The 111782-nt window shown below is 58.6% G+C and carries 87 protein-coding genes, 3 tRNA genes, 1 rRNA gene, 1 other RNA gene and 5 pseudogenes; 64 read left to right on the plus strand and 33 right to left on the minus strand.

The genetic code is table 11. The features are described from left to right. Nucleotides 1–6: 6 nt before the first annotated feature. The 7 genes from rrf to HXW87_RS07500 all read left to right on the plus strand — a co-directional run bounded on the left by rrf (nt 7) and on the right by HXW87_RS07500 (nt 11971). Nucleotides 7–122, plus strand: a 5S ribosomal RNA gene (rrf, locus tag HXW87_RS07470). Between the two features lie 153 nt (nt 123–275). After that, nucleotides 276–3728 (plus strand): exodeoxyribonuclease V subunit gamma, encoded by a 3453-nt coding sequence (gene recC / locus HXW87_RS07475; protein ID WP_239778678.1) that lies wholly within the window; start codon nt 276–278, stop codon nt 3726–3728. Further along, entirely contained in the window at nt 3725–7414 is a 3690-nt protein-coding gene (gene recB, locus HXW87_RS07480) for an exodeoxyribonuclease V subunit beta (RefSeq protein ID WP_239778679.1), read from the plus strand. Before recC ends, recB begins: the two co-directional genes overlap by 4 nt. Beyond that, nucleotides 7411–9510, plus strand: coding sequence for an exodeoxyribonuclease V subunit alpha (recD, locus tag HXW87_RS07485; RefSeq protein ID WP_239778680.1), 2100 nt, complete (start codon nt 7411–7413; stop codon nt 9508–9510). Before recB ends, recD begins: the two co-directional genes overlap by 4 nt. A gap of 120 nt (nt 9511–9630) precedes the next feature. Continuing rightward, nucleotides 9631–10206 carry a YfiR family protein gene (locus HXW87_RS07490; RefSeq protein ID WP_047291107.1) on the plus strand — a complete coding sequence of 192 codons (576 nt, stop codon included), beginning with the start codon at nt 9631–9633 and terminating at the stop codon, nt 10204–10206. Beyond that, nucleotides 10203–11471: a diguanylate cyclase gene (locus tag HXW87_RS07495; RefSeq protein ID WP_239778681.1), complete on the plus strand. Its 1269-nt coding sequence runs from the start codon at nt 10203–10205 to the stop codon at nt 11469–11471. Before HXW87_RS07490 ends, HXW87_RS07495 begins: the two co-directional genes overlap by 4 nt. 44 nt (nt 11472–11515) lie before the next feature. Continuing rightward, nucleotides 11516–11971, plus strand: coding sequence for an OmpA family protein (locus HXW87_RS07500; protein WP_182403736.1), 456 nt, complete (start codon nt 11516–11518; stop codon nt 11969–11971). Here HXW87_RS07500 and HXW87_RS07505 read toward each other — a convergent pair. Continuing rightward, a complete protein-coding gene (locus HXW87_RS07505; protein WP_041066648.1) occupies nt 11968–12915 on the minus strand; it encodes a LysR family transcriptional regulator in 948 nt (315 codons plus the stop codon). The genes HXW87_RS07500 and HXW87_RS07505 overlap by 4 nt on opposite strands. 150 nt (nt 12916–13065) lie before the next feature. On the opposite strand from HXW87_RS07505, the gene HXW87_RS07510 reads away from it, so the two are divergent. Further along, nucleotides 13066–14592 (plus strand): CoA-acylating methylmalonate-semialdehyde dehydrogenase, encoded by a 1527-nt coding sequence (locus HXW87_RS07510; protein WP_239778682.1) that lies wholly within the window; start codon nt 13066–13068, stop codon nt 14590–14592. A gap of 9 nt (nt 14593–14601) precedes the next feature. Further along, a complete protein-coding gene (mmsB, locus tag HXW87_RS07515; RefSeq protein WP_041066652.1) occupies nt 14602–15489 on the plus strand; it encodes a 3-hydroxyisobutyrate dehydrogenase in 888 nt (295 codons plus the stop codon). A 245-nt stretch (nt 15490–15734) separates the two neighbouring features. On the opposite strand, the gene HXW87_RS07520 is transcribed toward mmsB, so the two are convergent. Then, nucleotides 15735–16085 carry a cupin domain-containing protein gene (locus HXW87_RS07520; protein ID WP_003221437.1) on the minus strand — a complete coding sequence of 117 codons (351 nt, stop codon included), beginning with the start codon at nt 16083–16085 and terminating at the stop codon, nt 15735–15737. A gap of 34 nt (nt 16086–16119) precedes the next feature. Continuing rightward, nucleotides 16120–17058 carry a LysR family transcriptional regulator gene (locus HXW87_RS07525; protein ID WP_239778683.1) on the minus strand — a complete coding sequence of 313 codons (939 nt, stop codon included), beginning with the start codon at nt 17056–17058 and terminating at the stop codon, nt 16120–16122. 233 nt (nt 17059–17291) lie between these two features. On the opposite strand from HXW87_RS07525, the gene HXW87_RS07530 reads away from it, so the two are divergent. Beyond that, the gene (locus HXW87_RS07530) at nt 17292–18056 is read left to right on the plus strand and encodes a sulfite exporter TauE/SafE family protein (protein ID WP_239778684.1); all 765 of its coding nucleotides are present in this window, start codon (nt 17292–17294) and stop codon (nt 18054–18056) included. Here HXW87_RS07530 and HXW87_RS07535 read toward each other — a convergent pair. After that, nucleotides 18046–18360: a putative quinol monooxygenase gene (locus tag HXW87_RS07535; protein WP_047291115.1), complete on the minus strand. Its 315-nt coding sequence runs from the start codon at nt 18358–18360 to the stop codon at nt 18046–18048. The two genes, HXW87_RS07530 and HXW87_RS07535, sit on opposite strands and share 11 nt — an antisense overlap. A 182-nt stretch (nt 18361–18542) precedes the next feature. On the opposite strand from HXW87_RS07535, the gene HXW87_RS07540 reads away from it, so the two are divergent. The 7 genes from HXW87_RS07540 (at nt 18543) to HXW87_RS07570 (ending at nt 25801) form a co-directional block, all read left to right on the plus strand. Further along, on the plus strand, nt 18543–19133 hold the full coding sequence (locus HXW87_RS07540; protein WP_086793665.1) for an NAD(P)H-dependent oxidoreductase: 591 nt from the start codon (nt 18543–18545) through the stop codon (nt 19131–19133). 188 nt (nt 19134–19321) lie between these two features. Continuing rightward, entirely contained in the window at nt 19322–20233 is a 912-nt protein-coding gene (locus HXW87_RS07545; protein ID WP_239778685.1) for a LysR family transcriptional regulator, read from the plus strand. Between the two features lie 103 nt (nt 20234–20336). Next, entirely contained in the window at nt 20337–21230 is an 894-nt protein-coding gene (locus tag HXW87_RS07550) for an NAD-dependent epimerase/dehydratase family protein (RefSeq protein WP_239778686.1), read from the plus strand. Between the two features lie 366 nt (nt 21231–21596). Further along, nucleotides 21597–22946, plus strand: a complete 1350-nt coding sequence (locus HXW87_RS07555) for a GntP family permease (protein ID WP_222016676.1) — start codon at nt 21597–21599, stop codon at nt 22944–22946. A gap of 15 nt (nt 22947–22961) precedes the next feature. Then, the gene (locus tag HXW87_RS07560; protein WP_239778687.1) at nt 22962–23822 is read left to right on the plus strand and encodes a MurR/RpiR family transcriptional regulator; all 861 of its coding nucleotides are present in this window, start codon (nt 22962–22964) and stop codon (nt 23820–23822) included. Nucleotide 23823: 1 nt separating this feature from the next. Next, nucleotides 23824–25281, plus strand: coding sequence for a D-aminoacylase (locus HXW87_RS07565; protein ID WP_239778688.1), 1458 nt, complete (start codon nt 23824–23826; stop codon nt 25279–25281). 151 nt (nt 25282–25432) lie between these two features. Next, nucleotides 25433–25801, plus strand: a complete 369-nt coding sequence (locus HXW87_RS07570; protein ID WP_047291121.1) for a glyoxalase superfamily protein — start codon at nt 25433–25435, stop codon at nt 25799–25801. Nucleotides 25802–25957: 156 nt separating this feature from the next. Here HXW87_RS07570 and HXW87_RS07575 read toward each other — a convergent pair whose 3' ends face one another. Then, nucleotides 25958–26974 carry an AraC family transcriptional regulator gene (locus HXW87_RS07575; RefSeq protein WP_239778689.1) on the minus strand — a complete coding sequence of 339 codons (1017 nt, stop codon included), beginning with the start codon at nt 26972–26974 and terminating at the stop codon, nt 25958–25960. A gap of 211 nt (nt 26975–27185) precedes the next feature. On the opposite strand from HXW87_RS07575, the gene HXW87_RS07580 reads away from it, so the two are divergent. From HXW87_RS07580 to HXW87_RS07615, 8 genes are all read left to right on the plus strand, one after another. Next, nucleotides 27186–28781 carry an FAD-binding oxidoreductase gene (locus HXW87_RS07580; protein ID WP_239778690.1) on the plus strand — a complete coding sequence of 532 codons (1596 nt, stop codon included), beginning with the start codon at nt 27186–27188 and terminating at the stop codon, nt 28779–28781. 5 nt (nt 28782–28786) lie between these two features. Further along, a complete protein-coding gene (locus HXW87_RS07585; protein WP_239778691.1) occupies nt 28787–30382 on the plus strand; it encodes a glycerol-3-phosphate dehydrogenase/oxidase in 1596 nt (531 codons plus the stop codon). 20 nt (nt 30383–30402) lie between these two features. Further along, nucleotides 30403–31971, plus strand: coding sequence for an FGGY-family carbohydrate kinase (locus HXW87_RS07590; RefSeq protein ID WP_239778692.1), 1569 nt, complete (start codon nt 30403–30405; stop codon nt 31969–31971). 240 nt (nt 31972–32211) lie between these two features. Then, nucleotides 32212–33501, plus strand: a complete 1290-nt coding sequence (locus HXW87_RS07595; RefSeq protein WP_239778693.1) for a phospholipase — start codon at nt 32212–32214, stop codon at nt 33499–33501. Between the two features lie 43 nt (nt 33502–33544). Then, the gene (locus HXW87_RS07600) at nt 33545–35503 is read left to right on the plus strand and encodes a DUF1302 domain-containing protein (RefSeq protein ID WP_239778694.1); all 1959 of its coding nucleotides are present in this window, start codon (nt 33545–33547) and stop codon (nt 35501–35503) included. Nucleotides 35504–35652: 149 nt separating this feature from the next. Then, the gene (locus tag HXW87_RS07605; protein ID WP_239778695.1) at nt 35653–37026 is read left to right on the plus strand and encodes a DUF1329 domain-containing protein; all 1374 of its coding nucleotides are present in this window, start codon (nt 35653–35655) and stop codon (nt 37024–37026) included. Nucleotides 37027–37429: 403 nt separating this feature from the next. Next, a complete protein-coding gene (locus HXW87_RS07610) occupies nt 37430–37675 on the plus strand; it encodes a plasmid stabilization protein (RefSeq protein ID WP_121183615.1) in 246 nt (81 codons plus the stop codon). Then, on the plus strand, nt 37672–38091 hold the full coding sequence (locus tag HXW87_RS07615; protein ID WP_239778696.1) for a type II toxin-antitoxin system VapC family toxin: 420 nt from the start codon (nt 37672–37674) through the stop codon (nt 38089–38091). The genes HXW87_RS07610 and HXW87_RS07615 overlap by 4 nt, the downstream gene beginning before the upstream one ends. Before the next feature lie 158 nt (nt 38092–38249). Here the strand turns inward: HXW87_RS07615 and HXW87_RS07620 are convergent, their stop codons facing one another. After that, the gene (locus HXW87_RS07620) at nt 38250–40169 is read right to left on the minus strand and encodes a methyl-accepting chemotaxis protein (protein WP_182403756.1); all 1920 of its coding nucleotides are present in this window, start codon (nt 40167–40169) and stop codon (nt 38250–38252) included. A 255-nt stretch (nt 40170–40424) separates the two neighbouring features. Here HXW87_RS07620 and HXW87_RS07625 point away from each other — a divergent pair, with 255 nt between their 5' ends. Continuing rightward, on the plus strand, nt 40425–41096 hold the full coding sequence (locus tag HXW87_RS07625; protein WP_095667591.1) for a histidine phosphatase family protein: 672 nt from the start codon (nt 40425–40427) through the stop codon (nt 41094–41096). Between the two features lie 77 nt (nt 41097–41173). Here HXW87_RS07625 and HXW87_RS07630 read toward each other — a convergent pair whose 3' ends face one another. The 4 genes from HXW87_RS07630 to HXW87_RS07645 all read right to left on the minus strand — a co-directional run bounded on the left by HXW87_RS07630 (nt 41174) and on the right by HXW87_RS07645 (nt 45905). Then, the gene (locus HXW87_RS07630; RefSeq protein WP_182403758.1) at nt 41174–42652 is read right to left on the minus strand and encodes a glycosyltransferase family 39 protein; all 1479 of its coding nucleotides are present in this window, start codon (nt 42650–42652) and stop codon (nt 41174–41176) included. Between the two features lie 30 nt (nt 42653–42682). Beyond that, on the minus strand, nt 42683–43270 hold the full coding sequence (gene rimJ, locus HXW87_RS07635) for a ribosomal protein S5-alanine N-acetyltransferase (RefSeq protein WP_182403760.1): 588 nt from the start codon (nt 43268–43270) through the stop codon (nt 42683–42685). Between the two features lie 220 nt (nt 43271–43490). Beyond that, a complete protein-coding gene (locus HXW87_RS07640) occupies nt 43491–44897 on the minus strand; it encodes a DUF2252 domain-containing protein (protein ID WP_239778697.1) in 1407 nt (468 codons plus the stop codon). 84 nt (nt 44898–44981) lie between these two features. After that, nucleotides 44982–45905: a PliI family lysozyme inhibitor of I-type lysozyme gene (locus HXW87_RS07645; RefSeq protein ID WP_239778698.1), complete on the minus strand. Its 924-nt coding sequence runs from the start codon at nt 45903–45905 to the stop codon at nt 44982–44984. A 205-nt stretch (nt 45906–46110) separates the two neighbouring features. Here HXW87_RS07645 and HXW87_RS07650 point away from each other — a divergent pair, with 205 nt between their 5' ends. Next, nucleotides 46111–47151 (plus strand): EamA family transporter, encoded by a 1041-nt coding sequence (locus tag HXW87_RS07650; protein WP_275588941.1) that lies wholly within the window; start codon nt 46111–46113, stop codon nt 47149–47151. Between the two features lie 573 nt (nt 47152–47724). On the opposite strand, the gene HXW87_RS07655 is transcribed toward HXW87_RS07650, so the two are convergent. From HXW87_RS07655 to HXW87_RS07695, 9 genes and pseudogenes are all read right to left on the minus strand, one after another. Then, nucleotides 47725–48720, minus strand: a complete 996-nt coding sequence (locus tag HXW87_RS07655; RefSeq protein ID WP_239778699.1) for a restriction endonuclease — start codon at nt 48718–48720, stop codon at nt 47725–47727. Between the two features lie 68 nt (nt 48721–48788). Further along, nucleotides 48789–50690 carry an AAA family ATPase gene (locus HXW87_RS07660; RefSeq protein ID WP_239778700.1) on the minus strand — a complete coding sequence of 634 codons (1902 nt, stop codon included), beginning with the start codon at nt 50688–50690 and terminating at the stop codon, nt 48789–48791. Nucleotides 50691–50718: 28 nt separating this feature from the next. Beyond that, nucleotides 50719–52425, minus strand: a complete 1707-nt coding sequence (locus HXW87_RS07665; protein WP_239778701.1) for a restriction endonuclease subunit S — start codon at nt 52423–52425, stop codon at nt 50719–50721. Beyond that, the gene (locus HXW87_RS07670; RefSeq protein WP_239778702.1) at nt 52425–53918 is read right to left on the minus strand and encodes a class I SAM-dependent DNA methyltransferase; all 1494 of its coding nucleotides are present in this window, start codon (nt 53916–53918) and stop codon (nt 52425–52427) included. Before HXW87_RS07670 ends, HXW87_RS07665 begins: the two co-directional genes overlap by 1 nt. An 84-nt stretch (nt 53919–54002) precedes the next feature. After that, a complete protein-coding gene (locus HXW87_RS07675) occupies nt 54003–56453 on the minus strand; it encodes a DEAD/DEAH box helicase family protein (protein ID WP_239778703.1) in 2451 nt (816 codons plus the stop codon). Nucleotides 56454–56787: 334 nt separating this feature from the next. Beyond that, nucleotides 56788–56976: pseudogene (locus HXW87_RS07680) on the minus strand (hypothetical protein); the annotation flags it as partial. Further along, a pseudogene (locus HXW87_RS07685) lies at nt 56969–57322 on the minus strand (integrase); the annotation flags it as partial. The pseudogenes HXW87_RS07685 and HXW87_RS07680, both read right to left, overlap by 8 nt. Beyond that, a complete protein-coding gene (locus HXW87_RS07690) occupies nt 57300–57668 on the minus strand; it encodes a hypothetical protein (RefSeq protein WP_239778704.1) in 369 nt (122 codons plus the stop codon). The gene HXW87_RS07690 and the pseudogene HXW87_RS07685, both read right to left, overlap by 23 nt. After that, nucleotides 57652–58848, minus strand: a pseudogene (locus HXW87_RS07695) (YfjI family protein); the annotation flags it as partial. The pseudogene HXW87_RS07695 and the gene HXW87_RS07690, both read right to left, overlap by 17 nt. A gap of 179 nt (nt 58849–59027) precedes the next feature. Between HXW87_RS07695 and HXW87_RS07700 the strand changes: the two are divergent. The 3 genes from HXW87_RS07700 (at nt 59028) to HXW87_RS07710 (ending at nt 61227) form a co-directional block, all read left to right on the plus strand. Further along, nucleotides 59028–59894 (plus strand): hypothetical protein, encoded by an 867-nt coding sequence (locus HXW87_RS07700; protein ID WP_239778705.1) that lies wholly within the window; start codon nt 59028–59030, stop codon nt 59892–59894. Between the two features lie 471 nt (nt 59895–60365). Next, nucleotides 60366–60863 carry a hypothetical protein gene (locus HXW87_RS07705; protein ID WP_239778706.1) on the plus strand — a complete coding sequence of 166 codons (498 nt, stop codon included), beginning with the start codon at nt 60366–60368 and terminating at the stop codon, nt 60861–60863. 1 nt (nt 60864) lies between these two features. Further along, the gene (locus HXW87_RS07710; RefSeq protein WP_239778707.1) at nt 60865–61227 is read left to right on the plus strand and encodes a hypothetical protein; all 363 of its coding nucleotides are present in this window, start codon (nt 60865–60867) and stop codon (nt 61225–61227) included. 580 nt (nt 61228–61807) lie between these two features. Here HXW87_RS07710 and HXW87_RS07715 read toward each other — a convergent pair. The 8 genes and pseudogenes from HXW87_RS07715 to HXW87_RS07750 all read right to left on the minus strand — a co-directional run bounded on the left by HXW87_RS07715 (nt 61808) and on the right by HXW87_RS07750 (nt 71746). Continuing rightward, nucleotides 61808–63064 (minus strand): annotated as a pseudogene (locus HXW87_RS07715) (integrase domain-containing protein). Nucleotides 63065–63252: 188 nt separating this feature from the next. Further along, nucleotides 63253–63642, minus strand: a transfer-messenger RNA (tmRNA) gene (gene ssrA / locus HXW87_RS07720). Between the two features lie 97 nt (nt 63643–63739). Beyond that, the gene (locus tag HXW87_RS07725) at nt 63740–64018 is read right to left on the minus strand and encodes a hypothetical protein (protein ID WP_007961392.1); all 279 of its coding nucleotides are present in this window, start codon (nt 64016–64018) and stop codon (nt 63740–63742) included. Nucleotides 64019–64147: 129 nt separating this feature from the next. Then, on the minus strand, nt 64148–66958 hold the full coding sequence (locus HXW87_RS07730; protein ID WP_239778708.1) for an FAD-binding and (Fe-S)-binding domain-containing protein: 2811 nt from the start codon (nt 66956–66958) through the stop codon (nt 64148–64150). Next, nucleotides 66955–67626, minus strand: coding sequence for a lactate utilization protein (locus HXW87_RS07735; RefSeq protein ID WP_239778709.1), 672 nt, complete (start codon nt 67624–67626; stop codon nt 66955–66957). The genes HXW87_RS07730 and HXW87_RS07735 overlap by 4 nt, the downstream gene beginning before the upstream one ends. Further along, complete coding sequence (locus HXW87_RS07740; protein WP_239778710.1) at nt 67626–69080, minus strand: LutB/LldF family L-lactate oxidation iron-sulfur protein; 1455 nt, start codon at nt 69078–69080, stop codon at nt 67626–67628. The genes HXW87_RS07735 and HXW87_RS07740 overlap by 1 nt, the downstream gene beginning before the upstream one ends. After that, entirely contained in the window at nt 69077–69901 is an 825-nt protein-coding gene (locus HXW87_RS07745) for a (Fe-S)-binding protein (RefSeq protein ID WP_239778711.1), read from the minus strand. Before HXW87_RS07745 ends, HXW87_RS07740 begins: the two co-directional genes overlap by 4 nt. Nucleotides 69902–70051: 150 nt before the next feature. Continuing rightward, on the minus strand, nt 70052–71746 hold the full coding sequence (locus HXW87_RS07750; protein ID WP_121183642.1) for a lactate permease LctP family transporter: 1695 nt from the start codon (nt 71744–71746) through the stop codon (nt 70052–70054). Nucleotides 71747–72007: 261 nt separating this feature from the next. On the opposite strand from HXW87_RS07750, the gene HXW87_RS07755 reads away from it, so the two are divergent. Continuing rightward, the gene (locus tag HXW87_RS07755) at nt 72008–72775 is read left to right on the plus strand and encodes a GntR family transcriptional regulator (RefSeq protein WP_025110467.1); all 768 of its coding nucleotides are present in this window, start codon (nt 72008–72010) and stop codon (nt 72773–72775) included. 102 nt (nt 72776–72877) lie between these two features. Here HXW87_RS07755 and smpB read toward each other — a convergent pair whose 3' ends face one another. Next, complete coding sequence (smpB, locus tag HXW87_RS07760) at nt 72878–73360, minus strand: SsrA-binding protein SmpB (RefSeq protein ID WP_003221505.1); 483 nt, start codon at nt 73358–73360, stop codon at nt 72878–72880. A gap of 119 nt (nt 73361–73479) precedes the next feature. Here smpB and HXW87_RS07765 point away from each other — a divergent pair, with 119 nt between their 5' ends. From HXW87_RS07765 to HXW87_RS07775, 3 genes are read left to right on the plus strand one after another with little or no spacing between them, the layout of a single operon-like run. After that, on the plus strand, nt 73480–74883 hold the full coding sequence (locus tag HXW87_RS07765; protein ID WP_239778712.1) for a sodium-dependent transporter: 1404 nt from the start codon (nt 73480–73482) through the stop codon (nt 74881–74883). Nucleotides 74884–74890: 7 nt separating this feature from the next. Then, nucleotides 74891–75325, plus strand: coding sequence for a type II toxin-antitoxin system RatA family toxin (locus tag HXW87_RS07770; RefSeq protein WP_003221509.1), 435 nt, complete (start codon nt 74891–74893; stop codon nt 75323–75325). Further along, nucleotides 75318–75632 (plus strand): RnfH family protein, encoded by a 315-nt coding sequence (locus HXW87_RS07775; RefSeq protein ID WP_239778713.1) that lies wholly within the window; start codon nt 75318–75320, stop codon nt 75630–75632. Before HXW87_RS07770 ends, HXW87_RS07775 begins: the two co-directional genes overlap by 8 nt. Nucleotides 75633–75693: 61 nt before the next feature. Here HXW87_RS07775 and HXW87_RS07780 read toward each other — a convergent pair whose 3' ends face one another. Continuing rightward, nucleotides 75694–76221 carry an outer membrane protein assembly factor BamE gene (locus tag HXW87_RS07780; protein ID WP_027610774.1) on the minus strand — a complete coding sequence of 176 codons (528 nt, stop codon included), beginning with the start codon at nt 76219–76221 and terminating at the stop codon, nt 75694–75696. Between the two features lie 97 nt (nt 76222–76318). On the opposite strand from HXW87_RS07780, the gene fur reads away from it, so the two are divergent. Next, a complete protein-coding gene (gene fur, locus HXW87_RS07785) occupies nt 76319–76723 on the plus strand; it encodes a ferric iron uptake transcriptional regulator (RefSeq protein ID WP_003221515.1) in 405 nt (134 codons plus the stop codon). Nucleotides 76724–76798: 75 nt separating this feature from the next. On the opposite strand, the gene recN is transcribed toward fur, so the two are convergent. Continuing rightward, the gene (gene recN, locus HXW87_RS07790; protein ID WP_121183648.1) at nt 76799–78472 is read right to left on the minus strand and encodes a DNA repair protein RecN; all 1674 of its coding nucleotides are present in this window, start codon (nt 78470–78472) and stop codon (nt 76799–76801) included. 240 nt (nt 78473–78712) lie between these two features. On the opposite strand from recN, the gene grpE reads away from it, so the two are divergent. From grpE to HXW87_RS07830, 8 genes are all read left to right on the plus strand, one after another. Further along, nucleotides 78713–79279, plus strand: a complete 567-nt coding sequence (grpE, locus tag HXW87_RS07795) for a nucleotide exchange factor GrpE (RefSeq protein WP_007961425.1) — start codon at nt 78713–78715, stop codon at nt 79277–79279. Nucleotides 79280–79381: 102 nt separating this feature from the next. After that, nucleotides 79382–81298, plus strand: a complete 1917-nt coding sequence (dnaK, locus tag HXW87_RS07800; RefSeq protein WP_003221521.1) for a molecular chaperone DnaK — start codon at nt 79382–79384, stop codon at nt 81296–81298. A gap of 296 nt (nt 81299–81594) precedes the next feature. Beyond that, nucleotides 81595–82719, plus strand: coding sequence for a molecular chaperone DnaJ (gene dnaJ / locus HXW87_RS07805; RefSeq protein ID WP_003221522.1), 1125 nt, complete (start codon nt 81595–81597; stop codon nt 82717–82719). A gap of 9 nt (nt 82720–82728) precedes the next feature. Continuing rightward, on the plus strand, nt 82729–83535 hold the full coding sequence (gene dapB, locus HXW87_RS07810; protein ID WP_003221523.1) for a 4-hydroxy-tetrahydrodipicolinate reductase: 807 nt from the start codon (nt 82729–82731) through the stop codon (nt 83533–83535). Between the two features lie 257 nt (nt 83536–83792). Then, nucleotides 83793–84929: a glutamine-hydrolyzing carbamoyl-phosphate synthase small subunit gene (gene carA / locus HXW87_RS07815; protein WP_095667565.1), complete on the plus strand. Its 1137-nt coding sequence runs from the start codon at nt 83793–83795 to the stop codon at nt 84927–84929. Between the two features lie 126 nt (nt 84930–85055). Next, on the plus strand, nt 85056–88277 hold the full coding sequence (carB, locus tag HXW87_RS07820; protein WP_239778714.1) for a carbamoyl-phosphate synthase large subunit: 3222 nt from the start codon (nt 85056–85058) through the stop codon (nt 88275–88277). Continuing rightward, nucleotides 88274–88750, plus strand: coding sequence for a transcription elongation factor GreA (greA, locus tag HXW87_RS07825; RefSeq protein WP_041066788.1), 477 nt, complete (start codon nt 88274–88276; stop codon nt 88748–88750). The genes carB and greA overlap by 4 nt, the downstream gene beginning before the upstream one ends. A gap of 28 nt (nt 88751–88778) precedes the next feature. Further along, on the plus strand, nt 88779–89183 hold the full coding sequence (locus HXW87_RS07830) for an MFS transporter (RefSeq protein WP_095667564.1): 405 nt from the start codon (nt 88779–88781) through the stop codon (nt 89181–89183). Nucleotides 89184–89192: 9 nt separating this feature from the next. Here HXW87_RS07830 and HXW87_RS07835 read toward each other — a convergent pair whose 3' ends face one another. After that, complete coding sequence (locus HXW87_RS07835) at nt 89193–89501, minus strand: YhbY family RNA-binding protein (RefSeq protein WP_003221534.1); 309 nt, start codon at nt 89499–89501, stop codon at nt 89193–89195. A 101-nt stretch (nt 89502–89602) separates the two neighbouring features. On the opposite strand from HXW87_RS07835, the gene rlmE reads away from it, so the two are divergent. From rlmE to HXW87_RS07915, 16 genes are all read left to right on the plus strand, one after another. Beyond that, the gene (gene rlmE / locus HXW87_RS07840; protein ID WP_003221536.1) at nt 89603–90232 is read left to right on the plus strand and encodes a 23S rRNA (uridine(2552)-2'-O)-methyltransferase RlmE; all 630 of its coding nucleotides are present in this window, start codon (nt 89603–89605) and stop codon (nt 90230–90232) included. A 202-nt stretch (nt 90233–90434) separates the two neighbouring features. Beyond that, nucleotides 90435–92342, plus strand: coding sequence for an ATP-dependent zinc metalloprotease FtsH (ftsH, locus tag HXW87_RS07845; protein WP_027610779.1), 1908 nt, complete (start codon nt 90435–90437; stop codon nt 92340–92342). A gap of 8 nt (nt 92343–92350) precedes the next feature. Beyond that, entirely contained in the window at nt 92351–93202 is an 852-nt protein-coding gene (folP, locus tag HXW87_RS07850) for a dihydropteroate synthase (protein ID WP_047291170.1), read from the plus strand. A gap of 16 nt (nt 93203–93218) precedes the next feature. Continuing rightward, a complete protein-coding gene (gene glmM / locus HXW87_RS07855) occupies nt 93219–94556 on the plus strand; it encodes a phosphoglucosamine mutase (RefSeq protein WP_239778715.1) in 1338 nt (445 codons plus the stop codon). A 65-nt stretch (nt 94557–94621) separates the two neighbouring features. Then, nucleotides 94622–95377, plus strand: coding sequence for a triose-phosphate isomerase (tpiA, locus tag HXW87_RS07860; RefSeq protein ID WP_008088336.1), 756 nt, complete (start codon nt 94622–94624; stop codon nt 95375–95377). A 4-nt stretch (nt 95378–95381) separates the two neighbouring features. Continuing rightward, nucleotides 95382–95768 carry a preprotein translocase subunit SecG gene (gene secG, locus HXW87_RS07865; protein ID WP_027610782.1) on the plus strand — a complete coding sequence of 129 codons (387 nt, stop codon included), beginning with the start codon at nt 95382–95384 and terminating at the stop codon, nt 95766–95768. Nucleotides 95769–95790: 22 nt separating this feature from the next. Beyond that, nucleotides 95791–95876 (plus strand) — tRNA-Leu (locus HXW87_RS07870). A 97-nt stretch (nt 95877–95973) separates the two neighbouring features. Beyond that, nucleotides 95974–96050, plus strand: a tRNA-Met gene (locus HXW87_RS07875). A 138-nt stretch (nt 96051–96188) separates the two neighbouring features. Continuing rightward, complete coding sequence (gene rimP, locus HXW87_RS07880; protein ID WP_007973115.1) at nt 96189–96647, plus strand: ribosome maturation factor RimP; 459 nt, start codon at nt 96189–96191, stop codon at nt 96645–96647. 47 nt (nt 96648–96694) lie between these two features. Next, a complete protein-coding gene (gene nusA / locus HXW87_RS07885; protein WP_003221546.1) occupies nt 96695–98176 on the plus strand; it encodes a transcription termination factor NusA in 1482 nt (493 codons plus the stop codon). A 27-nt stretch (nt 98177–98203) separates the two neighbouring features. Next, on the plus strand, nt 98204–100723 hold the full coding sequence (gene infB, locus HXW87_RS07890) for a translation initiation factor IF-2 (protein WP_047291178.1): 2520 nt from the start codon (nt 98204–98206) through the stop codon (nt 100721–100723). Between the two features lie 160 nt (nt 100724–100883). After that, nucleotides 100884–101282, plus strand: a complete 399-nt coding sequence (gene rbfA / locus HXW87_RS07895) for a 30S ribosome-binding factor RbfA (protein ID WP_007961438.1) — start codon at nt 100884–100886, stop codon at nt 101280–101282. A gap of 4 nt (nt 101283–101286) precedes the next feature. Beyond that, nucleotides 101287–102204, plus strand: coding sequence for a tRNA pseudouridine(55) synthase TruB (gene truB / locus HXW87_RS07900; RefSeq protein WP_024011571.1), 918 nt, complete (start codon nt 101287–101289; stop codon nt 102202–102204). A gap of 141 nt (nt 102205–102345) precedes the next feature. Then, nucleotides 102346–102615 carry a 30S ribosomal protein S15 gene (gene rpsO / locus HXW87_RS07905; RefSeq protein ID WP_003221553.1) on the plus strand — a complete coding sequence of 90 codons (270 nt, stop codon included), beginning with the start codon at nt 102346–102348 and terminating at the stop codon, nt 102613–102615. A gap of 193 nt (nt 102616–102808) precedes the next feature. Continuing rightward, complete coding sequence (gene pnp / locus HXW87_RS07910) at nt 102809–104914, plus strand: polyribonucleotide nucleotidyltransferase (RefSeq protein WP_007961443.1); 2106 nt, start codon at nt 102809–102811, stop codon at nt 104912–104914. A 255-nt stretch (nt 104915–105169) separates the two neighbouring features. Then, a tRNA-Thr gene (locus tag HXW87_RS07915) sits at nt 105170–105245 on the plus strand. A gap of 6 nt (nt 105246–105251) precedes the next feature. Here the strand turns inward: HXW87_RS07915 and HXW87_RS07920 are convergent. Then, nucleotides 105252–105746: a hypothetical protein gene (locus HXW87_RS07920; RefSeq protein ID WP_121183658.1), complete on the minus strand. Its 495-nt coding sequence runs from the start codon at nt 105744–105746 to the stop codon at nt 105252–105254. A gap of 276 nt (nt 105747–106022) precedes the next feature. Here HXW87_RS07920 and HXW87_RS07925 point away from each other — a divergent pair, with 276 nt between their 5' ends. Further along, complete coding sequence (locus HXW87_RS07925) at nt 106023–106322, plus strand: DUF6388 family protein (protein WP_041066817.1); 300 nt, start codon at nt 106023–106025, stop codon at nt 106320–106322. Between the two features lie 51 nt (nt 106323–106373). Here HXW87_RS07925 and nadC read toward each other — a convergent pair whose 3' ends face one another. Beyond that, nucleotides 106374–107222 (minus strand): carboxylating nicotinate-nucleotide diphosphorylase, encoded by an 849-nt coding sequence (gene nadC / locus HXW87_RS07930; protein WP_003221558.1) that lies wholly within the window; start codon nt 107220–107222, stop codon nt 106374–106376. A gap of 305 nt (nt 107223–107527) precedes the next feature. Between nadC and HXW87_RS07935 the strand changes: the two genes are divergently transcribed. From HXW87_RS07935 to HXW87_RS07950, 4 genes and pseudogenes are all read left to right on the plus strand, one after another. Then, entirely contained in the window at nt 107528–109711 is a 2184-nt protein-coding gene (locus tag HXW87_RS07935; protein WP_239778716.1) for a DUF1631 domain-containing protein, read from the plus strand. Nucleotides 109712–109775: 64 nt separating this feature from the next. After that, a complete protein-coding gene (ampD, locus tag HXW87_RS07940; protein WP_047291187.1) occupies nt 109776–110336 on the plus strand; it encodes a 1,6-anhydro-N-acetylmuramyl-L-alanine amidase AmpD in 561 nt (186 codons plus the stop codon). Next, a complete protein-coding gene (gene ampE / locus HXW87_RS07945; RefSeq protein ID WP_182404152.1) occupies nt 110333–111172 on the plus strand; it encodes a regulatory signaling modulator protein AmpE in 840 nt (279 codons plus the stop codon). The genes ampD and ampE overlap by 4 nt, the downstream gene beginning before the upstream one ends. Nucleotides 111173–111590: 418 nt before the next feature. After that, nucleotides 111591–111782 (plus strand): annotated as a pseudogene (locus HXW87_RS07950) (methyl-accepting chemotaxis protein); the annotation flags it as partial.

Genomic DNA, 111782 nt, shown 5'->3' on the forward strand with positions numbered 1-111782 from the left:
GAATTTCTTGACGACCATAGAGCGTTGGAACCACCTGATCCCATCCCGAACTCAGAAGTGAAACGATGCATCGCCGATGGTAGTGTGGGGTTTCCCCATGTGAGAGTAGGTCATCGTCAAGATTAAATTCCGAAACCCCAATTGCGAAAGCAATTGGGGTTTTGTTTTGCCCGCAGGAAAGTTCCTACAGCGCGCGGTATGCCCTTCCGGCTGTCACAGCCTGCCGACAATGCTAAGGTTCTGCCCTGGCTTTGTACTTTTCCAAGGAAGCTTTTATGCCGGACGCCCAGTCCCTCAATGCTGCATTCATGGTGGTCCAGAGCAATAGCCTGGACGAACTGCGCAGCCTGGTGGTTAGTGTCATGCGGCGCTATCCATTGGCACCCTTGGAGAACGAAATCGCTCTGGTGCAGAGCAACGGTATCGCCCAATGGCTCAAACTGGCTTTGGCGGAAGACCCTGAGGACGACGACCTCGGGGGATGCGGAATAGCTGCGGCCATAGATGTGCAATTGCCTGGCAGTTTCATGTGGCAGCTTTACCGTATGGTGTTAGGCCGAGACGAAATTCCCGCCAAGTCCCTGCTCGACAAAGCCCCATTGACCTGGCGACTGATGCGCTTGCTGCCGCAGGTTATTGATCGCCCCCATTTTGAGCCGCTGCAACGGTTCCTCACGCACGACACGGATTTACGCAAGCGCTACCAGCTGTCAGAGCGCCTGGCAGATCTGTTTGACCAGTACCAAGTGTATCGGGCTGATTGGCTCGAGGACTGGGCCGAAGGCCGGCACCAGTTGCGCAATGTTCGAGGTGAAGTGAAGCCACTGCCCCCGGTCAGTTGCTGGCAGGCTGAGTTGTGGCGTGCTCTGCTGGAAGATGTCGGTGAGCAGGGCATGGCGCAGAGCCGGGCAGGTGTTCATCAGCGCTTTATCGAGCGCATAAATGCCCTTGAAAACGCACCTGCAGGACTACCCTCGCGGGTGATCGTGTTTGGCATATCTTCGTTGCCGGCCCAGGTGCTCGAAGCGTTGGCCGGACTTGCGCGTTTCAGTCAGGTGCTGCTGTGTGTGCACAACCCTTGCCGACACCACTGGGCCGATATCGTTGCCGACAAGGATCTGCTGCGCCATCAATACAAGCGGCAAAGCCGCAAGACCGGCATGCCGGTCGTGCTCGATCCGGAAGCGCTGCACCAACACGCGCATCCGTTGCTCGCAGCCTGGGGCAAACAGGGGCGCGACTACATCAACTTGCTGGACAGCTACGATGACCCCAATAGCTATCGTGCGGCATTCCGTGACGGGCGCATCGACCTGTTCAGCGAGACGCAGCCACAGACTCTGCTCAATCAACTTCAGGACGACATCCTCGAATTGCGGCCGCTCAATGAAACGCGTGAGCACTGGCCTGCCGTCGACCTGACGCAGGATGAGTCGATCCGCTTTCATATAGCCCACAGTGCTCAGCGTGAGGTGGAAATCCTTCACGACCAGTTACTCGCCCGCTTCAGTGCCAATCCCCATCTACGCCCGCGCGATGTAATCGTGATGGTGCCGGATATCGATAGCTATGCGCCCCATATTCGGGCGGTGTTCGGGCAACTGGATCGGCATGATCCTCGCTTTATTCCATTTACCTTGGCCGACCAGGGCCAGCGCGGTCGCGATCCGTTGCTGATTGCCGTCGAGCACCTGCTCAAACTGCCGGACAGTCGTTTCCCGGTAAGCGAGATCCTCGACCTGCTCGACGTTCCTGCATTGCGCGCCCGCTTTGGCGTTCAGGAACGCGACTTACCTACGCTGCATCGCTGGATCGAAGGCGCAGGGGTGCGCTGGGGAATGAACGCTGAACAACGTGCCGGACTGGGCTTGCCAGATGAGCTTGAGCAAAACAGCTGGCATTTCGGCCTGCGACGGATGTTGCTTGGATACGCCGTAGGCAGCTCCAACGCCTGCGCAGGTATCGAGCCTTACGATGAAATCGGCGGTCTGGATGCTGCGTTGATCGGGCCGCTGGTTGCCCTGCTTGATGCATTGGAGCTGGCCCATCACGAGCTCAATGAGGCTGCTCAGCCCAAGGCGTGGGGCCTGCGGCTGCAGATTCTGATGCAACTATTCTTCAAGGCCAGTAACGAGCACGACGATTATCTGCTCACGCAACTTGAGGAGCTGCGCGAGACTTGGCTGCAGACCTGCGAATCGGTGGGGTTGGTAGATGAGTTGCCGCTGACAGTAGTTCGGGAGGCCTGGCTCGCGGGTCTGGATCAGGGGCGCCTGTCCCAGCGCTTTCTGGCCGGCGCTGTAAATTTTTGCACACTGATGCCCATGCGGGCGATCCCGTTCAAGCTCGTCTGTTTGCTGGGGATGAACGATGGCGATTATCCCCGGGCGCAACCTCCACTTGATTTTGACCTCATGGGCAGCGATTACCGGCCTGGGGACCGTTCCCGACGTGAGGATGATCGCTATCTGTTGCTCGAGGCGCTGCTGTCTGCGCGAAATCAGCTGTACATCAGTTGGGTCGGACGCAGTATTCGAGACAATAGTGAACGGCCTGCTTCCGTGCTGATCGGCCAGTTGCGCGATCACCTTGCCAGTGGCTGGCGGTCGCTCGATGAGTACCAGGAATTGTTGCACGCCATGACCGAGGAGCATCCCCTGCAACCGTTCAGCTCGCGCTATTTCCATGAAGGCGACCAACTATTCAGTTATGCCCGTGAATGGCAGGTTTTGCACCAGGTGCATGAGCCACAACACGAAGCGGAGCTACTCGCGCCTTATGTTCAGGAGGAGCCGCTGAGTCTGGCCCTTCTGCAGGATTTCCTGCGCAATCCGGTCCGGCACTTTTTCACGCAGCGACTCAAAGTGTACTTTGAGGCCGCCGAGGCGCCCCTGGCTGACGAAGAACCGTTCGTGCTGGACGCATTGCAACGTTACACACTCAGCGAGAGCCTGCTCGAAGCCGCGCTCCGGCAGCCCGATAATGTCGATCATGCGCTCGAAGATCAGGCGCGCCGTTTGCAAAACAGCGGGTTGCTGCCCATGGCCGGTTTCGGCGAATGCCTGCAACGAGAGTTGATCGAGCCGTTACCGGACCTGCTGCAGCGTTACCAACAACTTCTGACGTTATGGCCGACACCGTTGATCAGCGCACTCCCGGTCAATCTCGAGTTGCAGGGTGTGCGTATTGAAGGCTGGCTCGCGGGTTTGCATCAGCGTGCTGACGGTGGCGCGCTGTCCGTCACTGCCATTCCCAACAGCATCGGTTCGATCAAAAGTCGGAAATGGCATCGCTTGATCAAGCCCTGGGTCAACCACCTGGTGGCCTGCGCCAGCGGACTCATGCTGAGCACGGCGTTGGTGGCGAGTGACGATACGCTGTTGCTCGAGCCGATGGAGAAGGATCGTGCCACTCGTTTCCTTGGCGATCTTCTGCTCGCCTGGCAGGCCGGCATGCGCCAGCCGCTGCCGATCGCGGTCAAGACAGCCTTCGCCTGGCTTGCGCAGACTGATCCGCTCAAAGCCGAGGCAGCTGCCCGCAAGGCCTACGAAGGTGACGGCCAGACCAGTGAAGGCGAGCGCCGAGAGAACCCCGCGTTGTTCCGCCAATTTGCAGACTTTGATGCATTGCTGGCGGACGAAACATTCTCCGGTTGGTGCGACGCGTTGTATCGCCCTCTGTATGAAGCGCCTTGGCGTTCACTGAGCAGCGAAGGGGCGCGCTCATGAGTACGAAGACACCTTTGGCACTGGCCTTCCCGCTGCACGGCAGTCAACTTATCGAGGCCAGTGCCGGCACCGGCAAGACCTTTACTATCTCGGCGCTTTATCTGCGGCTGATCCTTGGACACGGCGGCGAAGCGAGCGGCTTCGGCCGTGAGCTGCTGCCCCCGCAGATTCTTGTGGTGACGTTCACTGATGCAGCTACCAAGGAACTGCGTGAACGAATCCGTACGCGGCTGGCCGAGGCCGCGCGGTTTTTCCGTGAAGAAACCCCTGCGCCGGATGCCCTGATTGCCGAATTGCGTGAGCAATTTGACCCGGCGCAGTGGCCCGGATGCGCCAATCGTCTGGACATCGCCGCGCAATGGATGGACGAAGCGGCCGTCTCCACCATCCACAGTTGGTGCCAGCGCATGTTGCGCGAACATGCATTCGACAGCGGCAGCCTGTTTACGCAATCCCTGGAGACCGATCACAGCGACCTGCTCGGCGAAGTGCTGCGCGATTACTGGCGACTGTTTTGTTATCCGATGCAGGGCGATGCGCTGAACTGGGTTCGTACCCACTGGGGCGGGCCGGCCGCATTGTTGCCAAGGGTGCGCGGTCTGTTTGGCAGTGAGCATGAAAGTGGCGACGGAAAGGCTCCCGCAGAGCTGATCGACGAGTGTCTGCGGGAGCGACGTGCCGCGTTGCTCGAGCTGAAAATGCCATGGCGTCAGTGGGCGGATGAGCTGCTGGTGATCTGTCACGAGGGCGTCGCGAGCAAAGCCGTTGACGGACGCAAGATGCAGGCGCGTTACTTCGAGCCCTGGTTCGAGAAACTCAAGGCCTGGGCGCAAGACGAGTCCATGGAGCAACTGGACATCGGCACTGGTTTTACCCGACTGACCCCTGACGGGATGGCTGAAGCCTGGAAGGGGCAGGCGCCGAGTCATCCGGGGCTCGACGCGATGCCGGGGCTCAAGTCGAGCCTCGACGCGCTGCCCACCCCGGATGCCGCTGTCTTGCAGCACGCGGCGAGATGGGTGGGCGCGCGTTTTGAAGAAGAGAAGCGTCGTCGCGCGGAAATGGGTTTTGATGACATGCTGTTGCGGCTCGATGCGGCGTTGCAATCCGACAGCGGCGAGCGCCTGGCGGCGGTGATCCGCGAGCAGTTTCCGGTGGCATTGATCGATGAGTTTCAGGACACCGATCCGGTGCAATACCGGATCTTCGAAAGCATCTATCGCATCGAAGATAACAGTCCGGACACCGGCCTGTTCCTGATCGGCGACCCCAAGCAGGCGATCTACGCGTTCCGTGGCGCCGATATCTATACCTACCTGCGTGCGCGTCAGGCCACCACTGGCCGCCTGCATACACTGGGCACCAACTTCCGTTCCAGCCATGGCATGGTCAATGCGGTCAATCATGTATTCGAACGCGCCGAGTCCCGTGAGCAGGGACGCGGCGCGTTTTTATTCCGGGAAAAAACCGGGGAAAACCCGGTGCCGTTCCAGCCCGTTGATTCGCAAGGACGCAAAGAGCGGCTGCAGGTCGCCGGCGAGGATGTCGCGGCACTGAATGTCTGGCACCTGTCGACGGACCAGCCGCTGTCAGGGGCGGTCTATCGCCAGCAGTTGGCGGCGGCCTGTGCCAGCGAAATCACCGCATTGCTCAACGGCGGGCAAGCCGGTGCGGCGGGATTTGTCCGGGACGCAGAAGCCTTCCGCGGTTTGCGGCCCTCCGATATCGCGATTCTGGTACGTGACGGCAAAGAGGCCCAAGCCGTACGCACAGAACTCGCGGCCCGTGGCGTGCGCAGCGTTTATCTGTCGGACAAGGACTCGGTGTTCGCCGCCCAGGAAGCGCACGACCTGCTGTCCTGGCTCAAGGCCTGCGCCGAGCCGGATGTCGAGCGCTCACTGAAGGCCGCGCTGGCCTGCATCACCCTCAATCTGCCGCTGGCTGAACTTGAGCGCTTGAATCAAGATGAGTTGATCTGGGAAGCCCGAGTCATGCAGTTTCGGGGTTATCGCGAACTGTGGCGCAAGCAAGGTGTGCTGCCGATGTTGCGACGCTTGCTGCACGACTTCCATTTACCGCAGACCCTGATCGCTCGCAGTGACGGCGAGCGAGTGCTGACCAACCTTCTGCATCTGTCGGAACTGATGCAGCAGGCCGCGGCGGAACTCGATGGCGAGCAAGCGCTGATTCGTCATCTGGCCGAGTTGCTGGCACTGTCCGGTCAGGCCGGTGAAGAACAGATATTACGTCTGGAGAGCGACGAGCAACTGGTCAAGGTGGTGACCATCCACAAGTCGAAGGGACTTGAGTATCCGTTGGTGTTCCTGCCTTTCATCTGTTCGGCAAAACCGGTGGATGGCAGTCGCCTGCCGCTGCATTACCACGATGCCTCCGGCAAAGCCCAGGTGACACTGAAGCCTACCGCCGAATTGGTCGCCCTGGCGGATGACGAGCGTCTGGCCGAGGACCTGCGTCTGCTCTACGTCGCGCTGACTCGCGCGCAACATGCATGCTGGCTGGGTGTCACGGACCTCAAGCGCGGTAATAACAGCAGTTCAGTGCTTCATCTTTCGGCGCTTGGCTATCTGCTGGGTGGCGGCGCAAGGCTGGATGAGTCAACCGGTCTGAGTCGTTGGCTGCAGGATCTGCAACAGAACTGCGCGGCTATCAGTCTGAGTGAGTTGCCTCAAGCGACGCAGGAGATCTACCAGCCCGAGCGCAATGAAGCGATCCTCAGCGCCACATTGATGCCAAAGCGCAAGGCCAGCGAAAACTGGTGGATTGCCTCCTATAGTGCGTTGCGCATCAGTGACGTGTTGAGTGTCGGCAGCGATGAGGCGCCGGACAGTCCGCAAGCGCAAAAGCTGTTTGACGATGAGCGCCTTGACCCTGATGCGCCGCGAGAGCTCGTGGTTGGTGGCGCCGATATTCATCGTTTTCCTCGCGGCCCGAACCCGGGAACCTTCCTCCATGGTTTGCTGGAGTGGGCTGGCGATGAAGGTTTTGCCGTTTCCGGTGAGTCAATCAAGGACGCAATTGGCCGGCGCTGCAATCTGCGCGGCTGGCAGGGTTGGATTGTCACCTTGAGTGACTGGCTGCAGCACTTGCTCAAGTCCCCGCTGCCAGCAGGTGGCGGACAGCCTCCGGTCGTGCTCGAGCAACTGAAGCAGTACCGGGTTGAAATGGAGTTCTGGTTTGCCAGTCACAAGGTTGATGTCCTCAAACTCGATGATTGGGTACGCCAGTACACCCACAACGGTGTGGCGCGAGTAGCCGCCGAGCCAGTACAGCTCAACGGCATGTTCAAGGGCTTTATCGACCTGACCTTCGAGCACGCGGGCCGTTACTACGTCGCCGACTACAAATCCAACTGGTTGGGTGTCGACGATACGGCCTATACCGAGCAAGCCATGGAGCGTTCGATCCTGGACAACCGTTACGACCTGCAGTACGTGCTGTATCTGCTGGCCTTGCATCGGCAATTGAAGGCGCGTCTGCCCGACTACGATTACGACCGGCATGTCGGTGGTGCGTTGTATGTATTCCTGCGGGGAACCCGGGCAGACAGTAGTGGCGTGTACTTTGCGCGGCCGCCACGGGACTTGATCGAACGCCTGGATCGCCTGTTCCAGGGGAAGCCGGAAGCCAAGGCCGAACCCGCATGGGAACAGGGAGTCCTGTTATGAAGCGTACCTTCGCCGATCTGTCATCGGCTATCGACAACCCGTCGAGCCTGACGCCACTGACCAGAGCTTCGGATCTGCTGATCTTGCTTGAGCGCTGGGTCGAACGAGGCTGGCTTCGCTCGCTGGACAAGGCCTTTGTCGGTTTCCTGCACGAACTTGCGCCTGAGTCCGATCCTCTGGTGTTGCTCGCAGCCGCACTGACCAGCCATCAACTGGGTCACGGGCATGTTTGCCTTGATGTGTTCGAAACCCTCAAGGCCCCGGATTTCGCCCTCTCCCTGCCTCCCGAAGGCGATGTACAGAGTGATGTATGGCTGCTGCCGTCGCAGTTGCTTGAAACGCTGGATGGCGCCCATTGGTGCAGGGCGCTGGCGAGCAGTGCGCTGGTTGCACTGACAGCGGACACCCGCGACCCGGCGCAGCAGCGGCCGTTGGTGCTGTCCGGTAAGCGCCTGTATCTGCGGCGCTACTGGGCTTACGAGCGGCGTATCGATGCAGCGTTACGGACACGTCTGGCTCAGCCTGAAACGCCGCCGGATGACTTGCCTCAGCGCCTCGATGAGTTGTTCGGCGCTGCAACACCGGGGGCCGTGATCGACTGGCAGAAACTCGCCTGTGCCCTTGCCACTCGCGGTGCGTTCAGCATCATCACCGGCGGCCCGGGGACCGGTAAAACCACGACCGTGGTGCGTTTGCTCGCGCTGCTCCAGGCGCCGGCGGTCGAGGCCGGTCAACCGTTGCGTATTCGTCTGGCGGCGCCCACCGGCAAGGCCGCTGCGCGGTTGACCGAATCCATCAGCCAGCAAGTGCAATCGCTGACGGTCACCGAAGACGTGCGCGAGAAGATCCCTTGCGACGTCACGACAGTCCATCGTTTGCTGGGCAGCCGTCCCGGCACCCGACACTTCCGTCACCATGCTGGCAACCGCTTGCCGCTGGATGTGCTGGTGGTCGATGAAGCTTCCATGATCGACCTGGAAATGATGGCGAACCTGCTCGATGCATTGCCGACGCATGCGCGTCTGGTGTTGCTCGGCGACAAGGATCAACTCGCTTCGGTGGAGGCCGGAGCGGTACTTGGCGATCTTTGCCGTGATGCCGAGGCAGGCTGGTATAACCCGCACACCCGACAGTGGCTGGAGTCGGTCAGCGGAGAGTCATTGCACGGCAGTGACCTGCACGTAGACCTCGATGGCTCTCATCCGCTGGCCCAACAACTGGTGATGCTGCGTCATTCCCGGCGTTTCGGTGAAGGTAGCGGCATTGGTCAACTGGCGCGGCGGGTCAATCAGCAGTTGCCGGATGAGGCGCGCCAGTTGCTGGCGGCCGGTCACTACGACGATGTGTTTTCACTGCCGCTCAAGGGAGAACACGATCACAAGCTGGAGCGCCTGTTGCTCGACGGTCATGGCGACGGTCCACAGGGTTATCGCCACTATCTGAACACCCTGCGCGAACAACGCCCGCCAGCAGGCAGACCGCTGGAACATCCAGACTGGACCAACTGGGCGCGGGCGGTGCTGCAGGCGTTTGACACCTTCCAGTTGTTATGTGCCGTGCGCAAGGGACCTTGGGGCGTTGAAGGGTTGAATCTGCGGATCACCGAAACCCTGCTCAAGGCACGCCTGATCGAGCATGACCAACAATGGTACGAAGGTCGGCCGGTGCTGATGACCCGCAATGATTACGGTCTGGGACTGATGAACGGCGATATCGGCATCGCCCTCAAGTTGCCCGAGCGCGAGGGCCCCGAAGCTGGCAGACCGGTACTGCGCGTGGCCTTCCCGCGAAACGACGGGCAGGGCGGGGTACGGTTCGTGCTGCCGAGTCGGCTCAACGACGTTGAAACGGTGTACGCCATGACCGTGCACAAATCTCAAGGCTCGGAGTTCGCCCACACCGCGTTGATCCTGCCTGACGCCTTGAATCCGGTGCTGACCAAAGAATTGATCTACACCGGGATTACACGGGCCAAGCATTGGTTCACCTTGATCGAACCCCGGCCTGGAGTGTTCGAAGAGGCCGTGGAGCGCAAGGTCAAGCGCCTGAGCGGATTGATGCTGGAACTGGAGGAAGGCGCAGTGGCTCGGGAATGAAATAACCTGAAGTCTGGTACCGATTACTGACCGACTGGTCAGACGACGCTGTCTCGCTGGTGTTACTTCGCTGTGCTATCGTTGCGGCATCATTTCGGTACGATCCAAGAGAATCCCTGCATGAAGGTGGCTGTCTGGGCGACAGAGCGCGTGGTTCGCTGCAAGCACGCATTGCTTGTCGGTCTGCTCTGTTTGCTGGCGGGCGCTGCCATCGCGCAGCCACAAACGCCAGCGGGCATGGCCGAGCAACGCGCCCAAGCGGTGACGCAGGTCGTGCTCGGCATTCTCAGCTATGCACGCTGGCCGGTTGAACCTGCGCAATTGCGCCTGTGCATCGTCGGCCCTACCGAATACACCGACGATCTGGTCAAAGGCACCACGCAGGCTACGGGTCGGCCGGTCGTCGTACGCCGACTGCTGGCCGACAACCCGGCGATCGTCAGCGAATGCGATGCGGTGTACATCGGCAAACTCACGGCGGATGAGCGCAGTCGGCTCTTTGCTTCATTGATCGGTCACCCGGTGTTGAGCATCAGCGAAGGAGGCGATCAGTGCACGGTCGGCAGCCTGTTCTGCCTGCGCGTCGGCGATGAACAGGTGTCCTTCGAGGTCAACCTCGACTCTGTTGCGCGCAGCGGTGTACGCATCCACCCGAGCGTACTGCAATTGTCGCGTCGCAAACCGGCGGCGCCATGAAACTGTTCCGTTCTGGAAGCCGCCCGACGCTGGGATCGGTCATTGGCCGTGGCCATTTGATTGTGGCGCTGGTAGCCGTGACGATGGCCAGCGTATCGCTGACCCTGTTGGGCGTTCTCGCGCTGCGGGTGTACGCCGATCACAACTTGCAGCTCATTGCGCGCTCGATCAGCTACACCGTGGAAGCGGCGGTAGTGTTCAACGACAAGGCGGCCGCGACTGAAGCGCTGGCCTTGATTGCGTCCACCGAAGAGGTGGCGGACGCGCAGGTGTTCGATGCGCAAGGTCAGGTGCTGGCGCGTTGGCAGCGGCCCGAGAACGGCCTGTTTACCGAACTGGAAATGCAGATCACGCGTACCGTTCTGGAAAAGCCGGTCAGGCTGCCGATTGTGCATCAGGAGCGCGAAATCGGTCACATTCTGCTGGTCGGTCATGGCGGCAGTCTCATGCGCTTTTTGCTGAGCGGTCTGGCAGGGATCATCCTGTGTACCGCCATCAGTGCCTGGGTCGCGCTTTATCTCGCGCGTCGACAATTACGCGGTATTACCGGACCACTGCGTAGCCTCGCCGCGGTGGCCCACGCCGCACGCAGCGAGCGCGCGCTGGATCGGCGAGTACCGCCGGCGCAGATTGCCGAACTGGATAATCTGGGCAACGACTTCAATGCGTTGCTCGACGAACTCGAATCCTGGCAAACCCACCTGCAGAGCGAGAACGAGACCCTCGCCCACCAGGCCAGCCACGACAGCCTCACCGGCTTGCCGAACCGGGCGTTTTTCGAGGGCCGATTGATTCGTGCCCTGCGTAATGCCGGCAAACTCAACGAGCGGGTAGCGGTGTTGTTCCTCGACAGTGACCGTTTCAAAGGCATCAACGACAACTTCGGCCACGCCGCCGGCGATGCCGTGCTGGTGGCAGTCGCCAATCGGATCCGCGCGCAGCTACGTGAAGAGGATCTGGTGGCGCGGCTCGGCGGCGATGAGTTTGCCGTGCTGCTCGCGCCGCTGCACAAGGTCGAAGATGCCGAGCGTATTGCCGACAAGATTCTCGACAGCATGGACCTGCCCATCGCGCTGCCGGGCGATACCAGTGTGGTGACGTCGCTCAGTATCGGCATTGCGGTTTTCCCTGATCATGGTGCCACGCCAGGTGCCTTGCTCAACGCCGCCGACGCGGCGATGTACCAGGCCAAACGCCTGTCGCGTGGTGCTCAATTCACTGCCGGGTCGGAGAGCCCGGTTGTCAATCTGCAAACCAGGAGCTGATTCCCGTGTTCATACTTCCCGCTCGATTGTTTTCCGCCTTGCTGATGATCGCCGTACTCGCGCTGACCGGCTGCCAGACCGCACCACAAAAAGGCCTGACCCCGGCGCAGATCGCCGTCCTCAAACAACAAGGCTTCGAGGCAACCGACGAAGGCTGGGAGTTTGGCCTGTCAGGCAAAGTGCTGTTTGGCAGCGATATCGAAAGCCTGAACGCCCAAAGCACCGAAATCGTCGAACGCATCGGCAAGGCGCTGCTGGGGGTCGGTATTGAACGCGTACGGGTCGACGGTCATACCGACGCCTCGGGCAAAGAGACCTATAACCAGCAACTGTCGCTGCGCCGGGCCAAGAGTGTGGCTAAAGTGCTGACCACCGTCGGCATGAAGGAAGAGAACATCCAGTTGCGCGGACTGGGCAGCAGCGAGCCGGTGGCGTCCAACAGTACTGCCGCCGGACGTACCGAGAATCGTCGGGTGTCGATTGTGGTCAGCGCCGATTAATCGGCGAACTGCATCTCGCGGGTCTGCCCCATCAGCAGACCCTGATTGCGCTCCGTCACCTCACGGATGTAATCCCACAACAGTGTGATCCGCTTGAGCTTCCTCAGATCCTCCCGGCAGTACATCCAGAACTGCCGGGTGATGTCGATTTCTTCGGGCAGCACCGGCAGCAGGCGCGGATCCTGCGCCGCGAGGAAGCACGGCAGAATGGCCAGTGAGCGCCCTTGTTGCGCTGCGACGAACTGCGCGATCACGCTGGTGCTGCGCAGGTTCGCGCTGGCGCCAGGCAGCACGTTCGCCAGGTACAGCAACTCCGAGCTGAACGCCAGGTCATCCACATAACTGATGAATTGATGCTTGCCCAAATCGGCCGGGCGGCGAATCGGTGGGTGCTGGTCGAGATAGTCCTGGGTCGCGTACAGCTGCAAGCGGTAGTCGCAGAGTTTGCAGCACACGTACGGGCCGTGCTCCGGGCGCTCCAGCGCGATGACGATATCGGCTTCGCGTTTGGACAGGCTGATGAAGTGCGGCAGCGGCAGGATGTCTACCGAAATTGCCGGGTAGGCGTCGACGAAATGGCTCAGTTGCGGGGTGATGAAAAAGCTGCCGAAACCTTCGGTGCAGCCCATGCGCACATGGCCCGACAGTGCCACACCGGAGCCGGAGACCTGCTCGCAGGCCATGTGCAAGGTGCTTTCAATCGACTCGGCATAACCCAGCAGACGCTGGCCTTCGGTGGTCAGCACAAACCCGCTGGTGCGGGATTTTTCGAACAGCAGCGTACCCAATGCCGCTTCCAGCGAACTGATGCGCCGCGACACCGTGGTGTAGTCGACGGCCAGGCGTTTGGCTGCGGTGCTGGCCTTGCGGGTGCGGGCGACTTCGAGGAAAAACTTCAGGTCGTCCCAGTTCAGCGACCCCAGGGAGGTGATGTTTTTTTGCATGATGGACGGGCTTATATGTGCGTTCTTATTAGAAGTTTGCACATCTATACTCCAAAAACAGTCCGACAACCAATTCGTGACACACGCCTCATCTCAAGGCGAACCCTTTCGCCTTGGCTCCTACGATAAAAACAAGTTTCGGAGACCAGCATGAACGCATCGCTTACGCCCAACGAAACCACGGTCCAGAAGGTCAAGCTGCTGATCGACGGCGAGTGGGTTGAATCGCAGACCACTGAGTGGCACGACATCGTCAACCCGGCGACCCAGCAAGTGCTGGCCAAAGTACCGTTCGCCACCGCTGCTGAAGTCGATGCCGCCATCCGTGCCGCACACCGCGCCTTCCAGACCTGGAAACTGACCCCGATCGGCGCGCGGATGCGCATCATGCTCAAACTGCAGGCGCTGATCCGCGAGCACTCCAAGCGCATTGCCGTGGTGTTGAGCGCCGAGCAGGGCAAGACCATTGCCGACGCCGAGGGCGACATATTCCGTGGCCTGGAAGTGGTCGAGCACGCCTGTTCCATCGGCACCCTGCAAATGGGCGAGTTCGCCGAAAACGTGGCGGGCGGCGTCGATACCTACACCCTGCGCCAGCCGATCGGCGTGTGCGCCGGCATCACCCCGTTCAACTTCCCGGCGATGATTCCGCTGTGGATGTTCCCGATGGCCATCGCCTGCGGCAACACCTTCGTCTTGAAACCTTCCGAGCAGGACCCGCTGTCGACCATGCTCCTGGTGGAACTGGCGATCGAGGCCGGCGTTCCGGCGGGCGTGCTCAACGTGGTGCACGGTGGCAAGGATGTGGTTGATGGCCTGTGCACCCACAAGGACATCAAAGCCGTATCGTTCGTTGGTTCGACCGCAGTCGGTACTCACGTCTACGACTTGGCCGGCAAGCACGGCAAACGCGTGCAATCGATGATGGGCGCGAAGAACCACGCCGTGGTGCTGCCGGACGCCAATCGCGAGCAGGCGCTGAATGCGCTGGTCGGCGCCGGTTTCGGTGCGGCAGGGCAACGTTGCATGGCCACCTCTGTGGTGGTGCTGGTTGGTGCAGCGAAGCAATGGCTGCCGGACCTGAAAGCACTGGCGCAGAAACTCAAGGTCAACGCCGGCAGCGAGCCGGGCACCGATGTCGGCCCGGTGATCTCGAAGAAAGCCAAGGCGCGGATTCTCGATCTGATCGAAAGCGGCATCAAGGAAGGCGCCAAGCTGGAACTTGATGGTCGCGACATCAAGGTGCCGGGCTACGAGCAAGGCAACTTCGTCGGTCCGACCCTGTTCTCGGGCGTGACCACCGACATGCAGATCTACACCCAGGAAATCTTCGGCCCGGTGCTGGTGGTGCTGGAAGTCGACACCCTTGATCAGGCCATTGCGCTGGTCAACGCCAACCCATTCGGCAACGGCACGGGCCTGTTCACCCAGAGCGGTGCGGCGGCGCGTAAATTCCAGACGGAAATCGATGTAGGCCAGGTCGGCATCAACATCCCGATTCCGGTGCCGGTGCCGTTCTTCAGCTTCACCGGTTCCCGTGGTTCGAAACTGGGCGACCTCGGCCCGTATGGCAAACAAGTGGTGCAGTTCTACACCCAGACCAAAACGGTCACGGCGCGCTGGTTCGATGACGACAGCGTCAACGACGGCGTGAACACCACCATCAACCTGCGCTGAGGACTGGCCATGAAAATCGCATTTATCGGTCTGGGCAACATGGGCGCGCCGATGGCGCGCAACCTGATCAAGGCCGGCCATTCGCTGAACCTGGTGGACCTGAACAAGACTGTGCTGGCGGAACTGGAGCAACTGGGCGGCACCATCCGCGCCTCGGCCCGTGAAGCGGCGCAAGACGCCGAGCTGGTGATCACCATGCTGCCGGCGGCGGTGCATGTGCGTAGCGTCTGGCTCGGTGAGGACGGAGTGCTGGCCGGTATCGGCAAAGGGGTGCCAGCGGTGGATTGCAGCACCATCGATCCACAGACCGCCCGCGATGTGGCCGCCGCTGCCGCCAAACAGGGCGTGGCCATGGCCGATGCACCGGTCTCCGGCGGCACTGGCGGCGCGACCGCAGGCACGCTGACCTTCATGGTCGGCGCCACTCCGGAACTGTTTGCCACCCTGCAGCCGGTGCTGGCGCAGATGGGCCGCAACATCGTGCATTGCGGTGAAGTCGGCACCGGGCAAATCGCCAAGATCTGCAACAACTTGCTGCTGGCGATTTCGATGGTCGGTGTCAGCGAAGCGATGGCACTGGGCGATGCACTGGGGATCGACACCTCGGTGCTGGCCGGGATCATCAACAGCTCCACCGGGCGTTGCTGGAGTTCGGAAATGTACAACCCGTGGCCGGGCATCGTCGAAACGGCGCCGGCCTCGCGTGGTTACACCGGCGGCTTCGGTGCCGAGCTGATGCTCAAGGATCTGGGGCTGGCCACCGAAGCGGCGCGCCAAGCGCATCAACCGGTGGTGCTCGGCGCGGTGGCGCAGCAGTTGTATCAGGCGATGAGCCAGCGCGGGGAAGGCGGCAAGGACTTCTCGGCGATCATCAACAGCTATCGCAAGCCGCAGTAACCTGGACATCAACACTTTTGTGGCAACGCAGACTTTGTGGTGAGGGGATTTATCCCCGATCGACTGTGTAGCAGTCGCAACCACTGAGCCTGCGTTTCAACTGACACAATGCGGGGGGCGCTTTGCGCCTATCGGGGATAAATCCCCTCGCCACAAATCTCACAGACGCCACAACCATGGCGTCAGCCAGAATGCAGTAGGTGTTGCCGGGAAATCACGTCGGGTGGTTTCCCGGCTTTTTTGCATCAGGCAAAGACAAAATATTTGCGTACGGTCTCGACCACTTCCCAGGTGCCTTTCATCCCCGGTTCAACCACGAAGATGTCGCCGGCACGCAGGTGAATCGGCGCCATGCCGTCCGGGGTGATGATGCAATAGCCTTCCTGGAAGTGGCAGTACTCCCACTTCACGTAGTCGACCCGCCACTTGCCCGGGGTGCAGATCCAGGTGCCCATGATCTTGCTGCCGTCTTCGCTGGTGTAGGCGTTGAGGTTGACGGTGTGCGGGTCACCCTCGAGTTTTTCCCATTTGCAGGCATCGAGTACCGGCAGCGGGTGGGTGTCGCGCAGAACGGTGATGGGGGCGGTCGCGGTCATGGGAACTCCGGGCAGAAGGATTTGAAGGCGAACCCTATAGCGCCTGCTCGCCGTTCAGTTGTCTGTGCTCGACATCGAACTGCTCAGAAACGCGCGGATCAGTGAGCGCGTGTAACAACGCGCGAGCGTAATTCGGCAACGTAGCGAAATCTCGGGCGCACAGCATGAGCGTGCGGCGTGCCCACGCCTCATTGAGCGCCACCCATTTGAATGAACGCAATGCGCTTCGCTCGACAGCGGCCAGCGGCACAATTGCCAGCCCGACACCTCGGGCGACCATGCGTATTACCCCGTCGAATCCGTCGGCGCGGATACGGATCTGCATCCGCGAGCCGCTGTGCAGCGCTTGTTCTTCCAGATAAACCGCCAGCGCGCTGTCGGCGCGCAGTCCGACAAAGTCATGCTGCAGGGCGTCGCTGAAACGGACTTCGGCAGCGTCAGACAATGGGTGGTCGAGGGGGAGAATCAGCACCAGCGGATCGGCACGAAATGGCAGGGTCTGCAGGTCGGTGGTATCGACGGCGTCGGACACAATCCCCAGGTCCGCCGCGCCTTGGCGCAAGGCATGAGTGATGCGCGCGCTGGGCAATTCCTGCAGATCGATGTCGAGGTTGGGATGCTCGCACAAAAAGTCCGCCAGCATTTCTGGCAGGTATTCAGTGATCGCGGTGGTGTTACACAGCAGCCGTACCTGGCCTTTGGCGCCTTGGGCGTAATCGGCCAGATCCTGCTGCATGCGTTCGGACTGTTGCAGGAGGACGCGCGCATGTTGCGCCAGCGCCTTGCCGGCCGGCGTCGGGCTCACGCCACGGCGCCCGCGCTGCAGGAACTCGGTGCCGAGCGAAGCCTCCATGGCCCGGATGCGCGCACTGGCGGCGGCCAGCGACAGATGGCTGCGGGCGGCGCCGGCGGTGATGTTGCCGCTGTCGAGGATGTGCAGGTAGAGGCGCAGGTCGGTGAGGTCGAAGTGCATGGGGGCAGCCTCTGGTCTTCGTGGTTTCTGGGCGGGCCCTATCGCTGGCAAGCCAGCTCCCACAGGATGTGTGTTGTGCACAAAATCTGTAATCCACACTGAAACCTGTGGGAGCTGGCTTGCCAGCGATGAGGCCAGAAGTCTCAATCAGGTCTTCAGCCTCTTGTATTGGCAGAGGCAGCCTCAGTATATGGCAGATTTTCAGCGCACCCGCCAAGGCGCACAGTAGCGCCATGAACGCACTCGCAGACTTCTATCAAAACCTCGGCCTGGGCCTATCCTTGCTGGTCATCGCCACCTTCATCATGGCCGGCCTGGTCAAAGGGGTAATCGGTCTCGGCTTGCCCACTGTCGCGATGGGGCTGCTGGGCCTGGCTATGGCCCCATCACAGGCAGCCGCGTTGCTGATCATTCCGGCGACGCTGACCAACGTTTGGCAACTGGCCTTTGGCGGGCATCTGAAAGGGCTGATCAAACGCCTGTGGCCACTGCTGCTGATGATCTTCCTCGGGACCGCCGTCGGCACGTTGTCGATCGGCATGGCGGGCGGGCATTGGGTGGTGCGCGGCTTGGGCGCGGCGTTGTTGCTGTATGCGTTGAGCGGGTTGCTGCTGCCGACCCTGCAGGTCAATCCCCGGCATGAGCCGTGGCTCGGCCCGCTGTGCGGGCTGATCACCGGAGTCATCACTTCGGCCACCGGCGTGTTCGTGATACCGGCGGTGCCGTACCTGCAGGCGCTGGGTTTGCAGCGTGATGAACTGGTGCAGGCGCTGGGCCTGTCGTTCACCGTTTCGACCCTGGCGCTGGCTGGCGGCCTGTTCTGGCGCGATGCACTGGGCAGTGGCGAATTAAGTGCGTCGCTGCTGGTGCTGATTCCAGCGATGCTGGGCATGGGGTTCGGCCAATGGCTGCGGCAGCGCATCAGTGCCGTGCTGTTCAAGCGGGTGTTCTTCATCGGACTGGGCGCACTCGGCGCCCATTTGCTGATCAGCGGCTAGCCGACGAGGCGCTGAGCATGTCGATCCGCCGGATATCGAAATCGCGCTCCAGGTACGTCATGCGGTTGTCGAAAAACTCGCGCATGTGCGGCAGGTTCGAGTGCACGTCCAGGTGCGCCTGGCTTTCCCAGATCTCATAGAAGATGAACAGCGTCGGGTCTTCCTGGTCGCGCAGCATGTGGTACTCGATGCAGCCGGGCTCGGCGCGGCTCGGTTCGACATAGGCGCGAAACAGCGCTTCGAAAGCCTCGGCTTTCTCCGGGCGGGTCTTGGCGTGCAGGATGAAACCGTGGCGTTCACTCATCAGATCAACTCCTCAAATGCAGATGGCTGCCAATGCTATTGCAACAATCTGCGTTCCATTCGTGCATTTTGATCAAATGTATTTTGCGCCGACGCGGCTTATTCCGCGCGAGATGGGTGGTTAACCTGCCGCCATTCGTTTTCCCATCTTTCCCCAGCCCAATGGCTGCGCGAGGCGTTCTGATGAAAAAAGTGTTGTTGCTCAATGGCGGCAAGAAATTCGCCCATTCCGACGGTCGTTACAACGCGACCCTGCACGAAACTGCACTGAGCGTGCTGGATCGTGGTGGCCTGGATGTCAAAACCACGTTCATCGATGAGGGTTACGACGTCGCTGAAGAAGTGGCCAAATTCCTCTGGGCCGACGTGATCATTTATCAGATGCCGGGCTGGTGGATGGGCGCGCCGTGGACGGTGAAAAAGTACCTCGACGAAGTCTTCACCGAAGGTCATGGCAGCCTTTATGCCAGCGATGGCCGGACCCGTTCCGATGCGTCGCAGAAGTACGGCAGCGGCGGCCTGATTCAAGGCAAGCAATACATGCTGTCGCTGACCTGGAATGCACCGCAGCAAGCTTTCGACGACCCGAGCGATTTCTTCGAAGCCAAAGGTGTCGACGCGGTGTATTTCCCGTTCCACAAGGCCAACGAGTTTTTGGGCATGACCGGATTGCCGACGTTTCTCTGTGTCGATGTAATGAAGCGGCCGAACATCGAGAATGATGTAGCGCGGTATGAGCAGCATCTGAAACAGGTGTTTGCTCTCAAGGCGTGAGGTGATTCATTCGGTGAGGGTTTTAACTGTGGTGAGGGGATTTATCCCCGATGGGTCGCGCAGCGGCCCCCGATCTTGATCTCAAAAAGCGGGGGCCTGCTGCGCAGTCCATCGGGGATAAATCCCCTCGCCACAGGGGTGTTCTCTCTCCACAATGGATTTGTGCAGTCGATCAATAAGGGAAACCCGTGAAAGCCAGATCCGATGAGTTGCAGATTTTCGTCTGCGTGATCGAGTGCGGTTCGATTTCCGCCGCCGCCGAACAGGTCGGGCAGACGCCGTCGGCGGTCAGCCGCACGTTGTCGCGGCTCGAAGCCAAGCTCGACACCACGCTGATCAACCGCACCACGCGGCGCATGGACCTGACCGAGGAGGGCAAGTATTTCTTCGAGCAGGCCAAGCTGATTCTCGATCAGATGGATGCGCTCGAAGAGCGTCTGTCCTCACGCCAGCAAACCCCGTCCGGGCGTCTGCGGATCAACGCTGCGTCGCCGTTCATGCTGCACGCCATCGTGCCCTACATCGACGAGTTCCGCAGGTTGTACCCGGACATCCAGCTTGAACTCAACAGCAATGACCTGATCATTGACCTGTTGGAACAAAGCACCGATGTCGCCATCCGCATCGGCACCCTGGCCGACTCCACGTTGCATGCGCGCTCGCTCGGTTGCAGTCCGCTGCTGATCGTCGCCAGTCCAGCGTATCTGGAGCAGCACGGCGCGCCGCAGCAGGTGGCGGACTTGAGTGATCACGCCCTGCTCGGTTTCACCCACAACGAAGGCCTCAATCAGTGGCCGCTGCGTTACGTGCACGGTGACCGTTGGCCGATCACTCCGGCGATCAGTGCTTCCAGCGGCGAAACGGTGCGCCAGCTGGCGCTGGAAGGCCAGGGCATTGCCTGCCTGTCGCACTTCATGACCATCGACGACATTCGCGCCGGGCGCCTCAAGGTGTTGCTGGCGGAGTTCAACAGCGGTTATCGCCAGCCGATCAACGCGGTGTACTACCGGAACTCGCAACTGGCGCTGCGCATCCAGTGCTTCCTCGACTTCATCCAGAGCAAACTCGCGGCGTACGCCAGTGCTGATTTCAAAGGCTGATTCGTGACCCCTGCGCAACAGTGAATTGGGCGAGGGCGGGTTTTTCCATCGGGGTGACCGGTCGATACTCGTCGCATCACTTATTCACGCAGGGAGTTTCTCCATGAACGTATTCATCACCGGCGCCGCCGGTTTTATCGGCGGTTCCATCGCCACCGGTCTGGTCCAGGCTGGCCATAATGTCACCGGCCTGGTGCGCAGCGCCGAGCAGGCTAAAGAACTGAAAGCACTGGGCATCACCCCGGTGATCGGCACTCTTGAAGACAGTGCATTATTGGCCGATCAGGCCCGCGCCGCCGATGCGGTGATCAATGCCGCCAGCAGTGACCATCGCGGCGCGGTCGAAGCGTTGCTCGATGCCCTGCGCGGTTCGAACAAAGTGTTCCTGCACACCAGCGGTTCGAGCATCGTCGGCGATGCCTCGGGCGGCAAATCCAGCGACGTCATCTACTACGAAGACAATCTGCCGGAGCCCACCGTCGACAAGGCGGCGCGCGTGGCGATCGACAAGCTGATCCTCGCCGCCGCACAGGACGGCGTGAATTCGGCAGTGATCTGCAACACCCTGATCTACGGCCACAGCCTGGGCGTCAATCGCGACAGCGTGCAGTTGCCGCGTTTGCTCAAACAAGCACGTAAAAGCGGTGTGGTGCGGCATGTTGGTACTGGCCAGAACATCTGGTCCAACGTGCACATCGAAGACGTCGTCGCCCTGTACGTGCTGGCGCTGACCAAAAACGTCCCGGGCACCTTCTACTTCGTCGAAAGCGGCGAAGCCTCGTTCATCGACATGACCACTGCCATGGCGCAGGTGTTGAATCTGGGCCAGCCACAAGACTGGCCACTGCAAGACGCCGAAGCCGAATGGGGCTACGAAATGGCCAACTACGGGCTCGGCTCCAACAGCCGCGTACGCGGCAAACACGCTCGTGAACGGCTGGGCTGGGCGCCAAAGCGTACGTCGGTGGTGGAGTGGATTCGTAACGAGATGGTGTGAATCCCGTTGCACCGCATCAAGCCTTTCGCGAGCAGGCTCGCTCCCACAAATAGAACGGATTCTGACTGAAGGAATGCAATCAACTGTGGGAGCGAGCCTGCTCGCGAAAGCGGTGGATCAGTCGGCAGAGATGTTGAATGTGACGCCGCCTTCGCGAGCAAGCTCGCTCCCACATTGGTTTCTCGTTCACCGAAAAGCCATGTAAATCCCACCCCGCGATTTTCATTAATCGCGACAAGACATATCCAGCAGCGACACGCCTTAGCTCTCCACGAAAATTACTTTCATGGCGTTTGAAAACTCGATCTCGAAATGATTTATGAGTTTCACAACCCATTCGAACGTGACCCTTTCGAGGAGTACCGCATGACACCTTCCTTCGGCTATTGGCTGCTGATGTATGCCGCCGTCGCCATCATTGCCTTGATCGTGCTGATCGCCCGTTACCGGCTCAATCCGTTCATCGTCATCACGCTGATTTCCATCGGTCTGGCGCTGGTGGCGGGCATGCCGCCGTCGGGCGTGGTGGGGGCGTATGAGGCCGGGGTGGGCAAGACGCTGGGGCATATTGCGCTGGTGGTGGCGCTGGGGACGATGCTCGGCAAGATGATGGCCGAGTCCGGCGGCGCGGAGCAGATGGCCCGCACCCTGATTGAGAAGTTCGGCGAGAAGAACGCGCACTGGGCGATGGTTTGCATCGCGTTTCTGGTCGGCCTGCCGCTGTTCTTCGAGGTCGGTTTTGTGTTGCTGGTACCCATCGCCTTCACCGTGGCGCGGCGGGTGGGCGTATCGATTCTGATGGTCGGCCTGCCGATGGTTGCCGGCCTGTCGGTGGTGCATGCACTGGTGCCGCCGCACCCGGCGGCGATGCTCGCGGTGCAGGCGTATCAGGCCTCGGTCGGGCAGACCTTGCTGTATGCGATTGCCATCGGTATTCCCACCGCAATCATCGCTGGGCCGCTGTACGCCAAATTCATCGTGCCGCGCATTCAACTGCCGGCGGATAACCCGCTGGAAAAACAATTTCTCGACCGCGAACCGCGCGACAGGCTGCCGGGTTTCGGCATCACCATGGCGACCATTCTATTGCCGGTGGTGCTGATGCTGATCGGTGGCTGGGCGAACCTGATCTCCACGCCGGGCAGCGGTTTCAACCAGTTCCTGTTGTTCATCGGCAATTCGGTGATCGCACTGTTGCTGGCGACCTTGCTGAGTTTCTGGACGTTGGGCATCGCTCAGGGTTTCAACCGTGAATCAATCCTCAAATTCACCAACGAGTGCCTGGCGCCGACCGCCAGTATCACCTTGCTGGTCGGCGCCGGCGGTGGTCTGAACCGGATTCTGGTGGACGCCGGGGTCACCGATCAGATTGTCGGGCTGGCCCACGAATTTCACCTGTCGCCGCTGATCATGGGCTGGCTGTTCGCGGCGTTGATGCGGGTGGCCACCGGCTCGGCCACCGTGGCGATGACCACCGCATCCGGCGTGGTTGCGCCGGTGGCCATTGGTCTGGGTTATCCACACCCGGAATTGCTGGTGCTGGCGACCGGCGCCGGCTCGGTGATTTTTTCCCACGTCAACGACGGCGGCTTCTGGTTGATCAAGGAATACTTCAACATGACGGTCGCGCAGACGTTCAAGACCTGGACCGTGCTTGAGACCCTGATCTCGCTGGTCGCTTTCGCTTTGACCGTCGGCCTTTCTTACCTGCTGTAACCGGAGCCCGCCGCCATGGACATCCTTTATCAGATCCGCGCCCGTCAGGATTCCTTCAGCGCCGGCGAAGGCCGCATCGCCCGGCTGATGCTCGACGACGTCGGTTTTGCCGCGAGCGCCAGCCTCGAAGATCTCGCACTACGGGCCGAAGTCAGTACCGCCACGTTGTCACGTTTTGCCCGCACGGTGGGCTGCCGCGACCTGCGCGATCTGCGCCTGCAACTGGCCCAGGCCAGCGGCGTTGGCAGCCGTTTTCTCGACCCGGCGGGTACGCCTGAACAGTCGGCATTCTACGGGCAGATTGTCGGCGATATCGAAACCACGCTGCGCCAGCATCTGGCTGGGTTCGACGAATCGCGCTTCGCCGATGCGGTGAAAATGCTCGGCCAGGCGCGGATGATTCATGCGTTCGGCATGGGCGGTTGCTCGACCCTGTGCAGCGATGAATTGCAGGTACGCCTGGTGCGCCTCGGCTACCCGATTGCGGTGTGCCACGACGCGGTGATGATGCGCGTCACCGCCGCCAGCCTCAATGCCGAGCACGTGCTGATCGTCTGCTCGCTGACCGGCATCACCCCGGAGCTGTTGGAAACCGTCGAACTGGCGCGCAACTACGGCGCACGCATTCTGGCCATCACCCGCGCCGATTCGCCGCTGGCGGAACTGGCCGACATCGTTCTGCCGCTGCAAGGCGCGGAAACTTCGTTCATCTACAAACCGACGGCAGCGCGCTACGGCATGTTGCTGGCCATCGATGTGCTTGCGACCGAGCTGGCGCTGGCCAATCCTGAAGACAATCAAGAGCGTCTGCGGCGGATCAAACTCGCCCTCGACGAATACCGTGGCGGCGACGATCACCTGCCGCTGGGAGACTGACATGCAGTACGACACGCTGATCAGCAACGCCACCGTCATCGATGGCAGCAACACGCCCGGCTACCGCGCTGATGTGGCGATTCTCAACGGCCGTATCGAACGTATCGGCGATTTGCACGATGCCCGCGCCACAGAAGAAATCGACGCTGCCGGCCGCGTGCTCGCCCCGGGTTTCATCGACGTGCACACCCACGACGACACCGTGGTCATCCGCCAGCCCGAGATGCTGCCCAAGCTCAGCCAGGGCGTGACCACGGTGATTGTCGGCAACTGTGGGATCAGCGCCTCGCCGGTCAGTTTGCAAGGCAATCCGCCGGACCCGATGAACCTGCTCGGCACAGCCTCCGCATTCGTCTATCCACGTTTCAGCGATTACCGCGCCGCCGTCGAAGCGGCGAACACCACGCTGAACGTCGCCGCACTGGTCGGTCATACCGCGCTGCGCAGCAATCACCTCGACGATTTGTTGCGCACCGCCACGCCTGAAGAAATCGCGGCCATGCGCGAGCAACTGCGTGAAAGCCTTGAGTCTGGCGCGCTCGGTTTATCCACAGGCCTTGCCTATGCCAGCGCCTTCAACGCTTCCACCGATGAAGTGAAGCAACTGACCGAAGAACTGACCGCGTTCGGCGCGGTGTACACCACCCATCTGCGCAGTGAATTCGAGCCGGTGCTGGAGGCGATGGACGAAGCGTTCAGCATCGGCCGTCACTCGCAGTCCCCGGTGATCATTTCCCACCTCAAATGCGCCGGTGTCGGCAACTGGGGGCGCAGTCCGCAGTTGCTCGCATCGCTGGAGGCAGCGGCGAAAACCCAGCATGTGGGCTGCGATTGCTATCCCTACGCGGCGAGCTCTTCGACGCTGGATCTGAAGCAAGTCACCGATGCCCATCGCATCACCATCACCTGGTCGACGCCGCACCCCGAAGTCAGCGGACGCGACCTGATCGACATCGCTGCCGAATGGAACGTGCCACTGCTCGACGCCGCCAAACGCCTGCAACCGGCGGGCGCGGTGTACTACGGCATGGACGAGGCGGATGTACGAAAAATCCTCGCGCATCCGCTGTCGATGGTCGGCTCTGACGGACTGCCGGAAGACCCTTTCCCGCACCCACGCCTGTGGGGCGCTTTCCCACGAGTACTCGGCCATTTCAGTCGTGATGTCGGGCTGTTTCCGCTGCATACCGCCGTGCACAAGATGACCGGTCTGTCGGCGGCGCGGTTTGGCTTGAAAGGGCGCGGCGAGATTCGTGAGGGCTATTGGGCGGATCTGGTGTTGTTCGATCCTGAGACGGTGCGTGATGTGGCGGATTTCACTGATCCGCAACGGGCGGCGCAGGGGATTGAGGGGGTGTGGGTCAATGGCGTTTTGAGCTATCGCGACGGGCAGGCGAATGGTCGCCGGGAAGGGCGGTTTCTGGCGCGGCAGGGGGATTTGCGCGAAGGGTTTCATTGATTGCCAAGCCCCTGTAGGCGCTGCCGAAGGCTGCGATCTTTTGAACTGTGTCTCATAGTGGCACTCTGAGATTAAAGAATGTCGAAGCCAAGCCGAATTGCTGACATCCAGCCCCGCTAAACGCTTGGGCCAACCAGTCAGGGAGCACCCCATGAGCTTCGGCAAAACCACCCCGATCCTGCGGATCTTCGATGAAGCCAAGGCGTTGGAGTTTTACGTCGACTTCCTCGGCTTCACGATCGACTGGCAGCACCGTTTCGAAGCGAACTTCCCTTTGTATCTGCAGGTGTCCCGTGGCGAATGCGTGCTGCACCTGTCCGAGCATCATGGCGACGCGACGCCGGGCTCGGCGTTGCGCATCGAGACCGACGAGCTGGAGGCGTTTCAGCAGCAGTTGCAGGCCAAGGATTACAAGTTCTCGCACCCACAGATTCAGGCGATGCCGTGGGGCAGTCAGGACATGACCATTGCCGATCCGTTTGGTAATCGGTTGGTGTTCACCAACGCGATCAGTGTCTGAGTCGAGCCATACAAAAAAAGCGCTGCCAAACCATTCAGCTGGCCACTGACGCCATCGCTGGCAAGCCAGCTCCCACAGTGATCGCGTCGTACACAAAATTTGTGCTTCACCAAGAAACCTGTGGGAGCTGGCTTGCCAGCGATGAGGCCAGAACAATCACCCCCGATGCATCTGCCGAAACTCCCCCGGCGGCATCCCGCGCCGGCTCTTGAACGTGCGATGGAACGATCGTGGCTCGGTAAACCCCAGATACTGCGCAATGTCCTGAATCGGCAGCGTGCTGTTGAGCAAATAATGCTCGGCCAGCTCCTGACGCAAGTCATCCAGAATCTGCTGATACGACGTCCCCGCCTGATGCAACTGGCGCTGCAACGTGCGCACCGACACCGTGAGTTGCTCGGCCACCTGTTCCTTGCGCGGCAAGCCTTCCTTGAGCAACTGGCGCAGGATGCTTTTGACCCGCTGTTCCAGCGACGCATCCTCCAGCGTCGCCATTAATCCCATCGCGTGCTCTTCCAGGGTACGCAGCAATTGCGCATCGGCCTGGCGCAGCGGCAACTGCAGATACGGCAGTGGCACGATCAGCGCCGAATACGCCTGCTCGAACAGCACCGGGCAATCGAAAAACGCTTCGTACTGCGCCAGGCTGGCGTCTGGCGGGCACGGATGTTCCAGCCACACGGCGGCGGGCGACATCTGTGTGTCGGCGATCCAGCGCGCGTATTGCAGCCACGAGCCGAGGACGTTTTCCACCAGATGCCGGCGGATACGCGGGCGCTCGTAGCGGCACGTCCAGGTCAGGTGCACGTGACCGTCCTGCACTTCGGCGCGGCTGACGCCCATGTCGCCCACCAGTTTTTCGAACGGCATGATCCGGCTCATCGCATCGCCCAGGGTCGCGCAGTTCATGGTGATGTAACCGAGGACGCTCCAGGAGTTGGGCAGGACGAAATTGGCCGCGTTGAGACCGAACAGCGGATCGCCCGAGTGCTCGCAGAAATAATCGAGCAGGCGCTCATGGGTTTCGCCCGGCAGGCGCAGGCTGTTGTCGCTCAGTTGCTGTGCCTGCAAACCGGCAGCGGCCAACGCCGGCTCGATGGCCATGCCCAGTTGCTCGGCATGGCGCACGTATTTGAGCAGCGGCGGAACCGAGGTGAAGCCGAGCGATTGCATGATCCGAATCCCTTGATCAAGGCCTGCGTGAGCGAATGAATGCCTGAAAGGTAATTTGAAACCCCGACTAAAGTAAATGGCTGGCACTTGCGCGACGTTTGACTCAATTGGCTACTCGAACTGGCCGGATGCGACCGTGACACTTTTTGGCCGCTGACTAGTATGGAGGCCTGCAATATCACTGATCAGACTGCATAAGAAGGACACACGCATGCGACGCTGGAACGGCTGGGGAGATGCAACCACGGTGGTCGAACTGCCGGCCCAGGGTGCGAGTTTTCTCCATGAACGGTTGGGGGCCGGGCGCGCGCTGCCCGATGCCACGCTGGAGGCTGCATTGGCGCGGGTGCCGGTCTCGCGGCTGGCGGCGCACGCCTTGTACAGCGTCGACGCTCACGACCGCCTGCTGCACGCCCGGGGCCAGAGCCTGCCGGACTGGCTGGCGCTGCGCGAAGGTGCGCTGGGCAATTATCCGGACGCGGTGGCGTTTCCGGAGACCGCCGGGCAGATCCGCCAATTGCTGGCGCTCGCGCATCAACAGGACCTGTGCCTGATTCCCTACGGTGGCGGCACCTCGGTGGCCGGGCACATCAACCCGCCGGATTCGACGCGGCCGGTGGTGACCGTGTCGCTGGCGCGGATGAATCGCCTGATCGACCTCGACGAGGCCAGCCAATTGGCGACGTTCGGCCCCGGCGCCAGTGGCCCGCAGGTGGAAAGTCAGTTGCGCGCTCGCGGTTACACGCTGGGGCATTTTCCGCAGTCGTGGGAGTTGTCGACGCTGGGCGGTTGGGTGGCCAGTCGCTCCAGTGGTCAGCAGTCGTTGCGCTACGGGCGTATCGAGCAGTTGTTCGCTGGCGGCACCCTGGAAACTTTCGCCGGGCCCTTGGAAATTCCGACGTTCCCAGCCTCGGCGGCGGGGCCTGATCTGCGCGAAGTGGTGCTCGGTTGCGAGGGCCGTTTCGGGATCATTTCCGAGGTCAAAGTGCGGGTCAGTCCGCTGCCGGCCGATGAGCGTTTTTACGGGGTGTTCCTGCCCAGTTGGAGCAAGGCACTGCAAGCGATCCGCCAGTTGGCCCAGGCGCGAGTGCCGTTGTCGATGCTGCGTCTGTCGAACGCGGTGGAGACCGAAACCCAACTGGCGCTGGCCGGGCATCCGCAGCAGATCGCCTGGCTGGAAAAGTATCTGAACCTGCGCGGCGCCGGTGAAGGCAAGTGCCTGCTGACCTTCGGCGTGACCGGCAATCGTCGGCAAAACGCGCTGTCGCTGAGCCAGGCGCGCCAGCATCTGAAAGCCTTCGGCGGCGTCTTCACCGGTACGTTGCTTGGCAAAAAGTGGGCGCAGAACCGCTTCCGTTTCCCTTACCTGCGCGAGAACCTGTGGAACGCCGGCTACGTGGTCGACACCCTGGAAACCGCCACCGACTGGAGCAACGTCGACAATCTGCTCAACCTGATCGAAAACAGCCTGCGCGATGCCTTGGCAGCGCAGGGCGAGCGGGTGCATGTGTTCACCCATCTGTCCCACGTTTACGGCGAAGGCTCGAGCATCTACACCACTTACGTGTTTCGCCCGGCGGCGGATTATCCGGCAACGCTGGCGCGCTGGCAGGCACTCAAGCACGCGGCCAGCCAGACCATCGTCGACAACCACGGCACCATCAGCCACCAGCATGGGGTTGGCAAGGATCACGCGCCGTACCTGCCGCGCGAAAAAGGCGCGCTGGCGATGGACACCTTGCAGGCGCTGAGCAAGCACTTCGATCCGGCCGGGCGCCTCAACCCCGGCACGCTGATGCAGGAGTGACGATCATGCACCCGGACTGGAACGCCGCGTGGCGCCAGCAAACCTTGCCGACATTAGCCGACGCAAGCTGGGACCTGATCGTCATCGGCGGCGGCATCAGCGGTGCTGGAATTCTGCGCGAAGCGGCACGGCGTGGCTGGCGTTGTCTGCTGCTGGAACAGCGGGATTTCGCCTGGGGCACCTCCAGCCGGTCGTCGAAAATGGTTCACGGCGGATTGCGTTATATCGCCAAGGGCCAGTGGCGCCTGACCCGCGATTCGGTGCGCGAGCGTCAGCGTCTGCTCGATGAAGCGCCGGGGCTGGTGGAGCCGATGAGTTTCATGATGCCGCACTATCGGGGCGGCTTTCCCGGGCCGCGTATGCTCGGTGGATTGTTGTCGGTTTACGACGCGTTGGCGGGACGGCGCAGCCATCGTTTTCATGACGCGCAGCAACTGCGTTTTCTCGCGCCGGGGGTGAAGGAAACCCGGCTGCTCGGTGGCACCTGTTTTGTCGATGCGCTGACCGATGACGCACGGCTGGTGATGCGCGTGTTGAGTGAAGCGCGAGCCGATGGCGCAGTGGTACTCAACGGGGTGCGCGTCGAACATTTGCTGCGCGAAGACGGCCGGGTGTGCGGGGTGCAGATCGAAGATTGCGAGTCGGGCGGGTCGTTGCAATTGCGTTGCGGCGTGCTGGCGGTGGCGACCGGCGCGTGGGCTGAGCGCCTGCGTTTGCCCGAGGCTCCGCGACAACTGCGGCCATTGCGCGGCAGTCATCTGCTGCTGCCGGGCTGGCGTTTGCCGGTGGCGCAGGCCTTCACTTTTTTGCATGCGCGTGACCGTCGGCCGGTGTTCGTTTTTCCCTGGGAAGGGGCGACGGTGGTTGGCACTACGGATCTCGATCATCGTGAGGATCTGGATCAGAGCGCGAGCATCAGCACCGAAGAACTCGACTATCTGCTGGCGGCCTGCGCGCAACAATTTCCAAGCGCCGAAGTGACGGCGAGCGATGTGCTGTCGACCTGGTCCGGCGTGCGTCCGGTGGTGGGCAGCGCGGCGGGTGCACAGCAAGGCGAGCCGTCGAATGAAACCCGTGAACATGTGCTGTGGCAGGAGCCGGGTTGTGTCACGTTGGCCGGTGGCAAACTGACGACGTTTCGCCCGCAAGCCATCGAAGTGCTCAAGGCCTGTGCCGACATGCTTGGCCGCGCTTTCGAAGATGACGGCGCGCCGGTTTTCGCAACCGTACCGCCACTGATCATTCCGGGACTCAGCCCGCAACAGTGGCGACGGCTGGCCGGCAGGCACGGCCGCGATCTGCCACGACTGGCGCAATTGATTGCCGGGTTGGGCCACGAAACGGTCGGCAACACTGACACCTTGTGGGCCGAATTGGCCTTTGCCTGCGAAGCGGAAATGGTGCTGCACCTCGATGATCTGTTGCTGCGTCGTACCCGGCCGGGCTTGTTGCTGGCGCGTGGTGGCGAAGCGCATTTCGCTGCCATCCGCCAACTCTGCCAGCCAAGACTGGGCTGGGACGATGCACGCTGGCAGCAAGAACTACAGCGTTACTTGGCGTTGTGGCAACGTCACCACGGTCTGCCGGATGGCACGCCTTGAGGTCCCTTGAAGAGAGCGCCATGGATAACCACTCGAACAAGCGCTACCTGCTGGCGATCGACAACGGCACCCAGAGCGTGCGCGCGTTGCTCTTTGATTTGCAGGGCAATCTGCTCGGTAAAGGCAAGGTCGAGTTGCAGGCGTACTACTCGACGCAACCGGGCTGGGCCGAACAAGACCCGGAATATTATTGGGCGAAACTCGGCGAAGCCTGTCAGCAGGTATGGGCGCAAACCGGGATTGATCGCTCGCAGATTGCCGGGGTGTCGCTGACCACTCAGCGCGGCACGGTGATCAACGTCGATGCTCAGGGCAAGCCGCTGCGCCCGGCCATTCTGTGGCTCGATCAGCGCCAGAGCGACGTCGAGGGCGGGATCAAGGGTCCGTGGGGCTGGCTGTTCAAACTGGTCGGCGCACAGGCCACCGTGGATTACTTTCGCGCGCAGGCCGAGGCCAACTGGATCGCCAGACACCAGCCTGAAATCTGGGCGGCGACCGACAAGTTTTTGCTGCTCTCGGGGTTTCTCACCCATCGCCTGTGTGGGCGCTTTGTCGACTCGGTGGGTTGCTGCGTCGGTTACCTGCCGTTCGACTTCAAACGTCTGAAATGGGCTGCGCCCAATGACTGGAAATGGCAGGCGCTGGCGGTGCGTCCGGAGCAATTGCCGACCTTGCACAAACCCGGCGAAACCCTTGGCTACATCACCGGCGAGGCCAGCCGGCACACCGGAATTCCCGAGGGCTTGCCGCTGATTGCCGCGGGCGCTGACAAGGCCTGCGAAGTGGTCGGTGCCGGCGTGGTCGATGCGAGTACCGTGTGCCTGTCCTACGGCACCACCGCGACCATCACCAGCACCCGCTCACGCTATCTGGAAATCGTCCCGCTGATTCCGCCGTACCCCTCGGCGGTGCCCGATCAGTACAACTGCGAGGTGATGATTTATCGCGGTTACTGGATGGTCAGCTGGTTCAAGAACGAGTTCGGTCTGCGCGAAATGCAGCAGGCGCAAGAACAGGGCATCGAACCCGAGCAACTGTTTGATGCGCTGGTCAACGCGGTGCCGCCGGGATCGATGGGGCTGATGCTGCAACCGTACTGGTCGCCGGGGATTCGTGAGCCGGGCGTCGAAGCCAAAGGCGCGATGATCGGCTTCGGCGACGTGCACACCCGCGCGCACATTTACCGGGCGATTCTGGAAGGGCTGGCGTATGCGTTGCGCCAGGGACTGGAGAACATCGAGAAGCGCTCGAAGGTGTCGGTCAAGCGTCTGCGGGTGGCCGGTGGCGGTTCACAGAGTGATGCGGCGATGCAGCTGACGGCGAATATTTTTGGTCTGCCGGCGGAGCGCCCGCATGTGTATGAAGCGTCGGGGCTGGGCGCGGCGATCTGTTGTGCGGTGGGGTTGGGCTTGTATGCGGATTTCCCCACGGCGATCGCCGCGATGACCCGCGTCGGGACGGTATTCACCCCGCAACCCGAGGCGCAGCAGGTTTACGAACGGTTGTACAAAGAGGTGTACCTGCGCATGTATCGCCAGCTCAAGCCGCTGTACCAGAGCATCCGTAAAATCACCGGTTACCCCGCTTAGCTAACCACCACCGTCCCCTGTGGGAGCGAGCTTGCTCGCGAATGCGGAGTGTCAGTCACTATTGTCTTGTCTGACCCACCGCTTTCGCGAGCAAGCTCGCTCCCACAAGGTTATGCGGTGGAACCGGATCCTCTTGTGTGGCGCTATCGGAGACTTTTTCTGGTGAGATCGGACAGTGTCAGCGCCGGGGGCGGTTGTTAGGCTCAACCCCCACAGCACCTCCAATAAGAATTAAAAGCAATGAAGCTGACCTTTCTCCTGTTGCTGCTTTGTGCCACGGCCCCGACGGCGTGGGGCTGGTCGAACCACACGGTGGGCAGCTATCTGGCGTTGCAGCAACTGCCGGCGCTGCGTGATGCGCCACCGGTTGCCGTCGAGCCGCTGGAGCGTTTTCTCGCCGAGCAGTATCCAGCCGTGGTCGCGCTGCTGGAGCAACAGGAAAGCTTCGCCCGTGAACACTTCACCCAGTACCCGCCGCGCCCCGACAATCTAAAGCTGCCCGCCGTACCGAGTGACCATCTGCGCCACGATTTTCTCACCGCGCTGCGGCTCAATCCGCGCATTCATCTGACGATGGTCATTCAGCCGTTGCCGGGTCAAGACCTGCCCGAGCGCGAACATCTCAGCGCCGATCAGGTGATGGTCGAGCAGACGCTGTCACCGTGGAGTCGCCAGCGCTTCATTCGCGTGGCGGATGGCGAGAACGTCGCGCCGCTGGCCGTGCTGGCAAGCGCCGCCGACGAGCCGGATTACGGTCACGACATCAATCTGTTCAGCGACAACCCCGGCGAGGTCGGCGCGCTGTATGGCTTCGGCCCGCAGCCGTTCGGCGATGCGCGCTTTCAGTACAGCTCGCAGGCGCCGTTCCACATGGGCTTCTTCCATGAGAGCCCGGTGGTGTATGCCGCTGCCGGATTTCTTCAGCGCAGTTGGCCGGACTGGCGCGCCTATCAGTACCTGGGGCTGGCGCGTCTGGCGTTCGCCACTGGTCATTCTTACTGGGGTTACCGGTTCCTCGGTTGGGGCGTGCACCACGTGCAGGACCTGACCCAGCCGTATCACGCCAAGCCGTTGCCCGGGGTCGAACTGCCGAGTCTGTTGTTGCTGGAAGGCAAGGCGCTGGCCGGTTTTGCCGATGATAAAAAATCCTCGATCGAACGGGTCGCTACCCGCCATATGGAAGTCGAGAAGTATCAATCGACCTGGCTGCGCAGCGTGCTACGTGCCGGTCAGGCGCATCCGATGCTCGCGGCTTACGCCGATGTCGCTCAGGACCATCAGTATCCGCCGTACTCGGTGGACTACTTGCGCGAAGTGGTCAGCGCCGAGTCGGTCGAGGACTCGGCGGCGTTCGATGAAGCCATCGGCCAGTGGCTGGAGACGGCACTGGTGACCAGTGATTTCAGCAGTGGCAATCAACTGCAGCGCGAGACGTTCGAGCATCCGGCACTCAATCAGCAGCTGTTCAAACTGCTCGGCCATTTCGGCGCGCACAGCCGGATTTATGTCCGTGCGGGGCTGGCACCGTAGCCATCGCGGCCATGCAAAAAACAATAAGAACAAGGAGGAACCCATGATCAACACTCGATTGCGCTTCACCGGCGTGGCACTTCCCGGTGTCGGCCTGGCGGGGCTGCTGCAACTCTGTGCGGTGGATGCGCTGCAGGCTGCCGAGTTCAGCGTGCTGGACAATCAAGTCACCGGATCGATCGACACGACCCTGTCCTATGGCCGTTTGTGGCGGGTGCAGGGCCGCGACAAGAACAACGACGACGTCAACACCAACGACGGCAATCGCAACTTCGATACCGGGCTGGTTTCCGAGGTGTACAAGATCACTTCAGAGCTGGAGGCCAACTACCAGAACTACGGGATGTTCCTGCGCGGCACGGCGTTCTACGACACCCAGTTGATGGACAAACGCAACGATTACTACCGCAACAACAATCCGGCGCAACCGAGTCAGAGCTATCCGCAGGACGACCGTTTCACCAGCCAGACCCGCGACATCGCCGGCAGCCGGATCGAGATGCTTGACGCCTATGTCTACGGCAACTGGGACGTGGCGCAGATGCCGGTGACCGCGCGGGTCGGGCGTCAGGTGTTCAACTGGGGCGAGGGGATTTTCTATCGCGGCGGCGTCAACACCACCAACCCGGTGGACGCCGCCAAGTACCGCTTGCCCGGCGCCGAGGTCAAGGAGGTGCTGATGCCGGTGGAGGCCGTTAGCTTCAACATCGGCCTGACCGATTCGTTGACCCTGGAGAGCTTCTACCAGACCAACTGGAAGGAAACCCGCATCGACCCGGTGGGCACGTTCTACTCACAGACCGACCTGTTCGCCGATGGCGGCAACACCGGTTACAACAACTTCAGCGGCACCGCGCTTGATACCCCGGTGCCGGGGTTCGGCAACGTCATCGGGCTGTACAGCGCACTGGGCAACAACCCGTTGCTCGGCCCGGCGCTGAAAAGCACCGGCCTGTACGCCAACGGCGTGACACCGGCCTACGGCAATACGCTGAAAGTGGCGTCGATCGGCAAGGACTACAACGCACGCAACGACGGCCAGTTCGGCGTCGCCTTCCGCTACATCGCCGAGGCGCTCAACAGCACCGAGTTCGGCCTGTACCTGGTCAACTACCACGCCAAGGAACCGACCATCGCCGCTGATCTGGGTGGCTACAAGGGCATCGACATGAACGCCCTGACCAACATGCTCTCCACCGTCGCCGGCAGTCAGGCCGGGGCGCTCGCCAACGGTCTGGCGACGGCCGATGTGATGGGCAACATTCAGGCGCATCGGCGTTATGCCGAAGACATCCGCATGTACGGTTTCAGCTTCAACACCACTTTGGGCCAAGCTTCGGTGTTCGGCGAGATCGCCTATCGACCGAACCTGCCGATCGGCATTGCTGCGACTAACGACTTGATCGGCGACCTGGCCAACGGTGCCGCTGTGGCGGTGACCGGCAAGCCGGTCAACGTCGGCGGGCAGATGGTCACCCTCGACAGCGAGATCAACAACGCTGAGCGCGTGGAAGCGTTCAACACCTCGCTGGGCAGCATCTACAACTTCGGCCCGACGCTGTCGTTCGACTCGATGTTCGGCATCTTCGAACTGGCCTCCGAACACCTGCGCGGCAGCAGCCTGCAATACACCGCCTACGACGGCAGCAGGCGCTATTACGCCGGTACCGGCAACACCTCTTATGTGTCCGGCGGTGATCGAGATGATCAGGTCAATCGCAACTCCTACAGCTACACGGTGATGTTTAACGGCACCTGGAACGATGTGTACGCCGGGGTCAACGTCTCGCCTTACGTCGTCTACAAGGACGACTTCAAGGGCAACAGTTATCAGGCCGGCAACACCATCGACGGGCGCAAGGCTTACACATTGGGGATCAAGGCCAACTACCAGAACAAGCTCGAAGCCGAGGTGCAATACACCAACTTCTGGGGCGGCGGACAGAACAACGGGATTCGCGACCGCGACAACGTCGGGTTCAACCTCAAGTATTTCTTGTGAGTTCTACACGAGATTTCAGCAACACCTCATCCCCCCTGTAGGAGCGAGCCTGCTCGCGAAGAGGCAGGCACATTCACATTGATGTCGACTGATACACCGCTTTCGCGAGCAGGCTCGCTCCCACAGGTTTTTGTACTTTGGAGAAGATCATGTTTCACACTTCAAGCATGACCCGGATTTCGCTGGCGCTGTTTCTGGGGCTGACCGCCGGCAGCGCGCTCGCCGCCATCACCCCACAACAAGCCGAACAACTGAAAACCACCCTCACGCCCATGGGCGCCGAGCGTGCCGGCAACGCTGCCGGCACCATTCCAGCCTGGACCGGCGGCATCACCCAGGCGCCGGCCGGGTACAAACCGGGCCAGCATCACCCGGATCCCTACGCTGCAGACAAGCCACTGTTCACCATCACCAAGGCCAATCTGGAGCAGTACAAGGCCCACCTCAGTCCCGGTCAGATTGCGTTGTTCAACAGCTATCCCGACACGTTCCAGATGCCGGTCTATCCATCGCGCCGTTCCGGTTCGGCGCCGCAATGGCTGTATGACAACACGTTGAAGAATGCGACCTCAGCCAAGCTGCTGGAGGGCGGCAGCGGATTCGCCGATGCCTACGGCGGTGTGCCGTTCCCGGTGCCTAAGGATGGCGTCGAAGTGCTGTGGAACCACATCACCCGTTATCGCGGGATCTACGTGGTGCGTCGTGCGTCCGAAGCCCCGGTGCAGCGCAACGGCAGCTTTGCCTTGGTCACCTCTCAGCAGGAAGCGTTGTTCAACTTCTACCGTCCGGGCGGGCAGTATGCCGACCTGAAAAACATCCTGTTCTACTACCTCGCTTTTGTGAAAAGCCCGGCGCGCCTGGCCGGCGGTGCGGCGTTGGTCCACGAGATGCTCGATCAGCTCAAGGATCCGCGTCAGGCCTGGGTCTACGACGCCGGCCAACGTCGCGTGCGCCGTGCGCCGAACCTGGCGTATGACACGCCGATCGCCTCATCCGATGGCCTGCGCACCGCCGACGACACTGACCTGTTCAACGGCGCGCCGGACCGTTACGACTGGAAACTCAAGGGCAAGCAGGAGATCTACATCCCCTATAACAACTACAAGGTCGGCAGTCCCGAGGTGAAGTACGCGCAACTGCTGACCCCGGGCCACCTCAACCCGCAATTCACCCGCTATGAGCTGCACCGTGTGTGGGTGGTCGAAGGTAACCTCAAACCGGGCGCGCGACATGTCTATTCCAAACGCGTGCTGTTCCTCGACGAGGACAGCTGGGGCGCGGCGCTGGTCGATCAATACGATGGGCGAGGGGAGTTGTGGCGGGTGTCGATGGCCTACCTGAAAAACTTCTACGACCTGCCAACCACCTGGAGCGCACTGGACGTGTTCCATGACCTGCAGGCCCGCCGTTACTACGTGCAGAACCTCGACAACGAAGAAGCCTCCACCGTCGACTTCTCGCAACCAGTGCCGGAAGACGCGTATTTCATGCCGTCGGCGTTGCGCCAACGCGGCACGCGCTAAGGGGTACCGGACTGCAGATCGAACGCAATTCCTGTAGGAGCTGCCGCAGGCTGCGATCTTTTGACTTTGATTGTAAAAAACCAAGATCAACAGATCGCAGCCTGCGGCAGCTCCTACACAAGGCGGGTTGTCTTTGACATTGGGTTGACTGGTCGGACGCCATCGCGGGCAAGCCCGCTCCCACAGGTTTTTCGGTCGTTCACATATTTTGTGTTCGACTCGTTTCCTGTGGGAGCGGGCTTGCCCGCGATTGGATTTACGCTTTGGCGCTGACTGAAGGTCAGACGCGGATATGGCTGACCATCTGCTGCAATGAGAATGGCCGTTCGGAAGATTGCCCGGTGTGAGCCAGAACGGATGTGCTAGCCTGCAATCAATGATTTCATTGATTGCAGGAGGCGTCATGGCCAGCATCACCATTCGAAACCTTGACGAGAAGCTCAAGGAACAGTTGCGTATCACCGCTGCACACAACGGACACTCCATGGAAGAAGAGGCCCGCCTGATTCTCGGTCGAGCCTTGGCAACAGTTGATCGCGCCGGCGGACTTGGAAGCCGGATACGCAGCAGATTCAGTGCAAACGGCGGAGTTGACCTTGAATTGCCGGAGCGCTCAGAGAAAGCCACCGGGGTGGATTTTTCTGAATGATAGTGCTCGATACCAACGTGCTTCCAGAGTTCATGCGTATCGAACCTGAAGCCAGAGTGCTGGCCTGGGTTGATGCGCAGCCCGCCATGGATCTGGCCATCAGTGCGATAACGGTGGCTGAGATACTCCACGGCATCGCCCGACTTCCCTCAGGCAAACGCAAACAGAATCTTCAAGCTCATGCGATGGCTATGTTCGAGGAAGACTTCGCTGGACGCATTTTGCCGTTCGATGCGCATGCCGCTGTCGAGTACGCGGCACTCGTCGCAGATTGCGAAGCAAAGGGGTGGGCGGTGTCGATGGCAGATGCGCAGATAGCCGCAATCTGCCGGGCTCATGGTGCGGCAATCGCCACCCGTAACGTGAAGGACTTTCAGTTCTCGGGAGTAGAAGTGATGAATCCGTGGGAGGTGTGAGCGTTGGGGCAGTGAGTATGGGCTGACTGGACTGGCGCCATCGCGGGCAAGCCCGCTCCCACAGGTTTTTCGGTCGTTCACACATGCTGTGTTCGACTCGTTTCCTGTGGGAGCGGGCTTGCCCGCGATTCGATTTACCCTTTGGCGCTGACTGAAGATCAGACGCGGAAGTGGCTGACCATCTGCTGCAGCTGGCCACCCAGGCGTGCCAGTTCAACGCTGGACGCTGCGGTTTCATCGCTGGCCGCGGCGGTCTGTTCCGACACGTCGCGCACGTTGATGATGCTGCGGCTGATTTCTTCGGCCACGGCGCTTTGCTGCTCGGCCGCGGCGGCGATCTGCTGGTTCATCGACTGGATGTTCGACACCGTGCGGGTGATGTTTTCCAGGGAGTCGCCAGCCTTGCGGGTCAGGGCCACGCTGCTGTCGGTCAGGGCGCGGCTGTTGTTCATCACGGCAGCCACTTGCTGGGTGCCGTTCTGCAGACCGGCGACCAGACCTTCGATTTCTTCGGTGGATTTCTGCGTGCGTTGTGCGAGGCCACGGACTTCGTCGGCGACCACGGCAAACCCACGGCCGGCTTCACCGGCTCGCGCGGCTTCAATGGCTGCGTTGAGCGCGAGCAGGTTGGTCTGCTCGGCCACGGCCTTGATCACGTCCATGACGCTGCCGATCTTGTCGCTTTCCTGTTGCAGCACGCTCATGGCTTCGGTGGAACGCACCACTTCGCTGGCCAGACGCTCGATCTGGGCGATGGCTTCATTCACCACCTTGTCGCCTTCACGGGCTTCGCCGTCAGCGGCGGCAGCGGCTTGCGAGGCTTCTTCGGCGTTGCGCGCGACTTCCTGCACGGTGGCGGTCATTTCGTGCATGGCGGTGGCCACCTGATCGGTCTCGACCTTCTGGCTGTTCACGCCGGCGCTGGTCTGCTCGGTCACGGCCGAAAGTTCTTCGGCGGCGCTGGCGATCTGGGTGACGCCGTCGCGGATCCCGCTGATCAGGTCGCGCAGGGTCACGCCCATACGCGCGATGCCTTGTTGCAGCACGCCGAGTTCGTCGCGGCGGGTGACGGTGACGTTCTGGGTCAGGTCGCCGCTGGCAATGCGCTCGACCACGGCCAGGGTGTCTTGCAGCGGACGGGTGATCTGACGGGTGATGATCACCGCAGCAATCACGCCGACCAGCAGCGCCAGCAGGGTGCTGATCAGCTGGAGCGTACGGGCCTGGGCGCTTTCGATGTCGCGACGGTCGAGCTGGATCTGGTACAGCTGCTCGCTGGTGGTGACGATGGCCGCACCTTGATCGGTCATCTCCTTACGCGCCTGCACCGCTTCGCTGTTGGCGTTCTTGTAGGCCTGCAACGCGCTGCGGTAGTTGGTCAGGGCGGTTTCCAGCTGACGCAGAGCGTCTTGCTGGGTCGCGGCGAAATGCACGTTCAGTTGCTTGAGGCTGGCAATCGCCGCGTCCAGTTGACCGACGGCTTTCTGCTCGGTTTCGGCGTTGGTGGTGGCGGTGTAGCCGCGCACTTCATAGCGCGCGAGGATGAACGCTTCCTTGGCCTGGGTGATGGCCTGGAACTGCTCGAAGCGCTGCTCGCTCATGTCCATTTGCTGCACGCGCTTGCTGATCGCTTCGATCAGGTTGTAAGCGGTGTCGGCGTTGCTGCCCATCACGTCGCGGGCGCTGTTGCCGGTGCGGTAGGCGTTGCGCATCTTGTTCAGCGAAGTCTGGTATTCGGCGATGGTCGCGGCCTGCTCTTTCAGCAGTTTGACGTTTTCCGGGCTCTTGAACTTGTTGATCAGCGCCTGTTGTTGCGCGGCAAAGCTTTCGAGGGTGGTTTGCACATTCTGCGCGGCGGTTTCGTCGCCGTTGGTCAGCATGTATTGCAGGCGCACCACGCGCAGCTTGGTCAGGCCGGCATTGAGCTGGGTGATGTCGCTCATCCAGTTGCTGCGGTCGATCAGACCGCCGAGGCTGGTCCAGCCAGTCAGGGCCAGTACGCAGGTCAGGGCCAGGACCAGGCCGAAGCCCAGACCCAATTTCATGTTCACGCTGATGTTGCCGAACCAGCTATTCATCACAATTCCTCCAGGAACGTAGAGCTACTTGATCGTCGGTCAGGCTGGAAGATTGTTGTTTTTTTGAGCCAGCAAGGGGGTTAGCAGGTCTGTATCGGCCGCAAACACAAGAGCTGAAAGGATTTTGTCCGACGGAATTTGTAACAAGGGCGTTTCAAGACTTTTTTCACATGCGTTTCACCCGCCTCTTACGCCCGCTTCTCTACCCTCGCCGCATCGTATTGACTGTGATGGATGCCGACGAGGCGGCCCGATGTGGAATTGAGACTGAGTCTGTTCGGCGTCAAACGCTCGATTTCCCTGAGCGGATTGGCCCGCTATCGCAATACCTGGGTCGTGCTCGGCGCCTTGTTATTGGTGATTCCGCTGACCCTGTGGCTGCTCGCCCCGGCGGCGGTGCCTGACCTGGCCCACGGCAATGTGTCCGGCGCCCGCGCGCTGGCGGCCGGGTGGGCCAAGGGCGAGATGATTGTGCTGGTGCGTCACGTCGAGCGCTGCGATCACTCGCCGGCGCCGTGCCTGAGTGGTGACGACGGCATCACCGACCGCTCGCGCAGTGTCGCGGTCGGTGTCGGCGCACAGTTCGAGCATTTGGGCCTGAATAATGCCGATATCTACAACAGCCCGATGCTGCGCACTGTGCAGACCGCCGGTTACATGTTCAATCGCGCGGCCACCGGCGAAGACTGGCTGATCAGTTGCAAGGGCCACATCCTGCAGGAAGCGCTGGCGCACAAGCTCCCAGGACGCAATCTGATTCTGGTGACCCACAGTGAGTGCATGGCGGAGCTGGAAAAGGATCTGAATTCGCCGGTTTCGGACCCGGGCTATGGCTCCTCGCTGTTTGTTTCCGCTGCGAACAAAGCGGCCCCGCGCGTGCTTGGCTTCATCGAAGCCTCCGACTGGCATTCAGTGAGCACTCGATGAACTGAGGAGGGCAAAGCGTCGGCCCAAACAAAACCCGCCAGTGACGGCGGGTTTTTTATTGGCTGGCGCAAAGGGCGTCAGTAGCCGACGAAGTAGTACGCCTGGCGCCCGACCATCATGGTCTTCAGCACTTTGAGTGGTGCGACGGGTTCGCTGTCCGCCGAGATCACCGCGACGTTCGAGGGCGAGGCACTGAGGAAGTCATGCAGTTGCGCGTCGGTGTCCAGGCCCTTGAGCACACGTTGGGTGTAGAACACGCTGGCGCCGCCGACCCGCTCATTGGCCTGGAACAGCGCGACCTGCTGACCGTTGGCTTGCAGGCTCTGAATATGGTCAGTCAGCGGCAGGAACGACAGTTCTTTATCAGCGTTGGGCAAGGCCCACTGGGCCGCGCCGAGGTAGCTGGCGATCACCACCGTGAGCAAACCGGCAGCAATTGCCTGACGATGACGGGCGACTTTTCCGATAAAGCGGTCTGCGTTTTCACGCGCCTGCAAGCGCTCGAAGAGCACGCGCGCATACTCGGCGGCAATCACCGCTGCGGCCGGGGTCATCGACATCAGGTACACCGTGCGCTTGCTTGAGGCCAGGGTCAGCATGATGAACTGCGCCACGATCCACAGGCTGAAAAACAGCAAGTAACGGTTGGCCTTCAGCTCCTTGCGGAAATGCCACAGGCCCAGATACACCAGAATGTTCCACGGCAGGAACGCTTCCGGCAGTTTGGCCAGATAGTAATAGAACGGCTCGTAATGCCCGGCCTCGACGAACGAGCCGCTGAAGCGACCGACGCTATTGGTCAGCAGCACTTCAGCGACGGCGTGTGAGCCACCGCGCTGGTAAAGCACGACGAGCCAGATCAGCAGCGGAATCAGGCCCACCGCCGTGAGCAGGCCGGGTCGCAGCCACGCGCCGATCTTCAGGCGTCTGTCGATCAGGTTATCCGCCAGCAGGTAGGCGAAAATCACCACGCCGGGCATCGCCAGTCCCAGCACGCCCTTGCTCAGCGTGGCGATGGCGATCCCGACGATAAACAGCAGCGAGTTAGCCGCGTTCGGTGCGCGTTGCGCCTGAAAGAACGCCAGCAACGCCGTGGTCACGCCGAGCGCCAGCAGCGCATCCTCGCCGACCCCACGCACGTTGCTCCAGTAGCTGGCCATGGTCGCCAGCAGAATCCCCGCCGTCCAGGCCAGCGCTTTCGGCCGTCCGAAGCGGCGCAGCATGCCGTACAGCAGCATGACACTGAGCAACCCGGCCACCGCCGACGCCAGCCGCACCGCCCACGGCGAAACGCCAAACACGCGCATGGCGCCGGCGTCCAGCCACAGGCTCAGCGGTGGTTTTTCCAGAAACGGTTCGCCGAACAGGCGCGGCGTCACCCAGTCATCGTCCAGGTGCATCTCCATGGCGATCCCGGCGACCCGGGCCTCGGTGGAGCCTTGCAACTGGTGGTTACCCAAAGCGAAAAAAAACAGCAGGGCGGCGAGTAGAAACAGCGAAGTGGCGGCACGCGGCATGGATTTCAGGCAACCGGAAAGGGCAGGAGCCTTGAGCATACTTCGCCAATGCTTAACAAATTGTGAAACTCACGCCAGTTGTCGTGACCAACGCTTTTCCGGCGCCTCGAACACCGGATTGACCAGCGCCGTCAGCACATGGTCCTGCCAGCGCCCGGCGATGTTCAGGTAGGCCTTGGCGTAGCCCTCGCGCTCGAAACCCAAACGCTCCAGCAAGCGCGCACTGCGCTCGTTGCCGGGTATGTAGTTGGCCATGATCCGGTGCAGGTTCTGCGTGTCGAACATGTAGCCGATGCCCGCCTCCAGGCCTTCCTGCATCAGGCCCTGACCCTGATGCGCGTAGTCAATGTGATAACCCAGATAACAGGCCTGAAACGCACCGCGAATGATCCCGCTGAAGTTGCATGCGCCGATCATTTGCTGGCCGTCCGGCGTCAGCAGGGCGAAATGCATCGCCAGCCCGGCCTCGTAGGCACTGGCCTGAACTTCAAGGCGTCGGCGAATCTGCTCGCTGGAAAAGTACTCGGTGGTGCGAATCGGCGACCAAGGGGCGAGGTGGCGCTGGTTGCGTGCGTAGAAGTCACTTTCCAGCTCGGCCTGTTCCGGGGCGAGGATCGCGAGCGTCAGGCGTTGGCAGGGCAAGGTCAGCAGCGGCATCGGGCGCTCCGGATGGCAGGGTCGAGGGACAGGATTGATCATGGGGCGGGAAAAAACAAACCGCGCGGATCGTTTCCGCAGCAAACGCCAGGCAAAAAAAAGCCCGCGGGAGAGCGCGGGCGAACCGTAGTTTCTTGAATGAGCGAGCGGACTGTACCGTGTTGATCGAACGGGGGCAGTGAAGAAAAATTCATCTCGATAGCGAGCGCTCTGCAGCGTGTCAAGGCAAGTGATCCGCTGCAAAATCCGCTTCCGAACGTGCCCGCAGCCGACCCTTGCGGCAGGCCTGCTGAAAACGTTCGAAGTCGCGTTCGTTCTGCGCGGTGTAACTGCGGGCGTATTTGAACAGGGCGTCGGCCAAGGCATCGCCCTTGCCGATATAGCCGCTGATGACCGCCGCATTGCCCGAGGCTTTGGCGTGGGCGCGCGCCAGCGCGCGACCGCAGACCCGGGCATAGGCGGCGAAGGTTTCGGCGTCGAAGTTTTCCAGTTCGGCGGAGATCTTCATGTCGCGCAATTGCCGCACATAAAAATGCCGACCGTGGGGGCCGGTGGTCCAGCCGAGAAACAGATCGCTGGCCGACTGCATCAGGCGCTGCCCCTCGACCACCCGTTGGCCTTCATGACGCGTGCGGGACTTGGCCTTCACATAGTCGGCGAGCACCGAGCGCCGCGCCTCCTTGAACTGCAGAAACAACGGAAATTCCTGATCGTCGGTCAGCAGCGCCACCAGACATCGGGTGCCCACACTGCCGACACCCATCACTTTGAACGCCAGATCCTGCACGTGAAACCGCGAAAGCAATTCCCGCCGGTCAGCCTGCAGCGTGGTGCGATAGTCACGCATGAACGTATCGAACAACGGTCGCCAGTCTGCCAGCCGCAACCAATCATCGTCGGCGTCGAGCAGCGTGGTGTTCTTGTGCAGGTGGAAAATTTCCGGCAGGTCGTCACGAATGACCAGTCGCCCGTTGGCGTCGCGCTCACTGATTTTCGGCAGCAACTCGGCATGGGTGCGCCGTTCGGCTTTATCGACGGCACGCTGCACATGCTCCAGCGCACTCTTGCGTGCCTGATCGAGCAAGTCTTCGTACTTGATCGATTCGTACCAGGTTTCCAGCGCACTCTGTTCGGCACACTCCAGCATCGTCGCCTGATAGGCACCGACCATCTGCCGACAGACCTCTTCCTCAACCGACTCGCCATGGCGCAAATCCCGCGCCGCCACCACAAAACTCGCCGCCAGCCGCTTTACGTCCCATTCCCAGGGCCCAGGATGCGCCTCGTCGAAATCATTCACGCTGAACAGCAAATTGCGCTCCGGCGTGGCAAACCCGCCGAAGTTCATCAAGTGTGCATCCCCACAGATCGGCCCAACCAGCCCCATGTTCTGGGTGCTCGACAGATCATGCGCCTGCAGCAGCGCGTTGCCACGGAAGAACGTGAAGGGCGACACCAGCATTCGTCCGTAACGCAACTCCACCAGCGAAGCGACGCGGCCCTGACTCGACGCTTTGATCAGCGGAATCGGATCGCGGCTCATTTTTCCGGTGGTGGCGTGGGTGCTGCGCGAGCATTGCTTGCGGGCGTCCTTGCCTTGCTTCATGCGGTCTTGGAGGGTGGTCATGGGGGCTCGTCGTGGCAGTGGGGGCGGTGTGAGTGTAGAAGTGGTTCAGGGGTTTATCCGCCGGCCGTAACGAACCCGGTCATTTCAGAATTCCGTGACCTTGTCCTCGCGTAAAATCCACCCGGCTTCACCCGCCACCAACTTGTATTGAACCTGACGCATCTTCCCCGTACGACCCGCACCCGCGTCGGCGCTGTCATACACCGGGAAGCGTTGCACCAGCCTGTTTTCCACCACGGCAAACGAGTCCTCGCCCTGATAACCCTCGGCGGTTTTCGGGTTGTCACTAACCGGAGGCAAGTAGATTTCGCTCAGGGATTTCTTGTTGTTGGCCGAATAGGCGATCAGTTCGCCCGGCATGCCGCGTCCGGGCGAGCGGGTGAACACATAGAGTTCAGGGGAACCGTCGTTATTGAGATCGGCGACTTCGGCGCGTACCACCTCACCGCTGAGGGCCTGAATGATGACCGTATTGTCGATCTCCAACCCCTTGGGAGCGATGTGCAAAGTGGGTTTGCCATCGACCTGTTCAGTGCTGACGTGAAAGGCAATGCCCTGCAATTCCAGCGTCTGATCGAATGGTGGCTGACGGCTGATGGCATCGCCATTGACCAGCCTCAGCGACAAATCGTAGTTGGACACTTCATTACGCCGTGCGGCGTTGCGCATTAGGTAGACCTGAACCGTGTACTCGCCATCGCTGGGCAATGTGCCGAGGAAGTGATTGCCCATGATCGAGCCATTGAACAGCGCGTAATCGGCCCCCTTGGCAGCGATGTTGAAGTAAGCGGAGGTGTTGGAGGGCTTGAAGTCGACGGTCAGCATCTGGCCGGCCCTGGCGTTGAACCGGTACTCCGCCGTCTGGTCACCCGTGATCGACTGTTTGCGCTGGACGCTGTCGGCAGCGGTTGTGAACGCTATCGGTTCGACGCGCACAGTGGGGGCGTCGGCCGCATGGACGGACAAGGAAATCAGCGCGGCCAGCGCTACGGCGATCCAGCTCTTCATCTTCAACTCCATTGCATCTCGATGTTCGCAGCATAGAAGCTGCATCGAGCGACCGCCCAGAGATTGCGCGGATTAAATGTTGCTGGATTTGAGCACGTACCCGAGGCCGTGTTCCCTGACACGAATCAGCTGTTCACATAATTCTCACCTGAGTTTTGCCATGATGCTTGCTGCTATTCCATCGGCCCCAGCGAGTGATCCCGGCATGAATATGAGCGTTCTCTACGCATTGATTGCGGCAGCGCTGTTTGGCGCCAGTACGCCCCTCGCCAAACTGCTGGGGGTACAGATTTCGCCGATTCTGCTCGCCGGGTTGCTCTATCTCGGCAGTGGTCTGGGCTTGACCGTCCTGCGTTTTGCCCGCGATCGTGGCTGGAAACCTTCCGGGCTCGGCACCGGTGAATGGCCATGGCTGCTCGGCGCCATCGGCTTCGGCGGCGTGTTGGCGCCAGTGGCGCTGATGTTCGGTTTGACCCGAACGTCCGGCGCGAGCGCGTCACTGATGCTCAACCTCGAATCCGTGCTCACGGCGCTACTGGCGTGGGTGGTGTTCAAGGAAAACGCCGACCGCCGAATCGTGATCGGCATGCTCGCCATCGTCGCCGGCGGTGTTGTGCTGTCCTGGCCACAAGAGGCCGTCTCGGCGCAAGACTGGACCGGCCCACTGGCCGTGGCCTTCGCCTGCTTTTGCTGGGCCATCGACAACAACCTGACCCGCAAAGTCTCTGCCTCGGACGCACTGTTCATCGCCGGCAGCAAAGGCCTCGTGGCCGGTCTGGTCAACTGCACACTGGCCCTGGTCATCGGCAGCCAACTACCCGCCGCCACCTCGCTGGTGCCGATCATGCTGGTCGGCTTTCTCGGCTACGGCGTCAGCCTGGTCATGTTCGTCCTGGCCCTGCGCGGCCTCGGCAGCGCACGCACCGGCGCCTACTTTTCCACCGCACCGTTCCTCGGCGCAGGCATCTCGATTCTGCTGCTGGGCGAATCGATATCGCTGATGTTCCTGCTCGCAGCGGCGTTAATGGCCGTGGGGGTATGGATTCATCTGATGGAAAACCATGTTCATGAACATCAGCACGAACGGCTTGAGCATGATCATCGGCATACACACGATGAGCATCATCAACATACGCATGGGTTTGAGTGGGATGGGGTGGAGCCGCATAGCCATCCGCATGTGCATACGCCGATGCGGCATAGTCATGCGCATTTTCCGGATGTGCATCATCGGCATGGGCATTGAGTTGGGTGCGTGCGGGGGGGACCGTTGGCGGTGAGGCAGGAATGAAACGCCAGATGCGACAAAGCCCGCACTGGGCGGGCTTTGTCGTTGAGAAGTGGTGGGCCGGGGTAATTTGAATCTGCTTGGTAAGTTTTTGATTATAGATATTTATATGGATTTAGATTTTTCACTGGAATACCAATTGTAATACGACACTCCACTCTACTACCTGTTTGCATTCGATCTGACCAGCCCGCTTCGTAACCATGATTGGCAGTGAACTGCCTATAACTGCCAGTGGTGAGCGGCTGATATCGACTGGTCATCGGCCAGAGAAGGAGACGCTTGGCTGCGCCTACGAACTAGGGGCGATTCAAACCGAGCAGAAGCAGTTGGATCAGTTTCAGCCAGCGGTAACTTGCAGTGGCCAAAATGGTGGTTCCGGGTACCAATTTGCATGGGCGTTTAGAGTCAATACGTTAGCGATTATTAGCTGGAAAATCAAAGGGTTACTGTAGGCCTGATTAGCGCTTTTTCGCCCCGTTTAGTGGGGCGAGTGTGGCAAATTTGTGGCATCTGCGAATGACGCAATATTTAACTCACCGGCCAGTAGATCCGCACCAGAGGCACCAGCGCCCGACCTTCCAGATCGACGCTCTCGTAGTGACTTACGATCAGGTCGGCCAAATCGTCCAGGTCGACCAAGGTTAGCGGAATGCTGGACCGTTCGGCTTCGTAGCGGGCCTCGCGGGTGAAACCGCCGGTGCTGATAAACAAGCCAGAGTCACCTTCACGCAGAGCACCGATAAAGCTACGAATCGCGGGGGCACCTATAGAACCATTGCGGTGCTTTACTTCAGCCTTGATACGCGGCTGCGTTAGGCCTAATCCATCGGGTGAGGCAATAACGTCTACCCCTCGATCTGGCCCTTTGGGTGATACCTTGGCTTTGAAACCCATGGCGCGGAGGATACTTGCTACCAACTCTTCCATCTCGTCAGGTAGCAATGCGACGATTTTGTCTTTGATGAGCTCATGGCTTTGGGCCACAGTTTCATCTTTTAGCTGCTCCACTTCGGTTTCAACTGCATCAGTGTTATTGATCAAGTGGTTGGGAGCTTTACCCTCCAACACAGCTGAAAACACGTCGATAATTTCCTGACTTATGGAAAACAGCGTCAGGGTTGAGCCAAGGGAGTTTTTCGCTTTCTGTGGTAGCTGATCACGGCTGACTTTACCCAACCACTCAACCTTGCGCAGGTTGGCATAGTCGCCAACGGTATCAGGCTGGTACAGATACTCGCCCTGATCGATACCCAGCAGGTATTCCCGCAATTCTGGGTTATAGCTAACGATGTGATCACCAGCGGTGATCTGATCACGAAATTTGAGGATCATAGCGACTGCATTGGCGGTGGCCGAAGGCTTATCGTTACCGTAAACCTCTATGTACTTTTGGCGCAGACTGTCGTTTCTTGAGTATTGGGTTAAATCCCCCAGTTGTGACCAGCCAATAGCGGCGTAACCCTTCTCAAAATCTTCTATGTAAATTCCTCCGCGTCCGGCGCGGATCATCCAGTTATTAGACACAAATCACTCCCTTGTGCTAAATGATCCTAATTTATAAGCGGAAGGAATTTCTTGCCGCTCAATATAAATTAAGCTGCATCAATTTTTTCTTGATAGCGCTCACAGGTCTTCGCGACAAAATCTAGCATTTGTCTAAAAGCCTCAAAACAATGTACAGGAAGTGTCGGAACTATCTCTTTAGCAAATTTAGTTTTATTTCCATCTGCTTTAAAACTAACTATTTCACCTCCTGGCGTGGGCTCTTTAGAGAAGTAGATATCAGTTTGATCGAATCCGTATAGCAAATGTTCTATTTCGCAATGCGAACGATCACCATAGGTTTCCAATTTTTCTTCGTTCTTAAATGTCTGTTTTTTAATATCCGGATTGTTTGGGATAGGCAGCATTATCGCGAACGAATCTCCCTTATCCCATTTTTTAACCAGTCCTTTAAAAGGATCGCTTTGGATTTCTTCTCCATTCAAACCATTCCATGAATTGAACGCCTTATCAAAATCAAAAATCGCAAATACAGGCAAGCCATTCATCTCAGAGTGAATCCGGGCATCGGTCAGCAACTGGTTTATATAAGTACAACTAAAAGCGTAAAATGGTATAAATGGCATGTCTTTATTAAAAAGCTTGTACCATGCTTCTTTAATGATTAAAGGGTCCGTACTCCCTTCAGTAAAAAGAACTGGTTTGTTTTCAATTTGAATAGTGTTCAAAACACTGAGCAATCGCTCTTGCTCTGAATACATCAAGAAGTTAGCGCTTAACTTGCTAATTGCAATCCTTTTGGGTAGCAAATAGCATTGAGCTTTTCCTTCTTTGATGTCGAAATAACGAACTTTATCATGGCTGTGCTCAATTAAAGTAATAGCGCTATGGCTACTCATTAATATGTGATTCGACTTTAAGGCCTGTTCCGAAACAGACTTGATTTGCTTCAGGCACTCGTGCTGCCACTCAGGGTGCAAAAATGAATCCGGTTCATCCATCAACGTTAGGCAATGCGAATTTTTGAATAATTCAGAAATCGCATAGATATATACCGACTGCAGCTGTCCATCGCTAAGTTGATTTATATTGGCATCCGCATTTCCAGAAATTGTTAAGGGTATAGATATAGACTCAAGCATTCCAATGGCTTTCAATCTATCAAAAGCTAGAAACATATCTTCAGAGGAGAAATTAGTAAATTCTTCACGAATTTTAGATATATCGAAGTAAAGTTGATATCGATCCTCCTCCCATAAATACCCTTGCGCCCTGACCGAAGACTTATTGTCAGACTCACAAAGTATTAATCGATCTAGAAATTTTTTAGTCTCTCCGGCAGAAAGCCAAAAAGTTTTGTCATCATTGTCGACAACATCATATTTTGACAGCCTTTTACCGTATTTATTTAAGGCGTAATTAGGTCTTTTTAAGCAGAGTAGAATCTCATTAGGGTCTTTTTCGATCGAAAGCTTTTCTGATATATGGATTTTGGCTTTATTGTCGATCGGCTGAAGTAAAAGCACGCTAAACAACATGTTTTTATAGTCGCCATTCACACCAATAAACCTTCGGCCACTTGCTGTATTAACTTCTTTGAAAGAACCTTCAAACTCCTGGTTATAAAGATCTAGAGCCTCAGACATTTGACGGTTATGTCCTGAGTAATAGACGAGAATCTTATCAGGCAAAGGAAGTCCTTTTAATGAATTAACTTCACTGCCATTAATATAATAGATGCTATTCTTATACTCAAACTTAAAATCATTCCCATCTAGTGAATAGCAGACAGAACATTCGAATTCAAACTCATTGCGTCCGTCGACGGCAGAGAAAATTCCATAAAATATTTTAACCACCGCTTCTAGAAAATTTGATTTGCCGGACCCATTTCTTCCAATAAATATTTCTAAGAATGACTCACCATCAAAGCTAACCGTAAGGTTCTCGATGTTTTTAAATTTACTTATCCATACTGACTTTAAACGCACCTAAATTTCTCCTTGAAAATTTCTAGATTTAACCGTGCGTCAATAAAAATTGATCAACTATGGCCTCAGAAAGGCGAGCCTGAGCATTTCGACTAGCCTGTAATCGGAATTTTAGATTTTCGAGAAGTATTGTCAGGTTGTTTACTTTTGAAACAATACGTTTCTGCTCACTGAGCGGTGCAATAGCAACAATCATGTTTTTCATTATGGTTCCATTGATATTTGCTTGCCCGCACTGCTGCTTCAGATATGGCTCAACTTGAGTAACTCTAAAAAGCGGAGAGTTCATGTTCAAGTTCAGGAACTCAGAGCACACATTGTTCTCGCTACACCTAATTCTTATCAAATATGAAGCAAATGAGTAATGATTGTCAGGACCTTCGTATCTGCCGGTCTTGCCTACCAGTTCCGCACTATTAGTTCTGTTGTACAGAATGTCGCCATGATTGAGCATTAGGCCAGATATGCCCTTAAAATCAATCGATGCTTTTTTCTGACCTCCCAGAACAACTTTACCACTTTGAATATCGCCCATTTTAAGCACGGGAATACCATCTTCCGTATCAAATGTTTTTGCAGAAATTCCATATTCTGAATATAAAGACGATTCACCAATCCGACTCCACACCCAGCCGCTGGGTAAGGAAAACGGCTTTTCCTCATCGGTGATTTCCGGCAAGGGCTTTTGTTTTTTTATTTTCTGATCGTTGATCAGTTGGGATTTTTCGGCGGCAATGCGTTTTAGTAGTTCGCTGGCGGGCTCGTCGTTGGGGTCTTGTGGGACGAGTTTGCCCATGACGGCCAGCTGCAGGATGATTTGCTTGAGCTTTTCGACAGCGTAGTCGGTCGTTATCAGCGTGTCGAAGTGTTCACTCAGGCGTGCCCAGTTTTCTCTGAGTTCACTAGCGTCCTTGGCGCTGGCCAAGGGTTCCAGCAGTGTTTCTACTAGAAGTTGATGTGCCTCGAAACTGACCTCAGTTTGTTTCTCTAACTGATCGCAGAGGGCTAATAGTTCGTCGACTTTCTCGTCTATTCGGTATTGTTCCTCGATAGGCGGAACACAGATTAATAAAATATTCGCTTCATTGCGGCTTAGCCCTGGCTTTATACCTTTTCCGAGATTTTCTAGACCCAGCGTATGAAGCAGCTTAAAAGTAAAATTTAAATCGAGTCCCGATGGAGGCACAAGGCTGTATGCCACATCTGTCACCCAGCAGCCCTCATTAAGGCATAAATTTAGAGCGCCAGCCGATCCTTTCCTGCCAATGACAATACATGGTTGACTGACTGAGCATTTTTCATGGCTGCCCACAACTCCATTTGAACCGTAAACGGGGTACTCACCTGTATTACTCCGTTTAACCTCTGGTAGGTTATCGCCATATTCAATATCGAATATTTCACCAAAACGAGCCCAGCTCCACCCATTCGGTAGCTCAAATGGCTTTTCACCATCGCTAATCTCAGCCAGTTTTCTAGGTATCTTGATATTTTTTTCTTTAGCCCACCGCGCTTTATCGGCAGCAATCTGCTCTAGCAAAACACTCGCGGGCTCATCGTTCGGATCTTGCGGTACCAACTTGCCACGCACAGCCAGTTCGAGAATCAGCTCGCGTAGCTTCTTGATTCCATAGAGTTCAAGTTTCTTATTGCTACCGCGACCCTGAGTAGGTTTCACTCTAATAGCCGAGGTCCAGAGATCAATATTCTCAGTTATCAATTCTAATGCGGCCATTATGGCTGGACCTCAGTCTTGCTAGACATAGCCTCAGCCAGAATGCCTTTGAGCTGATCGCGCAGTGCTTGAATACCCGCTTGTTGCTGACTGTACTCGGCCAGCAGTGCGTCTGGATCGTGGCTGATTTGTTCTTCTTGATGGGGGTTTTTGATATCGAGGTTGTAGTTGCGCGCAACAATTTCCTCAAGGCTCACTCGCCATGCCTTCTTATTGGCTTGGCGATTATTACGGGCTAATTTTTCTTGCTGGGTGTCGCCTTCGCCCCACCAGGCGGCGCAATCATCAAAGTCTTCCAGCTTCATGGGCTTGGTTTTGTTAAAAGCTTTAACACCTGCAGGCAATGGCACTTCGTAGTACCAAATGTCTTTAGTCGGCTGGCCCTTCTCAAAGAATAAGATGTTGGTCTTGATACTGGTGTAGGGCGCAAAGACGGAGTTAGGTAGGCGTACGATGGTGTGAAGGTTGCATTCGTCCATCAGCATTTTTTTTATTTTGACTTTTACGCCTTCACCAAACAGGGTGCCATCCGGTAAAACCACGGCGGCGCGGCCCTTATTTTTCAGAACCTCGACAATCAGCTGTAAGAAAAGATCAGCGGTTTCGCGGGTTTGCATTTCGGCAGGAAAGTTTTTCTCAATGCCATCTTCTTCGGTGCCACCGAACGGCGGGTTAGAGACTATTACGTCTATATTTGATGCCCAGCTGGAGAGCGGTTTGTTGAGGGTGTTGCCGTGCTTGATTTGCACAGGAACTTCAATGCCATGTAGCAGCATGTTGGTGGTACACAGCAGATGCGGTAGCTGCTTTTTTTCGACACCATGAATTTGGCCCTGGAGAACTAAATTATCCTCGCCATTTTTAACGTAGTTTTTCTCGACATGGTCAAACGAGCAGGCGAGGAAGCCACCGGTGCCACAGGCGGGATCAAAAATTGTCTCGCCCAACTGTGGGTCGATCATCTGCACAATAAAGCGGGTGACGGCACGTGGGGTATAGAACTCACCAGCGTTACCGGCACTCTGCAAGTCCTTTAGGATTTGCTCATAGATGTCGCCGAACAGGTGGCGCTCGCTGGCGTCGCTGAAGTCAATCTCGTTGAGCTTGTTGATCACCTGACGCAGCAGGGTGCCGTTCTTCATATAGTTGAAGGCGTCGCTGAAAGCTTCTTTAGCCACAAACCCCCGGGGGTTTTTGTTGACGGGAGCTATCAAGTCTTTCAGACTCGGAAATAACTCCAAGTTTATAAAGTCTAAAAGTTCATCACCAGTTGCCCCTTTGGGGCTTGAAGCCCAGTTACGCCAAAAATATTCCTCAGGAATAGGTGCCTTGTATTCGTCGCTCTGTTCGAACTCCAGCTGCTCTTCCTGGGCGTCGAAAATTTTGAGAAACAACAACCAGGACATCTGGCCCAAGCGTTGGGCATCGCCATCGACGCCAGCGTCTTTGCGCATGATGTCTTGAATAGATTTTATTACAGAACTGACGGACATGATTTTCTCTTTAGCAATTAACGCCAGTCGGAAGCGCGTTTTGTGATGGCGACTGCGCTTATCACGACTAGCCTAAACGGTATTTTACGCAATTTTATCGGTTGTATAGAGCTGTTCTTCTAACTCGCTCAAGGCCTGTTTATATTGAGGCTTACCGCCGAATTCATTTTGGACAATTTGCATGGGGTTACCCAAGACTTTGAGTTTTGGCACCTTGAGCTCGGCAAAACCGGCTTGCTCTAACTGACTGATGCCAGCATCGGCGTACTGCTCAACCAAGACGTTGAGTACGGTCTGGGCAACCGCCGAATACTTAGCAAAGTAGTTGCGCTTTTTGACATTCTCGGCGCGCTCTTTACGGGTGAGTGGCGGTTGGTCGTAGGCTATATGGCAAATGAGATCGAAAGGATCCATATCCTTACCGACTTCATCCTCTAATGCCTGCCAGATCACACCCTCGGCGGCCAATTCGTCAATCACCGCCTGCTTGCGTTCACTGTCTTTCCATTTGCGAACAAAGTCATCCAGTGAGGCAAAGTGCTTGGTAACTGCATTGCGGGTGTAGTCCTTAAAGGATTCGGTCACCAGCTTGCCGTCGGTGTCGTAATACTGAACGCGCTCGGCGATTTTATTAACGGCGACGCCTTTAACGCGGTATTTGACGTAGGGCTCGCCTTCACCGCCACCGGTATTACCACTTGGGTAGCCATCCGAACTACCCTCACCAGCGGTGGTGCCGCCATCGGTACTGCCTTCGCCTGAGTCAACGGTCTTATCTAGGCTGCCTTCATCGTCGTCTTTGTTGAGTTCATCATCAAAGCTCGGGTCATCCTGGTCGATGATTTTGATGGGATCAGTGATCATTACCTTCTCGGGGATGCCGTCGAAACGCTCATCGGCGAAGAGCTCGGTGGCCTTCTTGAAGTCAAGAATGGTAAACCAGAGCTTGTTGAACTTGTCGTTAATGCGGGTGCCGCGACCGATGATCTGCTTGAATTTGGTCATCGACTGGATGGTTTGATCCAGTACCACCAGCTTGCAGGTTTGGGCATCGACGCCAGTGGTCATCAATTCTGAGGTGGTGGCGATAACTGGGTAGGCGCGTTTGGGGTTGATGAAGTTATCCAGCTGAGCTTTGCCGATTTCATCGTCGCCGGTGATCTTCATCACGTACTTGTCGTTCTTGGCGACCTGATCTTTGTTGAGGTTGACCAGCGCACGGCGCATGCGCTCCGCATGATCGATGTCGTTACAGAAAACGATGGTCTTGGCCATGGGGTCGGTGCGCTTGAGGTAGGCGGTAATGGTTTCCGCTACTAGCTGGGTGCGCTCGTCGATAACCATGACACGGTCGAAGTCTTTCTGGTTGTAGATGCGATCTTTGATCAACTCGCCATTTTGATCGAGCTGACCCTTGGTTGGCCTCCAGCCCTGTAAATCGACATCCAGATCCACGCGCACCACTTTGTATGGAGCGAGGAAACCATCCTCAATGCCTTCTTTGAGCGAGTAGGTGTAAACCGGCTCGTTGAAGTAATTGATGTTGGAGACTTCATCGGTCTCTTTGGGCGTGGCAGTGAGGCCTATTTGGGTGGCCGAACCGAAGTACTCAAGGATTTCGCGCCAGGCACTATCCTCTGCGGCGCTGCCACGGTGGCATTCGTCGATAACGATCAGGTCGAAGAAGTCGTGGTCAACTTGCTTGTAAGCCTTCTGGTGTTCTTCTGGACCAGTGAGCGCCTGGTAGAGCGCCAGATGAATCTCGTAGGCAGGATCCACCTTACGACCAGTGATTTTGGTCATGGCTGGCCCAAAGGGCTGAAAGTCATTGAGTCGGGTCTGATCAACAAGGATGTTACGGTCGGCCAGGAAGAGGATGCGTTTCTTCTTCTTGCCTTTCCACAAACGCCAAATTATCTGGAAGGCGGTGTAGGTCTTGCCGGTACCGGTTGCCATCACCAGCAGAATGCGATCTTGCCCGGCCGATACGGCTTCAATGGTTTTGTTAATAGCCTGCAACTGGTAGTAGCGCGGAGACTTGCCGCTGCCATCGTCGTAGTAGTCTTGAGTGATGAGCGGCATCTGGTCTTCTGTGAAGCCCTTCCAAGCACAGTATTTCTGCCACAGAGCCTCGGGGCTAGGGAAGTCGGCAAGGGTGATTTCACTCTCTAGCCCACCGCCTTGGTCGATAGCAGTTTTGTCGTGGAAAGCAAAACCGTCACCGTTACTAGCAAACACAAAGGGCACGTCCAACAGGCGGGCATAATTCAGCCCCTGCTGCATACCTTTGCCTATTTCGTGCTTATTGGCCTTAGCCTCTATCACGGCTAGCGGCATATTGGGTTTGTGGTAGAGCACTATGTCGGCCGATTTAACCGTTTTACGGGCACCCACCTGACCGCGGACGATGACTTTACCGTCGCGCAGCTTCACCTCTTGGCGGAGCTGAGTCATTGGGTTCCACCCTGATTGCTCGACAGCCGGAAGGATGAATTTGGTGATAATGTCCGTTTCTGACAGTCGCTTCTTATCCATAGTAATTTGCTGTGCCGGCGGTATGGTTTGTGACGCAACTATACGGTAATTCGCCAAGAAATCAGCCGCTAACTGGCATCGCTTTTTGAGTTTCGGGGCCTGCCCTGAGCAAGAGTGGTAGGTCGGGGAGGGAGTGCAACGACTGCAGCCGACCGATTGCTATTTCGCCGTTTACGGCGGTATAGCAAACCCTACCTTGTCCCGCTGTTCTAGCGCTCTGATGTTGAAAGCGGCGTTAATCGCTTGGGTAAACGCTGGTATAAGGATTTGGTGATGCCTGATTGGACTTGATAACCGCTTCGGGGACCACTGCCCAGCCACGAGTCGAGCGTTGGATCAGCCTTGCTCGGTCATCCCCTAATCGTTTCCAGATCAATAGGGTGGTGAGACGATAGTAATACTGGGTGGCGTCGGAATGGTCTTTCAGGTGCTGAGTGAGAAACCAGCGCACATGCTTGAGCTGCCAGGTCCAGGGATTGTCACGTTGCCATCGCTGTTGAATGGCCGCTTGCATGATTCGGGCTGGCGATCCTCACGTCCTGATCACCGCGCAGCGCCGCGAGGGTGCGGTTGGCGCTGCTCAGGCGGTTCTGCGCGGTGGCGATGCAGAGTTCACCTTGCTTTATCTGCTGACGCAGGTAATCGGCGTAGTCCTGCAGCGTCTGTCGGTCGATCTGGCGCGCATCGTTGTAACCGGGGCCGTCCTCTGACCGACACCAACGCACGAACGCTTGCCAGCGATCGCTATGCGCTTTGACCGTGGCGAAGTGGCCACCGGCAAATAGATCCTTTAGCGCTTGTGGGCCGGCGTAGCTTAGCTGGCGGCCGTAGCCGAAGTTGCGACCATCACTCCGACCGACCAGCGCCATTGTCATCACCGTTTTCGTTTGTTTGTAGAAAGAGCAGCAAGGCTTTCCAGTGAGGGCTGAGCCTGTCCATCTGCCGCCAGTACGTCGGGCGGATCAGAAGGGTGTTCTCGTGGTGTTGCAGCAGTGCCCCTTCCTCACGCAGTTGCTCAATCAGCAGGGCGATGTGGGCAGGGTCTAGGGGGGGTGTGGCGACAGCGGCGACAGCGGCGACAGTGGCGACAACCCGCGTCGTTGCTGGCCTGGCACGTGGCGACAGGGTGGCGACAGAGGCGGCGACACACCGTGATTCTGGCTGTGGTTGATGTTGCGCCTGGTAGCGGCGCACCGCGTCATTGAGGCGAAACATGGCGGACCTCGAAAGTTTTTCCGTCGCGACTGCTCAGCCAGCGATGAGTGATCAGCACGACCAATAAAGAGGCGGTATGGTCAGCGCTCTTGCGGGCAAAACGAGGGCCATTGCGATTAACATCGCGGATGGTGAAGTGGGTCCAGCCTTTCTGTATCAGCCAGCGCAGCAGCCGATCCGCTTCCTCGCGTCGGCTATTGACCGGCTCTTGTTCGGTCAGGCGCTGAATCTCGGCCAGGTAGTAATCCATCAGCGTGGAGGCGCGCTGAATGTGGGCTTCGTCCAACGCACTGGCCTCTTCAACCATGGCCAGCACGCCCGCGATACGCAGTACATTCGCCGCCGCCTTGCTCGCGACAGGCTGGACGCCGGCTAGCTCGCCGAACTCGCCAGACTGGCACTCGATGGTGTCGTGGATATCAATCCAAGCCCGGCGGGCACGGGGAGTCAGCTCCAGCGTGGCGGGATTGAGTGACCCATCCTTGTGAAGCGACCAGGGCTTTTGCAGCAGGGCCGTGATCCGCTGTTGGTAGCGCTGGACTTTGGCATCCCGGCTCAGGTTGATCGCCTTGTAGAGCCGCTGGCCGGCCAGGTGCTCGGGCCAACTGATCAGGCAACGGCCGAGGATGCCTTGGCCATTGATCACCGGGTCTTTGAAAATCTGGTTGGCCAGGTAAGGCTGCAGCATCAGATGCAGGCTGAGGCGGCGATCATAGGCCCGCAGGCTTTCTCCGGCCATGGTGCGGGCCCGGTCGATCGGGCTGCCATCCCACAGCATCGACAAGGTGGTGATTGCCTTGAGCAGATTCTCTTTGCTCATGGTGCTGCTCCCCAAGAACTGGCCACCTTCATCATTGAACAAACCCATGCTGGGCAAGCCATGGCACAGGCTTTTGACCAGGGCCTCGATAGTGGGCTCGGCAATGATCAGTCTCGGTGGTACCGGCTCGGACAGCTCGCCGCCTTCCGCCCTGGAGGTTGTCTTTGAGGTTTTGGGTTTGGCCATGATGCTGGTAGCGGCGCGATAGGCTTTGAGCTTTTCCTCATACAGGGTCCACTGCTGTCGTTCCCACTCGCGCGCCGCCTTCAGGGCCAGGTGATCCACCGTGCTTTTTCGATCACCCGAAGACGCCACCGTCAGTAGGTAGAGGGACAGCGGATAGCCTACCCCGTCTATGCGCCGAGCCAGTGGTGGTGAATGTGCCCAATTTATGGCGGTTACAGTCGCAGCGGGGCTGCTTCATTCACGCCAACCACTCGTGGTACCTAAACTATGACATGGACCGTATCATTTTCCCTTGGAGTGGTCCTCCTGCCTTTCCTTCTAGGGATCAGATCTATCCACCCCACAAGAGTGCCTTGGAACAATTGCTGGAGCACTACTTCTTCAACGAAAAAAAACTCGAAAGTGAAGAAGCTATTCGAAATTTCGTAAGTGAGGCGAAAAAGAAAGGGAGACACATTAGATCCTTCCATATAACGGACCCACTGAAGCACAAGCCTGAAGCCTTCTCGTCGCCCTTGAAGACCGGCGAGCAGTGGAGCAGCGAATCGCTTGAAGAATGGTTCAGAACGCCAGTAGAGCACTACGATTGTACGGTAGGACGTCAAATCCCTGTGCCTCTGCGCAGTGATAAAGCCGCACCCGACGTCGCGTATCAAGTGCAAAAAGCCATAGAGAGTGCGCTGAATTGGGACACAAATTTGAGGGGGCAGGCAATTGAATGGAGCTTCACGGGCCTACCTGATAATGTGGATGAGAAACTACTTGTGGCAGCAGCTCGCGATGCATGGAACGGTATGCGTAATCTTCCGTACACTCACAACGACATTGCGGCTGCGATTTCTGCCCTAGTCCCCCTTTGCAGCCTTCCGGATGTCCGCTCGTTCAATGTTAGGGAGGCGGCCCTGGCGTTTAAAAGTTGGATTCCCGATGCGATGCAGGTTGAATTCGGAAATCGGAATGGTTCAGGGTCACGGGCCTATTGCTCCGACACCACATTGCTTGGTGCGCTCGATAAGAGCTGGATGGCGTCCCTACGGAGCCTGCAACCACTCTCCTCCGTGACCAGTGCATTCTGTGTCACATACGACCCCCGTCTCATGTTCGACTTTAAACGACTGACTCAGATTTTTGCCCGAGAAGTAATCCCTTCACAACTTGCCATGAAGCGGCCCATTGTGCTCTTCAATCCAGCCGAGCTGGACAGTTTTGGCCTTCCATAAATACCATGCCCATTTCCCACAAAAAACCGCAGGGTGAGAATGCCGCCAACTGGCTACCGACTCCGAAGGCGGTTGCTACGTGTTGTTACGCCTGTACCAACCTTCAGAGGACGTGCTCTCGGGCAAGATGCAGCTACCGCAGTTGAACAAAGTCGACTGATTCTCGGTGGCACTGGATTGAGCCAAAAGCCAATAGAAAGGACTGACAGTTCGCTATTGGCCGATTCTCGCCTGTCACGACCGGCAGAGAGCGGCCAAATGCTGCCCGTCGTGAGGTGTAGCAAGCTACCAACAAACCGTGACCTACCCCAACTTACAATGTTAGGCGAGAGTGCTGGTGAATGAGCTGAAAACTACCGTATGATCCTATATGGCAATAAGTGAAATCATTGCTGCCCATGGATGAGTTCTATCGCTCGCCTTTAAAATTATAGCGATAAAACACCACAACCTACTACGCAAGATAAAAACATGCCATTAAGAAGTATAAATCACCCAGTGCTTTACTCAACAATGACTGCGCTAGCCTACAATATAAATATGCAGTATTATGGCGGACTGCATTATATGTGGTGCACTCCGTATTTTGGTTCTGACTATAAGTCTCCGCATTTTACCGTTCCACCCAGCTCTTCTCCTCTTGAAATATATAATACGCTAAACAAAGAAATTGATGCAGCCGATCTTCATGGCACAAAAATAAAACTTAACCGCATGGGAATCCGTAAAGGTGCCACTCTCATGGAAAAAATTGGAAGAATAACAAAAGACCAGCTTAGTGACATTATTGCAATTTCAAAGACGGCTCAACCGCAACAATTTAAGCCGATTCTATGCGTAATCTCAAGGCTTGAAGCAGTATCTTACGCTCAAAAAGTTGCAATAAAGAACAAGGCAAACCCATTATCCCACGAATACATAGTTGCAGATCTTCCCCAATCTGCATTTGACCTGATAAGGATAGGCTGAAATGAAAGATATTCGCGCGATTATCGCCACAGCATCGATTAGTGATGCTCGTGACGCCCTTTATTATGTCAGTCGATATCTCAAGCAAGCACCATCATTCTCTGAATATGAAAAAGATATATATGAGGATGGCGATAATAGTCAGCCAAGTGATGAGGTTCGTGAATTAACCAGAGCGCTTATACTATTCATCGAGAGTGTAGCGCAAAAACATGCGGAAGACTTCGATGATGAAACATATATGGAGTGGTTTGATCAGATTGCTACCATAGAAAAGGAACTTGAACCCGAGCCGTCAGAAGAGGAAATCATTAGAGCTACAGATTTTATCGAAAAAATGCTAATACCAACTATCAAGACATAAACGCCGTCAGCTATTCCTCGTTGCCTGCTTTCCAGGCTGGTAACGAGGAGCGAGTCTCTCCAGTCGCTCCATTATTTCAGAAGCAATCATTTAACTAACTTCGGGTAAGTGCGTATCTAGGTTTCTGTTTTTTGAATAACTCAAAGTTTTATAGGCACATCTGTATGGCCGCTTTTAGCCGATTCTTGCCTGTTGCCACCGACAGCTATGGGGCGGTTGCAGTCTTTCAGTGCTTGGCTGACGCACTCGCGGCTGAGTGGCATCCGCTGACATCCATCAACTGCAAACGGTTGGTCAGCGCGAGTGCCAATGATTGGTCAGTGGCAATGCCTTTAGGTGGTCAAATGAGATGTAATTACGCAGAGCCCATGCGAGTGGGAATGCGGAGCTTTCCCGCTCGCGTGGGCTTGGCCGAGAAAGCCCCAAGAGGGAGGCTTGCAACGGCGACAGTCGCCACTTCTGTCGCCACGCTGCAAACCAGGTGTTACGCGGGTTGTCGCCGGTGTCGCCGGTGTCGCCAAATCAACCATCACTCCATCTTGGGAGTCATTTTCGGTTACCTGCGGCGTTCGGTGAGCGCTCACCGTATCGGCACGACGTTATGGTCCCTGGTTTGATTGATCGCAGATGCCGACCGGTTGCCAGTGGCCGCTTTCTGGATGTGCTCACTCCACCAAACCATCATCGGACGCCGGCGCTCGATGTAGTCCGCTCGGTTGTAAGCGCTTCGGACTTCGTCCTTGTCGACATGCGCCAGTGCGACTTCGATTAGCTCCGGATCCCACCCATGTTCGTTCAGGATGGTGCTGGCCATGGAGCGCATGCCGTGGCTGACCAAGCGGTCCTGAAAGCCCATGCGTTTCAACGCCATGTTGGCGGTCTGACTGTTGGCGTGGGTGCGCGGGTTTCTATCTGCCGGGAACACGTATTCCCTGTGGCCGCTGTGGAGCTTGAGCGTCTCCAGTAACGCGAGTGCCTGTTCGGTCAGTGGGACGGTGTGCGGACGACGCTTTTTCATGCGCTCCGGAGGGATGGTCCAGATGCGTTTGTCGAAGTCGATGTCTGCCCATCGGGTGGTAGCCGCTTCGGCAGGGCGGGTCATGGTGTGCAGTTGCCATTCGATCAGGCAGCGGGTGATCCGCTTGATGCTGGCGTTTGCGATTTCGATCATGAGCTCGGAAAGCTCATCGGGTCGTAGCGCGGCCATGTTCTGTTTCTTGGGTTTCTTGAATACTGCGCGAATGCCACTGAGGGGGTTCGCAAAGATCAGTCCTGAATTGACCCCATAGGTCATGATCTCGTTGAGCCGTTGGCTCAATCGCTTCACTGTCTCGAGGCTGCCTTTTGTCTCGATTGGGCGAAGCAGTTCGATGACCATTGGTGCGCTGATTTTTGAAAGCGGCGTTGTTTTCAGGTCTGGAAATACATGCAGCGTGAGCGATCGCCAAATGTCCTCGGCGTAGGCCGGAGTGACTGAGTCTTTCTTGAGCTCGAACCAGGCGGTGGCCACGTTCTCGAAGGTGTGTTCCGTTTCTGCGCGCTTGGCTTCATTCAGCGTATTGCGCTGCACCTTCGGATCGATGCCTTGGGCGAGCAGCTCGCGCGCATCGACTGCCTTCTTTCATGCGTTCGCCAGTGACAGTTCGGGGTAGGTCCCGAAGCCGATGTTGATGCGCTTTTTGGCTACCGGTTCGCGGTAGTTGAAATTCCACAGCAACGAGCCGTTGCTGCGTACACGGAGCTGCAAACCGTCACCGTCGGTGAGGACATAATCCTTGGACGCGGGTTTGACTCCCTTGAGCTGTCGATCGGAGAGGCGGAGGTTTTGAGCAGGCATGAGATTGTCCTCAGGCACTGATTCGGTATTCCAAAGATTAGCACCGGATGGGCTGGAATACCGTTTGGAATACCCGAATGGCTGGAACTCAAAAAATCTCAGAAGACCGCAAAAGCGCTGGAGGCCGCGTATTTACTGGATCTCAGGCACAAAAAAAAGACGTCCGTGGACGTCTTTGATTGATCATTTGGTGGAGCCGGGGGGATTTGAACCCCCGTCCGCCAGTGCTCCGCTGTCGGTACTACATGCGTAGCCGTGTCTATTAAGTTAACCCTCAGCGACCCGACGGGCAGGGTGCTTTGGGCGAGTTGTGTAAGTTTTAGCCGCTTCGTCCACAACGTACTGCACGGCGATTCTGTTCTATATGACAATCATTTCGGGTTTACAGACATCCCCTGATGATTGCTGGGCCCGAAGGCACCAGGAGTGCATGTCAGCTGCAATTAAGCAGCGAGAGCAGCACCGTATTGGTCGTCATTGGCAACTATAAGAAGTTGCAACAGTGGATTTACGACTTCTGTTACCAAGTCGGCATGCACCTAAAGTTTCGTCACCGGCGTCGAATCCTAATCGGCCCCGAACTCATTGCCTCGTACATCAGGTGAGGCAACAAGCCTGTGCAGTGTACGCCAAACGGCCGGCAAGGCCAACCCGAAGGTTGGCCGAGGCCTTGAATCAGTTGTTGGTGCCGGTGGATTTACGCAGTTCTATGATGGTTTGCGAGGTTTCCGCTACGCAGTCATCAATCTTGCCCTGGGCTTTCAGCGCCTGTGCCTTGCTCACACTGGCTTCGGCACGCTGACTGAGTTCCGGGTTCGCTGACAGCTGCCCCTTGGCGTTGTTGATGGTCTGGATATTGGCATCGCACAGGTCGGCGGGTTTGTCGGCGGCGAACGAGGTGGAGGCCATCATCGAGGCAGTAACGAACAGACCTAACAGTACAGAACGTTTCATGTGTATCTCCTTGAACTGAGGGATCCAGACTGCGCTGGCCGTCAGGACGGGCAACCGATGGGAGGAAAAGCCCCGTTTTCCGGGGCCTGTTCTGTGGACTACGGTCGCACGCAAGGGTTCTATTTTTCTTCAGCAGGCCTTGGCCCGGGTCACTCGATCCACCAGATAGACCAGTCCGTGATAGTCGATGCCGCCGTGTTGCGTCAGGCCGATCTCACAGGTGCGGCTGGTGGAAATCCCCTCGCTGCAATGCTGCACTGCATCCTTGAGGGTGCGCAGCGAATGACTGTTCAGCTCCGGCGTGGTGAAGCCCTTGTCACCGGCAAACCCGCAGCAGTGAATGCCTTCGGGGATAACCACGGTCTTGCTGCATTTGCGCGCCAGATCGATCAGCGCCTGGCTCTCGCCCAGATGCTGGGTGCTGCAGGTCACGTGAACCGCAATCGGTGCCTCTTGCGGGGTGAACTCCAGTCGATCGAGAAGGTGCGTACGAATGAAGCGCACCGGGTCGTACAGATCCAGGCGAACATTTCCCACGTCCTGCACCAGGCGCAAGGTGCACGGGCTGGTGTCGCAGTAGATCGGATCGAGCCCGCCACGACTGGCATGGAGGAGGGCGCTGATCAGTTCCTGACGTTTGTGTTCGGCCTGCTCGGCGTAGCCCTTGGAGGCAAACGGCTGACCGCAGCAGAGGTTGTCCTGATTGTCCGGGATCACCACTTGGTAACCGGCCTTTTCCAGTAGGCCACGGGTTTTGTCGTACAGCGACATCTGTTCCTTGTCACCCGCCGCCGGGCCCATCACCCGCGATACGCACGCCGCCAGATACACCACCCGCGGACGCTCATCCGACACACTCGGGTTGAAGCGAATGGCTTTTTCCGGTTGCGGCATCGCGTTGGTCCACAGCGGCACCTGGCCCTTGGACAAGCGCGTCAGGGTTGCCGACAGCTTCGCCAGACGCGGTGCACCGAGCAGCATCCGTGCGCCATTGGCCACGTGCAAAGTGAAACGTGCACCTTGCAGGGTCTTGGCGAAATTTCCTTCGATCCAGTCAGCGGTTTTCTGATGCGTCGCGTGTCGGCCGCGAAGCTTTTTCACCAGTTCGCCGGTATTGATGCCCACAGGGCAACGCTGAGCGCACAAACCGGTCGCGGCGCAGGTCTCGATGCCTTGGTACTCGTAGGCCTTTTCCAGCTCGATGGTGTCGACGCCGGCGCGTTTTTTCGCCTGAATGTCACGCCAGATGACGATGCGCTGGCGCGGGCTGAGGGTCAGGCCCTTCGATGGGCAGACCGGTTCGCAGAAGCCGCATTCGATGCATTTATCGACAATCTCGTCCGCCGCTGGCAGCGGCTTGAGGTGCTTGAGGTGGATCTGCGGATCTTCGCTGAGCACCACGTCCGGGTTGAGGATGCCGTTGGGGTCGAGCAGGCGTTTGAGCTGCCACATCAACTGATACGCATCGCTGCCCCATTCCAGCTCAACGAACGGCGCCATATTCCGTCCGGTGCCGTGCTCAGCCTTCAACGAACCGCCGAATTCCACCGCCACCAGTTGCGCCACGTCGTCCATGAACGCTTGATAGCGTGCGACTTCTTCCGGACTGTTGAAGCCTTGGGTGAAGACGAAGTGCAGATTGCCCTCCAGCGCGTGTCCGAAAAGGATTGCTTCGTCGTAGGCATGTTTGTCGAACAGCTCGATCAGGCGGTTGACGCCGATCGCCAGTTGCTCGACCGGGAAGGTCACGTCTTCGATGATCACCGTGGTGCCGGTTTTACGCACGGCACCGACGGCGGGGAAGGTGTCCTTACGGATGGCCCAGAGCTTGGCGTTCTCGGCCGGGTCTTCGGTGAAATCGACCTGTTTTTCCACCGGGAAACGGGTCAGCGAAGCCATGATCTGCGCCAGTTGTTCCTGCAGCAAAGAGGAAGAGGCGGCGCGGGATTCGATCAGCAGCGCGCAGGCATTGTTCGACAGGTGTTGTACGAAATCCGGCATGCCGGGTTTGTCCTGCACCGAGCGCAGGCTGCGTCGGTCCAGCAGTTCCACCGCTGATACCGGTTGGTTTTTCAGCACCGTGACCGCGTTGCAGCAGGTTTCCACATCCGGGAACACGATCAGCGCCGAGGCCTTGTTCGGGTGATCGATCACCGTGTCGTAGGTCACCGCGCTGATGAAGCCAAGGGTGCCTTCAGAACCGACCAGCAGGTGGCTCAAGATATCCACAGGCTCGTCGAAATCCACCAGGGCATTGAGTGACAGGCCGGTGGTATTTTTCAGACGGTATTTGTGGCGGATTCTCGCCGCCAGTTCGGCATTGGCGCGGGTCTCACGGCCCAACGTCGCCAGGCGCTCCAGCAGTTCGCCGTGGCTTTCGCGAAAAGCGGCGACACTGGCTGCGTCTTCGGTGTCGAGACGGGTGCCGTCGGCGAGTACCAGGCGGATCCCGGCCAGTGTGTGATAGGTGTTTTGCGCGGTGCCGCAGCACATGCCGCTGGCGTTGTTGGCGACGATGCCGCCGATTTTACAGGCGTTGATCGATGCCGGATCCGGGCCGATCTTGCGCCCGAACGGTGCCAGCCACGCGTTGGCCTGCGCGCCAATCACGCCCGGCTGCAGGCGGATTTGCAGGCCTTGATCACGAATCTCGCGAGCGTTCCAGTTATCCCCCAGCACAATCAGCACCGAATCGCTGATCGCTTGCCCGGACAAACTGGTGCCGGCGGCGCGGAAGGTCACCGGGACTTGATCGCGCTGGGCCAGTTTCAGCAGCGCTACCACTTCATCTTCGGACTCGACGCGGATCACCAGTTTGGGAATCAGCCGATAAAAACTGGCGTCGGTGCCGAAGGCCAAGGTCGACAGCGGATCGTCGAAGCGGCGCTCCGCTGGAATCAGTTGCTGCGCATCACGCAGGAAATTCACCGGAAGCGTCATTGGTCCTCCAGGATCAGTACCACCAAGTCTTTCGGGCCGTGAGCGCCGTAGGCCAGCACTTGCTCGATGTCGGCGGTTTTCGACGGGCCGGATACCAGCAGCGCGTTGGTCGGCATGCCTTGGGCCCACTCGAATTCCTGTTGCACTTGATAGAAGTTGTCACGGATTTCGCTGGCCTTGAGCAGGGCGAAATGCACCGGCGGCACCAGGCTCATCAGTCGCGGCTCTTCACGGGTTGGCCAGAGAATCAGGCTGCCGGTGGCGGCGATGGCGCCGAGGGTGCCAGTGAGGCTGGCCGGGGTGTCGTTGAACAGCTCGGCTTTCCATTCTTCCATCGGGCGGTTGTAGGACTTCAGCGTCGGCAGATCAGGATTATTCGCCCAGTGTTGTGAGATGCGCTGCCCGTGAGGCGTCGTCGGTGCGATCAGCAGGCTTGGCAGTTGACGGTCACGCAGCAATTGCGCGAGCAGCGTCGGCCAGTCTGCGCCGGTAGTCAGATGGATTTCGGTGTGTACCGCTTCCATCAGTTTGCGCAGCCGCGGGATGCGTTGCTCGGCGCTGTAGGTGTATGGCTGCGTCACCAGATCGACGTCGAAGTCGTCGGCAATCGGTGTGGTGCCGGTCAGACTTTTCCGCAGCTTGGCGAGGATATTTTGCTTGGCGCTCATCAGCGGTCTCCCTGTTTGGCCAGATGCTCGCGGGCCATGTCGTGCAGTGAGCGGGCGGCGGGTTTGGGTGCGCTGTGGTTTTGCGTCCACGGGCCGACATTGCTCGGGGTCAGGGCACGCAGGCGCGTGGCGAAGAACCCGAACAACCGATACAGCGTCGGCGAGCTGTTGAGTTTCGCCCAGGCGTTCCAGATGAAGCGTTCCTTGCGCGAATACTTGCTGCCCTGGCCGCGCATCACTTGGTGTGGAGCGTCCGGGGCTTTGACGTTTTCTTCGCGCAATCGGCGCAGAATTGCCGGGATCGGAATTTTCACCGGGCACACTTCACCGCAGGCACCGCACAACGACGAAGCGCTCGGGTGATCCGGGACTTTCGCCAGACCGACCATGTGCGGGGTGATGATTTTGCCGATCGGTCCCGGATAAACCTCGCCGTAAGTGTGACCACCGACGCGGGTGTAAACCGGGCAATGGTTCATGCACGCGCCACAGCGGATGCAGTTCAGGGTCTGGCGCAGTTCGCTGTCGGCAAAGGCCTGGCTGCGACCGTTGTCGAGCAGGATCAGATGCACTTCCTGCGGGCCGTCGAGTTCATGTTCCTTGCGCGGGCCGGAGATCATGTTGACGTAGGTGGTGATCGGAATGCCCAGCGCCGAGCGGGTCAGCAGCGACAACAGCGGCACCACGTCGCGCAGGTTTTCCACGACCTTTTCGATGCCGGTGACGGCGATGTGCACCGGCGGCACGGTGGTGGTCATGCGCCCGTTGCCTTCGTTTTCCACCAGCAGCAGGGTGCCGGTTTCAGCCACGGCGAAGTTGACGCCGGAAACGCCGATGTCCGCTTCGAAGAATTTCTGCCGCAGGACTCTGCGACCGATCTGAATGAGTTGGTCAACGTCCTTGGTGTACTCCACGCCAAGTTTGTCGTGGAACAAGGACGCGACCTGACCGGCATTCTTGTGGATCGCCGGCATAATGATGTGTGAAGGCTTCTCGTGGTCGAGCTGGACGATGTATTCCCCCATGTCGGACTCCAGGCATTCAACACCTTGAGCCTCGAGGAAATGGTTCATCTCCATCTCTTCGCTGACCATCGATTTGCCCTTGATCACTTGCCGCGCCTCGTGAGCGCGGATGATCGAAAGGACGATGCCATTGGCTTCGTCCACCGTTTCCGCCCAGTGCACTGTCACACCGTTGCGGGTCAGGTTCTGTTCCAGTTGCTCGAGCAGGTCGGGCAACTTGGAGAGCGCACGCGCCCTGATCGAGTTGCCCAGGGCACGCAAGTGTTCTCTTTCGTGGGCATCGCTGAACGCCGCTGCCCGCTTGGTCATCAGTGAATCCATGGCAGTACGGAAGTTGTTCCGTAACTGCTGATCACCCAAGGCGTTGTGCGCCCGGGTGCGGAAGTCTTCTTCTACGGCAACCGTAGGAATAATCGTCGAGGTGCTCATTGCGCACCTCCGGTTCGTTGCCACAGAAAGCTGGCGAGATGTTGCCCGCGCAGCGCTTCTTTTTGTTTCTCCAATGCGCCGTTGATGTTCATCAAACAGCCACAGTCGGCGCTCAACACTTTGTGTGCGCCGGAATCCTTCAACGCTTTGGTCTTGTCAGCCACCATCGCGCCGGAAATGTCTGGCATACGGACGCTGAATGTCCCGCCGAAGCCACAGCATTCGCTTTCGTGATCGTGGTTGACCCGTTCCACGTTGCTCAACTGCGCCAACAGCTCGCGGCCGTGCAGGTGGGTGTTCATTTCGCGACGTGCCGAACACGAAGTGTGCAGCGCCACTTTGACCGGTTCGCCGCTGTCCTTTAGCTGCACCTTGCAGACAAGCAGCAGAAACTCAGCCAGTTCATAAGTGCGGGCCGCGAGGGCCTGTACCTGTTTCAGCGTTGCCGGCTCGTCCTTGAACAAGTCGGCGTAATGCTCGCGCAGCATGCCCGCGCAGGAACCCGACGGCACCACCACCGGACAATCCCCGGCAAACAACGCCAGCTGAGCGCGCGCGACCGTCCGCGCCTGCTCGGTGTAACCCGAGGTGTAGGCCGGTTGCCCGCAGCAGCTCTGCCCTTGCGGGTACTCGACGCGGATGCCTTCGCGCTCCAGCAAATGGATCGCGTCCATCCCGGCTTCGGGGTAGAACAGGTCGACCACGCATGTGCCGAACAGGTAGACCCGCGACGGTTTCTCGCTGGGGTATTGCCGAGGTTCAGGCAGTGGCGGTGCGACGCGCGTGGCGTTGGGCACAGCGTTGTAAAAAAGCTCGCTCATCAGGCGTGTCTCCGGGTGGGCCCGGTTATCCGTCTGTGGCGGCTGCTGAATATAAAGCGCCTTGCTTTCAGCAGCCTTACAGACCGGGTGGTGAGTTGCTGACGCCGGAATCACGAACCGGCGTCGGTTATTTCCGTTTTGTTTATAGGATCAGTGCACCAGCATGCCGGTGAACCAGTAGGCCTGGGCCAGGGTGATCAGGCCGACAATCGTGGCAAAGAATAGGCTGTGCTTGAGGGTGAAGCGGAACAGATCCGATTCCTTGCCCACCAGCCCGGTCGCAGCGCACGCCACGGCAATCGACTGTGGCGAGATCATCTTGCCGGTCACGCCGCCGCTGGTGTTGGCTGCCACCAGCAAGGTGTCGTTGACGCCGATCTGGTGTGCGGTGGTCGCCTGCAATGAACTGAACAGCGCGTTGGACGAAGTATCGGAGCCGGTGAGGAACACGCCCAGCCAGCCAAGGAACGGCGAGAAGAACGGGAAGGCTGCGCCGGTCGCGGCCAGGACCAGCGCCATGGTCGAAGACATCCCCGAGTAGTTGGTGACGAAGGCGAAGGCCAGCACCATGCCGATCGACAGAATAGGCCAGCGCAGTTCGTAGAAGGTCTCTCTCAAAGTGGTCAGACCAGTTTTGAAGTTGATCTTCAGGACCAGCATCGAGATCAATGCCGAGAAGAAGATCGCTGTGCCGGTCGCGGAAATCGGGTCGAGTTTGAACACCGCCGGAATCGCAGTCGGCGTGGCCACGATCGGCGCGGTCTTGATCACCAGTTGATCCAGGTGCGGGATGGCGAAGTTGAATACCCAGGCGTACATCGAACCGCCAGCGGCGAACATGGCTTTGAAGGGTTTCAGCGTCCAGATGGTTACCAGCACGGTGAGGATCAGGAACGGCGACCAGGCAATGAAAATTTCCCAGAGGCTGTAAGGCGACGCCACGGTGCTGCGTTTCTGGCCGAAACCGCCAGCGCTGGCGGTTACCACCGAGGCCGACACGGCGCCGGCGATGTGCTGACCGGCGGCGCGTTTTGGTTGCCAGACTTTGAGGAACAGGGTCAGGGAAATCAGGCTGGCCAGGGCTGAGGTGATGTCTGGCAGCTCCGGGCCGATGAAGTTCGAAGTGAAGTACTGGGTCACGGCGAAGCTCAGGCCTGCAACCAGCGCTGCCGGCCAGGTTTCACGCACACCACGCAGGCCGTCCATCATGAACACCAGCCAGAACGGTACGAACAGCGAGAGCAGTGGCAGTTGGCGGCCGGTCATGGCGCCGATCTTGAACGCGTCGATGCCAGTCACCTGACCGGCCACGATGATCGGAATCCCCAGTGCGCCGAACGCCACCGGCGCGGTGTTGGCAATCAGGCACAGGCCGGCGGCGTACAGCGGGTTAAAGCCGAGACCGACCAGCAGCGCGGCGGTAATGGCCACTGGCGCGCCGAAGCCGGCGGCACCTTCGAGGAACGCACCGAAGCAGAAACCGATCAGCAACACCTGCAGGCGCTGGTCGTCAGTGATCGACAGCACCGAACTGCGAATAACCTCGAACTGACCACTCTTGACCGTCAGTTTGTAGAGGAACACCGCCGCGACGATGATCCAGGCAATCGGCCATAGACCATAGGCAAAGCCGTATCCGGCAGCGGCGAAAGCCATGTCGACCGGCATGTGAAAGGCGAAAATCGCCACGGCAATCGACAGGGCGAGCGTGATGCTGCCGGCCACATGACCCTTGAGGCGGAACACCGCCAGAGCCAGGAAGAAGAAAACGATGGGGATGACGGCCGCGAGTGCGGAGACGCCGAGACTGCCGAGCGGGGTATAGAGCTGTTGCCAGGTTTGCATATGGGGTGGCCCCTAATTGTTGTTGGTCAGGCACTGTCAGCGTTCTTGGTTAATTGGTAATACCAATTTACAATCGCTGTTGGCTAGGGTAAAAGCCTTGATGTCGGTGTGTCAATTTGTCGCCCTGAAACTTTTGTCGAATAAGCGGTGCAGAAGGCATCTGATCCGGTCGGGCAAATGTGCTCTGACAGGTGTCGGCGGGGCGCCGATAGGCCAGAATAGAGAGCCCGGCGAGCGGTCGGGATCGTGGAGAAATGAGTTATGGGGTTTGATCAGATTCGTCAGCGCCGTTTGTCTGACGATATTGTCGAGCGCCTCGAGGGGATGATCCTTGAGGGCACGCTGAAGTCCGGCGAGCGGCTTCCGGCTGAGCGCGCCTTGGCCGAGCAGTTCGGCGTGTCGCGTCCGTCGTTGCGTGAAGCGATCCAGAAACTGGCGGCCAAAGGCTTGCTGGTCAGTCGCCAGGGCGGCGGCAATTACGTGGTGGAAACCCTCGGATCGACCTTCAGCGACCCCCTGCTATTGCTGCTGGAGAGCAACCCCGAAGCACAGCGCGATTTGCTGGAGTTTCGGCACACTCTGGAGGCATCGTGTGCCTATTACGCAGCATTGCGCGCCACGGATGTGGATCGTGAGCGCCTGACCGCAGCGTTCAACGAGCTGCAGGATTGCTACACGCGGCATGACGAAGTGAGCCGGGTGGAAGAGGGCGCGGCGGACGCGAAGTTTCACTTGGCGATTGCCGAAGCCAGTCACAACGCGGTGCTGCTGCACACCATTCGCGGGCTTTTCGATTTGCTCAAGCGCAACGTGGTGACCAACATCGGCGGCATGTACAAGCAGCGCACGGAAACCCGCGACATGCTGATCTCTCAGCACCGGGAGCTGTATCTGGCGATTATTGAAGGTCGGGCGGAGCAGGCGCGGGAGGTTTCCAGTCGGCACATTCTGTATGTGCAAGAGGTGCTGGAAGAGGTGCGGCAGGAAGTTCAGCGCATGGCTCGGGCGGAGCGGCGCAAGGGAATGTAGCTTTTAGAAGCAAAAAGATCGCAGCCTTCGGCAGCTCCTACACAGGAATGTGTCTTTCCCTGTAGGAGCTGCCGAAGGCTGCGATCTTTCAGGCAGAAGAAATTATTCTTCCTTGCCCTTGTTGCGAACGGCGCGCTGCAGCTCTCGACCGGCGTCGCGTTCGCGCTCGGTGTCACGCTTGTCGTATTCCTTCTTGCCCTTGCCCAGAGCAATCTCGCACTTGACCATGTGCTTGCTCCAGTAGAAGGACAGGCACACGCAGGCATAGCCTTTCTGTTGCACGGCAGCGGCGAGTTTTTCCAGCTCGCGCTTATTGAGCAGCAGTTTGCGGGTGCGGGTCGGATCGGCGATGACGTGGGTGCTTGCGGTCATCAACGGCGTGATGTGACTGCCGAGAAGCCAGGCTTCGCCGTCCTTGAGCAGCACGTAACTGTCGACCAGTTGCAGCTTGCTTGCCCGCAGACTTTTTACTTCCCAGCCGGCCAGGACCAGACCAGCCTCGAAACGATGTTCGATGAAGTAATCGTGTCGCGCCTTTTTGTTCTGCGCGATGGTCCCTGTTGGGTGTTTCTTCTGTTTAGCCATAGGGGCGGCATTATATGGAGATAAATGATCCTCGGCTACGGTGATGCTGCGTGCTTGAGCAGGTTGAGTGAATCCCGGACAATGCGGCCTCTTTTTCTAACGCTTGGGCGTGATATTCAATGTCGACAGACAAGGTTTCTGTCCACGGCAGTTGGGCTAGCCGCTGGGTTTTCATATTCGCCGCGACCGGTTCGGCCGTGGGACTGGGCAGCATCTGGAAATTCCCCTACATGGTCGGGGTCTACGGCGGCGGCGCCTTCGTGCTGATGTTTCTGGCCTGCATCGCATTGATCGGGATCCCGGTCATGCTGGCTGAAACCCTGATCGGCCGTCGCGCACGGCAGAGTCCGGCGAACGCCTTGAAGGTGCTCGCGCTGGAGGCTGGGCATTCGGGCAAGTGGTCGTGGGGCGCGTTTGCCGGGATGATCACGGCGCTGCTGATCTTGTCTTTCTATAGTGTGGTCGGCGGCTGGTCGCTGGATTACATCATCGACATGGGGCGCGGCGAGTTCCAGGGTGCTACGGCGGAGCAGGTCGGCGCTTATTTCGGCAATGTGATCTCCGATCCTTGGCGTCTGACACTTTGGCACACAGTTTTCATGCTGTTGTCGGCCGTGGTGATCGCCAAAGGCGTGGTTGCCGGGCTGGAGCGCAGCCTGCGGATCATGATGCCGCTGCTGTTCGTGATGGTGTTGGTATTGCTGGGTTACAGCATGACTACCGGGCATTTCATGGAAGGCGTGCATTTCATGTTCGACTTCCATCCGGAAAAAGTCCTCGACGGCTTGCTGCCCGCCATGGGCCACGCGTTCTTTTCCCTGAGCGTGGGCGTCGGCTCGATCATGATCTACGGCGCTTACATGACCAAGGAAGCCTCGCTCTCTGGCACCGTGGTCGGTGTGGCGCTGCTGGATACCTTTGTATCGCTGGTGGCCGGTCTGGCATTGTTTCCGATTGTGTTTGCTGGCGGTTTGAACCCTAGCGAAGGCCCGGGCCTGATGTTTGTCAGTCTGCCATTTGCCTTCGGTAACGTGGTTTTCGGCCAGTTGATGGGCGTGGTGTTCTTTGTGCTGGTGGCGATTGCCGCCTGGAGCTCGGCGATTTCCTTGCTTGAACCGATGGTGGCCTATCTGGTTGAACGCACGAAAATCAGCCGTGGCTGGGTGACTTTCTGGCTGGCGTTCATCTGCTGGTTCGTCGGTCTGGGTACGGTTTTCTCTTTCAATATCTGGAAGGAAGCCAAATTTTTCGTGAACGAAGGCGGGCTGTTCCATCTCTACCAATGGGGTGCGGCGGGCGGTCTGGACTTCTTCGGCGTGATCGATTTCTTCACCTCGCGGATCATGTTGCCGCTCGGTGGCCTGTGCTTCGTGCTGTTTGCCGGTTGGGTGATGGGGCGTGATGCGGTGCGGGAGGAGTTGTCGATTCGTAACCCGGCGCTGTTTGCCCTGTCCTTGTTCTTGATGCGCTACGTGGCGCCTATCGGCATTCTTGTAGTGTTTGCCGCTCAGCTCTGGAAGTAACGCTTACATGACGACACATATTCAACGTTCGGCGTTGCTGCCCTACCCGGCGCAATTCCTCTACGACCTGGTCAACGACGTCGCGCGTTACCCGGAATTCTTGCCATGGTGCTCGTCCGCCGAAGTGCTGGAAAGCTCGCCCGAGCACATGCGCGCCAGCGTTGGCGTGGCCAAGGGCGGTCTCAGTCAGCACTTCGTCACGCGCAATACGCTGGTGCCGGGACAATCGATCGAGATGAACCTGGAAGAAGGCCCGTTCAACCAGCTGCATGGTGTCTGGGTCTTCAAGGCATTGAACGAGAAGGCCTGCAAGATCAGTCTTGACCTGTCTTTTGACTACGCCGGCCCGCTGGTGCGCGCGACGCTTGGCCCGCTGTTCAATCAGGCGGCGAATACGTTGGTGGATGCGTTCTGCCAGCGTGCCAAGCAGATGCATGGTTGATCCGGTGATCGAGATTGAAGTGGTGTATGCCGCCGTGGATCGTCAGCTTCTGCGCGCTTTGAGCGTCCCGGAAGGGACGACAGTGCGAGAGGCGGTACTCAAGTCAGGTATTGGCGATGAATTCCCGGAGCTGGATCTGAGTGATTGTCCGCTGGGGATCTTCGGCAAGGTGGTGGCTGATCCACGGGCTCGCTTGATTCAGGCGGGGGAGCGCATCGAGATCTACCGGCCGTTACTGGCGGACCCGAAAGAGGTTCGACGCCTGCGGGCGGCCAAGGCTGCCGAGGCCAAAGCGCGAAATCAGTAGCCTGGCCAGATCGCAGGCAATAAAAAACCCGGAAATTCCGGGTTTTTTATTGCCTCGCGCATTACTGCGGGGAGGTGTCCAGCGGCTCAGGCGTCGGAACCGGAACGGTTTCAACACCGTCCACGTCCTTCTGGATCGAATCCAGCAAGGAGCCTGGTTTGGCGGGTTGTTCCGGCTTCGGCTTCTCGGCGTTTTCAGCAGGGGCGGTCACGCTGGTGCCACTGTCCTTACCGAGAATGGCCTCGTCACGGCTTACGCCCGGCATGAAGTCACCGGACAGGCTGACAAGCTGGTCGTTGGAATTGAAATTAACACTCACGCGCTCCTGCTGGCGTTCACCGCCACCAGGTTGCAGGCTGTACAGATAATCCCAGCGATCGGCATGGAACGTGTCGGTCAGCAGAGGGTTACCCATGATAAACCGTACTTGCCGACGGGTCATTCCCGGGCGTAACTGGTCTATCATGTCCTGCGTGACGACATTGCCCTGCTGGATGTCGATTTTGTAAACCCCGGGGAATGAACAACCGGCGAGTGCGAGCAGTCCCACAAAGGTGAAACTGGTTAGCAAGAGCTTGGTGTTTTGCATCGGTGGGCGACTTCCACTATCTTGGCTGGGACAACGTAAACGCCGATCATACCCGCATTAAGAGAAGCTGCGAAGCAGCATCGCGAGAAAGCTGACCATGGTTGAAAATAGCGAACTACGCAAAGCCGGCCTCAAAGTGACCCTGCCACGGGTCAAGATCCTGCAAATGCTCGACTCTACCGAGCAGCGTCACATGAGTGCCGAAGACGTCTACAAGGCGTTGATGGAAGCGGGCGAGGACGTCGGTCTGGCCACGGTTTACCGTGTTCTGACCCAGTTCGAAGCTGCTGGCCTCGTGGTCCGTCACAACTTCGACGGTGGCCACGCGGTATTCGAATTGGCCGACGGTGGCCACCACGACCATATGGTCAACGTGGAAACCGGTGAAGTCGTCGAATTCGTCAGTCCGGAAATCGAAAAGCTCCAGAAGGCAATTGCCGAGGAGCACGGTGTTGATCTGGTAGATCACAATCTGGTGCTGTACGTACGCAAGAAAAAGTAAGCATGTCGCGCGAATTTCAGGTTCGCGAAACGAACGAAGGCGACTCAAGGGTCGCCTTCGTGCTTTCTGCCGTTCTTAAACTTTTGCCGTGACCACCATTTTTTTCGCGTGAGCCAAGGATTCTTTGGTCAGGTCGATCCCGCCCAGCATCCGCGCCACTTCTTCTATGCGGTCGTTCTTGCTCAGCTTGGACACGGCGGTGTGGGTAGCCTGCTCGCCGCGAACCTTGTGCACAAATAAATGCTGATGACCCTGCGCCGCCACTTGCGGCAAATGCGTCACGGTCAGCACTTGGCCGCGATCGCCAAGACGCCGCAACAACTGACCGACGATTTCCGCTGTCGGCCCGCCGATACCCACGTCCACTTCGTCGAATACCAGGGTTGGCACCCGTGAGGTCTGCGCAGTGATCACTTGAATCGCCAGGCTGATCCGCGACAGCTCGCCACCGGAGGCTACTTTGGCCAGCGCCTTGAGCGGCTGGCCGGGGTTGGCGCTGACCAGCAGTTCGACTTGTTCCAGTCCGTTAGGCTGCAGTTCGTCGCTGGTGTTGGCGCGCAGCTCGATGGTGAAGCGTCCGCCCGGCATGCCCAAACGCTGGATCTCTTGCTCCACGGCGCTGGCGAGGCTGCTGGCGGCCTGATGGCGCAAGTCGCTCAGCTCCCGGGCCTTCTCTTGATAATGGCGGGCATAAGAGGCCAGTTCATCACCCAGGCGTTCGATGGATTCGTCGTTGGCATTCAATGTCTCGATTTCATCGAGCAATTTCTGCTGCATCTCGGCGACTTCGGTTGGCTGAATCCGGTGCTTGCGGGCCAGGGTGTAAATCGCGTCGAGACGTTCTTCCAGATACTGCAGGCGCGCCGGATCGGCATCGAAGTTGTCGAGGAAGCGATTGAGCTCGCCCACGGCTTCTTCGACCTGGATCTGCGCGCTGGTCAGCAAGCTGCTGGCTTCGCCCAGCGCGCCGACCGAGCTGTTCACGCTCGACAGGCGATTGAGACTGGCGGTCAGCGCATTCAGTACATTGCCGGAATCGCTTTCGCTGCACTGCTCGACCACCTGTCGACAAATGCCAAGCAGGGTTTCGGCGTTGGTCAGATTCTTGTGTTCCTGCTCCAGCTGTTCGAGTTCGTTTTCGCCGAGGCCGAGGTTCTCCAGTTCTTCGAGCTGGTAGCTGAGCAATTGGTGACGCGCGCGTTGCTCGTCACCCGAGTTGGAGAGGCGCTCCAGTTCCTGGCGGGTCTGGCGCCAGCGCTGCGCGGCGAGTTGCACCTGACGGGCCAGATCGGTAGCGCCGGCATATTCGTCGAGCAGGCGCCGGTGAGTATCGGTTTTCAGCAGGGACTGATGTTCGTGCTGGCTGTGGATGTCGATCAGCAGTTCGCCGAGGGCCTTGAGATCACCGAGCGGGCAGGGTGTGCCATTGATATAGCCGCGCGAACGGCCTTCGGCGGTGATCACCCGGCGCAGGATGCAGGGGCCGTCGTTTTCGAGGTCGCGCTCGGCCAGCCAGGCATGGGCTTCGGGAATGTCGACCAGGTCGAAGGTGGCCAGAATGTCGGCCTTGTCGGCGCCCGGGCGAACCACGCCGCTGTCGGCGCGGTCGCCAAGGGTCAGGCCCAGGGCGTCGAGCATGATCGACTTGCCGGCGCCGGTTTCCCCTGTGATCACGCTCATCCCGCGATCAAGTTCGAGATCGAGATGTTCAACGATGGCGTAGTTGTGTACGGACAGGTGCACCAGCATAAAGGCCGCTCCCAGGCTTTAGGTCTGGTTATTTATACAGTGTTTTGTTTCGGCCTGACAATGCCCTCGTTTAGCTCGATTTGCTTGATCCGATCAAATGCTTAGTCCGAGCAGGAATGACAATGCAGCACTTTTTTGTAGGGTTAATCATTGCAGGCCCTTGAAGCCTGATTTTGCGGCCCCATATATCGGGGCAGAAGCGCGAGTACAGCTCGCGGACGTAATTGAAAGGAGAATTCTATGGCTGACGAACAGACAGTAGATACGCAAAATCCAGAAGCCAATCAGGCGCCCGAAACTTCGGGTGACGACCTGGCGACCCGTGTACAAGTGCTCGAAGAGCAGTTGGCCGCCGCGCAGGATCAGTCGCTGCGCGTAGCTGCCGATCTGCAGAACGTCCGCCGCCGTGCCGAGCAGGATGTCGAGAAGGCGCACAAGTTTGCGCTGGAAAAATTCGCCGGTGACCTGCTGCCGATCGTCGACAGCCTGGAGCGCGGCCTCGAGCTGTCGAGCCCGGACGACGAAAGCATCCGTCCGATGCGCGAAGGCATTGAACTGACCCTGAAAATGTTTCACGACACCCTCAAGCGTTATCAGCTTGAAGCGATCGATCCGCATGGCGAACCGTTCAACGCCGTTCACCATCAGGCGATGGCCATGCAGGAAAGCGCCGACGTCGAACCGAACAGCGTTCTGAAGGTGTTCCAGAAGGGCTATCAGCTCAATGGTCGCCTGTTGCGTCCGGCCATGGTTGTGGTCAGCAAGGCGCCGGCGCCAATTTCGCCTTCGATTGACGAGAAGGCTTGAAATTAGCCGCAAGGCCCCCATTTAGAAGTCAAGCGTTTAAGTATTACCGCAGTTAGCCACCACTGCTGCGGCAACAAAATCCAAAGTTTCGGGAGAGTGAACATGGGCAAAATTATCGGTATCGACCTGGGGACTACCAACTCCTGCGTCTCCGTGCTGGAAAACGGCGTAGCCAAAGTTATCGAAAACGCCGAAGGCGCGCGCACCACGCCGTCGATCATCGCTTACGCCAACGATGGTGAAATCCTCGTTGGTCAGTCGGCCAAGCGTCAGGCAGTGACCAACCCGCACAACACCCTGTACGCGGTGAAGCGTCTGATCGGTCGCAAGTTCGACGAAGAAGTCGTACAGAAAGACATCAAGATGGTCCCGTACAAAATCGCCAAGGCTGACAACGGCGACGCCTGGGTTGAAGTGAACGGCCAGAAAATGGCGCCGCCACAAATCTCGGCTGAAATCCTGAAGAAGATGAAGAAGACTGCCGAAGATTACCTCGGCGAGCCTGTGACTGAAGCGGTGATCACCGTTCCGGCCTACTTCAACGACAGCCAGCGTCAGGCGACCAAAGACGCCGGCCGCATCGCTGGTCTGGACGTTAAACGTATCATCAACGAACCAACCGCAGCGGCTCTGGCTTACGGTATGGACAAGGCCAAGGGCGATCACACCGTGATCGTTTACGACCTGGGTGGCGGTACTTTCGACGTTTCCGTGATCGAGATCGCTGAAGTTGACGGCGAGCACCAGTTCGAAGTGTTGGCCACCAACGGTGACACCTTCCTCGGCGGTGAAGACTTTGACATTCGTCTGATCGACTACCTCGTTGACGAATTCAAGAAAGAAAGCGGCATGAACCTCAAAGGCGACCCGCTGGCCATGCAGCGCCTGAAAGAAGCCGCTGAGAAAGCCAAGATCGAGCTGTCCTCCGCGCAGTCGACCGACGTCAACCTGCCGTACATCACTGCAGACGCCACCGGTCCTAAGCACCTGAACGTGAAGATTTCGCGTGCCAAGCTCGAAGCACTGGTTGAAGACCTGGTTCAGCGCACCATCGAACCTTGCCGCATCGCCATGAAAGACGCCGGTATCGACGTTGGCGCGATCAACGACGTGATTCTGGTCGGCGGTCAGACCCGTATGCCGCTGGTACAGAAGCTGGTGACCGATTTCTTCGGTAAAGAAGCACGTAAAGACGTGAACCCGGACGAAGCAGTTGCCATGGGTGCTGCGATCCAGGGCGCCGTTCTGGCCGGTGACGTGAAAGACGTTCTGCTGCTCGACGTCAGCCCGCTGACCCTGGGTATCGAAACCATGGGTGGCGTGATGACCGCGCTGATCGAGAAAAACACCACGATTCCTACCAAGAAATCGCAAGTGTTCTCGACTGCCGACGACAACCAGGGCGCCGTGACCATTCACGTCCTGCAAGGTGAGCGTAAGCAAGCTGCGCAGAACAAGTCCCTGGGCAAATTCGACCTGGCCGACATTCCACCTGCTCCACGTGGCGTGCCGCAGATCGAAGTGACCTTCGACATCGACGCAAACGGCATCCTGCACGTTGGCGCGAAAGACAAGGCGACCGGTAAAGAGCAGAAGATCACCATCAAGGCCAACTCCGGTCTGTCGGATGAAGAAATTCAGAAGATGGTTCGCGACGCCGAGCTGAACGCCGAGGAAGACCGCAAGTTCGCGGAGCTGGCTGAATCCCGTAACAAGGGTGACGCACTGGTTCACTCGACTCGCAAAATGGTCACCGAAGCGGGCGACAAGGTCAGCGCCGAAGAGAAGACCGCGATCGAAGCTGCCGTGGTTGCACTGGAAGCCGCTGTGAAAGGCGACGACAAGGCTGCCATCGAAGCGAAGATCGAAGAGCTGTCGAAAGTCTCGGCTCCGGTTGCCCAGAAGATGTACGCCGAACAGGCTCAGCCTGCTGAAGGCGCGGCGCCGCACGACGAGAAAGCTGAAAAGGCTGACGATGTTGTCGATGCCGAGTTCGAAGAAGTCAAAGACCACAAGTAAGTTGTTGGTCGGCCGGTTGACTGCCTTGCGGCGGTGACTGGTAGGATGTCGCCGCGCGGGAGCTTGCTCCCGCGTTGGCGTATCTGGAATACGTGAATTTTTACAGCATGCGACAAGCCTTGCATGCTGTTGGTATGGCCGGGAATGCTCCTGCTTTTCGTGCCGCAAGTACCACAAGAAACAAAGACCAGGATCGTTGAATTGACGTGAGTTGGGTCCGGGCCTGTATTGGGGCTCAACGAGTTTGGCCATCCTCAGGAGGGGTTTGCCGAACGTCCTCAAGAGTGCAAAGACTTATGGCAAAGCGTGACTATTACGAAGTATTGGGTGTCGAGCGTGGTTCAAGCGATGCAGACCTGAAAAAGGCCTATCGTCGCCTGGCGATGAAGCACCACCCGGACCGTAATCCCGATGACAAAGCGTCGGAAGAACTGTTCAAAGAGGCCAACGAAGCCTACGAAGTATTGTCCGATTCGAGCAAGCGCGCGGCCTACGACCAGTACGGTCATGCTGGCGTCGACCCAAGCATGGGTGGCGGTGGTGCCGGTTTCGGCGGGCAGAATTTCTCTGACATCTTTGGCGATGTCTTCAGTGACTTCTTCGGTGGCGGTCGCGGCGGTTCCCGTGGCGGCGCCCAGCGCGGCAGCGATTTGCGCTACACCCTGGAGCTGAATCTGGAAGAAGCGGTACGCGGTACCACCGTGAATATCCGCGTTCCGACACTGGTCAACTGCAAGCCGTGCGACGGTTCCGGCGCGAAGAAAGGCTCGTCGCCATCGACCTGCCCGACCTGCGGCGGCATCGGTCAGGTGCGCATGCAGCAGGGCTTCTTCTCGGTGCAGCAGACCTGCCCGCGCTGCCATGGCCAGGGCAAGATCATTTCCGATCCGTGCGATTCCTGCCACGGCGACGGTCGCGTCGAAGAATACAAGACCCTGTCGGTCAAAGTGCCGGCTGGTGTTGATACCGGCGACCGCATTCGTCTGTCCGGCGAGGGCGAGGCGGGCACCCAGGGCGGCCCGACCGGCGACCTGTACGTGGTGATCAACGTGCGCGAGCACGACATCTTCCAGCGCGATGGCAAGCACCTGTTCTGCGAAGTGCCGATCAGCTTTGTTGATGCGGCGCTCGGCGGCGAGCTGGAAATCCCGACCCTCGACGGTCGCGTCAAATTGAAAATCCCCGAAGGCACCCAGACCGGCAAGCAGTTCCGTGTACGCGGCAAAGGCGTGGCGCCGGTGCGTGGCGGTGGTGCGGGCGACTTGATGTGCCGCGTAGCGGTCGAGACCCCGGTCAATCTGAATCGTCGTCAGCGCGAACTGCTCGAAGAATTCCGCAGCTCGCTGGCGGACGATAACAGCCACTCGCCGAAAACCACTGGTTGGTTCGATGGTGTGAAGCGCTTCTTCGGCGATCTGTAAGGAGTCGGCATGCGACGTATAGCTGTGATGGGCGCCGCCGGGCGCATGGGCAAGATTCTGGTCGAAGCCGTGCAACAGCGCGCGCCATTGACCGGCCTGACTGCGGCGATCGTTCGTCCCGGCAGTACGCTGATCGGAGTGGACGCCGGTGAGCTGGCTTCGCTGGGTCGTATCGGTGTGCCGTTGTCCGGCAACCTCGAATCGGTGGCTGAAGAGTTCGATGTGCTGATCGACTTCACCCTGCCAGAAGTGATGTTGAAAAACCTCGCGTTCTGTCGCAAGGCCGGAAAGGCCATGGTCATTGGCACCACCGGGCTCGACGCTGCGCAGAAGCAACTGCTGGCCGAGGCGGGCAAGGATATTCCGATCGTGTTTGCGGCCAACTTCAGTGTCGGGGTCAACCTGTCGTTGAAGCTGCTCGAAATGACTGCCCGGGTGCTGGGCGACGATGCTGACATCGAAATCATCGAAGCGCATCACCGGCACAAGATTGACGCGCCTTCGGGCACGGCGCTGCGCATGGGTGAAGTGATTGCCGATGCGCTGGATCGTGATCTGCAGAAGGTTGCGGTCTATGGTCGTGAAGGTCACACCGGTGCGCGCGAGCGGGAAACCATTGGTTTCGCCACCGTTCGCGGTGGTGATGTGGTCGGTGATCACACCGTGCTGTTTGCCTGCGAAGGCGAGCGCCTGGAGATTACGCACAAGGCTTCCAGTCGCATGACATTCGCCAAGGGTGCGGTGCGTGCGGCGTTGTGGCTGGATGGCCGCGAGCCGGGTCTGTATGACATGCAGGACGTGCTCGACCTGCATTGATTGAATGTTTTACCCAGCGCAAACGCCCGGTTTGCGCTGGTTTTTCTGCACCGCGCGACGGCCTGTCGCATTCTCCGGCCTTTTAGGCTCTTTAGCGGTGGACCAAAAAAGCCTTTTTCTGTAAGCTACAGCTTTAGTGTGTCCACTAAAAGCGCGCAGAATAATTCAGTGAAGAAGCGGGGTGACGTGTCCATACGTCACTCCGCTTTTTTACAACCTGCGATTGCCCTTTCATGCGTTATTTACGGGAGGTCTTCTTGACTAAGCCAGCCATACTCGCCCTTGCTGATGGCAGCATTTTTCGCGGCGAAGCCATTGGAGCCGACGGTCAAACCGTTGGTGAGGTGGTGTTCAACACCGCAATGACCGGCTATCAGGAAATCCTTACCGATCCTTCCTACGCCCAACAGATCGTTACCCTGACTTACCCGCACATCGGCAACACCGGCACCACGCCGGAAGATGCCGAGTCCGACCGTGTATGGTCCGCTGGCCTGGTCATCCGTGACCTGCCGCTGGTAGCGAGCAACTGGCGTAACACTCTGTCCCTGTCCGACTACCTGAAAGCCAACAACGTTGTGGCAATCGCCGGTATCGACACCCGCCGCCTGACCCGCATCCTGCGTGAAAAAGGCGCCCAGAACGGCTGCATCATGGCCGGCGACAACATCTCCGAAGAAGCTGCAATTGCCGCCGCGCAAGGCTTCCCGGGCCTGAAGGGCATGGATCTGGCGAAAGTCGTCAGCACCAAGGAAAAGTACGAATGGCGCTCCACTGTCTGGGATCTGAAGACCGACAGCCACGCGACCCTCGAAGCGTCCGAGCTGCCATACCACGTGGTTGCCTACGACTACGGCGTCAAGCTGAACATTCTGCGCATGCTGGTCGAGCGCGGCTGCCGCGTGACCGTGGTGCCGGCGCAAACCCCGGCAGCCGACGTGCTGGCGCTCAAGCCGGACGGTGTGTTCCTGTCCAACGGTCCTGGTGATCCGGAGCCTTGCGACTACGCGATCAAGGCGATCAAGGAAGTGCTGGAAACCGAGATTCCGGTCTTCGGTATCTGCCTTGGTCACCAGCTGCTGGCTCTGGCCTCCGGCGCCAAGACCCTGAAAATGGGCCATGGCCACCACGGTGCCAACCACCCGGTACAGGATCTGGACACTGGCGTCGTGATGATCACCAGCCAGAACCACGGTTTCGCGGTTGACGAAGCGACCCTGCCGGCCAACGTGCGTGCGATCCACAAATCGCTGTTCGATGGCACCCTGCAAGGCATCGAGCGCACCGACAAGAGCGCGTTCAGCTTCCAGGGCCACCCTGAAGCGAGCCCGGGCCCGAACGATGTGGCGCCCCTGTTCGACCGCTTCATCAACGAGATGGCCAAGCGACGCTAAGCGTTCGCCTTGAGACTGTAGCGAGAAGCCCTCGAGGGCGGCCCCGACACCGGTGGCGCCCCTCAGGGCTTCAGAAATCGATCAAGACGGCTTGCCGACTGACCTGCGGATTTGAGTGACAAACCCATGCCAAAACGTACAGACATTAAAAGCATCCTGATTCTCGGCGCTGGCCCGATCGTTATCGGCCAGGCCTGCGAATTCGACTACTCCGGCGCCCAGGCCTGCAAAGCCCTGCGCGAAGAGGGTTACCGCGTCATCCTGGTGAACTCCAACCCGGCCACCATCATGACCGACCCGGACATGGCTGACGCCACGTACATCGAGCCGATCAAGTGGCAGACCGTGGCCAAGATCATCGAAAAAGAACGCCCGGACGCGGTGCTGCCAACCATGGGTGGCCAGACTGCACTGAACTGCGCCCTGGATCTGGAGCGCGAAGGCGTTCTGGAAAAGTTCGGCGTGGAAATGATCGGTGCCAACGCCGACACCATCGACAAGGCTGAAGACCGTTCGCGTTTCGACAAGGCCATGAAATCCATCGGCCTGGAATGCCCGCGTTCCGGTATCGCCCACAGCATGGAAGAAGCCAACGCCGTTCTCGAGCGTCTTGGTTTCCCGTGCATCATCCGTCCGTCCTTCACCATGGGTGGCACTGGCGGCGGTATTGCCTACAACCGTGAAGAGTTCGAAGAAATCTGCGCCCGCGGTCTGGACCTGTCGCCGACCAAAGAGCTGCTGATCGACGAATCGCTGATCGGCTGGAAAGAATATGAAATGGAAGTTGTCCGCGACAAAAAGGACAACTGCATCATCGTCTGCTCGATCGAAAACTTCGACCCGATGGGTGTGCATACCGGTGACTCGATCACCGTTGCTCCGGCACAGACCCTGACCGACAAGGAATACCAGATCCTGCGTAACGCCTCGCTGGCGGTACTGCGCGAGATCGGCGTCGAGACCGGCGGCTCCAACGTGCAATTCGGTATCTGCCCGGACACTGGCCGCATGGTCGTGATCGAGATGAACCCGCGCGTATCGCGTTCCTCGGCACTGGCTTCGAAAGCCACCGGTTTCCCGATTGCCAAAGTCGCGGCCAAACTGGCTGTGGGCTACACCCTCGACGAACTGTCCAACGACATCACCGGCGGCAAGACCCCGGCGTCCTTCGAGCCGTCGATCGACTACGTTGTGACCAAGCTGCCACGTTTCGCCTTCGAGAAATTCGCCAAGGCTGACGCGCGCCTGACCACGCAAATGAAGTCGGTCGGTGAAGTCATGGCCATCGGCCGCACCTTCCAGGAATCCCTGCAGAAAGCCCTGCGCGGTCTGGAAGTCGGTGTTTGCGGGCTGGACGAGAAGCTCGACCTGAGCAACCCGGAAAGCATGAGCATCCTCAAGCGCGAGCTGACCGTGCCGGGCGCCGAGCGTATCTGGTACGTAGCGGACGCATTCCGCGCCGGCATGACCGTCGAAGACATTTTCGGCATGAACATGATCGACCCGTGGTTCCTGGTGCAGATCGAAGATCTGATCAAGGAAGAAGAGAAGGTCAAGACCCTCGGTCTGTCCGCTATCGACCGCGACCTGATGTTCAAGCTCAAGCGCAAAGGCTTCTCCGATCAGCGTCTGGCCAAACTGCTGGGTGTGACCGAGAAGAACCTGCGTACGCACCGTCAAAAACTGGAAGTGTTCCCGGTCTACAAGCGCGTTGACACCTGTGCCGCCGAGTTCGCCACCGACACCGCGTACCTCTACTCGACGTACGAGGAAGAGTGCGAAGCCGCGCCGTCCGGTCGCGACAAGATCATGATTCTGGGTGGTGGTCCGAACCGTATCGGCCAGGGCATCGAGTTCGACTATTGCTGCGTACACGCCGCCCTCGCACTGCGCGAAGACGGCTATGAAACCATCATGGTCAACTGCAACCCGGAAACCGTTTCCACCGACTACGACACGTCCGACCGTCTGTACTTCGAGCCGGTAACCCTGGAAGACGTACTGGAAATCTGCCGCGTCGAGAAGCCGAAAGGCGTGATCGTCCAGTACGGCGGCCAGACTCCGCTGAAACTGGCGCGTGCCCTCGAAGCCGCTGGCGTGCCGATCATCGGTACCAGCCCTGACGCCATCGACCGCGCCGAAGACCGTGAGCGCTTCCAGCAAATGGTTGAGCGCCTGAACCTGCGTCAGCCGCCAAACGCCACCGTGCGCAGCGAAGACGAAGCCGTTCGCGCTGCCGCGAAAATCGGTTATCCGCTGGTGGTGCGCCCGTCCTACGTACTGGGCGGCCGCGCGATGGAAATCGTCTACAAGGAAGACGAACTCAAGCGCTACCTGCGTGATGCGGTGCAAGTGTCCAACGACAGCCCGGTGCTGCTCGACCACTTCCTCAACTGCGCCATCGAGATGGACGTGGATGCGGTCTGCGACGGCAAAGACGTGGTGATCGGCGCGATCATGCAGCACATCGAACAGGCGGGCGTTCACTCCGGTGACTCCGCGTGCTCGCTGCCGCCGTACTCGCTGCCGGCGCACATCCAGGACGAGATGCGCGAACAGGTCAAGAAAATGGCCCTGGAACTGGGCGTTGTCGGCCTGATGAACGTGCAACTGGCCTTGCAGGGCGAAGACATCTACGTCATCGAAGTCAACCCGCGCGCTTCGCGTACCGTACCGTTCGTGTCCAAGTGCATCGGTGTTTCCCTGGCAATGATCGCTGCACGCGTCATGGCCGGTAAGACCCTGAAGGAAATCGGCTTCACCAAGGAAATCATCCCGAACTTCTACAGCGTGAAAGAGGCGGTGTTCCCGTTCGCCAAATTCCCTGGCGTTGACCCGATCCTCGGCCCGGAGATGAAGTCCACCGGTGAAGTGATGGGTGTCGGCGACACCTTCGGTGAAGCCTTCGCCAAGGCCCAGATGGGCGCGAGCGAAGTGCTGCCGACCGGCGGTACCGCGTTCATCAGCGTGCGTGACGATGACAAGTCGCTGGTTGCAGGCGTGGCCCGTGATCTGATCAACTTGGGCTTCGAAGTGGTCGCCACTGCCGGTACTGCCAAGCTGATCGAAGCCGCAGGCCTGAAAGTGCGCCGCGTGAACAAGGTGACCGAGGGTCGTCCGCACGTGGTCGACATGATCAAGAATGACGAAGTCACCCTGATCATCAACACCACCGAAGGCCGTCAGTCGATCGCTGATTCCTACTCCATTCGTCGTAATGCCCTGCAGCACAAGATCTACTGCACCACCACCATTGCTGCGGGCGAGGCTATCTGTGAAGCGCTGAAGTTCGGTCCCGAGAAGACCGTACGCCGCTTGCAGGATCTACACGCAGGATTGAAGGCATGATCAAGTACCCAATGACCGTCCAGGGCGCAAAAGCCCTGGAAGAAGAACACGCTCACCTGACCAAGGTCGTTCGTCCGAAGCTCAGCCAGGACATCGGTACAGCTCGCGAGCTGGGTGATCTGAAGGAAAACGCCGAATACCATGCCGCCCGCGAACAGCAGGGCATGGTCGAGGCGCGGATCCGTGATATCGAAGGCCGGATCCAGAATCAGGTCATCATTGATGTCACGACCATTCCGCACACCGGCAAAGTGATCTTCGGTACCACTGTCGAAATCGCCAACGTCGAGACGGATGAAAGCGTCGCTTACCACATCGTGGGTGAGGATGAGGCTGACTTCAAACTCGGCAAGATTTCGGTCGGCTCGCCCTTGGCCCGTGCCTTGATCGGCAAGGAAGAGGGTGACGTGGTTGCCGTGAAAACGCCGAGTGGTGTTATCGAGTACGAGATTGTCGAAGTCCGTCACATCTGAAGGCAAGCGCCCGCTACGTGCGGGCGCCATGCTTTGGCAGCTGACCCAGATGTTGTGGGTCGGCGGCTTCTGGTTGATTCACCTCGGTTTGCGACCGGTGCTGGGCAAGATTGGTCTGGCACCGTTGCTGATCGATGAGATTGCCGATGCGTTCGAAGTGTCGCTGGTGATTTTTGCCGCGGCCTGCGTGATTTTTCAGGCTTTGGTGCTGGTACGGGCCGAGGGCCTTGCCAGTCTGTGGCGGGATTTTCGCGGGCAGGTGTTGTTGATGGCACTGTATGCGTGTGCGATGTTTGTCGCCGTGCATGTCGGCTGGCCGCAAGCGCAGCGCTGGCAGGCATTCAGTTTTCTGCTGTTGGGCTTCTCTGGACTGGTGCTGGTGTTGCAGCCGCTACCGGGATGGAGTGGCAGGGTGCGCGAAGCACACCCTTGACCCTTGCCATCACTTGAAGCGATGAACGTTCGACAGCTGCTTGTTGACGCTGAAGTTCTTGCGATAAACCAGCGCCATCTTGCCGATGACCTGTACCAGATCAGCCTTGCCGACCTTGCACAGCTCTGCAATGTGCGCCAGGCGCGACTCGCGGTCGAGGATGTTGAGCTTGATCTTGATCAGCTCGTGATCCGCCAAGGCGCGTTCAAGTTCGGCTAATACACCTTCAGTCAGACCGTTGTCCGCCACCGTCAAAACCGGTTTCAGGTGGTGGCCAATGGATTTGTACTGTTTCTTCTGCTCTGGAGTGAGCGGCATAATCTGACCCTTTCGTCTGGATTCTGTAAAATGGCGGCCATTTTACCCGAGGGTTCGTGGATCCGCCCAATTAATCACGACCCTTATTATCGAGGTGCCCAATGGCGCGTTCCAAGACAAGCCTTGGTTGGCTGAAACGACATGTCAACGATCCTTATGTGAAGCAGGCGCAGAAGGATGGCTACCGCTCGCGTGCGAGTTACAAGCTTCTGGAGATCCAGGAGAAATACAAGCTGATCCGTTCCGGCATGAGCGTTGTCGACCTGGGCGCGGCGCCCGGGGGCTGGTCACAGGTCACCAGCCGACTGATCGGTGGTCAGGGGCGACTGATCGCTTCGGACATCCTGGAAATGGACAGCATTCCGGACGTGACCTTCATTCAAGGTGACTTCACCGAGGACGAAGTGCTCGCGCGGATCCTTGAAGCCGTGGGTAATTCACAGGTGGACCTTGTGATTTCCGATATGGCCCCCAATATGAGTGGTACGCCTGAAGTGGACATGCCCAAAGCCATGTTCCTTTGCGAGCTGGCGCTTGATCTGGCGGAACGGATACTCAAGCCGGGTGGTAATTTCGTGATCAAGATTTTTCAGGGCGAAGGTTTTGATGTCTACCTGAAGGATGCTCGGAAGAAGTTCGACAAGATCCAGATGATCAAGCCGGACTCCTCCCGTGGCAGCTCCCGCGAGCAATACATGCTGGCTTGGGGTTACCGTGGCGGTAATGAGTAAAACGAGGTTTTTTGCCGGGGCGATAGGTTTTTCGTATTTTGCCCCGCGTGCATAAGCGAATATTGTGTAGAAAGTGTTTCACAAAGGGTTACAGACGGCGCCTGCAAGAGTTGTAGGTAATGTAGTAAGTTAGGCCGGTGAATATCATGCGAAGCGCGCGCCAGTAGCGGAGCTTGCTTCAGAGGGTAGTTAATTGAACGATATGGCAAAGAATCTGATCCTGTGGTTGATCATCGCGGCAGTCCTCGTGACGGTGATGAACAACTTCTCCAGCCCTAACGAGCCGCAGACCCTCAACTATTCCGACTTCATCCAGCAGGTCAAGGATGGCAAGGTCGAGCGCGTAGCCGTTGACGGCTATGTGATTACCGGCAAGCGCAACGATGGCGACAGCTTCAAGACCATTCGTCCGGCGATCCAGGACAACGGCCTGATCGGCGACCTGGTCGACAATCACGTTGTGGTTGAAGGCAAGCAGCCTGAGCAGCAAAGCATCTGGACTCAACTTCTGGTGGCCAGCTTCCCGATCCTGGTGATCATCGCGGTGTTCATGTTCTTCATGCGCCAGATGCAGGGCGGTGCCGGCGGCAAGGGCGGACCGATGAGCTTTGGCAAGAGCAAGGCACGCCTGCTCTCCGAAGACCAGGTGAAGACCACGCTGGCTGACGTTGCTGGTTGCGACGAAGCCAAGGAAGAAGTTGGTGAGCTGGTTGAGTTCCTGCGTGATCCGGGCAAGTTCCAGCGCCTCGGCGGTCGTATTCCTCGCGGCGTATTGATGGTCGGCCCTCCGGGTACCGGTAAAACCTTGCTGGCCAAGGCGATTGCTGGCGAAGCGAAAGTGCCGTTCTTCACCATCTCCGGTTCCGACTTTGTTGAAATGTTTGTGGGTGTTGGTGCAAGCCGCGTTCGCGACATGTTCGAGCAGGCCAAGAAGCACGCGCCGTGCATCATCTTCATTGACGAAATCGACGCCGTCGGTCGCCACCGTGGCGCCGGCATGGGCGGCGGTCACGACGAGCGTGAGCAGACCCTCAACCAGTTGCTGGTAGAGATGGACGGCTTCGAAATGAATGACGGCATCATTGTGATCGCTGCCACCAACCGTCCTGACGTACTTGACCCTGCGCTGCTGCGTCCGGGCCGTTTCGACCGTCAGGTCGTTGTCGGTTTGCCGGATATTCGCGGTCGCGAGCAGATTCTCAAGGTTCACATGCGGAAAGTGCCAATGGGTGATGACGTGGCTCCAGCCGTTATCGCCCGTGGTACCCCAGGCTTTTCCGGTGCCGATCTGGCCAACCTGGTCAACGAAGCGTCGCTGTTCGCTGCACGTAGCGGCAAGCGCATCGTCGAAATGAAAGAATTCGAGCTGGCCAAAGACAAGATCATGATGGGCGCCGAGCGCAAATCCATGGTCATGTCCGAGAAAGAGAAACAGAACACCGCTTATCACGAAGCGGGTCATGCGATCGTTGGGCGCGTTGTGCCTGAGCATGATCCTGTCTACAAGGTTTCGATCATTCCACGTGGCCGTGCGCTGGGCGTGACCATGTTCCTGCCTGAAGAGGATCGTTACAGTCTGTCCAAGCGTGCGCTGATCAGCCAGATCTGCTCGCTGTACGGTGGCCGTATCGCCGAAGAGATGACCCTTGGTTTCGATGGTGTGACCACCGGCGCTTCCAACGACATCATGCGTGCCAGTCAGATTGCGCGGAACATGGTGACCAAGTGGGGCCTGTCGGAAAAACTCGGTCCGCTGATGTACGCCGAAGAAGAGGGCGAAGTGTTCCTCGGTCGCGGTGGTGGTGGTCAGAATGCCAGCTTCTCCGGTGAGACAGCCAAGCTTATCGACTCCGAAGTGCGCAGCATCATCGACCAGTGTTACGGCACGGCCAAGCAGATCCTCACGGACAACCGTGACAAGCTGGATGCCATGGCTGATGCGCTGATGAAGTACGAAACCATTGATGCCGAGCAGATCGACGACATCATGGCGGGTCGTACGCCACGTGAGCCGCGTGACTGGACAGGTGGCACGGGTACGCCTCCGCCTCCGGTGATTCAGGATGAGCGTCCGGAAACACCGATCGGCGGTCCGGCTGCTGACGTTTAAGGTTTGAAATGACTTCTGCACAGTCCCTGACCCGGTTGCCTTGCGGCAACCGGGTTCTTGATTTGGCCCGGACGCATGTCATGGGCATTCTCAATGTCACTCCCGATTCCTTCTCCGATGGCGGCCGGTACAATCAGCTCGACGTGGCCTTGCGTCACGCCGCAGCCATGGTGGCTGCTGGGGCGACGCTGATCGATGTCGGCGGTGAGTCGACCCGGCCTGGCGCGCGCGCGGTTTCACCGCTCGAGGAATTGGAACGCGTAGCTCCGATCGTGGAGCTGATCAATCGCGAGCTGGATGTGGTCATCTCGGTCGATACTTCGACACCTGCGGTGATGCGTGAAACAGCGCGCCTGGGTGCCGGGTTGATCAATGATGTGCGCTCGTTGCGCCGCGATGGTGCGCTGGATGCCGCAGCCGCGACCGGGCTGCCGGTCTGTCTGATGCATATGCTCGGCGAGCCGGGTGACATGCAGGACAATCCGCGCTATCAGGACGTTACCCGGGAAGTCGGTGAGTTTCTGGCAGAGCGCATGGCTCAATGTGCGGCGGCAGGCATTCCGGCAGAGCGGATCATTCTTGATCCCGGTTTCGGTTTCGCGAAAACCCTGCAGCACAATCTAAGCTTGTTCAAGCATATGGAAGCCCTGCATGCGCTGGGGCGTCCGCTATTGGTCGGTGTCTCACGCAAAAGCATGATTGGCCAGGCTTTGAGCCGACCCGTGGGTGAGCGTTTGCACGGCGGTCTCGCACTGGCGGCACTGGCATCGATTAAAGGAGCGCGTATATTGCGCGTCCATGATGTGGCGGAAACGGTAGACGTGGTGCGTATGCTCGCGGCCGTGGAATCAGCCGAATAAGAATGATGGAGCACTTATGAGCAAGAAATACTTTGGTACTGACGGTATTCGTGGCCGTGTCGGTGAATATCCGATCACTCCGGACTTCATGCTCAAGCTCGGCTGGGCGGCCGGTATGGCCTTTCGCAAGATGGGCGCGTGCAAGGTGCTGGTTGGCAAGGACACGCGAATCTCCGGCTACATGTTCGAATCGGCGCTTGAGGCAGGTCTGACGTCGGCGGGCGCCGATGTGATGCTGCTTGGTCCGATGCCGACGCCCGCCATTGCCTATCTGTCGCGCACGTTTCAAGCCGAAGCCGGGATCGTGATCAGTGCTTCACATAACCCGCATGACGATAACGGCATCAAGTTCTTCTCGGGTAAAGGCACCAAGCTGCCTGACGATTTGGAGCTGATGATCGAAGAATTGCTCGATACCCCGATGACCGTGGTTGAGTCGAGCAAGATTGGCAAGGTGTCGCGTATCAACGACGCTTCGGGTCGCTACATCGAATTCTGTAAAAGCAGCGTGCCTACCGGTACCAGCTTTTCCGGTTTGAAAATCGTGATCGACTGCGCACACGGAGCGACCTACAAAGTTGCTCCTAGTGTCTTTCGTGAGTTGGGCGCTGAAGTGGTCGTGCTGTCGGCTCAGCCCAATGGTCTGAACATCAATGACAATTGCGGTTCGACCCATATGGGTCAGCTGCAAGCCGCTGTTCTCGCCGAGCACGCTGATCTGGGCATCGCCTTTGACGGTGACGGTGATCGGGTGCTGATGGTGGATCACACTGGCGCCATCGTTGATGGTGACGAGTTGCTGTTCATCATCGCGCGTGATCTGCACGGGCGTGGCAAATTGCAGGGCGGCGTAGTCGGCACGCTGATGAGTAACCTCGGTCTGGAGCTCGCTCTGGCAGAACTCTCGATTCCATTCATTCGTGCCAATGTCGGTGACCGTTATGTGATCGCCGAACTACTGGAGCGTAATTGGCTGGTAGGTGGTGAAAACTCGGGGCATATCGTCTGCTTCAATCACACCACCACTGGTGATGCAATCATTGCTGCGTTGCAGGTGCTGATGGCACTGAAAACCCGCAATGAAGGCCTTGCCCAAACGCGTCAGGCGTTGCGCAAGTGCCCTCAGGTACTGATCAATGTGCGCTTCGGTGGTGGCGAAAGTCCGCTCGAGCACCCGGCGGTCAAGGAGGCCAGTGCGCGTGTAACCCAGGCAATGGCGGGTCGTGGTCGCGTGCTTCTACGCAAGTCCGGCACAGAGCCATTGGTGCGTGTGATGGTCGAAGGCGAGGATGAAACTCAGGTTCGCAGCTACGCCGAAGAACTGGCAAAACTGGTAACTGAAGTTTCTGCCTGATTCGGCTTGCCAGCCATGATTGTGTTGGGTAACATCTGCGCCCACTTTGACCGACGAGGTACAGCATGCGTCGCCCTATGGTAGCTGGTAACTGGAAGATGCACGGTACCCGCGCCAGCGTCGCTGAGCTGATCAACGGCCTTCGTCATCTGGCCTTGCCAAGCGGTGTTGATGTCGCGGTATTCCCGCCTTGCTTGCATATCAATCAAGTGATTGATGGTTTGAAAGGAAAATCGATTTCGGTCGGTGCGCAGAATTCTGCGGTGGAATCCATGCAAGGTGCATTGACCGGTGAAATTGCGCCGAGTCAGTTGGTGGATGCAGGTTGTTCCCTGGTGCTTGTCGGGCACTCCGAACGCCGCCAGATAATGGGCGAGCGAGACGGGATGCTGAATCGCAAGTTCGCAGCGGCACAGGCATGTGGCTTGATTCCGGTGTTGTGTGTAGGGGAGACCCTCGAGCAGCGCGAGGCCGGAAAAACTCTTGAGGTTGTCGGGCGTCAGCTGGGCAGCATCATCGAGGAGCTGGGTGTTGGTGCCTTTGCCAAGGCAGTCATTGCTTACGAGCCTGTCTGGGCCATTGGTACCGGACTGACTGCAACGCCGCAACAGGCTCAGGATGTGCATAAAGCCATTCGCGAGCAGTTGGCGGCAGAGAATTCTGAAGTCGCGCGAGGTGTGCGGCTTCTATACGGCGGCAGCGTGAAGGCGGCCAATGCGGTCGAACTGTTCGGCATGCCGGATATCGATGGGGGGCTCATTGGTGGAGCTTCCCTGAATGCAGATGAGTTCGGTGCGATTTGTCGCGCCGCGGGAAACTGAAAAAATGCTGGAAACAGTCGTAGTCGTTTTTCATCTGCTGGGTGCATTGGGCGTAGTTGCTCTGGTTTTGCTGCAGCAGGGTAAAGGTGCGGACGCTGGCGCGTCTTTCGGAGCAGGTGCTTCAAATACTGTGTTCGGAAGCCAAGGTTCCTCTACCTTTCTTAGTAAGTTTACTGCTATACTTGCCGCCGGTTTCTTCATAACCAGCTTGGGGTTAGGTTACTTTGCTAAAGAGAAGGCTCATCAGCTGACTCAAGCAGGTTTGCCAGATCCAGCAGTGTTGGAAGTACCAAAGCAACAACAACCGGCTTCTGATGATGTCCCGGTGCTTCAAGAGCAAAAGTCGGCTACTCCAGCGACTGACGTACCTCCAGCTCAAGAGCAGAAGTAAGAAGGGTTTCAAACGTAGTTTTGCCGAGGTGGTGGAATTGGTAGACACGCAACCTTGAGGTGGTTGTGCCCATAGGGTGTAGGGGTTCGAGTCCCCTTCTCGGTACCAATTAGTCAGGAGAGCCCGCTGTTGCGGGCTTTCTTGCAGGTGGAAGGTTACATTGACCCTATAAGGGATCGGTCGTATACTTCCGCCCCAGCTTTGTCGCGGGGTGGAGCAGTCTGGTAGCTCGTCGGGCTCATAACCCGAAGGTCGTCGGTTCAAATCCGGCCCCCGCAACCAGTTTAAGGAGCCCCTTTTCAGGGGCTTTTTGTTAGCTGGACACTTTCTGCGCCGCTGTTCGACGGCGTTTCAAGGATGGGCGTTTCGCCCATTTTTTTATTTTGCAGCGCATGCATTTACATGCACGAGGGGGTTCAGGTGTCGAGCAAGCTAGAAGAGTTGCAGGCCTTGTTGGCCCCGGTGGTCGTGGCCCTAGGCTATGAATGCTGGGGTATCGAGTTTTCGGCTCAGGGTCGTCACTCGATGTTGCGTGTTTATATCGATAAAGAGGGTGGCGTGCTGGTGGACGATTGCGCCATTGTCAGCCGTCAGATCAGCGGTGTCCTGGATGTTGAAGATCCGATCTCCGTTGAGTACACCCTCGAAGTTTCCTCGCCTGGCATGGAACGCCCACTGTTCACTCTTGAGCAGTTTGCAAAATTTGCCGGTGAACAAGTGAAGATCAAGCTGCGCTCGCCTTTTGAAGGTCGACGCAACTTTCAGGGCCTTCTGCGCGGTGTAGAAGAACAGGATGTCGTGGTGCAGGTAGAAGATCATGAGTTCCTGTTGCCGATCGATATGATCGACAAGGCCAACATTATTCCCAGTTTTGACTGAGACGCGGATCCCGCGGATCCAATGGCTTGCGAAAGGCGAGGCGTACGATGAGCAAAGAAGTACTGCTGGTTGTTGAGTCGGTATCCAATGAAAAGGGTGTACCGGCAAGCGTGATTTTTGAAGCGCTGGAGCTGGCTCTGGCCACTGCTACCAAAAAGCGTTTTGAAGACGAAGTTGACCTGCGTGTGGAAATTAACCGCCACACCGGTTCCTACGAGACTTTCCGTCGCTGGACGGTCGTCGAAGAGAATGATCTCGACGATCCTGCGATCGAAACCTGGCCAAGCAAGGTTGCCGAAACGCATCCGGGCGCCAAGGTCGGCGACGTCGTCGAAGAAAAGATCGAATCCATCGAGTTCGGCCGCATTGCTGCACAGACCGCCAAACAGGTCATCGTGCAGAAAGTCCGTGAAGCCGAGCGCGCTCAAGTGGTCGACGCCTATCGCGAGCGCCTGGGAGAAATCATCTCCGGCACCGTGAAGAAAGTCACCCGCGACAACGTGATCGTCGATCTGGGCAACAACGCCGAAGCGTTGCTGGCTCGTGAAGACATCATTTCTCGCGAAACCTTCCGTGTCGGTGTGCGCCTGCGTGCACTGCTCAAGGAAATCCGCACCGAGAACCGCGGCCCGCAGTTGATCCTGTCGCGTACCGCGCCGGAAATGCTGATCGAGTTGTTCCGCATCGAAGTGCCGGAAATTGCTGAAGGCCTGATCGAGGTCATGGCGGCGTCCCGTGATCCGGGGTCGCGTGCCAAGATCGCTGTCCGTTCCAAGGACAAACGCATCGACCCGCAGGGCGCGTGCATCGGTATGCGCGGTTCGCGCGTCCAGGCCGTGTCGGGCGAGTTGGGTGGCGAGCGTGTCGACATCGTCCTGTGGGACGATAACCCGGCGCAGTTCGTGATCAATGCCATGTCGCCGGCAGAAGTGGCGGCCATTATCGTTGACGAAGATGCCCATGCCATGGACATCGCCGTTGGCGCAGACAATCTGGCTCAGGCCATCGGTCGTGGTGGTCAGAACGTGCGTCTGGCGAGCCAGTTGACAGGCTGGACCCTGAACGTGATGACCGAATCGGACATCCAGGCTAAGCAACAAGCAGAAACCGGCGACATCCTGCGCAACTTCATCGACGAGCTGGAAGTCGACGAAGAGCTGGCTCAGGTGCTGGTAGATGAAGGCTTCACCAGCCTGGAAGAGATTGCCTACGTACCGTTGGAAGAAATGCTCAACATCGACGGCTTTGACGAAGACATCGTCAACGAGCTTCGCGCTCGTGCCAAGGATCGTTTGTTGACCAAAGCCATCGCTACTGAGGAAAAGCTGGCAGACGCCCATCCGGCCGAAGACCTGCTCTCGCTTGAGGGTATGGACAAGGATTTGGCGATGGAACTGGCGGTGCGCGGCGTAATTACCCGCGAAGACCTGGCCGAGCAGTCTATTGACGACCTGCTCGACATCGACGGCATTGACGATGATCGTGCCGGCAAGTTGATCATGGCCGCCCGAGCCCACTGGTTCGAGTAATTAGGCGCGGCCTGAGGAGAGAAGTGCATGACGCAAGTCACGGTGAAACAACTGGCCGATGAGGTCAAAACACCGGTAGAGCGCCTGTTGCAGCAGATGCGTGAGGCAGGTCTGCCGCACACCGCCGCCGAAGAACATGTGACTGACAGTGAGAAGCAATCCCTGCTGACTCACTTGAAAAGCAGCCACAAGGCGAAAGTGGAAGAACCACGCAAAATCACGCTGCAGCGTAAAACCACCAGCACCCTGCGTGTGGCTGGTAGCAAGAGCATCAGCGTAGAAGTTCGCAAGAAGAAGGTTTTCGTACAGCGTAGCCCGGAAGAAATCGAAGCCGAGCGCCAGCGTGAACTGGAAGAGCGTCGCGCAGTAGAAAATGCTGCCCGTCAGAAGGCTGAAGAAGAAGCCAAGCAGCGCGCTGAAGAAGAAGCGCGTCGCCAGCCTGCTGCTGCGCCGAGCGCTCCTGCCGAAGCTGTTGCAGCACCTGCGCCAGTCGCTGAACCTGTGCGCGAAGCCGCACCGGTTGTCGCTGCTGCGCCAGCTGCCGACACGCGCAAGCGTGACGAACAGCGCCGTCCGGACAAACCACGTGCCGACGATAACAATCGTCGTGGCGGCGGCGACGGCGAGCGCAAAAACGCTCCGCATCGCGCATCGGTCAAAGAAAAAGCGCCGGCGCCACGTGTGGCGCCACGCACAACCGACGAAGAAAGCGACGGCTTCCGTCGTGGTGGTCGCGGCAAGGCCAAGCTGAAGAAGCGCAACGCTCACGGTTTCCAGAACCCTACCGGTCCTGTCGTGCGTGAAGTGAAGATCGGCGAGACCATCACTGTTGGCGATCTTGCCCAGCAGATGTCGGTCAAGGCTGCTGAAATCATCAAGTTCATGTTCAAACTGGGCACTCCAGCGACCATCAACCAGGTACTCGATCAGGAAACTGCTCAACTGGTCGCTGAAGAATTGGGCCACAAAGTGACCCTGGTCAGCGACACCGCCCTGGAAGATTCCCTGGCCGAGTCCCTGAAGTTTGAAGGCGAGGCAGTTTCCCGTGCGCCAGTCGTGACCGTAATGGGCCACGTTGACCACGGTAAGACTTCCCTGCTCGACTACATCCGTCGTGCCAAGGTAGCAGCGGGCGAAGCCGGCGGCATTACCCAGCACATCGGCGCCTACCACGTTGAAACCGACCGTGGCATGGTGACGTTCCTCGACACCCCGGGTCACGCTGCGTTTACCGCCATGCGTGCCCGTGGTGCCAAGGCGACCGACATCGTGATCCTGGTGGTTGCGGCGGACGACGGCGTGATGCCGCAAACCATCGAGGCTGTTCAGCACGCTCAGGCGGCTGGCGTTCCTCTGGTGGTCGCGGTGAACAAGATCGACAAGCCGGGTGCCGACCTCGATCGCATCCGTAGCGAACTGTCGGTTCACGGCGTGACTTCCGAAGACTGGGGCGGCGACACGCCATTCGTACCGGTTTCGGCGAAAATGGGTACCGGCGTTGACGAACTGCTCGAAGCCGTTCTGCTGCAGGCCGAAGTGCTCGAGCTGACCGCCACTCCATCGGCTCCTGGCCGTGGTGTTGTCGTTGAATCGCGTCTGGACAAGGGCCGTGGCCCGGTGGCCACCGTGCTGGTTCAGGACGGTACGCTGCGTCAAGGCGACATGGTGCTGGTCGGCTCGAACTATGGCCGCGTGCGCGCCATGCTCGACGAGAACGGCAAGCCGATCAAGGAAGCCGGTCCGGCCATTCCGGTCGAGATCCTGGGTCTTGACGGTACACCGGACGCTGGCGACGAGATGAGCGTGGTTGCCGACGAGAAGAAAGCCCGTGAAGTGGCTCTGTTCCGTCAAGGCAAGTTCCGCGAAGTCAAACTGGCTCGCGCTCACGCCGGCAAGCTGGAAAACATCTTCGAAAACATGGGCCAGGAAGAGAAGAAGACGCTCAACATCGTCCTCAAATCCGACGTCCGTGGTTCGCTGGAAGCTTTGCAGGGTGCTCTGAACGGCCTGGGCAACGACGAAGTGCAAGTGCGCGTGGTCGGTGGCGGTGTCGGTGGTATCACCGAGTCCGACGCCAACCTGGCACTGGCTTCCAACGCTGTACTGTTCGGCTTCAACGTGCGTGCCGATGCTGGCGCACGGAAGATCGTCGAGCAGGAAGGTCTGGACATGCGTTACTACAACGTGATCTACGACATCATCGAAGACGTCAAGAAAGCCCTGACCGGCATGCTCGGCAGCGATGTTCGCGAGAACATCCTGGGCGTGGCCGAAGTGCGCGACGTGTTCCGTTCGCCGAAGTTTGGCGCGATCGCCGGTTGCATGGTGATCGAAGGTGTTGTGCACCGTAACCGTCCGATCCGTGTACTGCGTGAAGACATCGTTATCTTCGAAGGCGAGCTGGAATCCCTGCGCCGCTTCAAGGATGACGCTTCCGAAGTACGTGCCGGCATGGAATGCGGTATCGGCGTGAAGAGCTACAACGACGTCAAAGTCGGTGACAAGATCGAAGTCTTCGAGAAGGTTCAGGTTGCTCGCAGCCTCTGACTCGCGCACTTCAAGGGCCACGCCGAGCCGCCGCATGCAGATGCGCGCCACGGCGTCAGGACTCTAAACGCAACGCCCGGTCTGGCTTTTGTCAGGCCGGGCGTTTGCCGCTTTCAGACCTTGCGGGTTTCACCGTGGGGCAGTAACAGGTAACAAAATCATGGCAAAAGAATACAGCCGTACCCAACGTATCGGCGATCAGATGCAGCGTGAGCTGGCCCAGCTGATCCGTCGTGAAGTCAAAGACCCGCGCGTCGGCCTGGTCACCATTACCGCTGTGGAAGTCAGCCGTGACGTCGGTCACGCGAAGATCTTCATCACCGTGATGGGGCAGGACAACGCCGAAGACATCGCGCAAAGCATCAAGGTGCTCAACGCTGCCGCAGGCTTCCTGCGCATGCAACTGGCCCGTGAAATGAAGCTGCGCAGCGTGCCGCAATTGCATTTCCACTACGACGAAAGCGTCGTGCGTGGCGCGCACCTGTCGGCCCTGATCGAGCGCGCCGTGGCTGAGGACAATCAGCACGTGGCCGCTGCACCTGAAGACACCAAGGAGTAATTCGGTGGCTCAGGTCAAACGTATCCGTCGTAACGTCAGCGGTATCATCCTGCTCGACAAGCCGCTGGGGTTCACCTCCAACGCCGCGTTGCAGAAGGTTCGCTGGTTGCTCAACGCCGAGAAGGCCGGTCACACCGGCAGCCTCGATCCGTTGGCCACCGGTGTATTGCCGCTGTGCTTTGGCGAAGCAACCAAGTTCTCGCAATACCTGCTCGATTCCGACAAGGGTTATGAAACCCTCGCGCAACTGGGCAAGACCACCACCACGGCGGACGCCGAGGGTGAGGTTTTGCAGGAGCGCCCGGTGACCGTTGGTCGCGCCGATGTCGAAGCGGTTCTGCCGAAATTTCGCGGGCAAATCAGTCAGATACCGCCGATGTACTCGGCACTCAAGCGTGATGGTCAGCCGTTGTACAAGCTGGCTCGTGCAGGCGAAGTAGTGGAGCGCGAACCGCGTTCTGTTACTATTGCGCGCTTGGAATTGCTGGCCTTCGAAGGCGATACTGCGCGTCTTGCGGTGGATTGCAGCAAGGGCACCTATATTCGCACCCTGGTGGAGGATATCGGTGAGCAGCTCGGTTGTGGTGCGTACGTCGCGGAACTGCGTCGTACCCAGGCCGGACCTTTCACCCTGGCGCAGACCGTGACCCTCGAAGAGCTGGAAGCGGTACATGCCGAAGGCGGCAACGAAGCGGTCGACCGCTTCCTGATGCCATCGGACAGCGGCCTGCAGGATTGGCCGCTGCTGCACTTCTCCGAAGCGAGTGCGTTCTACTGGCTCAACGGCCAGCCGGTACGTGCCCCGGATGCTCCGAAGTTCGGCATGGTACGGGTACAGGATCACAATGGTCGCTTCATCGGTATCGGTGAAGTGAGCGAAGACGGGCGCATCGCGCCGCGTCGACTGATTCGGTCAGAATGACCGGAAACCGGTCTGTGTAATAGCAGGCCGGCGAGTGTGGCTGTCAACAGGCACGGTCACTACTCATTTATAGATACAGGGATTTGTCCCTGGCCTGTTGAAACTGTTTTTGAAACAGTTTCCTGATAAAAGGATTGCCTCATGGCTCTCGACGTTCAAGAAAAAGCTCAAATCGTTGCCGACTACCAGCAAGCTGTTGGTGATACTGGTTCGCCAGAAGTGCAAGTTGCACTGCTGACCGCCAACATCAACAAACTGCAAGGTCACTTCAAGGCCAACGGTAAAGACCACCACTCCCGTCGTGGTCTGATCCGCATGGTAAACCAGCGTCGCAAGCTGCTGGACTACCTGAAAGGCAAGGATCTGAGCCGTTACAGCGCTCTGATCGGCCGCCTGGGTCTGCGTCGCTAATCAGCGATTGCGCTATGAGGTTGGTTGTCTGTCAGGCATCAGCGGTTTTCCGCTGGTGGCTGGCAGGCTCCCAGCCTCAAGTTTTATCTGCACTACCGTTTTACCCGGACAGTCAGCGGGCCGATTCCCGACATTGCCCAAGAATTTCGCAAGAAACCAGTTCCCCCAAGAGCCACAAAGAAGGTAGGACACCGTGAACCCGGTAATCAAAAAATTCCAGTTCGGTCAGTCGACCGTTACCCTCGAGACCGGCCGTATCGCCCGTCAGGCCTCCGGCGCAGTATTGGTCACCGTTGACGACGACGTCAGCGTATTGGTGACCGTAGTCGGTGCCAAGCAAGCCGATCCAGGCAAGGGTTTCTTCCCTCTGTCCGTTCACTACCAGGAAAAGACTTACGCTGCCGGTAAGATCCCTGGCGGTTTCTTCAAGCGTGAAGGCCGTCCTTCCGAGAAAGAAACCCTGACTTCCCGACTGATCGACCGTCCGATCCGTCCGCTGTTCCCGGAAGGCTTCATGAACGAAGTGCAGGTTGTCTGCACCGTCGTTTCCACCAGCAAGAAGACCGATCCGGACATCGCTGCGATGATCGGTACCTCGGCTGCCCTGGCCATCTCGGGCATTCCGTTCGACGGCCCGATCGGCGCTGCTCGCGTCGCTTTCCACGAAAGCACCGGCTACCTGCTGAACCCGACCTACGAACAGCAAGCTGCTTCGAGCCTGGACATGGTCGTCGCCGGTACTTCCGACGCCGTACTGATGGTTGAATCGGAAGCCAAAGAGCTGACCGAAGACCAGATGCTGGGCGCAGTACTGTTTGCTCACGACGAGTTCCAGGTGGTGATCAACGCCGTCAAGGAACTGGCCGCTGAAGCCGCCAAGCCAACCTGGACCTGGGCTCCGGCTCCAGAAGCCACCGAACTGCTGGGCGCGATCCGTGCCGAGTTCGGCGAGGCGATCTCCCAGGCTTACACCATCACCGTCAAGGCTGACCGCTACGCACGTCTGGGCGAGCTGAAAGACCAGGTTGTGGCCAAGCTGTCCGGTGAAGAAGGCCAGCCTTCGGCTGCCGACGTCAAAGCCGCTTTCGGCGAGATCGAATACCGCACCGTTCGCGAAAACATCGTTAACGGCAAGCCACGTATCGACGGCCGCGACACCCGCACCGTACGTCCGCTGAACATCGAAGTCGGCGTGCTGCCGAAGACTCACGGTTCGGCGCTGTTCACCCGTGGTGAAACCCAGGCTCTGGTCGTTGCGACGCTGGGTACTGCCCGTGACGCACAGCTGCTGGACACCCTGGAAGGCGAGAAAAAAGACCCGTTCATGCTGCACTACAACTTCCCTCCGTTCTCGGTGGGCGAGTGTGGTCGCATGGGTGGCGCCGGTCGTCGTGAAATCGGTCACGGCCGTCTGGCCCGTCGTTCGGTTTCGGCCATGCTGCCGGCCGCTGACGTGTTCCCGTACACCATCCGTGTCGTGTCGGAAATCACCGAATCCAACGGTTCCAGCTCGATGGCTTCCGTTTGCGGCGCTTCCCTGGCCCTGATGGACGCTGGTGTGCCAATGAAGGCACCGGTTGCCGGTATCGCCATGGGTCTGGTCAAAGAAGGCGAGAAGTTCGCCGTCCTGACCGACATCCTGGGTGACGAAGACCACCTGGGCGACATGGACTTCAAAGTAGCCGGTACCGCCAAAGGCGTTACTGCGCTGCAGATGGACATCAAGATCAAGGGCATCACCGAAGAGATCATGGAAATCGCTCTGGGCCAGGCCCTGGAAGCGCGCCTGAACATCCTCGGCCAGATGAACCAGATCATCGGTCAGTCGCGTACCGAGCTGTCGGCCAACGCGCCGACCATGATCGCGATGAAGATCGATACCGACAAGATCCGTGACGTTATCGGTAAAGGTGGCGCGACCATCCGTGCGATCTGCGAAGAAACCAAGGCTTCGATCGACATCGAAGACGACGGTTCGATCAAGATCTTCGGCGAAACCAAGGATGCCGCAGAAGCTGCTCGTCAGCGCGTTCTGAGCATCACTGCAGAAGCCGAGATCGGCAAGATCTACGTCGGCAAGGTTGAGCGCATCGTCGACTTCGGCGCATTCGTCAACATCCTGCCGGGCAAGGACGGTCTGGTGCACATCTCGATGCTGAGCGACGCTCGCGTAGAGAAAGTCACCGACATCCTGAAAGAAGGCCAGGAAGTGGAAGTGCTGGTACTGGACGTGGACAACCGCGGCCGTATCAAGCTGTCCATCAAAGACGTGGCAGCGGCCAAGGCTTCGGGCGTTTAATCAGCCCCCAGCTTCAGCGCAATGAAAATGCCCCGCCGTGAAAACGGCGGGGCATTTTTTTGTCTGCCATAAACGCATTTGTGGCGAGGGAGCTTGCTCCCGCTCGGCTGCGCAGCAGTCGTAAAAAATCAGCCTCAGAAAGCATGGGGTCGCTGCGCAACCCAGCGGGAGCAAGCTCCCTCGCCACAAGTGATAATCAGCAGAAACATGCTCAAATTTGCCGCAGCCCGAGACCGGTGCTAGGTTTAGCCCACCGCCCGTGTAGCTCAGCCGGTAGAGCAGCGCACTCGTAACGCGAAGGTCGCAGGTTCGATTCCTGTCTCGGGCACCACTTCCCTTATTTCACTTTGCGGCTCAGATCCTCGACGGTACGTTTGAGCTGATCCATGGCGCGATCCTGATCATTGATTTTCTGCTTCAGGCTGGAAATCTCGCTGCTGGCGGAATTCGAGCTCGAGCCGCTGTTGCGCTTGAGGTCTTCGACCTGACGTCCGAGGGTATCCAGTTGCCGATCCTGATCCTTGACCTTGCTCTTCAGGTCATCGATTTCCTTGCTGCTGGAGTTCGAACTCGAACCGCTGCTGCGTTTGAGTTCTTCAATCTGGCGTGACTGATCGCGGACGGTATCGCGGATCTTTTGCAGTTCATCAATGCTGATATCGCTTTTGATGACAACATCCTTGCCGTAGTCATTGTGAATCAGCGAAACCTTGTCGCCATAGGATGAGCTGCTGTTGCTCAATTCAAGCGCCATGGCGCTGGCCGGCAACAGCATGGCGGCGAGCAAGGCACTGGCAGACACAACGGAACAATTCTTCGAAAAGCTGCGCATCACTGGTTTTCCTTGTGAACAGCAAGAGTGAGTGCCGAAGTAGCACATCGCTATGATTCAAAATCCGGATTTATGTTCCGCAGGTCAAGTTTTTGTGCGAGAGATGTAAAGAGCCGTGTAATTCGTCATGCAAACGTCCTATATTCGATGCCTGCATGAGCATCGCCCAGCAGTTTTCAGATGATCCCGAATGGTTCCGAAGGCCGGACAGTCCGCGTCAGAGAGATCCTTGATGATCCAGATCCATCCTCCATTCTTACGATCAGCGAGAACGCCATGACCGAATTAACTCAAGAGCAACGTCACGAACAAGCGCTGGAGAAATACAAGCTCGATGCGCCCCAACTGCTGGAAGAGATCAAGGACCTGAGTCCTGATGAGCAGAAGGACCAGATCCAGTGGGCGTTCGAGGACGAAGCCGAGGCCCAGGGCTTGCAGCCGTGGGAGTTGACGCTCAAGTACACCAGCACCCCTGAAGAGTTTGAGGCCAAGCGTCTGGAACTGCACAAGGAGGCGGCCGAAGTGTTGGGCGTCGATTGGGAAGAGTACTGCGAGATGAACAATCTGGTGGTCTGAAGCAAAAACGCCAGCCTTAACCGGGCTGGCGTTTTTTATGGCGTGAGGGCCTCAGAGGCTCAGACGCATCGACAGGTCCACTGCCTTCACATCCTTGGTCATCGCACCGATCGAGATGTAATCGACCCCGGTCTCGGCGATCGGCAGCAGCGTGCTTTCGTTGATGCCGCCACTGGCTTCCAGTTTGGCCTTGCCGCCGTTCAGGCGCACGGCTTCGCGCATGTCGTCCAGGCTCAACTCGTCGAGCATGATGATGTCGGCGCCGGCTGCCAGCGCTTCTTTCAGCTCTTCCAGACTTTCCACTTCGACTTCCACCGGTTTGCCCGGCGCGATCTTGTGCGCGGCGGCGATGGCCTGCGCGATGCCGCCGCTGGCGGCGATGTGGTTTTCCTTGATCAGAAACGCGTCATAGAGGCCGATGCGGTGGTTGTGGCAGCCGCCGCAGGTCACTGCGTATTTCTGCGCCAGACGCAGGCCCGGCAAGGTCTTGCGGGTATCCAGCAGCTTGACCTGGGTCTGGGCCACGAAGTCCGCCAGGTACTGCGCACGCGTCGCCACGCCGGACAGCAGTTGCAGGAAGTTCAGCGCGCTGCGCTCGCCCGTCAGCAACGAACGCGCCGGACCTTCCAGGTGAAACAACGGCTGATTGGGCTTGACCCGTTCGCCATCTCGCACCTGCCAATGCACCGCGACGCGCGGATCGAGCTGGCGAAACACCGTGTCGACCCACGCCGTGCCGCAGATGACGGCCTCATCGCGAGTAATGATGGTGGCTTTGGCCAGACGTTCGGCCGGGATCAGTTGCGCGGTGATGTCGCCGCTGCCGACGTCTTCGAGCAACGCACGGCGCACGTTGGCTTCGATTTCGGCGGTCAGATCGGCGAGACGTAGATTCGGCATAACGGGCTCCACAAACTAAGTGCGCCGATTATAGGGGCATGGCGAGAGCCAACCCAAGACGAGAAAGCGCGTGGCAGACGGCAACTGGTCAGTTTTCTGTGAGCAAAGCAGTGCTTCTCGTGGTCACTGGAAGGTGTTGCAGGCATAGGGGAAACCCTGATGGCTATAGCGCCCGCGACAAGTTTTGCAAGATAATCCGCCTTGCATTTGACGTCATGGCTTTGACGCTGATGTGGGAGCAAGCCCGCTCCCACAGGGAATCGCGCGGTATCTGCCCAGTGGAATCACCGTTTCAGGAGGCTTGGATGCACAACGACGGGAATGTAGTGCCTTTGCACAAGGCCGCTACCGATCAGGCGAATCACTCGCCGCTCGCCCGCCTGCCTGTGATTCTGCTTCAGGTCCGCGACAAGGCGGCCCAGCAACTGCGCCACGGTTTGCAGGAGTTGTTCGATAACGCCGACGACACCCTGTTCGAAATGGCCGACCGGGCGCGCAACGATGTCGAACAGAACATCTTTTTCGAAGCCATGCGCGACCTGCGCCTCAAACGCAAAAACATCGAGCGCGGGTTTCTCGAACAATTTTTCGAAGCCTTCGTCGCCCTCATCCAGTACGACCCCGTTCAGCACACGTTGCCCGATTCGTTGATGTTCGAAGAGTCGGCACCGCGGACCGACGACATGGAGCGCAATGTAGCGGTCGAGACCATGGTCGGTCGGGTGCTCAAACGTGACGGCTTTGCCCTCGATCAGTTGACTGCGCGGCTCAACGTATTGCTGGGCAAGAATTTCGACAACCAGCACAACCCGCTCGGGCCGACGATGCTCTGCGAGTTTTTTCTGCAAGCCGGGCGCAACCTGGGGGTGGAGATCAAGGTCAAGCTGATCTTGCTCAAACTGTTCGAACGCTACGTGCTGGCCGACACCGAGCCGTTGTACGCCGAAGCCAATCAATTGCTGGTCGCCACTGGCGTGCTGCCCGAGTTGAAACCGGCACCTGCGCGTCGCGCGGTCGAGCGTGCGGCAGCGAGCATCAGCAGCGAAGAAAGCGACGAGCCGGCTCCCGCCGACGAAGGCGTACAGGAAGTTTTCGCCGCGTTGCAGGAGTTGCTCCTGCACGTGCGCGGCAGCGTCGCGCCGACCCTGGAGCCGAGCGTCGCGACGCAACCGATCAGTACCCGCGATCTGCTGCGCCTGCTCTCGCATCTTCAGCAATACGTACCGGCGCTGGCGGCGCAGGATGACTTCGACCTGCGCAACCAGCTCGAACAGTTGCTGACGCGGGTCAGCGTCAGGAGCGGCAAATCGCGCATCGTCGACGGTGCGGATGAAGATGTGATCAACCTGATCGCGATGGTCTTCGACTGCATCCTCGAAGACCCTAACCTGCCGGATTCGCTCAAGGCGTTGATCGCCCGTTTGCAGATTCCGATGCTCAAAGTGGCGGTGCTCGACAAAAGCTTCTTCAGCCGTGGCAGCCACCCGGCGCGACGCCTGCTCAATGAAATCGCCGATGCCGCCATGGGCTGGGGCGATTGCAGCGGCGAGGCGCGTGACAGCCTGTATCTGCGCATCGAACAAGTGGTGCAGCGCCTGCTCACCGAGTTCGTTGACGACCCGGCGATCTTCTCCGAATTGCTCGCAGACTTCCTCGCCTTCACCAGCGATGAGCGGCGGCGCAGCGAATTGCTTGAGCAGCGTTTGCGCGATGCCGAGGAGGGGCGAGCGAAAACCGAGTTGGCCCGGCAGCGGGTCGAGCAGGTGTTGAATCTGGCGCTGCTGGGGAAAGTCCTGCCGCCTTCGGTGGTAATGTTCGTGCGTGATGCGTGGAGCAAAGTACTGCTGCTGACGTGCCTCAAGCATGGCGACCAGTCGGCTGAATGGCAGGCCGATGTCCAGACCATGGAACAATTGATCTGGAGCGTGCAGCGTCATGACGAGGCGGACGCCGGTCTGCGATTGCTGGCGCTGGTGCCCGGTTTGCTCAAATCATTGCGTGATGGCCTGAGCAGTTCGGCGTTCGATCCGTTCGCCACCAGCGAATTTTTCAGCGAGCTGGAAGCGCTGCATGTGCGGGTGCTTGAGCCCTCAACCGAGCCGTCAACCGATGCGCCGGCGCTGGTTGAAGTGTCGCAGCACATTACCCTGCGCAGCGCCGATGAGGGCGCGGTCGGGCTGAATGCCAGCGGCCTGGCGCATGACGATCCCGGCCTGCGTCAGGTGGAGCAACTGCGTCTGGGCAGTTGGGTCGCCTTCCAGGAAGACGACGAGCACAGCCTGCGCTGCAAGCTCGCGGCGGTCATCGAAGCCACCGGCAAATACGTGTTTGTCGATCGTACCGGGATGAAAGTGCTGGAGCGCAGCCGCATCGACCTGGCCCTTGAATTCCGCCGGGGCGCGGTGCGGGCGCTGGATGACACCTTGCTGTTTGATCGGGCGCTGGAGTCGGTGCTCGGCAATCTGCGGCGCCTCAATCGCGGCAAGTGATCGCGCGCCGGGGGCCGATCACGGCATACTGGGCGCCAACACAGTCGGCGTTGAAGGAATCGGTATGCAGTTGGATCCCGCTAGCGGGTGGTGTCACGGGGTGCAGGTCTGCCCATCGCCCAACTTCAATGAACGCCCTGCGGGCGAAATCTCCCTGTTGGTGATCCACAACATCAGCCTGCCGCCGGCGCAGTTCGCCACCGGCAAGGTGCAGGAATTTTTCCAGAACCGTCTGGATGTCACCGAGCATCCCTATTTTGCTGGGATTGCCGACTTGCGCGTCTCGGCGCATTTTCTGATCGAACGTGACGGCAGCGTCACCCAGTTTGTCTCCTGTCTGGAGCGGGCGTGGCATGCGGGCGTGTCGAAGTTCGAAGGCCGGGAAACCTGTAACGATTTTTCCGTGGGCATCGAGCTCGAAGGCACCGATGATCTGCCCTTTACCGATGCGCAGTATCAGGCGCTGATCACGCTGACGCGTCAGCTGCAAACCGCATTTCCGGCCATCACCGGCGCCCGTATCTGCGGGCACAGCGACATCGCACCCGGGCGCAAGACCGATCCTGGCCCGGCATTCGACTGGGCGCGTTACCGCGCAGCCCTGGCACAAGAGGAAGGACAATGAGTTTTCTGGTGTTACTGCTGGCGGTCTGGATCGAGAAGTTCTCGGCCTTGCGCCATCGGGTTCAACGCGATGGCGGATGGATCCGCGAGCTGCACAAACTCGAAAGCAGCCCACGATTGTCGAATCGACCGTGGCTGGTGCTGACCATTCTGGTGTTGCTGCCGGTGGCGCTGCTTGCCTTGTTGCTGGTGGTACTGGAACCCGTCGCTTACGGCTTGCTGGCGCTGCCGGTGCATTTGCTGGTGGTGATTTATGCGCTGGGGCGCGGTGATCTGCTCGGAGGACTCGGGCCGTTCCGTGACGCCTGGCGGCGTGAAGACCTGCAAGCGGCCGCGCATGTGGCCAAGCGTGATCTGGACATCTGCGCCGACAGCGGCGAGCAGTTGCTGGATAGGGTCCAGGGGCATCTGTTATGGGAGGCCTATCAGAGCTTCTTCGCGGTGATTTTCTGGTACTTCGTGCTCGGTCCTGTGGCGGCGCTGGCTTATCGCTTGCTGGCATTGGCGGAAGAAAACAGCCAGAACCCGGCGCTCGCCGAACGTGCCGCCCAGTTACGTCACGCCTTTGACTGGTTGCCGGTGCGCCTGCTGGCTGCCAGCCTTGCACTGGTTGGCAACTTCGTCGCGGTCAGCCGGGTGATGTTGCACGAGCTGTTGAACTGGAACATCAGCGCCGCGCATCTGATCAACAAGGTCGGTCTGGCAGCAGGCGAGATCCCGCCGCCGGTGGTCGGCCCTGAAGGCATCAACACCCTCGATTGCCTGTGGGAACTGCTGCTGCGCGCGGCAGTGCTGTGGTATGCCGGGTTTGCCTTGTGGACAGTCTTGATTCACTGATACTCGCCCGTGAGATTCATTGTGGTGAGGGGATTTATCCCCGATGGGGCGCGCAGCGGCCCCAATATCTTAATGGGGCTGCTGCGCAGCCCATCGGGGATAAATCCCCTCGCCACAGGTCAGTGACCGGCGCAGCGTAGTCGTTAACCTTAAGTTACAAAACCTCCCGCCGATTTGAGCTATACAGAGACAGCGCCCGATAGTGGCTATCTGCTGTCGCCCTGCGCCTGCCAATAAAAACAAGAAAAACCAAGGGAGACTTCCAGTGAAGNTCAGTGACCGGCGCAGCGTAGTCGTTAACCTTAAGTTACAAAACCTCCCGCCGATTTGAGCTATACAGAGACAGCGCCCGATAGTGGCTATCTGCTGTCGCCCTGCGCCTGCCAATAAAAACAAGAAAAACCAAGGGAGACTTCCAGTGAAGAGCTTGCTCTATCCCGCCGTCTCGCTGATGAACCGTCTGAGCTTCGGCATGAAGTTCAGCCTGATCAGCGTGCTGTTTCTGGTGCCGATGCTGGTGACCAATTTCTATCTGGTGCGCGATTCCTACCGCGAATTCCAGGGCACCCGGGTCGAATTGCAGAGCCTCGATCTGCTGGGCAGCAGCCTG

The sequence above is a fragment of the Pseudomonas sp. Y5-11 genome (genome assembly GCF_022368695.1).
Classification (GTDB): Bacteria; Pseudomonadota; Gammaproteobacteria; order Pseudomonadales; family Pseudomonadaceae; genus Aquipseudomonas; species Aquipseudomonas parakoreensis.

What these genes read in the sequence shown, in the direction of transcription:
- recC (WP_239778678.1), top strand. Translation starts at nt 276, where the DNA reads ATGCCGGACGCCCAGTCCCTCAATGCTGCATTCATGGTGGTCCAGAGC.
- recB (WP_239778679.1), top strand. Translation starts at nt 3,725, where the DNA reads ATGAGTACGAAGACACCTTTGGCACTGGCCTTCCCGCTGCACGGCAGT.
- recD (WP_239778680.1), top strand. Translation starts at nt 7,411, where the DNA reads ATGAAGCGTACCTTCGCCGATCTGTCATCGGCTATCGACAACCCGTCG.
- HXW87_RS07490 (WP_047291107.1), top strand. Translation starts at nt 9,631, where the DNA reads ATGAAGGTGGCTGTCTGGGCGACAGAGCGCGTGGTTCGCTGCAAGCAC.
- HXW87_RS07495 (WP_239778681.1), top strand. Translation starts at nt 10,203, where the DNA reads ATGAAACTGTTCCGTTCTGGAAGCCGCCCGACGCTGGGATCGGTCATT.
- HXW87_RS07500 (WP_182403736.1), top strand. Translation starts at nt 11,516, where the DNA reads ATGATCGCCGTACTCGCGCTGACCGGCTGCCAGACCGCACCACAAAAA.
- HXW87_RS07505 (WP_041066648.1), bottom strand. Translation starts at nt 12,915, where the DNA reads ATGCAAAAAAACATCACCTCCCTGGGGTCGCTGAACTGGGACGACCTG.
- HXW87_RS07510 (WP_239778682.1), top strand. Translation starts at nt 13,066, where the DNA reads ATGAACGCATCGCTTACGCCCAACGAAACCACGGTCCAGAAGGTCAAG.
- mmsB (WP_041066652.1), top strand. Translation starts at nt 14,602, where the DNA reads ATGAAAATCGCATTTATCGGTCTGGGCAACATGGGCGCGCCGATGGCG.
- HXW87_RS07520 (WP_003221437.1), bottom strand. Translation starts at nt 16,085, where the DNA reads ATGACCGCGACCGCCCCCATCACCGTTCTGCGCGACACCCACCCGCTG.
- HXW87_RS07525 (WP_239778683.1), bottom strand. Translation starts at nt 17,058, where the DNA reads ATGCACTTCGACCTCACCGACCTGCGCCTCTACCTGCACATCCTCGAC.
- HXW87_RS07530 (WP_239778684.1), top strand. Translation starts at nt 17,292, where the DNA reads ATGAACGCACTCGCAGACTTCTATCAAAACCTCGGCCTGGGCCTATCC.
- HXW87_RS07535 (WP_047291115.1), bottom strand. Translation starts at nt 18,360, where the DNA reads ATGAGTGAACGCCACGGTTTCATCCTGCACGCCAAGACCCGCCCGGAG.
- HXW87_RS07540 (WP_086793665.1), top strand. Translation starts at nt 18,543, where the DNA reads ATGAAAAAAGTGTTGTTGCTCAATGGCGGCAAGAAATTCGCCCATTCC.
- HXW87_RS07550 (WP_239778686.1), top strand. Translation starts at nt 20,337, where the DNA reads ATGAACGTATTCATCACCGGCGCCGCCGGTTTTATCGGCGGTTCCATC.
- HXW87_RS07555 (WP_222016676.1), top strand. Translation starts at nt 21,597, where the DNA reads ATGACACCTTCCTTCGGCTATTGGCTGCTGATGTATGCCGCCGTCGCC.
- HXW87_RS07560 (WP_239778687.1), top strand. Translation starts at nt 22,962, where the DNA reads ATGGACATCCTTTATCAGATCCGCGCCCGTCAGGATTCCTTCAGCGCC.
- HXW87_RS07565 (WP_239778688.1), top strand. Translation starts at nt 23,824, where the DNA reads ATGCAGTACGACACGCTGATCAGCAACGCCACCGTCATCGATGGCAGC.
- HXW87_RS07570 (WP_047291121.1), top strand. Translation starts at nt 25,433, where the DNA reads ATGAGCTTCGGCAAAACCACCCCGATCCTGCGGATCTTCGATGAAGCC.
- HXW87_RS07575 (WP_239778689.1), bottom strand. Translation starts at nt 26,974, where the DNA reads ATGCAATCGCTCGGCTTCACCTCGGTTCCGCCGCTGCTCAAATACGTG.
- HXW87_RS07580 (WP_239778690.1), top strand. Translation starts at nt 27,186, where the DNA reads ATGCGACGCTGGAACGGCTGGGGAGATGCAACCACGGTGGTCGAACTG.
- HXW87_RS07585 (WP_239778691.1), top strand. Translation starts at nt 28,787, where the DNA reads ATGCACCCGGACTGGAACGCCGCGTGGCGCCAGCAAACCTTGCCGACA.
- HXW87_RS07590 (WP_239778692.1), top strand. Translation starts at nt 30,403, where the DNA reads ATGGATAACCACTCGAACAAGCGCTACCTGCTGGCGATCGACAACGGC.
- HXW87_RS07595 (WP_239778693.1), top strand. Translation starts at nt 32,212, where the DNA reads ATGAAGCTGACCTTTCTCCTGTTGCTGCTTTGTGCCACGGCCCCGACG.
- HXW87_RS07600 (WP_239778694.1), top strand. Translation starts at nt 33,545, where the DNA reads ATGATCAACACTCGATTGCGCTTCACCGGCGTGGCACTTCCCGGTGTC.
- HXW87_RS07605 (WP_239778695.1), top strand. Translation starts at nt 35,653, where the DNA reads ATGTTTCACACTTCAAGCATGACCCGGATTTCGCTGGCGCTGTTTCTG.
- HXW87_RS07610 (WP_121183615.1), top strand. Translation starts at nt 37,430, where the DNA reads ATGGCCAGCATCACCATTCGAAACCTTGACGAGAAGCTCAAGGAACAG.
- HXW87_RS07615 (WP_239778696.1), top strand. Translation starts at nt 37,672, where the DNA reads ATGATAGTGCTCGATACCAACGTGCTTCCAGAGTTCATGCGTATCGAA.
- HXW87_RS07620 (WP_182403756.1), bottom strand. Translation starts at nt 40,169, where the DNA reads ATGAATAGCTGGTTCGGCAACATCAGCGTGAACATGAAATTGGGTCTG.
- HXW87_RS07630 (WP_182403758.1), bottom strand. Translation starts at nt 42,652, where the DNA reads ATGCTCAAGGCTCCTGCCCTTTCCGGTTGCCTGAAATCCATGCCGCGT.
- rimJ (WP_182403760.1), bottom strand. Translation starts at nt 43,270, where the DNA reads ATGCCGCTGCTGACCTTGCCCTGCCAACGCCTGACGCTCGCGATCCTC.
- HXW87_RS07640 (WP_239778697.1), bottom strand. Translation starts at nt 44,897, where the DNA reads ATGACCACCCTCCAAGACCGCATGAAGCAAGGCAAGGACGCCCGCAAG.
- HXW87_RS07645 (WP_239778698.1), bottom strand. Translation starts at nt 45,905, where the DNA reads ATGAAGAGCTGGATCGCCGTAGCGCTGGCCGCGCTGATTTCCTTGTCC.
- HXW87_RS07650 (WP_275588941.1), top strand. Translation starts at nt 46,111, where the DNA reads ATGAATATGAGCGTTCTCTACGCATTGATTGCGGCAGCGCTGTTTGGC.
- HXW87_RS07665 (WP_239778701.1), bottom strand. Translation starts at nt 52,425, where the DNA reads ATGGCCGCATTAGAATTGATAACTGAGAATATTGATCTCTGGACCTCG.
- HXW87_RS07670 (WP_239778702.1), bottom strand. Translation starts at nt 53,918, where the DNA reads ATGTCCGTCAGTTCTGTAATAAAATCTATTCAAGACATCATGCGCAAA.
- HXW87_RS07675 (WP_239778703.1), bottom strand. Translation starts at nt 56,453, where the DNA reads ATGGATAAGAAGCGACTGTCAGAAACGGACATTATCACCAAATTCATC.
- HXW87_RS07690 (WP_239778704.1), bottom strand. Translation starts at nt 57,668, where the DNA reads ATGTTTCGCCTCAATGACGCGGTGCGCCGCTACCAGGCGCAACATCAA.
- HXW87_RS07705 (WP_239778706.1), top strand. Translation starts at nt 60,366, where the DNA reads ATGCCATTAAGAAGTATAAATCACCCAGTGCTTTACTCAACAATGACT.
- HXW87_RS07710 (WP_239778707.1), top strand. Translation starts at nt 60,865, where the DNA reads ATGAAAGATATTCGCGCGATTATCGCCACAGCATCGATTAGTGATGCT.
- HXW87_RS07725 (WP_007961392.1), bottom strand. Translation starts at nt 64,018, where the DNA reads ATGAAACGTTCTGTACTGTTAGGTCTGTTCGTTACTGCCTCGATGATG.
- HXW87_RS07730 (WP_239778708.1), bottom strand. Translation starts at nt 66,958, where the DNA reads ATGACGCTTCCGGTGAATTTCCTGCGTGATGCGCAGCAACTGATTCCA.
- HXW87_RS07735 (WP_239778709.1), bottom strand. Translation starts at nt 67,626, where the DNA reads ATGAGCGCCAAGCAAAATATCCTCGCCAAGCTGCGGAAAAGTCTGACC.
- HXW87_RS07740 (WP_239778710.1), bottom strand. Translation starts at nt 69,080, where the DNA reads ATGAGCACCTCGACGATTATTCCTACGGTTGCCGTAGAAGAAGACTTC.
- HXW87_RS07745 (WP_239778711.1), bottom strand. Translation starts at nt 69,901, where the DNA reads ATGAGCGAGCTTTTTTACAACGCTGTGCCCAACGCCACGCGCGTCGCA.
- HXW87_RS07750 (WP_121183642.1), bottom strand. Translation starts at nt 71,746, where the DNA reads ATGCAAACCTGGCAACAGCTCTATACCCCGCTCGGCAGTCTCGGCGTC.
- HXW87_RS07755 (WP_025110467.1), top strand. Translation starts at nt 72,008, where the DNA reads ATGGGGTTTGATCAGATTCGTCAGCGCCGTTTGTCTGACGATATTGTC.
- smpB (WP_003221505.1), bottom strand. Translation starts at nt 73,360, where the DNA reads ATGGCTAAACAGAAGAAACACCCAACAGGGACCATCGCGCAGAACAAA.
- HXW87_RS07765 (WP_239778712.1), top strand. Translation starts at nt 73,480, where the DNA reads ATGTCGACAGACAAGGTTTCTGTCCACGGCAGTTGGGCTAGCCGCTGG.
- HXW87_RS07770 (WP_003221509.1), top strand. Translation starts at nt 74,891, where the DNA reads ATGACGACACATATTCAACGTTCGGCGTTGCTGCCCTACCCGGCGCAA.
- HXW87_RS07775 (WP_239778713.1), top strand. Translation starts at nt 75,318, where the DNA reads ATGGTTGATCCGGTGATCGAGATTGAAGTGGTGTATGCCGCCGTGGAT.
- HXW87_RS07780 (WP_027610774.1), bottom strand. Translation starts at nt 76,221, where the DNA reads ATGCAAAACACCAAGCTCTTGCTAACCAGTTTCACCTTTGTGGGACTG.
- fur (WP_003221515.1), top strand. Translation starts at nt 76,319, where the DNA reads ATGGTTGAAAATAGCGAACTACGCAAAGCCGGCCTCAAAGTGACCCTG.
- recN (WP_121183648.1), bottom strand. Translation starts at nt 78,472, where the DNA reads ATGCTGGTGCACCTGTCCGTACACAACTACGCCATCGTTGAACATCTC.
- grpE (WP_007961425.1), top strand. Translation starts at nt 78,713, where the DNA reads ATGGCTGACGAACAGACAGTAGATACGCAAAATCCAGAAGCCAATCAG.
- dnaK (WP_003221521.1), top strand. Translation starts at nt 79,382, where the DNA reads ATGGGCAAAATTATCGGTATCGACCTGGGGACTACCAACTCCTGCGTC.
- dnaJ (WP_003221522.1), top strand. Translation starts at nt 81,595, where the DNA reads ATGGCAAAGCGTGACTATTACGAAGTATTGGGTGTCGAGCGTGGTTCA.
- dapB (WP_003221523.1), top strand. Translation starts at nt 82,729, where the DNA reads ATGCGACGTATAGCTGTGATGGGCGCCGCCGGGCGCATGGGCAAGATT.
- carB (WP_239778714.1), top strand. Translation starts at nt 85,056, where the DNA reads ATGCCAAAACGTACAGACATTAAAAGCATCCTGATTCTCGGCGCTGGC.
- greA (WP_041066788.1), top strand. Translation starts at nt 88,274, where the DNA reads ATGATCAAGTACCCAATGACCGTCCAGGGCGCAAAAGCCCTGGAAGAA.
- HXW87_RS07830 (WP_095667564.1), top strand. Translation starts at nt 88,779, where the DNA reads ATGCTTTGGCAGCTGACCCAGATGTTGTGGGTCGGCGGCTTCTGGTTG.
- HXW87_RS07835 (WP_003221534.1), bottom strand. Translation starts at nt 89,501, where the DNA reads ATGCCGCTCACTCCAGAGCAGAAGAAACAGTACAAATCCATTGGCCAC.
- rlmE (WP_003221536.1), top strand. Translation starts at nt 89,603, where the DNA reads ATGGCGCGTTCCAAGACAAGCCTTGGTTGGCTGAAACGACATGTCAAC.
- ftsH (WP_027610779.1), top strand. Translation starts at nt 90,435, where the DNA reads ATGGCAAAGAATCTGATCCTGTGGTTGATCATCGCGGCAGTCCTCGTG.
- folP (WP_047291170.1), top strand. Translation starts at nt 92,351, where the DNA reads ATGACTTCTGCACAGTCCCTGACCCGGTTGCCTTGCGGCAACCGGGTT.
- glmM (WP_239778715.1), top strand. Translation starts at nt 93,219, where the DNA reads ATGAGCAAGAAATACTTTGGTACTGACGGTATTCGTGGCCGTGTCGGT.
- tpiA (WP_008088336.1), top strand. Translation starts at nt 94,622, where the DNA reads ATGCGTCGCCCTATGGTAGCTGGTAACTGGAAGATGCACGGTACCCGC.
- secG (WP_027610782.1), top strand. Translation starts at nt 95,382, where the DNA reads ATGCTGGAAACAGTCGTAGTCGTTTTTCATCTGCTGGGTGCATTGGGC.
- nusA (WP_003221546.1), top strand. Translation starts at nt 96,695, where the DNA reads ATGAGCAAAGAAGTACTGCTGGTTGTTGAGTCGGTATCCAATGAAAAG.
- infB (WP_047291178.1), top strand. Translation starts at nt 98,204, where the DNA reads ATGACGCAAGTCACGGTGAAACAACTGGCCGATGAGGTCAAAACACCG.
- rbfA (WP_007961438.1), top strand. Translation starts at nt 100,884, where the DNA reads ATGGCAAAAGAATACAGCCGTACCCAACGTATCGGCGATCAGATGCAG.
- rpsO (WP_003221553.1), top strand. Translation starts at nt 102,346, where the DNA reads ATGGCTCTCGACGTTCAAGAAAAAGCTCAAATCGTTGCCGACTACCAG.
- HXW87_RS07920 (WP_121183658.1), bottom strand. Translation starts at nt 105,746, where the DNA reads ATGCGCAGCTTTTCGAAGAATTGTTCCGTTGTGTCTGCCAGTGCCTTG.
- HXW87_RS07925 (WP_041066817.1), top strand. Translation starts at nt 106,023, where the DNA reads ATGACCGAATTAACTCAAGAGCAACGTCACGAACAAGCGCTGGAGAAA.
- nadC (WP_003221558.1), bottom strand. Translation starts at nt 107,222, where the DNA reads ATGCCGAATCTACGTCTCGCCGATCTGACCGCCGAAATCGAAGCCAAC.
- HXW87_RS07935 (WP_239778716.1), top strand. Translation starts at nt 107,528, where the DNA reads ATGCACAACGACGGGAATGTAGTGCCTTTGCACAAGGCCGCTACCGAT.
- ampD (WP_047291187.1), top strand. Translation starts at nt 109,776, where the DNA reads ATGCAGTTGGATCCCGCTAGCGGGTGGTGTCACGGGGTGCAGGTCTGC.
- ampE (WP_182404152.1), top strand. Translation starts at nt 110,333, where the DNA reads ATGAGTTTTCTGGTGTTACTGCTGGCGGTCTGGATCGAGAAGTTCTCG.